The organism is Clostridium sp. C2-6-12, from assembly GCF_009928485.1.
Lineage (GTDB): Bacteria > Bacillota > Clostridia > Clostridiales > Clostridiaceae > Clostridium.
Genome location: NZ_JAABNP010000003.1, coordinates 1 through 115343 on the forward strand (window position 1 = coordinate 1; position 115343 = coordinate 115343).

Annotated in this window: 106 protein-coding genes and 1 pseudogene (1 of these 107 running past the window's edge); 15 read left to right on the forward strand and 92 right to left on the reverse strand. The window is 28.9% G+C overall.

Translation table 11 applies throughout. The annotated features are described in order from the left end of the window. Positions 1-262 precede the first annotated feature (262 nt). From GXK56_RS03215 to GXK56_RS03290, 16 genes are all read right to left on the reverse strand, one after another. Positions 263-1219 carry an ABC transporter permease gene (locus GXK56_RS03215; RefSeq protein WP_160684928.1) on the reverse strand — a complete coding sequence of 319 codons (957 nt, stop codon included), beginning with the start codon at positions 1217-1219 and terminating at the stop codon, positions 263-265. A 54-nt stretch (positions 1220-1273) separates the two neighbouring features. Further along, a complete protein-coding gene (locus tag GXK56_RS03220; protein ID WP_160684931.1) occupies positions 1274-2017 on the reverse strand; it encodes an ABC transporter permease in 744 nt (247 codons plus the stop codon). A gap of 11 nt (positions 2018-2028) precedes the next feature. Beyond that, positions 2029-2973, reverse strand: a complete 945-nt coding sequence (locus GXK56_RS03225) for an ABC transporter ATP-binding protein (RefSeq protein ID WP_160684934.1) — start codon at positions 2971-2973, stop codon at positions 2029-2031. A gap of 241 nt (positions 2974-3214) precedes the next feature. Next, positions 3215-4003, reverse strand: coding sequence for a helix-turn-helix domain-containing protein (locus GXK56_RS03230; RefSeq protein ID WP_160684937.1), 789 nt, complete (start codon positions 4001-4003; stop codon positions 3215-3217). Positions 4004-4008: 5 nt separating this feature from the next. After that, on the reverse strand, positions 4009-4842 hold the full coding sequence (locus tag GXK56_RS03235; protein ID WP_160684940.1) for a creatininase family protein: 834 nt from the start codon (positions 4840-4842) through the stop codon (positions 4009-4011). A gap of 74 nt (positions 4843-4916) precedes the next feature. Beyond that, positions 4917-7127: an FtsX-like permease family protein gene (locus GXK56_RS03240; protein WP_160684943.1), complete on the reverse strand. Its 2211-nt coding sequence runs from the start codon at positions 7125-7127 to the stop codon at positions 4917-4919. Positions 7128-7169: 42 nt separating this feature from the next. Continuing rightward, on the reverse strand, positions 7170-7676 hold the full coding sequence (locus GXK56_RS03245; protein ID WP_160684947.1) for a DUF6790 family protein: 507 nt from the start codon (positions 7674-7676) through the stop codon (positions 7170-7172). Between the two features lie 46 nt (positions 7677-7722). Next, positions 7723-8421, reverse strand: a complete 699-nt coding sequence (locus GXK56_RS03250) for an ABC transporter ATP-binding protein (protein ID WP_160684950.1) — start codon at positions 8419-8421, stop codon at positions 7723-7725. Between the two features lie 154 nt (positions 8422-8575). Beyond that, positions 8576-9946, reverse strand: coding sequence for an HlyD family efflux transporter periplasmic adaptor subunit (locus GXK56_RS03255; RefSeq protein ID WP_160684953.1), 1371 nt, complete (start codon positions 9944-9946; stop codon positions 8576-8578). Positions 9947-10222: 276 nt separating this feature from the next. After that, entirely contained in the window at positions 10223-10843 is a 621-nt protein-coding gene (locus GXK56_RS03260; RefSeq protein ID WP_160684956.1) for a TetR/AcrR family transcriptional regulator, read from the reverse strand. Positions 10844-11195: 352 nt separating this feature from the next. Next, positions 11196-12872, reverse strand: a complete 1677-nt coding sequence (locus GXK56_RS03265) for an ABC transporter ATP-binding protein (protein ID WP_202127825.1) — start codon at positions 12870-12872, stop codon at positions 11196-11198. A 46-nt stretch (positions 12873-12918) separates the two neighbouring features. Then, entirely contained in the window at positions 12919-14700 is a 1782-nt protein-coding gene (locus GXK56_RS03270; protein WP_160684962.1) for an ABC transporter ATP-binding protein, read from the reverse strand. 125 nt (positions 14701-14825) lie between these two features. Next, positions 14826-15770, reverse strand: a complete 945-nt coding sequence (locus GXK56_RS03275; RefSeq protein WP_160684965.1) for an AraC family transcriptional regulator — start codon at positions 15768-15770, stop codon at positions 14826-14828. A 171-nt stretch (positions 15771-15941) separates the two neighbouring features. After that, positions 15942-16889, reverse strand: coding sequence for a ketopantoate reductase family protein (locus GXK56_RS03280; protein WP_160684968.1), 948 nt, complete (start codon positions 16887-16889; stop codon positions 15942-15944). Positions 16890-17156: 267 nt separating this feature from the next. Then, positions 17157-18122: an AraC family transcriptional regulator gene (locus tag GXK56_RS03285; RefSeq protein WP_160684971.1), complete on the reverse strand. Its 966-nt coding sequence runs from the start codon at positions 18120-18122 to the stop codon at positions 17157-17159. A gap of 6 nt (positions 18123-18128) precedes the next feature. Further along, complete coding sequence (locus GXK56_RS03290) at positions 18129-18437, reverse strand: DUF2325 domain-containing protein (RefSeq protein ID WP_160684974.1); 309 nt, start codon at positions 18435-18437, stop codon at positions 18129-18131. Positions 18438-18825: 388 nt separating this feature from the next. On the opposite strand from GXK56_RS03290, the gene GXK56_RS03295 reads away from it, so the two are divergent. The 5 genes from GXK56_RS03295 (at position 18826) to GXK56_RS03315 (ending at position 22943) form a co-directional block, all read left to right on the forward strand. Beyond that, complete coding sequence (locus tag GXK56_RS03295) at positions 18826-19194, forward strand: metal-dependent transcriptional regulator (RefSeq protein ID WP_160684977.1); 369 nt, start codon at positions 18826-18828, stop codon at positions 19192-19194. 467 nt (positions 19195-19661) lie between these two features. Then, entirely contained in the window at positions 19662-20261 is a 600-nt protein-coding gene (gene rpsD, locus GXK56_RS03300) for a 30S ribosomal protein S4 (protein ID WP_160684980.1), read from the forward strand. A gap of 91 nt (positions 20262-20352) precedes the next feature. After that, positions 20353-21066 carry a hypothetical protein gene (locus GXK56_RS03305; protein ID WP_160684983.1) on the forward strand — a complete coding sequence of 238 codons (714 nt, stop codon included), beginning with the start codon at positions 20353-20355 and terminating at the stop codon, positions 21064-21066. A gap of 206 nt (positions 21067-21272) precedes the next feature. Then, positions 21273-21689 (forward strand): flavodoxin, encoded by a 417-nt coding sequence (locus GXK56_RS03310; RefSeq protein WP_160684986.1) that lies wholly within the window; start codon positions 21273-21275, stop codon positions 21687-21689. Positions 21690-22085: 396 nt separating this feature from the next. Beyond that, positions 22086-22943, forward strand: coding sequence for a DMT family transporter (locus GXK56_RS03315; protein WP_160684989.1), 858 nt, complete (start codon positions 22086-22088; stop codon positions 22941-22943). Positions 22944-23308: 365 nt separating this feature from the next. Here GXK56_RS03315 and GXK56_RS03320 read toward each other — a convergent pair whose 3' ends face one another. The 4 genes from GXK56_RS03320 to GXK56_RS03335 form a co-directional block, all read right to left on the reverse strand. Next, the gene (locus GXK56_RS03320; protein WP_160684992.1) at positions 23309-24076 is read right to left on the reverse strand and encodes a YibE/F family protein; all 768 of its coding nucleotides are present in this window, start codon (positions 24074-24076) and stop codon (positions 23309-23311) included. A gap of 3 nt (positions 24077-24079) precedes the next feature. Then, positions 24080-25189 carry a YibE/F family protein gene (locus GXK56_RS03325; RefSeq protein ID WP_160684995.1) on the reverse strand — a complete coding sequence of 370 codons (1110 nt, stop codon included), beginning with the start codon at positions 25187-25189 and terminating at the stop codon, positions 24080-24082. Positions 25190-25453: 264 nt separating this feature from the next. After that, complete coding sequence (locus GXK56_RS03330; RefSeq protein WP_160684998.1) at positions 25454-27472, reverse strand: methyl-accepting chemotaxis protein; 2019 nt, start codon at positions 27470-27472, stop codon at positions 25454-25456. 316 nt (positions 27473-27788) lie between these two features. Beyond that, a complete protein-coding gene (locus GXK56_RS03335; RefSeq protein ID WP_160685001.1) occupies positions 27789-29588 on the reverse strand; it encodes a heme NO-binding domain-containing protein in 1800 nt (599 codons plus the stop codon). A 232-nt stretch (positions 29589-29820) separates the two neighbouring features. Between GXK56_RS03335 and GXK56_RS03340 the strand changes: the two genes are divergently transcribed. Next, positions 29821-31311 carry a PLP-dependent aminotransferase family protein gene (locus tag GXK56_RS03340; RefSeq protein WP_160685004.1) on the forward strand — a complete coding sequence of 497 codons (1491 nt, stop codon included), beginning with the start codon at positions 29821-29823 and terminating at the stop codon, positions 31309-31311. A gap of 59 nt (positions 31312-31370) precedes the next feature. On the opposite strand, the gene GXK56_RS03345 is transcribed toward GXK56_RS03340, so the two are convergent. The 44 genes from GXK56_RS03345 to GXK56_RS03550 all read right to left on the reverse strand — a co-directional run bounded on the left by GXK56_RS03345 (position 31371) and on the right by GXK56_RS03550 (position 77197). Continuing rightward, positions 31371-33857, reverse strand: a complete 2487-nt coding sequence (locus GXK56_RS03345) for a methyl-accepting chemotaxis protein (RefSeq protein WP_160685007.1) — start codon at positions 33855-33857, stop codon at positions 31371-31373. Between the two features lie 44 nt (positions 33858-33901). Further along, entirely contained in the window at positions 33902-34417 is a 516-nt protein-coding gene (locus tag GXK56_RS03350) for a chemotaxis protein CheW (protein WP_160685010.1), read from the reverse strand. 1069 nt (positions 34418-35486) lie between these two features. Continuing rightward, on the reverse strand, positions 35487-35885 hold the full coding sequence (locus tag GXK56_RS03355) for a response regulator (protein ID WP_160685013.1): 399 nt from the start codon (positions 35883-35885) through the stop codon (positions 35487-35489). A 41-nt stretch (positions 35886-35926) separates the two neighbouring features. Continuing rightward, a complete protein-coding gene (locus tag GXK56_RS03360; protein ID WP_202127817.1) occupies positions 35927-38230 on the reverse strand; it encodes a response regulator in 2304 nt (767 codons plus the stop codon). Positions 38231-38337: 107 nt separating this feature from the next. Then, the gene (locus tag GXK56_RS03365) at positions 38338-40566 is read right to left on the reverse strand and encodes a methyl-accepting chemotaxis protein (RefSeq protein ID WP_160685016.1); all 2229 of its coding nucleotides are present in this window, start codon (positions 40564-40566) and stop codon (positions 38338-38340) included. Positions 40567-40650: 84 nt separating this feature from the next. Beyond that, on the reverse strand, positions 40651-43533 hold the full coding sequence (locus GXK56_RS03370; RefSeq protein WP_160685019.1) for a methyl-accepting chemotaxis protein: 2883 nt from the start codon (positions 43531-43533) through the stop codon (positions 40651-40653). Between the two features lie 61 nt (positions 43534-43594). Then, positions 43595-44101 carry a chemotaxis protein CheW gene (locus tag GXK56_RS03375; protein WP_160685022.1) on the reverse strand — a complete coding sequence of 169 codons (507 nt, stop codon included), beginning with the start codon at positions 44099-44101 and terminating at the stop codon, positions 43595-43597. 137 nt (positions 44102-44238) lie between these two features. Then, positions 44239-45735, reverse strand: coding sequence for a chemotaxis protein CheW (locus GXK56_RS03380; protein ID WP_347707933.1), 1497 nt, complete (start codon positions 45733-45735; stop codon positions 44239-44241). Positions 45736-45827: 92 nt separating this feature from the next. Further along, the gene (locus GXK56_RS28695) at positions 45828-46286 is read right to left on the reverse strand and encodes an Hpt domain-containing protein (protein ID WP_347707934.1); all 459 of its coding nucleotides are present in this window, start codon (positions 46284-46286) and stop codon (positions 45828-45830) included. A 26-nt stretch (positions 46287-46312) separates the two neighbouring features. Beyond that, complete coding sequence (locus tag GXK56_RS03385) at positions 46313-46669, reverse strand: response regulator (RefSeq protein ID WP_160685025.1); 357 nt, start codon at positions 46667-46669, stop codon at positions 46313-46315. Positions 46670-46991: 322 nt separating this feature from the next. Further along, positions 46992-47777: a Cof-type HAD-IIB family hydrolase gene (locus GXK56_RS03390; RefSeq protein WP_160685028.1), complete on the reverse strand. Its 786-nt coding sequence runs from the start codon at positions 47775-47777 to the stop codon at positions 46992-46994. A 184-nt stretch (positions 47778-47961) separates the two neighbouring features. Further along, a complete protein-coding gene (locus GXK56_RS03395) occupies positions 47962-49335 on the reverse strand; it encodes an aldehyde dehydrogenase (protein ID WP_160685031.1) in 1374 nt (457 codons plus the stop codon). Positions 49336-49412: 77 nt separating this feature from the next. Continuing rightward, complete coding sequence (locus GXK56_RS03400) at positions 49413-50573, reverse strand: ArsA family ATPase (protein WP_160685034.1); 1161 nt, start codon at positions 50571-50573, stop codon at positions 49413-49415. A gap of 12 nt (positions 50574-50585) precedes the next feature. Beyond that, positions 50586-50834 (reverse strand): hypothetical protein, encoded by a 249-nt coding sequence (locus GXK56_RS03405; protein WP_160685037.1) that lies wholly within the window; start codon positions 50832-50834, stop codon positions 50586-50588. Positions 50835-50953: 119 nt separating this feature from the next. Next, positions 50954-52123 (reverse strand): ArsA family ATPase, encoded by a 1170-nt coding sequence (locus GXK56_RS03410; RefSeq protein WP_160685040.1) that lies wholly within the window; start codon positions 52121-52123, stop codon positions 50954-50956. A 142-nt stretch (positions 52124-52265) separates the two neighbouring features. Next, on the reverse strand, positions 52266-52763 hold the full coding sequence (locus tag GXK56_RS03415) for a MarR family transcriptional regulator (protein WP_160685043.1): 498 nt from the start codon (positions 52761-52763) through the stop codon (positions 52266-52268). A 144-nt stretch (positions 52764-52907) separates the two neighbouring features. Continuing rightward, positions 52908-53156, reverse strand: coding sequence for a hypothetical protein (locus tag GXK56_RS03420; RefSeq protein WP_160685046.1), 249 nt, complete (start codon positions 53154-53156; stop codon positions 52908-52910). Positions 53157-53246: 90 nt separating this feature from the next. Then, positions 53247-54662, reverse strand: a complete 1416-nt coding sequence (gene cysS, locus GXK56_RS03425; protein WP_160685048.1) for a cysteine--tRNA ligase — start codon at positions 54660-54662, stop codon at positions 53247-53249. A 350-nt stretch (positions 54663-55012) separates the two neighbouring features. Beyond that, positions 55013-55468 carry a PIN domain-containing protein gene (locus tag GXK56_RS03430; RefSeq protein ID WP_160685051.1) on the reverse strand — a complete coding sequence of 152 codons (456 nt, stop codon included), beginning with the start codon at positions 55466-55468 and terminating at the stop codon, positions 55013-55015. Between the two features lie 253 nt (positions 55469-55721). After that, the gene (locus tag GXK56_RS27675) at positions 55722-55877 is read right to left on the reverse strand and encodes a hypothetical protein (protein WP_202127818.1); all 156 of its coding nucleotides are present in this window, start codon (positions 55875-55877) and stop codon (positions 55722-55724) included. A gap of 65 nt (positions 55878-55942) precedes the next feature. Beyond that, the gene (locus GXK56_RS03435) at positions 55943-56770 is read right to left on the reverse strand and encodes a polysaccharide deacetylase family protein (protein WP_160685054.1); all 828 of its coding nucleotides are present in this window, start codon (positions 56768-56770) and stop codon (positions 55943-55945) included. A gap of 111 nt (positions 56771-56881) precedes the next feature. After that, the gene (locus tag GXK56_RS03440; protein WP_160685058.1) at positions 56882-57910 is read right to left on the reverse strand and encodes an AI-2E family transporter; all 1029 of its coding nucleotides are present in this window, start codon (positions 57908-57910) and stop codon (positions 56882-56884) included. Continuing rightward, positions 57891-58391: a PRC-barrel domain-containing protein gene (locus GXK56_RS03445; protein ID WP_160685061.1), complete on the reverse strand. Its 501-nt coding sequence runs from the start codon at positions 58389-58391 to the stop codon at positions 57891-57893. The genes GXK56_RS03440 and GXK56_RS03445 overlap by 20 nt, the downstream gene beginning before the upstream one ends. Before the next feature lie 175 nt (positions 58392-58566). Further along, the gene (gene mnmA, locus GXK56_RS03450; RefSeq protein WP_160685064.1) at positions 58567-59643 is read right to left on the reverse strand and encodes a tRNA 2-thiouridine(34) synthase MnmA; all 1077 of its coding nucleotides are present in this window, start codon (positions 59641-59643) and stop codon (positions 58567-58569) included. A 1-nt stretch (position 59644) separates the two neighbouring features. Beyond that, positions 59645-60082, reverse strand: a complete 438-nt coding sequence (gene nifU / locus GXK56_RS03455; RefSeq protein ID WP_160685067.1) for a Fe-S cluster assembly scaffold protein NifU — start codon at positions 60080-60082, stop codon at positions 59645-59647. Between the two features lies 1 nt (position 60083). Next, positions 60084-61265: a cysteine desulfurase NifS gene (gene nifS, locus GXK56_RS03460; protein WP_160685070.1), complete on the reverse strand. Its 1182-nt coding sequence runs from the start codon at positions 61263-61265 to the stop codon at positions 60084-60086. A 1-nt stretch (position 61266) separates the two neighbouring features. Beyond that, on the reverse strand, positions 61267-61722 hold the full coding sequence (locus GXK56_RS03465) for an Rrf2 family transcriptional regulator (RefSeq protein ID WP_160685073.1): 456 nt from the start codon (positions 61720-61722) through the stop codon (positions 61267-61269). 78 nt (positions 61723-61800) lie between these two features. Further along, positions 61801-63048 (reverse strand): replication-associated recombination protein A, encoded by a 1248-nt coding sequence (locus GXK56_RS03470; RefSeq protein ID WP_160685076.1) that lies wholly within the window; start codon positions 63046-63048, stop codon positions 61801-61803. Positions 63049-63257: 209 nt separating this feature from the next. After that, positions 63258-64052, reverse strand: a complete 795-nt coding sequence (locus tag GXK56_RS03475; RefSeq protein ID WP_160685079.1) for an ATP-binding cassette domain-containing protein — start codon at positions 64050-64052, stop codon at positions 63258-63260. Next, a complete protein-coding gene (locus tag GXK56_RS03480; RefSeq protein WP_160685082.1) occupies positions 64018-64914 on the reverse strand; it encodes an ABC transporter permease in 897 nt (298 codons plus the stop codon). The genes GXK56_RS03475 and GXK56_RS03480 overlap by 35 nt, the downstream gene beginning before the upstream one ends. After that, positions 64914-65930: an ABC transporter substrate-binding protein gene (locus GXK56_RS03485; RefSeq protein ID WP_160685085.1), complete on the reverse strand. Its 1017-nt coding sequence runs from the start codon at positions 65928-65930 to the stop codon at positions 64914-64916. Before GXK56_RS03485 ends, GXK56_RS03480 begins: the two co-directional genes overlap by 1 nt. A gap of 559 nt (positions 65931-66489) precedes the next feature. Beyond that, entirely contained in the window at positions 66490-66903 is a 414-nt protein-coding gene (locus GXK56_RS03490) for a HutP family protein (protein ID WP_160685088.1), read from the reverse strand. A 141-nt stretch (positions 66904-67044) separates the two neighbouring features. Further along, entirely contained in the window at positions 67045-67863 is an 819-nt protein-coding gene (locus tag GXK56_RS03495; protein WP_160685091.1) for an acetyl-CoA carboxylase carboxyltransferase subunit alpha, read from the reverse strand. Then, positions 67856-68731: an acetyl-CoA carboxylase, carboxyltransferase subunit beta gene (gene accD / locus GXK56_RS03500; protein ID WP_160685094.1), complete on the reverse strand. Its 876-nt coding sequence runs from the start codon at positions 68729-68731 to the stop codon at positions 67856-67858. Before accD ends, GXK56_RS03495 begins: the two co-directional genes overlap by 8 nt. Continuing rightward, positions 68724-70076, reverse strand: coding sequence for an acetyl-CoA carboxylase biotin carboxylase subunit (locus GXK56_RS03505; protein WP_160685097.1), 1353 nt, complete (start codon positions 70074-70076; stop codon positions 68724-68726). Before GXK56_RS03505 ends, accD begins: the two co-directional genes overlap by 8 nt. Positions 70077-70085: 9 nt before the next feature. Continuing rightward, entirely contained in the window at positions 70086-70514 is a 429-nt protein-coding gene (gene fabZ, locus GXK56_RS03510; protein WP_160685100.1) for a 3-hydroxyacyl-ACP dehydratase FabZ, read from the reverse strand. Positions 70515-70518: 4 nt separating this feature from the next. Beyond that, entirely contained in the window at positions 70519-71034 is a 516-nt protein-coding gene (gene accB / locus GXK56_RS03515; protein ID WP_160685103.1) for an acetyl-CoA carboxylase biotin carboxyl carrier protein, read from the reverse strand. Positions 71035-71238: 204 nt separating this feature from the next. Beyond that, positions 71239-72474 carry a beta-ketoacyl-ACP synthase II gene (gene fabF, locus GXK56_RS03520; RefSeq protein ID WP_160685105.1) on the reverse strand — a complete coding sequence of 412 codons (1236 nt, stop codon included), beginning with the start codon at positions 72472-72474 and terminating at the stop codon, positions 71239-71241. Between the two features lie 18 nt (positions 72475-72492). Next, positions 72493-73233, reverse strand: coding sequence for a 3-oxoacyl-[acyl-carrier-protein] reductase (gene fabG / locus GXK56_RS03525; RefSeq protein ID WP_160685107.1), 741 nt, complete (start codon positions 73231-73233; stop codon positions 72493-72495). A gap of 40 nt (positions 73234-73273) precedes the next feature. Then, on the reverse strand, positions 73274-74203 hold the full coding sequence (gene fabD / locus GXK56_RS03530; RefSeq protein WP_160685109.1) for an ACP S-malonyltransferase: 930 nt from the start codon (positions 74201-74203) through the stop codon (positions 73274-73276). After that, complete coding sequence (gene fabK / locus GXK56_RS03535; RefSeq protein WP_160685112.1) at positions 74196-75137, reverse strand: enoyl-[acyl-carrier-protein] reductase FabK; 942 nt, start codon at positions 75135-75137, stop codon at positions 74196-74198. Before fabK ends, fabD begins: the two co-directional genes overlap by 8 nt. A gap of 195 nt (positions 75138-75332) precedes the next feature. After that, on the reverse strand, positions 75333-75551 hold the full coding sequence (locus GXK56_RS03540; RefSeq protein ID WP_160685115.1) for an acyl carrier protein: 219 nt from the start codon (positions 75549-75551) through the stop codon (positions 75333-75335). Between the two features lie 212 nt (positions 75552-75763). Next, positions 75764-76735 (reverse strand): beta-ketoacyl-ACP synthase III, encoded by a 972-nt coding sequence (locus GXK56_RS03545; RefSeq protein ID WP_160685118.1) that lies wholly within the window; start codon positions 76733-76735, stop codon positions 75764-75766. Between the two features lie 12 nt (positions 76736-76747). Then, complete coding sequence (locus tag GXK56_RS03550; protein ID WP_160685122.1) at positions 76748-77197, reverse strand: MarR family transcriptional regulator; 450 nt, start codon at positions 77195-77197, stop codon at positions 76748-76750. Positions 77198-77497: 300 nt separating this feature from the next. Here GXK56_RS03550 and GXK56_RS03555 point away from each other — a divergent pair, with 300 nt between their 5' ends. Both GXK56_RS03555 and GXK56_RS03560 read left to right on the forward strand, forming a co-directional pair. Further along, positions 77498-78085, forward strand: coding sequence for a hypothetical protein (locus GXK56_RS03555; protein WP_160685125.1), 588 nt, complete (start codon positions 77498-77500; stop codon positions 78083-78085). A gap of 335 nt (positions 78086-78420) precedes the next feature. Continuing rightward, positions 78421-78978, forward strand: coding sequence for a rubredoxin-like domain-containing protein (locus GXK56_RS03560; RefSeq protein WP_160685128.1), 558 nt, complete (start codon positions 78421-78423; stop codon positions 78976-78978). A 127-nt stretch (positions 78979-79105) separates the two neighbouring features. Here GXK56_RS03560 and GXK56_RS03565 read toward each other — a convergent pair whose 3' ends face one another. The 12 genes from GXK56_RS03565 to GXK56_RS03620 all read right to left on the reverse strand — a co-directional run bounded on the left by GXK56_RS03565 (position 79106) and on the right by GXK56_RS03620 (position 95675). Beyond that, positions 79106-80023, reverse strand: coding sequence for a tetratricopeptide repeat protein (locus GXK56_RS03565; RefSeq protein WP_160685131.1), 918 nt, complete (start codon positions 80021-80023; stop codon positions 79106-79108). Positions 80024-80248: 225 nt separating this feature from the next. Continuing rightward, complete coding sequence (locus tag GXK56_RS03570; RefSeq protein WP_160685134.1) at positions 80249-81319, reverse strand: hypothetical protein; 1071 nt, start codon at positions 81317-81319, stop codon at positions 80249-80251. 38 nt (positions 81320-81357) lie between these two features. Further along, a complete protein-coding gene (locus GXK56_RS03575) occupies positions 81358-83703 on the reverse strand; it encodes a M56 family metallopeptidase (RefSeq protein ID WP_160685137.1) in 2346 nt (781 codons plus the stop codon). A gap of 2 nt (positions 83704-83705) precedes the next feature. Next, positions 83706-84074, reverse strand: coding sequence for a BlaI/MecI/CopY family transcriptional regulator (locus tag GXK56_RS03580; RefSeq protein ID WP_202127819.1), 369 nt, complete (start codon positions 84072-84074; stop codon positions 83706-83708). A gap of 362 nt (positions 84075-84436) precedes the next feature. Further along, the gene (gene purD / locus GXK56_RS03585; protein WP_160685140.1) at positions 84437-85687 is read right to left on the reverse strand and encodes a phosphoribosylamine--glycine ligase; all 1251 of its coding nucleotides are present in this window, start codon (positions 85685-85687) and stop codon (positions 84437-84439) included. Between the two features lie 138 nt (positions 85688-85825). Beyond that, positions 85826-87331 (reverse strand): bifunctional phosphoribosylaminoimidazolecarboxamide formyltransferase/IMP cyclohydrolase, encoded by a 1506-nt coding sequence (gene purH / locus GXK56_RS03590; RefSeq protein ID WP_160685143.1) that lies wholly within the window; start codon positions 87329-87331, stop codon positions 85826-85828. Positions 87332-87347: 16 nt separating this feature from the next. Continuing rightward, a complete protein-coding gene (gene purN, locus GXK56_RS03595; protein ID WP_160685146.1) occupies positions 87348-87956 on the reverse strand; it encodes a phosphoribosylglycinamide formyltransferase in 609 nt (202 codons plus the stop codon). Further along, positions 87944-88945, reverse strand: coding sequence for a phosphoribosylformylglycinamidine cyclo-ligase (purM, locus tag GXK56_RS03600; RefSeq protein ID WP_160685149.1), 1002 nt, complete (start codon positions 88943-88945; stop codon positions 87944-87946). Before purM ends, purN begins: the two co-directional genes overlap by 13 nt. Before the next feature lie 9 nt (positions 88946-88954). Further along, positions 88955-90373: an amidophosphoribosyltransferase gene (gene purF, locus GXK56_RS03605; RefSeq protein ID WP_160685152.1), complete on the reverse strand. Its 1419-nt coding sequence runs from the start codon at positions 90371-90373 to the stop codon at positions 88955-88957. A 202-nt stretch (positions 90374-90575) separates the two neighbouring features. Continuing rightward, positions 90576-91283, reverse strand: coding sequence for a phosphoribosylaminoimidazolesuccinocarboxamide synthase (purC, locus tag GXK56_RS03610; protein WP_160685155.1), 708 nt, complete (start codon positions 91281-91283; stop codon positions 90576-90578). After that, on the reverse strand, positions 91283-91762 hold the full coding sequence (gene purE / locus GXK56_RS03615) for a 5-(carboxyamino)imidazole ribonucleotide mutase (RefSeq protein ID WP_160685158.1): 480 nt from the start codon (positions 91760-91762) through the stop codon (positions 91283-91285). Before purE ends, purC begins: the two co-directional genes overlap by 1 nt. A gap of 166 nt (positions 91763-91928) precedes the next feature. Further along, a complete protein-coding gene (locus GXK56_RS03620) occupies positions 91929-95675 on the reverse strand; it encodes a phosphoribosylformylglycinamidine synthase (RefSeq protein ID WP_160685161.1) in 3747 nt (1248 codons plus the stop codon). 694 nt (positions 95676-96369) lie between these two features. Here GXK56_RS03620 and GXK56_RS03625 point away from each other — a divergent pair. Further along, entirely contained in the window at positions 96370-96579 is a 210-nt protein-coding gene (locus GXK56_RS03625; protein ID WP_160685164.1) for a hypothetical protein, read from the forward strand. 95 nt (positions 96580-96674) lie between these two features. After that, complete coding sequence (locus GXK56_RS27950; protein WP_207710255.1) at positions 96675-96860, forward strand: hypothetical protein; 186 nt, start codon at positions 96675-96677, stop codon at positions 96858-96860. 445 nt (positions 96861-97305) lie between these two features. Here the strand turns inward: GXK56_RS27950 and GXK56_RS03630 are convergent, their stop codons facing one another. The 8 genes and pseudogenes from GXK56_RS03630 to lysA all read right to left on the reverse strand — a co-directional run bounded on the left by GXK56_RS03630 (position 97306) and on the right by lysA (position 103280). Further along, complete coding sequence (locus tag GXK56_RS03630; protein WP_160685167.1) at positions 97306-98079, reverse strand: endonuclease/exonuclease/phosphatase family protein; 774 nt, start codon at positions 98077-98079, stop codon at positions 97306-97308. Positions 98080-98393: 314 nt separating this feature from the next. Continuing rightward, entirely contained in the window at positions 98394-98702 is a 309-nt protein-coding gene (locus GXK56_RS03635; RefSeq protein ID WP_160685572.1) for a Type 1 glutamine amidotransferase-like domain-containing protein, read from the reverse strand. After that, on the reverse strand, positions 98690-98950 hold the full coding sequence (locus GXK56_RS03640) for a hypothetical protein (RefSeq protein ID WP_160685170.1): 261 nt from the start codon (positions 98948-98950) through the stop codon (positions 98690-98692). Before GXK56_RS03640 ends, GXK56_RS03635 begins: the two co-directional genes overlap by 13 nt. Positions 98951-99100: 150 nt before the next feature. Next, positions 99101-99556 carry a hypothetical protein gene (locus GXK56_RS03645; RefSeq protein WP_243156000.1) on the reverse strand — a complete coding sequence of 152 codons (456 nt, stop codon included), beginning with the start codon at positions 99554-99556 and terminating at the stop codon, positions 99101-99103. Between the two features lie 27 nt (positions 99557-99583). Continuing rightward, positions 99584-99781: a hypothetical protein gene (locus GXK56_RS28035; protein WP_243156001.1), complete on the reverse strand. Its 198-nt coding sequence runs from the start codon at positions 99779-99781 to the stop codon at positions 99584-99586. A gap of 291 nt (positions 99782-100072) precedes the next feature. Beyond that, positions 100073-100595, reverse strand: a pseudogene (locus GXK56_RS03650) (Rpn family recombination-promoting nuclease/putative transposase); the annotation flags it as partial. Positions 100596-101114: 519 nt separating this feature from the next. Beyond that, positions 101115-102011 (reverse strand): DMT family transporter, encoded by an 897-nt coding sequence (locus GXK56_RS03655; RefSeq protein ID WP_160685173.1) that lies wholly within the window; start codon positions 102009-102011, stop codon positions 101115-101117. A 15-nt stretch (positions 102012-102026) separates the two neighbouring features. Then, positions 102027-103280: a diaminopimelate decarboxylase gene (lysA, locus tag GXK56_RS03660; protein ID WP_160685176.1), complete on the reverse strand. Its 1254-nt coding sequence runs from the start codon at positions 103278-103280 to the stop codon at positions 102027-102029. Between the two features lie 114 nt (positions 103281-103394). On the opposite strand from lysA, the gene GXK56_RS28040 reads away from it, so the two are divergent. The 3 genes from GXK56_RS28040 (at position 103395) to GXK56_RS03670 (ending at position 106097) form a co-directional block, all read left to right on the forward strand. Beyond that, a complete protein-coding gene (locus tag GXK56_RS28040) occupies positions 103395-104288 on the forward strand; it encodes a PLP-dependent aminotransferase family protein (RefSeq protein WP_243156002.1) in 894 nt (297 codons plus the stop codon). Positions 104289-104339: 51 nt separating this feature from the next. Beyond that, complete coding sequence (locus tag GXK56_RS28045) at positions 104340-104807, forward strand: hypothetical protein (protein WP_243156003.1); 468 nt, start codon at positions 104340-104342, stop codon at positions 104805-104807. A gap of 111 nt (positions 104808-104918) precedes the next feature. Further along, positions 104919-106097: a GGDEF domain-containing protein gene (locus GXK56_RS03670; protein ID WP_202127820.1), complete on the forward strand. Its 1179-nt coding sequence runs from the start codon at positions 104919-104921 to the stop codon at positions 106095-106097. Between the two features lie 158 nt (positions 106098-106255). Here the strand turns inward: GXK56_RS03670 and GXK56_RS03675 are convergent, their stop codons facing one another. The 8 genes from GXK56_RS03675 to GXK56_RS03710 all read right to left on the reverse strand — a co-directional run bounded on the left by GXK56_RS03675 (position 106256) and on the right by GXK56_RS03710 (position 112340). Then, positions 106256-106423: a zinc-ribbon domain-containing protein gene (locus GXK56_RS03675; RefSeq protein WP_008425046.1), complete on the reverse strand. Its 168-nt coding sequence runs from the start codon at positions 106421-106423 to the stop codon at positions 106256-106258. Positions 106424-106635: 212 nt separating this feature from the next. Next, positions 106636-107319 carry an amino acid ABC transporter ATP-binding protein gene (locus tag GXK56_RS03680; RefSeq protein WP_160685179.1) on the reverse strand — a complete coding sequence of 228 codons (684 nt, stop codon included), beginning with the start codon at positions 107317-107319 and terminating at the stop codon, positions 106636-106638. Between the two features lie 15 nt (positions 107320-107334). Next, positions 107335-107976, reverse strand: a complete 642-nt coding sequence (locus GXK56_RS03685) for an amino acid ABC transporter permease (protein WP_160685182.1) — start codon at positions 107974-107976, stop codon at positions 107335-107337. 128 nt (positions 107977-108104) lie between these two features. Next, positions 108105-108941: an amino acid ABC transporter substrate-binding protein gene (locus GXK56_RS03690; RefSeq protein ID WP_160685185.1), complete on the reverse strand. Its 837-nt coding sequence runs from the start codon at positions 108939-108941 to the stop codon at positions 108105-108107. A 270-nt stretch (positions 108942-109211) separates the two neighbouring features. Beyond that, positions 109212-109727 (reverse strand): hypothetical protein, encoded by a 516-nt coding sequence (locus GXK56_RS03695; protein ID WP_160685189.1) that lies wholly within the window; start codon positions 109725-109727, stop codon positions 109212-109214. 114 nt (positions 109728-109841) lie between these two features. Further along, on the reverse strand, positions 109842-110654 hold the full coding sequence (locus tag GXK56_RS03700; RefSeq protein ID WP_160685192.1) for an EcsC family protein: 813 nt from the start codon (positions 110652-110654) through the stop codon (positions 109842-109844). Between the two features lie 257 nt (positions 110655-110911). Next, positions 110912-111856: an SPFH domain-containing protein gene (locus tag GXK56_RS03705; RefSeq protein ID WP_160685195.1), complete on the reverse strand. Its 945-nt coding sequence runs from the start codon at positions 111854-111856 to the stop codon at positions 110912-110914. Between the two features lie 52 nt (positions 111857-111908). Beyond that, a complete protein-coding gene (locus GXK56_RS03710) occupies positions 111909-112340 on the reverse strand; it encodes an NfeD family protein (RefSeq protein ID WP_160685198.1) in 432 nt (143 codons plus the stop codon). A 337-nt stretch (positions 112341-112677) separates the two neighbouring features. Here GXK56_RS03710 and GXK56_RS03715 point away from each other — a divergent pair, with 337 nt between their 5' ends. Together GXK56_RS03715 and GXK56_RS03720 are read left to right on the forward strand one after the other, a co-directional pair. Beyond that, on the forward strand, positions 112678-114576 hold the full coding sequence (locus tag GXK56_RS03715) for an NAD(+) synthase (protein ID WP_160685201.1): 1899 nt from the start codon (positions 112678-112680) through the stop codon (positions 114574-114576). Between the two features lie 211 nt (positions 114577-114787). Further along, positions 114788-115343: the 5' portion of a branched-chain amino acid aminotransferase gene (locus GXK56_RS03720; protein ID WP_160685204.1), read on the forward strand. Its footprint extends 476 nt past the window's final position; 556 of the gene's 1032 nt are visible here — the first part of the coding sequence; it begins with the start codon at positions 114788-114790; the stop codon falls past the right edge of the window.

Consider the following 115343-nt stretch of genomic DNA (forward strand, 5'->3'; position numbering starts at 1 on the left):
CATTATTCAATTTTCAAAGAACATAATTTTTATTAATTACTACGTCAAATCTACAGTTGATGCAGAACAGCTACTGGTTCTTTTATGCAGAAATGTTGTGAATTTCAGACTAGTTGCTATTATATTAGGTGAATAGTTCCATATCAAACCACATTCCATATTATGGTATGGCTAATTTTTTTTAATGAGAAAGTTCCTTATTGCAGCATAGCTGCTCTTTTCTATAGTGGAAAGATCCGTATTGCAGCATAGCTGCTCTTTTTTATAGTGCATGTCTTCTTATTTTATATTTATTAATTATAAAGGCTGAAATTATCATTAAGAAAGAAACTACAATCACAATTCCTATATCTGAATAACTGATACCCTTTCCATTTTCTAATGCTATTGTAAAATTTAAAATATGTCTTTGAGGCATTATATTTCCGATTAGGTTTATGATCCAGTTATTAGATATAGTGAAGAAGCTTCCTGCAAGTAAGGTTGTTATTATATTTATCATATTTCCAAGCATAGTAGCACTTTCTTCGTTTCTTGTAACTGAAGACATTAACAATCCAAAGGCTGAGCCTAAAAATGATAAAATCATTATAATAAATGCTAATTCTAAGGCTGTTACACTTGTATTTAAATTGAGTACCTCTTTTGATAGAACTGTGATTATTCCTGTTGGAATAAGAACCATTAAAAATACTGATGCAAAATGGCTAAATACATATTGTTCATAGGATATATTTGCACTTATTACTCTTTTTGCTATACCTTTTTGATCATCAAAAAAGAATTTATAAAGCATTACTCCAAGTATTATTACAAACATGGTTATATATCCAACTATGTTTGCAGCTACCCCTCTTTTTTCTCCATCTTCAAGTGCTACCTTTTCTCCATTTGCTATTCTTTCTAATTTATTTTTAAATTCCTCATCTTTAATTGTTTGTACAACTGCTTTTCCATTTTCAAAATATATTACAGCTTCATATTTATTTTTTACTAAATCTGAAAGGGGCACTTTATTTTCAAGTTTTACAATATTAATTTCATCACTATTAAAATTAATATCATTACCTCCTACTACACCAATATTAGCTTTAACCATAAAGCTGCTTGAAAAATATATTGCAGCTGCTATAACTACAGGCGTTATCAATACTGGCATCATTAAATAACCTTTATTATTTACCATTCTATATAAAATTCCTTTTATAACATTTATCATTTTTATTTCTCCTTTCCACTGAGCTCCAATTCTATTTGGTGAAAGTCACCAAACTTATATATAATCTTCAGGTTTATAATTAAAATGCATAATAGTCAATGCTGCTAATGATAATAAAAGCACTCCCACAACTATAGCATTATAATTTTGAAAATTATTATCATATATTACGCTAAAGGATAAATCTAATATCCACTTTATTGGACATAAATTAGCTATGGTACTTACTGTTTTTCCTAAATTATCTACTGGAAAGAACATTCCTGAAATAAAGGCTAATAAGCTTCCTATATTAGAAAGAATCGTATTAGTTAATTCTTCAGTTTTTATAATCACGCAAGCTGCTCCTCCAATTGTCACTGATAGAAATAAGAATGCCATAAATAATCCAAGGACATATATAAAATTCTCTCCACCGAAATTTACTATTTTTAAATAATTCATTAAAGCCATATTTATAGAAAAGCTTATTCCCATAAAAAGATAAGAGCTAATTATTTTTGACATATAAATTGTGATCTTTGATATTGGTGCATAAGCTATTCTTACATTTCCCTGTCTTAACTTCTTTTCCATGAATGTATTTGGAGTTATAGTTAATGAACCAATTATTAAATATATCATCATAGTTACTCCATAATAATCATAAGCTGTAATTCCCTCACTACCATAAAGGCTTGAAAAAATAAATCCAAATAATCCAATTAAAAGCCATGGATAAACTGTACATACTGTTACAACAACTGGGGTTGTAGCTAGATTTCTAAAATCTTGTTTTATAAGAGTCCATAATACCATTTTCTTCACCCCTAATCTCTTAATTTCCTTCCAGTTAACTTAAGGAAGACCATTTCTAAATTTCCTTCTTCACTAGTCATATGACTTATTTTTATATTTCTATCAACCAAGCTTAAAATTATCTTATCTAAATTTTCTATTTCCTTAATTGTTGTTACACTTAAACAATTTTCATTAAGATCTACCTTTTGTATTCCTTCTATATCGTATAAAAAGTCATATTTAAGTTCCTGGCTCTTTGAAATATCTAATGATATTTTATATACTCTTGTATTCTTATAGCTTTCCATAAGCTGTGGTATTGTCCCCTCAGCTATTTTAGTTCCTTTGTCCATTATCACTACTCTATCAGCTATTTCTTCAACTTCCTCCATATAATGAGTTGTATAAATTATAGTTGTTCCATTTTCTCTTAATTTCTTAATTGACTCTAAAATATGATTTCTTGATTGTGGATCAATACCTACAGTTGGTTCATCAAGTATTAGTATCTTAGGCTTATGAGCAATGGCACATGCAATATTAAGCCTTCTCTTCATTCCTCCTGAAAAAGTTATTGGTTTACTATCTTTTTTATCTTCTAGTCCCACCATTTTTAATGCTTCCATTACAGCATTTTTTAGATTTTTCCCACTCAAACCATATAAAGATGTAAAAAATTCAACATTTTTATATGCTGGTATTTCTTCAAATATGGCAAGCTCCTGTGGCACAATTCCTAGTTGTTGTTTTATCCATTTAGCATTATCCTTCATATCTCTGTCAAAAAACTTAACTTCGCCTTCATCATGCTTTAATATAGTTGAAAGAATATTTATAGTAGTACTTTTACCTGCACCATTAGGTCCTAAAAATCCTAATATTTCTCCTTCGTATAAATTAAAATTCAAGCCATTAACTGCTGTGTTTTCCTTATAATATTTTTTTAAATCTTTTACTTCTAATATTGATTTCATTAACTATCACCTCAAGGACTATAATACTCTCTAGTCCTATGTTGTGTAATCAACCGAAAGGTTGATTTATTTATATATGGCTATACAAAACTAATAAATAAATCATATACGGAAAACAGGCCATTCAATTTCAAAATTGAACGGCCTATAATATATACATATCCATAGATTTAATTCTTCATCTATTTAAATCCACAATAAAAATTATTCATTTTAATTTCATTCTTAATAATCGTTAATATTATTTAATAGGATAAAAGACATCTATTTTAAACTTTCCATTATCATAATTCATACAGTACTGTTCTAAAGGTTCACCATTAGTTTCATAGTTATTTAGCTGCATCCAATTTATTATCATAGCATGAGTATCGCCTTTTTCTCTTATAGAATCTGAAGATGCTGTAATATACCTTCCTTCAGGTATATAATTAAATTTAACTTTACTTTCTTTCCTTTTCTCCACTGGTATAGACACTTCTATATCTGCATTGTCAGAATCACAGTCTAAGTCATAATATTTTATTATGTGCCCACCCATTATTTTTAATCCATACTTATTTATTTCTTCATATAATAATCCAATTACCTCTCCCACATTTTTAATATTTATTTTTGCTCTTTTACTTATTACACTTATTTCATCTTTCATAACAATATTAATATTACTTTCATCCCATATGTTCTTTTTGTTTTTTGATCTATCTTCTTTTAATAGATTTTCTAAATTATCTTTCATATGGGCTAATTTTTGAATTTCCTCTTCAATATATGTTAATCTTTTTTCAATTGTTTCTTTAAAATTATCCTTATTATTATTCAATATAATTTCTTTAATTTCCTCAAGTGCCAAACCTGATTCCTTCAGTTTTATAATGTATTTAGCACTGCTAATTTGCTCTTTTTCATAATATCTATAATTATTTTCTTCACTAACGAAGCTTGGCTTTAAAAGCCCAATTTCATCATAATGCCTAAGTGTCCTAGTAGAAACTTTTAATATAAGGGAAAATTGGCCAATTGAATACATACTCGTTACCTCCACTCAATTTGATTCATGACTGATTTCATTCTTGAAGATATTTCTGGAATAATTCCATCTTGTAAAAACTTCAATATAATATTACTAGTTTGAGTAATCATATCCTCAAATTGTTTTTCTCCAAATTCAGCGGTAGACTTTCCTGGTGAACCGATATATCCTTCAGTTATACCTGCTTCTCTAAAGCATTTACCACCAGACCTTATAAATTTTTTCATATCTAAATAGACAGGTTCTAATTCATTATAGCAATCTCCAACCAGCTCTGGATGTTTATATAACATAAATGATGTTTCTCTTATATCAGCATGAATTTCCTCATGAGAGTCTGTTTCATTTTGTATATTTTCTTTATTATTTTCCTCTGAATAAATAATACGACTAGCAACTTCTAAAAGCTGAACATTAAACTTCTCTAAAAGATATTCTCTTGCATTTTCAATAGCTTTAACATGTCCTAGATCTAAATGATGATTGATAATTATAATTTTATTAATTCCACTTCTACCTAAAGATTCTCCAAAGTCAATCAATAAATTTTCAACTGTTTTACTTCTGTAAAACATAGTTCCTGGAAAATTCATTGCATTTTCATTATAACCTATTGGAAATGGTGGATGTATAATATAATTAAATTTACTTTCCTTTTCCTCAAGATAATTAACTACTTCTAACAGGCAATCCTTAGCCGCAATAAAATCAGTACCCAAAGGTAAATGTGGTCCATGCTCCTCAATGGGACTTAAGGCTAACATTACTACTGTTATCTCTTTATCTAATTTATCAAATTCCTTCCAAGTCATTTCTTCCATCTTTTTAATACACATAAAATCATCCTTTCTATTAACTATTAGATGATTTTTAGTATATTGTTTTACCCTACGTTAAAGTCAACAATTTTCTAATCTCTATTTTTTAGAGCTTCACTTAAAGATATTATATTAATATGTTTTTTCAACATTATATTGCTTACAAAATAAGAAACTCCCATTAAAATTATTATAAAGCAATAATCTTTGAGCTCTAACACAATTGAAAAATATGCCTGAACATTAGCTATTAAACTTGGATAAATTCCTTTTACTATTTTTAATGATACAGGTATTGAAATAACTGCTGAAAATATTACAGTATATAAAGAACTGCCCAAATATAATTTATTTATTTCTCTTTGATTATAGCCAAATATTTTAACTAAAGAAATGCTTTGAATACTTTTATCTATCATTAATTTCAAAAGTAAATACATGCTTATTACAAAAAGTATGCTTGAAAGTCCTATAAGAATCACAATAATGGGCAACAACATAGAAGTTAAACTTTCTGCTGATTTTATTATGTTATTAGATGAGGTTTCTGAAAATATATAATCATCATCAATATCTAACTTTTTCTTGGACAAATATCCATTAAAATATGATTTATCTTCCTTTAATAATTTATTCATTTGAGTTCTATTCATAAATATATTAAGACCTGATTTATAATTTACAATTCCTTTTACCTTTAAATTAAATATCTTATTTTCACTTTTATCTTTTAAAGTTATACTATCTCCTGTTTTTATACCAAATTTATTTTTTACACTTTCCGATATATACACCCCTGAATCATCTTCACTTATACTAAAAGGATAAAATTTAGATTTTTCATTAATTCCTTGAAGAGTTACATCCATATCCAATCCTAAATCTTTAAAGTATACAGCTAACCCTTTAAAAGTACACTTTTCAAGTCCATCATTTTCAGTAATTTCAATTGGAACCTTTAAAGTATACATATAATTATAAGTTATTTCTTCCTTAACATTTTTTACATATCCATTAATTGCTGAATTTGAGGAAACTCCAAAGACCAATAAAAAAGTTGCCATAAATATTCCTGAAAATAAAATAACATTACCTCTAATTTCTCGTAAAAATTCTCTTAATCTAAATTTTGTTATAAAGCCAAAATGATTTATCTTAATTTTGTTTAATTTGCTTGATTTCTTTTCTCTTCTCAGTAATTGAAGGGGTGTGCTGTTTAGCTTCCTAGAAATTATAAAATAATTAATGATTAATACTATTAATATAGGAATAATTATACCTGCAAAAATCAAATATGGTGGATATATTCTTTCAGCATTAGGTAGTGAATAAGCACTTGAAGTTGCATTTCCTATAGAATCCTCTATGATAAAACCTATGCCTGTTCCAATAATTGCTCCAGCACTGACAATAATTACTGGTAACATCATAAAATGCATCAGAATTTCATTCTTTACATATCCTAAAGAATATAAAGCCCCAATTATTGGACTTTCCTTATCTATGGAATTAATTAAAGACATTGAAATCATAAAGCCTATCATAATGCATAAAACAAAGCCAATTATTATAGATATATTTTTGTTAGTTTTGCTGTCATCTATATAACCTATAGCTCTTGTATTATCAGATATCTTAGTGAATTGAGTTACAACAGCATTTTTTGAAACAATATTTTCTATCTTATCAGCTGAAACTCCATTTAATTTAAATACATAGGAATAAGACTTATTCTTTAGATCTCTAAAATCCTCTTCACTTACAAAACCAATACCAAAATTCTTTGGATTTGGCACCACGTCAGAAAGTTTTTGAATAACATAGGTATAATCTGGTGCGGCTCCATATCCTACAATATTAAATTTCTTATTTTGAATTTTTAAATTAATATTAACATTATATTTATTTGCTTCTCCAAAATGACTGTCTAAAATAATATCATTATCTTTGTTTAATTTTTCTCCTTTTGTTATTGATAATTTATTTATGTTTTTCCTATCATTAAATATTCTTATAGTTTGATTTTCATAAAGTTTATAATCAACATAAAAATTTTCTTCAATGTTAACTCCTAAATCTTTTATTTTTTCTAAAGTAATATTATTTAAAGGCTCATTAACATAAAATTCTCCATCTTCCCGATTATTTTCCAATGCAGCTTTTTCTCCTGTATATATAATTGTATCTGCTGAATCTGAAAATCCTACTATTGCCATAGAACTTATTAATACTAATACTATTAATCCTAAATATCTGCCTATATTTTCAGTAAATTCTCTTATTATTCTTTTATTTAACACCATGTCACTCACCCCTTTCATCATATATAATTCTGTTGATATTTTTTACACTACTATCTTATCGAAATTTATTATTTTTTTAACATTAAATATGGCAAGAATTAATAGAACCAAAGCAATATAAAAATCAGTAATAATTGGAAATACTTCTTCATTACTTCTCTTTCCGTTAAAAAGATGAAGACCTCCTGCCAAGCAAAAATATAAACCACCTGTCATTGCTGCTGCAAATCTGAATTCTGATAAATAAATTGATAATATCCCAACTAAGCCCATACTTATATTAGCAAGTCCAATTTCTCTCACAATAATAAAACTTTTTTCATCTTCAGCTTTAAATATTTCTTTTGCTGTAAACGAAGGCTTTATAACCTGCTTTAGCCCTGCTGTAAATAAGCGTAATCCTACTCCTGAAAAAACGAACCATTTAAACATTACTCCAATGGTTCCAATTCCTAATGTTAAAATAAAAACTTCAAAACCACTTCCAACTATAGGCAATAAAACAAAAAATATAATTATTGATATCTCATATAACCTGATTTTTTTCATTGCATTATCACCTCCTATAAGTAAATGTTTTAATACAAATCTTTTTCTACCAAGTAATATCTCTAGCTTTCATTAATTTTTCATTGATATATTCTTTTTCTATCCTACCATCTCTTACTTTTATTACTTTGTGAGACATATATTTTATTGCATCATTATGAGTTACTATTATCATTGTTGTTCCATATTTCTTATTTACTGCTTCTAATAATTCAAGTATTTCTTTAGAAGTGTTATAGTCCAAAGCTCCTGTAGGTTCATCGCAAAGTAGCAGTTTAGGATTTTTAATAAGCGCCCTTGCAATTGCTGTTCTTTGTTGCTGCCCTCCTGATAAATGCCTTGGAAATTTATCTTGATGCTCCCATAATCCCAATGTTTTTAATAGTTCATCTTTATCTAAGGGTTCTTTTGTAAGATACTCACATACCTCTATATTTTCTTTAACTGTAAGATTAGGAACAAGGTTATAAAATTGAAATATAAAACCTAATTTATCTCTCCTATAGAAAGCTAAATCCTTAGAATTTAATTTAGATATTACTATATCATCAACTACTACTTCACCTGAATCTATACTTTCCAAGCCACCTATAACATTCAATAAAGTTGACTTTCCAGATCCTGAAGGTCCTAAGATTGTACATATATTTTTTTCTTCTAAAGTAAAGCCTGCCCCCTTTAGCACCTGAACTTTACTTTCATCTTCTCCATATGCTTTTTTTGCATCTATAACTTGTAGAAACATCTTTTCTCCTCCTTGTCTTAATACTTAATTAACTGACTTTTATAAATTAAGTTTTAATTGTTTTAACAGCTTTAGCTATATAAAAACTATCACCTAATTAATTGTTGAAGCACTACTTATAATGAACTACATTGTTTCTATAAAACCCATATTTCTATTTATCTTTTATTCTAACTTTACTTCCTAATTCATAATCTGAAGGAGAATTTAAAATAATCATATTATCCTTTATATCTTGTCCAAAAATTTCAATATCAGTATCTGTTTCAGTACCTTTTGTTATAGAAATTGCTTTAACTATATAATCTTTTCCTTGTTTTTCTGCAGCATATATACAATCTTTGTTATCTTTATCTTTTATTACACTTTCAACTGGAACTGTGTAAACTTCCTCTTTTTCATCTATGATAATATCTACTTGAGCTTTCATACCTATTTTAAGCTTAATAGTTGGATCATTAATTTTAAGCTTAACTTCATATTTAGCTTCTTTATCATTTGAATCATTGCTAAGGTCTAATTTATTATTATCCTCAGTCTTTGCTATTTCCTCAACCCGTACTACTTCACCTTGAATAATTTTTCCACCTGTAGAATCACTTTTAATTTCAGCCTTTTGTCCCACTTTTATTTTTTCAATATCTACTTCCTTAACATCAACATTTACAGTTACATTATTGGGATTCATAATTTCAAATAAAATTCCTGAACCTTGATTTCCTACATTTGCATTCTTTGCGCTTATTATTCCATATACTGGTGCTTTTATTTCTGCATTACTTAAGTCCTTCTTTAAGCTTTCAAGTGTAATATGCTGACTGTTATCTTCTGCTTTAGCTTTAGCTGCTTCATAGGTGGTTTTGGCAGTAACCAAATCTTGCTGAACTTTCGATTTTATATTATCAAGAGTTACTATGCTTTTCTCATAAAAATCTTCTGCGTTTTCATAAGAAATTTCATATGTCTTTAATTCCTGATCTGAAATGCTATCACTTTCATGTAGCTGCTTATACTTATCATAAAGGCTTTTCTTATTTTCATAATCTCGTTTTGCTTCATTTAAAGCCGTTTCAGCATTTTTTATATCTTGATTTTTATCATTATTACTTAAAACTAATGCATTATTATATACTGAATTTGCATTTTCCAATGCAGCCTGATTCGCAGCATTTGTGGTAACAATGGAAGCTTCCAATTCTTTTATTTGATCTTCTAGTTTGCTTGTATCTAAAATTGCCAAAATATCATTAGCCTTAACTTTATCTCCAAGCTTTATTTTTACTTCTTTTATTGGAAGATTTACATTTGAATAAACATTTGTTGAATCTTCACTTTTTACTTCACCCTTTGCATTAATTTTATTAATGTTCTTTCTTAATTTGAGAACAGTATATTTATCATCACTTAGCCCTTGATTATTTAAAACCATATTAGCTATAAAAGTTCCTAATATTAAAACTACAATCAATCCTAATACAAATAATACTTTTTTATTTTTTAATTTATTGTTTATTAAATTTTTCATTATTTCATCTCCTTGCTTAATTTTAATATTAAGATTTCTATCCACACACTTAATGAAAATATAATATTTTTTTCTTATAGATATCTATTTATTCCTTACCTTCTAAATATAACACTGTTATATCACAGTGTTATATTACAGCGTTATATTTATTTTGTCAATATACATTTACATTAATATACAAACTCTAATCCTTCCAATAAATTATTTTTTTATCTGTATTAACTAAAAAAATACCCTAATACATTATTCAAAGTTAATGTATTAGGGTATTCTTTACTTCATAAGCTCTTTCCAGCCTGAAAAAAAGAAGGTATTTATATTTTCAAATTGCTTTACTGCAGTTTCATATGGAACATCATGTTTTATAAATTCTGTTATTGATTTTATATAAAATTCAATTATTATATGAATTGTAAATTCATCAATATCAGAAACCTTTTTAACTGAATCTATAAACTCTTTAAGTTCCTTTAAAGATTTTTCTATAAACTTATCAATATAATTCTCCATGCTGGAACCACTAGAACTCATAATTACCATTTTACAAACATCATAGTTATCATACATATATTTAAGATATCTAAGATGGCTGTTCTTAGCTGTAAATATCTGCTGAGGAAATCCAACACCTTCTTTAACCATATTTCTTTCTTCTTCTTCGACTTCTTCAATTAAATAAAAAAATCCATCAAGTACATCTTTAACAAGAGTTACAAATATATCATCTTTATCCTTAAAATAACCATAGATTGCTCCCGTCGTAACTCCAGCTTGCTTGGCTATATTTCTAAGGGATGCATCTTTAAATCCTTTTTGCATGAATTCAGCCTTTGCACTATTTAAAATATTGTCAATGGTGGTTGAACCATCTTTATTATCTAATTGTTCACTCATCTTAATTTTTTCTCCTTATCAAAAAATGTATTATAATATATTCTCTACTTAGTACAATAAAACCCTATTACTTCATAGTAGTCTAAATTCAAATACTCAATATATGTTCTTTTCCAATCATCTTTAAAGTATATTATAACTCATATTTTGCTTTGTTAAAATGAAAATCAAATTCTTTTCTCCTATTTATGTTAGTAGATTATGTTAATTTTATATAATAACACTCTAGTTTGAACCATACTTTTATATAACTTTCTCTTAAAATATAGAAAGTTGACCTTGCATTTAATATAAAATTAACATTTCAATTACTTTATAATTTTTTTAACTATTTTATTATTTTAAAGTAGACTTAAATCCTCCAAGAAGCTGCTTCTAATTGAATTTCAGCCATATGCTTATATATTGTTCCTTCTTTTACTAATTTATCTGGGCTTCCTTGTTCCGCTACAATACCATCCTTTAAGACTACAATTTTATCCGCACCTGTTACGGTTCTCATTCTATGTGCAATAATAAGTACTGTTTTATTTTTAATAAGTCTTGATAATGCTTCTTGTATCATAGTTTCATTTTCAACATCTAGCGAAGCTGTTGCTTCATCTAATAATATAATAGGTGCATTCTTTAAAAAGGCTCTTGCAATTGAGATTCTTTGACGTTCACCACCTGAAAGTTCAGACCCATTTTCGCCAATCATTGCATTCCACCCTTTTGGCAATTTCTCTACAAATTCATCACAATGAGCAAGTTTTGCAGCTTTTATTACTTCTTCATCTGTAGCATTTTTTCTTCCAATACGGATATTTTCCATAATAGTATTATTAAATAAAGTAACATCTTGAAATACAATTGAATATAATCCCATTAATATTTCAGGATCAATTTTTGAAATATTCATACCTCCAACAGTAATTTTTCCTTTATTAATATCCCAAAATCGCGCTGCTAATCTTGATACTGTAGTTTTTCCACCACCCGATGGTCCAATTAATGCAGTCACCTCTCCTTGTTTAGCTGTAAAGGATACATTTTTTAATACAGTTTCCTTATTATCATATGCAAATTCAACTTGGTCAAATACAATGTCATAACCTTTATTAGTAAGTGCTTCCACGCCAGTCTGTACATCATGTTCAAGAATCTCATTCATACGCTCACACTGGATATTAGCTGCAATAATAGCTGCTAAATTCTGCAATGACATTTGCATAGGATCATACAATCTTGATACCAAAAGCAAAAACATAAAGAAAGTCAAAACATCCAAACTTCCATCTACAAGAAGCATTCCACCAGTAAGTGCAACGGTAGCTATTCCAAATTTTAAAATCATTTGGGCTGATGCAACAAAAATAGCAGTTCCAAGTTCTGTAATTATTGAACGTTTTTCAACATTTTTAATTTTTATATCCAATTGATCCATATATGCCGCTTCTGCATTGTTTGCTTTCAAATCTCTAACGGATTCTAAACACTCTTGAATTCCATCTGCACAAGCCATTTTTACACCCATTTGTTTTTTTCCTAGTGTATATTGTACTTTTGATGAAAGTAAGACAATTATAAATGAAACAGGAAGCACCCATAAAGCTGCTATTGCCATACGCCAATCAAAAAAGAATAAGCTCAATGCAACTAGAAAGGTTGAAATAATGGATCCTATAAGCTCTGGAATCCAATGAGAAGAGGCAGTTTCCAGCGTAGAACAATCAGCCATAATAGTACTAGTTAAATCCGCCAAATCCTTTTTTCCAAAGAAAGAAAGAGGAAGTTTTCTTAGTTTTTCAGCTAAGGATATTCTCCTAATTCCACTTTCTATATATGTTGCTAAAAATGTTGCATTATACTGAAAATATGTTGTAATGAATATGAGCACTAAACATGCTGCAATACCAATTGCATAATAAGAAAGATTAATTCCTCCAATATTATTATGCATCAAATCTCTCACCAAATAATAAAGAAGTCCTACAGGCATCATTAACACAATGTATGATAAAGTACAAGCGATGAATGCTTTTATCATGTCTTTTGCACCTTTTTCAGAAAGTGCATACTTATGTTGCAGTTTTTCAATTAATTTCACTTTTAACACCAACCTTCCATTTTACAGCACTGTTATATTGGTTCCACATATGTGAATATAATCCCTCTTGTTGTATTAATTCAAAATGAGTTCCAGATTCACATATCCCTCCATCTTTTAAAACATAGATACAATCTGTTTCTGTAACAGTAGAAAGTCTATGTGCTATCATAAATACTGTTTTTTCTTTTGATAAAATTGAAAACGCCTCTTGTACCTTTGATTCATTATCTGGATCAGCAAAAGCTGTAGCTTCGTCCAGTATTAAAATAGGAGCATTTTTTAGCATAGCTCTTGCAATAGAAATACGTTGCATCTCACCTCCTGAAAGGTAATTTCCTTTTGTTCCAATTATAGTATCAATTCCATCTGTCATTTTTTCTATAATATCTTCACACTGAGCATCTTTTAGTGCTTTTAATACTTCTTCCCTTGTGGCATTTGGCTTTGCAAGTCGTACATTTTCCAAAATGGAAGTTTTCAAAAGTCTACTATCTTGAAATACAAAGGATACTATATTCATCAATTCTTCTTTTGGAATATCCTTAACATTTACATTGCCAATTAAAACTTCACCACTATCTACATCCCAAAAACGAGCTATTACACTAGCTAAAGTTGTTTTACCACCTCCAGATGGACCAACAAAAGCTACATGCTCACCTGGATTAACTTTCAATGAAATTCTGTTTAAGGCATTTTCTTTTGCATCTTTATATCGAAAGGATACATCCTTAAGTACCACTGAGTTATCTTTTGGATTCTTAGGTGCTTTTGCTTCTACTAAGGGCTTTATATCCATTATGGTATCAATACGCTCTAATGCATCCTCAACTATCATCATATTTTCACTGGAATACATGATCTTATTTAAAGTAACTGTTATAATAGGAGTAATGATAATATAGAATAAAAGATTTAATAAAAACTCATTTGTAACTCCACTTTGTGTAAAAAATAAAGTTGCTGAGATTAATACAGCAAAAACTGAATTAATCGCTGTAGTATAAAATGCCATTGGCATTCGTAAATCTTTAGTATAAGAAATAACCCACTTTTCATAGCTGTCTATGGAGCTTTTAAATCGCTTAAAAGAAAATACAGACTGTCCAAAGGTTTTTACTATTGGTATACCACGCACATATTCAACTGCTTCATTTGACATCTGTTCTAAAGAATTTTGATATTCTTTCATTTTTTGCTTCATCTTGCTTCCAGTCATTGCTGACATAATAATAAAAGAAATCACAACAGGTATTAAACTTAGCAGTCCAAGACGCCAATCAAATACTAAAAGCATAGCAAGCAGACCAATTGGAGTTGCTAAAGCACCTGCTCTATCTGGCAATTGGTGAGCTAAGTAAGTCTCTGTCGCTGCACTAGACTCATTTACAATTTTTCTAATCTTCCCACTTCCAACATCATCCATAAATCCTAAAGGTAAGGCGAGAATATGATGCATAGCCCTTGATCGCATATTTGCCTGAACACGAAAAGCCGCTATATGAGAGCACATTAAAGCTCCTATATAAATAACCATAGAACAAGCTGAAAAGATTACTGCCATCCAACCATAATATGATAGATTTTCTGCTGCGCTGTAATTGGGCGAAACCTCCAATACATCTTTAATAATTTTCCATATATACACAAATGGTATTAATGCAAAAAGTGCACTTGCCCCAGACAATATCCAAGAAGCTATTGTTAGATATTTAAATTTTCCGGCATATCCAAATAATTTTGACATACTAGATTCTTTTTTCATTTGAAAACATCTCCTTTCATTTAAAACTGACCTATTTAACCTCTTTGGAAGCACGTTAGTCACAACTAACCAATGCATGTTTTTATCATCTTTATCAAACCTTTAATTAATTTGATTTAATATATTTAAGTTTTATATATTGTCATATCTCCTTTCCTATATTCAGTTGGATTCACTCCAAAAAGCTCTTTAAAAGCCGCTGCAAATTTACTTTGATTTTCATATCCAACACTTGCTGCTATATTCATAACAGTTTCATCAGTCTTTCTAAGCAGCGATGCAGCATACTCCATTCGATAATCCTTTATATATTTTGCAATGCTTTTCCCATACATAGCTTTAAAGCAGTTCTTCAGTCCAATTTGACTCATGCCATATCTATCTGATAATTCTTTTAAAGTAAAATTCTTAGATAAATCCTTAATAATCTCCTCATGGATATTTTTCACAATTTCTGTTTGAGATTTTAAGTAATATTTGTTTTTAGCTTTATTTTCATTGGCGCAAGTCTCACTTAAGAGCAAAAGAAGTTCTGCCACCTTAATTTTTATATAATTATCTTTTGCCTTTTCTTCTAGGTCAGGTAAATTATTTAAATCCAAGAAAATTCTTTCGATCTTACCTCCAACCCAGTTAATGCAATTTCCAACTTTCCAAAAATACTTTTTTGAAGGAAATAATTTATCTTTAAATTCATTTATATCATCTAAGGCATAATTTAAAATTTCAGGCATAGAATAAGACAATTTATTAATATACAAATATACTGATATGCCCTTATATTTTTCAACAAGTAATGTATTAACAACTGGAGGGTATTTATCTACTAATCCTGCATATAAATCACCGCTACCCATATATACACATCCGCCACCTTCAAAAACACATTCTATCTTACCCTCATGGCAATAACTAATCTCTATCATTTCCTCTTCAATATATTTTATAATTTCATTATTAACAACTGATGCTAAATCTCTATTCTCAAAATTTTCATTCCGAAGAACTATTCCTGGAAAAACTTCAAATAAACAAATATCACTATTCCCTTCAATATGGATTTTTTTCAAACTAATTCACCTCTAATCTAGCTATATATTTTCTTGTAAAAGGATTGCAAAAGTTAGTTTTCACTAACCTATTTAAATTATACTACAACGAACATTTTACAACTAACCCAAAACAACATATTTAGCTCCAAAATAAAAACAATTTAATTGTAATTGGTTTTGAATATTATTTTAATGTTCATATTTAATAAGATATTCTCTGAGTCTACTTATATTTGGTGTTGACATATTTGATTTTTTAATCAATCCTAAAAGTGCTTTATCTAAATATTCCATTTCGTAATATGCTGATTTACAATGATCACTTATTGCAAGCCTGCCAATAGGTGTTAGTGCACATATCTTTAATCCATAATAAACTATTTTTCTGTGATTTTTTAGTAATTTCAAAGTATTTTCAGGATCAATTTTATATCCTAACTTAACTAATACATCACAACCTTCTAATATTGCATCAATAACAGCATTTAAAGCCTTTTTATTCCCTGCTATTTTTTTTAAATTACAATTTGACATATATGCTAAATATGCAAGTGGCATAATAAATGCTATATGTGTCTTAAAAAAATTATCCATATTTTTGTGATAATTCACTTTAAACCTTGTTTCCATAAATATTTTTTCTATAATAGGTCTATAATCATTCTTCCCATCTAAATCCCCAATATCAAAATCCGGATGCTTTGTATGTACACTAATCACTTTATTCTCTTCACGTCTTCCACCGATACTGAAAAAACCAAAAAGTATCCTAGGGTTACTTGTGGATGTTTTTTTAATTTCCTCACTTACTTCTTTTGCTTTATCTTCATTACCAACAAACACAAATAGAGGACATCTTACATTGGAACTGATTGCTGGCAATACTTCTTTAACTTGCAAGTTCTGCATGACTATAAAAGTCACATCATATTGATCCTCTGGTAGCAATTCCTTTACTATATTAATTTTATCTACTGTTGTTTTTCTTTGCATCCAATGTCTAATTGCTAAGCCTTTTTCTTTTAGTTCTTCATATCTTTTGCCCCTTGCAAGAATTGTAACCTCATGACCTGCCCTTTTTAATTCATGAGCCGCATAAGACCCTACAACACCAGCTCCATATATTAATATTTTCATTAATCTTCATCTCCTTGATAAATTTTCACTACATACATGCCTAATTGATTGTTTTAATATACAATTTTATAGCTTATAATGTTTAACAGTCTCAACCCATTTATTTGACTCACATAAAATCATAATCGTGTGTAACCACAAATTTAATAATTCTCCTTGTAAAGTATATTCAAGTTTTAATATATAGTAACCAAAAGAAAAAATCAGTCCCACCTTTAAGCAAAGAACCCAATTGAAAACTTTTTTAAAAAAATAAAATCTTCTCAATTAAAAGAAGACTTTATTTTTTCTATATTCAGTTGGAGTTACATTAAACTCTTCTTTAAATGCTCTTGCAAATTTTCCTGAGCTCCCATATCCACAGCTTAATGCTATATCTAAAACCGAAACCTTATGATCATTTAGCAATTCCTTAGCTTTTTTCATCTTATAGCTTTTACTATAAGCAAAAATAGTTGCTCCATAAATACTATTAAAGCCCTTTTCTAAGTCCGTTGAATTCATTTTGACCAGCTTAGAAATTTCTTTAACAGTAATACGCTTATCCACATTATCAATTATTATTTTTCTTGCTTCTTTTATTTTATCTATTGAGCTTTTTGAAAAATAAATATACTCATTTTTTTTATAATTCATATCAGACAATAAATAAAGCAACAATTCAACTACTTTTATTTTCATAAAATGATTGCTATATTTTTCTGGAATAACAAACAGCTCTTTAAAAATATGTTCTAAACTTTCAGTTGCATAATTAATTATGCACCTATCTGAAGAAAATACTTCCTTCAAAAAATTTTCCTCCTTAAATTCCTTTGTTTCCAGTATAGTATTTAAACTTTGTACAACATACGGAAAATAAATCATAACCGTAATTCCCTTAAAAGGCTTTACACTGAAATCACATGATACTGCATTTACTTTATATCCAAAAAGACTTATATCACCATCTGACATAACTGCATATCTTTGATTATCAAATTCAATCTCAACATGTCCGCTTAAGCAATAAGTGATTTCTATGCAATTAACATTTAGCTTAAAAGTGTTAATAATTGGACTATAAAATTCAACGTCATTATATATCAATTCAACACCTGGCATAACTTTAAAGCTTTCCATAATACCTCTTCCCACTTGAGATTTTACTTTATAAATTATTGAATTCTTATTTTGTATTCTATTTTCTATGGTTTCATTAAAATATACTTTATCCTCATCCAATCGTCTCAATTTAATTTAATTTTTTTCTATTCCAATTGAATTATTGCAGAATTTGCAATCTAATATTTTTTTCAATGCTGTTCCACTGCTTTGATGACATCTTATTAATTCAGCTTCGTTTACATCTGTCTTGGATAAAGCACATTGTATCATCTTATGTGATATGGTATTTGTAAATACCACCAACAAATCAGGTCTTCCAATTTGCTTTTTTAAGTTATTAGGCATTTGAGTAAATACTTTCGCCTTACAATTGTAATCTTTGCATATTCTTTTGTATTCACAAACCATTCTATCATGGCCACCAATTATAACAATACTCATTTTTCTTTTCCCCTCTCAGCTAATATGTTTTACTTATTTTTAAACTAAAGCACACAAGTTAGTTCTGACTAACCTATTTATAAATTTATATATTCCCATTATTTTTATTATAATGCATGTAAAATTAGTCACTAATAATAATAACAATATTAGTACTAAGTTACTCTTTCAACATAATTTATATATTAAAATAGCATTAGTTAGATGAAACTAACTAATGCTATTTTAATATATTTTTTTCAAGTTGTCTACAAACTTCAATGACATCTTTTTCAAATATCCTACTTAGCTAAAAACTATTATATATTTGCTGTTCATTATTCAGTATGTTATACTTACTTCATTAATAATATAACTGGAAACTACATATATAAGGAGATAATTTTATATGACTTTAAATGAATCTGTTGAAAACTATTTAGAAACTATTTTAATATTAAGCAAAAACTTGCCTATGGTTCGTTCAATCGACGTTGCCACAGAACTTAATTTTAAAAAATCTAGCGTAAGTGTTGCTATGAAAAATTTACGTGAAAAAGAATATATAACTATGACAAATGAAGGATATATTTCCCTTACTCAAACAGGAAAAGAAATAGCAAATATGGTTTATGAAAAACATACTTTTCTTTCTGGTTGGTTAGAACGTCTTGGTGTAGATGCTAATACTGCTGCTGAAGATGCATGCCGAATTGAACATGTTATAAGCAATGAGAGTTTTGAAGCTATAAAAAAATACGTTAACAAGAATAAATAACAGACTCCATCCAACTGCTTTTCTTCTTATTTGAATCAACTCTGAATAAATCCCTTTTTCATTGTACTCTCATAATGTAAAATTATGTTATACTTTTTTTCTAAATAACTCCTGTAACAAAATAACTGCTCCCAAATATAAATCTTTTTATAAGCTAATTCAAATCCTAACCAAGGACTATATTTCAAAAAATCACTCCATATCCTTCGAATAAAAATTCTTCTAGCATTTTAAAATCACATCATGGTAAATAATTTATATATTATTTTAAATTCCATAGTTAAGAAATTTCAAATCATTTAAGGGAAATGCCTATATGGAAAAATCTTTTTCTTCAAATATGATTATAAACAAAAAATATCACCTATTGATAATCATTTTCATTTACTTCGTTTTTATATTATGCTATATTATCTATAGGCTTAATTTTATCGCGGCAAATTTCTATTATGGAGATGATAATTATTATGGCAAAAATGAGAACACCAAGATTTAAATTATGTAGAAGATTAGGTTTAAACGTTATAGGACATCCTAATGCAATGAAGAGATCAAACAACGGCAGTGCTAGAAATGCTAAAAAACTTTCTTCTTATGGAACACAGTTGTTAGAAAAACAACGTCTAAGAGCATACTATGGAGTTATGGAAAAACAATTCTCTACTTATGTTAAAAAAGCTCTAAATGATAAAGAACAAACTGGTTATTCCTTAATTAAGAGATTGGAATGCAGACTTGACAATATTGTTTATCGATTAGGATTTTCAAATTCGGTGGCTGGAGCACGTCAAATGGTAGTGCATGGGCATTTCTTAGTTAATGGCAAAAAAGTAAATATACCATCCTTCAATGTAAGTATAGGAGATGTTATTACTTTAAAAGAGAAATCTCAAAAAAATGAAACCTTTAAAAATAATTTTTTATCTAACATTCTTAACACTTATCCTTACTTAGATAAAAATGAACAGGAATTTTCAGGTACTCTTTCAAGATATCCTCTTAGAAATGAAGTTCCTATTGAAATAAATGATTCCTTAGTCGTAGAATTCTATTCAAAATTAAGTTAATAATCAAAATTTTATTAAAGGATAACTAAATGATTAAACATAAATAATTTAGTTATCCTTTAGCTAATAATTTGAGGGGGGTATTAAATATTTGAAAATAGATACAAAACCAAAAATAATTTGTAGGAATCCTTTCAAACATTATTATTTTTGGGAACATAAGATCCTTAATCATGCAAATTTATGGGAGGGATATTTTGATAATCATAATATAACTGAAGCATCTAAAATAGTTTACACTGGAATACTGGACAATGATAAGAATATTTTTCACCACGGCTTTGTTGTTTATCCATCTATTTATGAGCTTTTAGGCTTTTTGCAAAATGTTTTTCTTCCCACAGCTTTTTTTACGTGGTTTGACCGTAATTATGATGATTTCTATATGCCATTAGAACCATATCCAACTGTTGTAAATGAAGTTATTGAACATAACAAAAACCTAGACTTAGACTTAACCTTAATAAATTCAATGAATGATTCTTATTATTTTTTAAATAACTTATGGTTATTTGAAGAATCAATACTATCCATAGCATTAAAATCTTTTTGTGAAAAATTTAATAATGAATGGGACCGAGATTATAATCAAAAAATATTCTTAATGACATTTAACTCACCTTCTGAAGTATTTGATTTTATCAAAACTTCTATTGGTTGGTCTGATTATGATGAATTTATAGAAGAACAAATTTCTATGAGTTTAGATCAGCTAAAATTCACCTGTGAAAATGCAATAATAGAGCCTTTATTAAATAAAAAATTTATAGAAATATTAAACACAACTATTCCAATATTATTTTAATATTTCTATTTTAATTTAAAATCAAAAAATATATTTAACGAAAAATCATTTTAAATCTATATATTTCTCTGTAATATGAGATTTATGATCAAAATTTTTTTTCAATTTTATTTTAATATTTATTGACAAATTTGGTTTAATATTATAATATTTACTTGAGAATGATTTTCATAATTACTTAAAAAATTGAAAGGAGTACTACATAAATGAAAATAGTATATTGGTCTGGAACAGGAAATACAGAAAAAATGGCTGAATTAATAAAAAACGGAATTATTGAGGCAGGTAAAGAAGCTGAAGCTATCTGCGTTTCCGATGTAAATGTAAATGAACTTTTAAATGAAGACATATTAGTTTTAGGTTGTTCAGCTATGGGAGATGAAGTACTTGAAGAATCAGAATTTGATCCTTTTATAGATGAAATTTCATCTAAGATATCAGGTAAGAAAGTAGCTCTATTTGGATCTTATGGCTGGGGCGATGGAAAATGGATGAGAGATTTTGAAGAAAGAATGATTGGATATGGTTGCAGTATTATAGATACACCTCTAATAATTCAAAATGAGCCTGATGGTAGTGAACAAGAGTGTTTAGATTTTGGTAAAAAAATAGCTCTTGCATAATTTAAGCTATTAATTAATTTTTGAAAGGAAAATTTTCAAATTTAGTTTAGTATAAATATTTAATTTGTTAAATATTTTATGGAATATATTAAAAATACTGAATAAATAGCACCCAAATTAATTTATTTAGTTATTGATATAAAATTTTATATAAGTTTTGTAATTAACCACCAAAAAGTTTTCAGTTCCACACGCTGAAAAAACTTCACACACATGAATACAAACACACAACTCCTAATGAAAATATATAAGATATTCCATAAAATTATATATAAGACCTTCTTAAATTCATATTGATTTTAAGAAGGCCTTCTTATTTATTTTAATTGAATTAACCTTAGACATTATTAAAGAAAATAATTATAATAATAACATGTTTATTTTAAGGAGATTAATATGAATTTTAGCAAGTTAAACAATAAGACTAAAGGAATAATATTTATAATATTATCAGCCTTTGGGTTTGCAATGATGTCAGCCTTTATTAAGTTATCTGGTGATCTGCCCTCTTTTCAAAAAACGTTTTTTAGGAATATAGTATCCTTAATTGTTGCCTTCGGACTTATTTTAAAACATTCAAGTAGCTTTTGGGGAAAGAAAGAAAATCAAAAATTATTAATATTAAGGTCCACTTTAGGGACTGTTGGAATACTTTTAAATTTTTACTCAATAGATAGATTGGTTTTATCTGATGCAAATATGTTAAATAAACTAAGTCCATTTTTTGTAATTATTTTTTCTTGGTTGTTATTAAATGAAAAAATTAATGGAAAGCAGATTTTATCAATAGTTATAGCCTTTATAGGTGCATTATTTATAATTAAACCTGCTTTTAATTTAGATGTTATTCCTTCAATTGCTGGAGCTTTAGGAGGAATTGCAGCAGCTGCTGCCTATACCTGTGTAAGAGCTTTAAGCGGAAGAGAAGCTCCTAATACAATAGTATTTTATTTTTCATTTTTTTCAAGCTTAATAACTTTTCCATTAATGCTTATATCCTATGAACCAATGACATTACTTCAGTTTATTCATCTTATTATGGCAGGTATTTTTGCTAGCCTTGGTCAATTTGGGATAACTTTTGCCTATAAATATGCTCCGGCTAGAGAAATTTCTATTTTTGATTATACTAATATAATCTTTTCAGCTTTAATAAGTTTATGCTTATTTGGAGTTCTTCCAGACTTCTTAAGTGTTATTGGATATATTGTTATATTTCTTGCTTCTTTATATATGTTTATATTTAATAAATAATTCAAATCAAATATTACTCTATATGATCAAATAAATTTATAATTATATCTAATACAATATTATGGATATAATTATAAATAACATATTTCCACCTTTATATTATAATTAGCCCAAAAAGTCCCAATATAGCAACATCTACTACATTGGGATTTTGGGGTTAGTTTAACTTTATATTATGCTTAAATTTAAAAAAGTAATTCCAACTATTCTGTCTTTATCCTAACTCCTTATAATAAGTTAGTTTGCCTGATTACTTATCATATAACTTAGTTACAAAATGTATTATTTAAAATTATTCCAATTAAACATCATCTATTTATTCTATAGTTATATCTTCAACATTAGTATTAGTATACAAATCAATTCTACTTTTCTTTTACATTGTTATTTAATAAGATTAATTTAGACGTGATAAATGCAGTAATTGGTATGATAAGAATTATTCCTATACCACAACATATAGATTGAAATACTTCTGAACAAAATACCTTTGCGTTTAGAATAGTACTTACGGAATAGTTCAGCTGATTAAAATATATCAATAGAGTCATAAATCCACTTATATATGCAAAAAATAATGTATTGGTCATTGTACCTAAAATATCTTTTCCTATATTCATACCTGATTTAAATAATTCCTGCTGAGTTATAAGTAGATTATTTTTATAGATTTCATTCATAGATGATGATATTGATATTGATACATCAATAATTGCACCTAATAATCCTATTAATATTTCACATATAACTATTTTTGAGAAATCAATTTGAACAAATAATGAATAAAAAGAAACCATATCTATCTGTTCATTGCTAAAACCTTGTATTTGAGCATTTATACTCATTTCATACGTAGTAATCATAACTAAAGCTATTACAATAGTAACTGACAATAAAGATGATACTGTTTTTTTGTTGTAACCATTAATAAAAAATAAACTAAAAAAACTGATTATCATAGCTCCTATAAAAGTTACTTTAATTGGATCTATTTTAGCACCTATCAAAATAAGCATAAAGAATAACGTAAAAAAATTTAAAATTAATGTAAAGAAGGATTGGACACCTCGTTTGCCACCGATAATTGTCATGATAATCAATAGTATTATTAATAATATTAATATTGTATTCATAATTTATACTTCTCCAATTTTATGATTTTTAAGAATTAAAATAGAAATATATACAGTAATGGGAATACTAAGTACAATTCCTATACTACCAACAATCGCTCTCATATACTCCAGGGAAAGATTAATACTTAAAATATAAGTTATAGGCACTCCATCTCTTAAGAACAAAATTATAGTTGGAATACTCCCACTTAAATATGCGAAAACTAATGTATTTGCCATTGTTCCCATAATATCTTGCCCAATCTCTCTTGAAGATTTAATTATAACATTTCTGTGTACATTAGGATTTTTATCATATAGTTCCTTTACTGCTGAAGAAATTGAAATTGCTATATCCATTATAGCACCTAAGGTACCTATCATTAATTCAATAAGAAATATAGTTTCAGGTGGTTGAGTAAGAAATTCCATCTCTTCAAAATGAACTCCACTCCAATTATTTATTTTAATTACAAGACCTGCAATCAGTATGGACACAAAAGTACCAGCTAAAGTACCTGCAATAGCTGCAATACTCTTTTTATTTCTACCACACACTATTATTATTGAAAGTATAATAAAAACTACACTAGCTATTATAGAAAACAATATTAAATAATATCCTTTAGTAAATAAATTAATTATAACAATTGAAATTATAAGATTAACAAATAAGCTTGCTAATGATCTTGCACCTTTTGCTCCTCCTACTAATAATATTAATATGATAAAAATATTCATTATGTATACAATATATTTATCTCTTTTTAGCTCACCTATTTTTACAACTGATATTTCCTTGTTAACAGTTTCTTCAATTGATAAAAAAATTTCATCATTTATTGTTAAATCCAAATCATTAGCTTTAGAAAATGATGTAACATTATCAAGTTCAATAGTTTCACCTTTATGAATCCCATTCATGATAATAGCTTGAACTTTTTGCAACTTCATTAATTCAATTTTTCCATTATCAGTTTTCTTATCAAATTTATGTTCATCTATAGTGATTATTTTCCCAATAGGTTTACTATATAGCTCTTCATTATTTGAAACAAAAAATAAGCTAAGTAAAGATATAACTATTATCCCCATCCAAAGCATTATTTTTCTTTGCGTAAATTCCTTCATTTCAGTTTCTCCTATTTTTATGTCAAATTTATAAAATCATTAAAAATTATACTCTTCTAAATTTATTTAATCAAATATAAACTCATTTTAATTTTTACGTGAAGTAAACAAAAAAACAATAAATAATCCAATAAAATACCCACAAGAAAGTTCAAATACTTCCTGTGGGTATTCACTTATTTATTTCCCTTTTTCTTCGAAACACAATCTAATTTTACTTTTAATTTATAAATCGTGTAACTTTCCTTCTTAAATATTAACTAGCTAAATTTTAAATTTTTCTACAGTATTCTTAAGATTATTAACCAATTCTTCTAATTTGCTAGTAGTTTCTCCAACTTGGTGCATGCACGCTGTTTGTTCCTCATTTGATGCTGTTACTTGTTCTGTAGCTGCTGAGTTCTCTTCTGTTATAGCTGCAACACTGCTTATAACTTGATCTGTAGTACTAGCTTTATTAGCCATATTATTGGCTGCTTTTGACACTTCAGCAACAATAGAACTTATTTCATTAAACACTTTTTCCACTTCTTCAAAGTTCTTTCCAACAGTGGTAGTAACCTCTACACCATGCATTACTTGTTCTGTACCTCTTTCCATCTTATCTGCTATACTTTCAATTTGCCTTTGAACACCAGTAATTAATTCAGCTATTTTATTAGATGCAGTACTTGATTGTTCTGCCAATTTTTTAACTTCCTCTGCAACTACTGCAAATCCTTTTCCTTGCTCACCAGCTCTAGCCGCTTCAATTGCTGCATTAAGTGCTAGCAAATTAGTTTGCTCTGCTATGTCAGTTATTACAAATACAATTTGGCCAATTTCTTTTGATTTTTCCAATAAATTTTGTGTTTCAGTAACATTTCCACTGTTTGTCTCAGCTATAGTTTTTATACTTTCAATAACTTCTTTAACGCCTTCTGCTCCAGACGTACTTACCTTTTTAGATTCTTCAACAACGCTTATCATATAATCAGATTTCTTAAATACATCATCTATATCCTTAATTAATTCTTTTGTTGCTTCTAAAGCCATACTTGCACTTTCTGCTTGTGATACAGCTCCTTTGGCTATTTCCTGCATACTTCTTGAAACTTCGTCTGTTCCTCTTAATGATTCATCCGTTGCAACAACTAAATTGTTTGATAATTCACTCACTTCATTAGCTGATTCACTAATATCACTTATCATTTCTTTAAGTTTAGTAACAGTATTATTTAAGCTCTTGCCTACCTTTCCAATTTCATCATTTGAAGTGATTTTTAATTGAGTTGTAAGATTTCCTGATGCAATTTCTTCTGAAAATGCAGACAGTTTAATTAATGGATGTACCATACGCTTTGCTTCTATCATTACAACACCAACAAGGATAACTAAAATTACTAATGTAATTAAAAATAATGATACCATTAATTTATCAGAAGCAGCAAATAACTCTTCTTCAGATATTACACTAGCAACACTCCAGCCTGACAAAGGAACTTGATTATAAAAAACTATAAAATTATCTTTTCCAGAAGTAAATCTAAAGGTACCAGATTTCTTATCAAGCATTTCTTTTCCCAACACCTGCATATTAGCATCTTCCACTTCTGATATTTTGCTTTTCATTATTAAATCTTCATTTGGATGTACAAGGATTGTTCCATCTTTTCCAACTAATAAACTATAGCCTTTATCCCCATATTTAAAGGCTTTAACCTTATCTTGAATATAAGATAGATTAACTGCTGAAATCATAGTTCCAATAGATTTATCAGCTTCATTTTTAATAGGTACTCCTATTACCACCAATGTTTTTCCAGTTCCCTTTGATATAACTGGATTTGATATATTATAGGGTACTCCACTCATTAAATCTTTATACCATGGCTTTTGAGATACATCTCCTGCTACAAAGTTTCCATTTGAATATTGTGCTCTAGATATACCATCATTATTAAATAACGTAGCTGATGCATTATCATATTCACCTGGATAATTTTTCTCTAAAAATTTAATTCTTTCCAAGTTAAATTTATCAACCGCATCAAGATTTGTTTCAATTTGTTTAGCTGTAGGGGTGTTTGTAGCACTTCTAACTTCTAATAGTTTACCCTCTAACCACGTATTTACGTTTTCTGAAAGTTTATTAGTTTCAGATATTCTATTGCTGATAATTTCATCTTGAATGGTTTTTCTAAATTGATATAATGCTGTTCCACTTAAAATCAGCATTCCAATTATTACTGTTGGTAAAATACCAAGTAGCAATTTCATTTTAAAAGATAATTTTTTAAGCATACTTCTTCCCCCTTAAAGTCTTTGTAACATTTCAGATTTTTCGACCATAATTGTCATTTTTATTTTTTTATTTTTATTAAATTCAAAAAAACCCTCCTATATTTATAATAATATCACCAAAATAAAAATAATTGTAAACATTTTTTACCTCAAATGGATAATAAAGTTTACAAAATACCAATTACAAAAAAATTTTATATATTTTTGATTTATTCTAATTTTTTTGTTAAATTAAATATTTTTAAAATAAAAACATAATTATTAAGCCACCAAAAATTAATCAACTTAATTTTTAGTGGCTTGAAATATATAATTATTATATTTTATATCTTTCTAAATCCTTTTTGAAGGTTTCAGTAATTCCTTTAAAGTCATATATATTTTCTATAAGCTTCTTAATTTCATTAGTATAATTTGTTACACTTGCACTAACTTCTTCTGATGAAGCCGAATTTTCTTCTGCAATAGCTGCAAGTGATTCTACACTATCATAAACCTTAGCTATAGCATCAGCTTCGGTATTCAACTTATCAATAGTTTCAATCATAGAATTCGCAACACTTTGAACTGATTGATTAGCTTCATAGCTTATATTTCTAACAACGCCTAAGCTGTCAGTTTCCTTTGCTAATATATCATATTGAACATCAATGTTGCCAACTAATGATTTAATTTCAGCTACAAATTGTTCAAGATTAGAATTTATTTCCAAAACTGCATCCTTAGATTGTTCGGCAAGTTTTCTTATAGATTCTGCTACAACCGAAAAGCCTCGTCCTTGTTCACCAGCTCTTGCTGCTTCTATAGATGCATTTAATGCTAATAAATTAGTTTGTTCAGATATTCCGGAAACTATAGATACTATATTAGTAATATCTTTAGCCTTATTTTCAAGATGAGTTCCTTTAACCTTTACTTCATTAAATTTCTCCAAACTATTTGAAATGTTTTTACTAGCATTATCTACATTTTCATAACTGTTATTTATTTTTTTCATAGCTTCTTCAAGTTCTAATTTATTAGAATTTTCATTTTGAACTATTCCTCTTAAAGCAGTAATATTTCCATTAAGGGTTTGAACCACAGCATCTGTATTTTGCGCCTGCATAATTGCACCGCCTGCCACCTGCTCTACTACACCACTTATTTCGTTAGAAGTGCTATTCATTGATTCAGAAATTACATTTATAGTATCTACAAATGTATTCATTTCATCTGTAACACCTTTGAAGCCTACAAAATCAGCTTGTATAACTTTTTTATGACTCTTTAAAAGTTCATAAATTTCTTCAAAAAAATCATTAGTTACAATTTTACCATCAACATTATATTGGTTGTTTATAATTCTTCCAAGCTCTTCTTTTATTTGATTCATTGGAGACATCATTAATGAAACACCTATAATTGTTGTTATACCAGATACAACGCCCCCTATTAGTGCTTTAATTACATTATCAATGCCTAATAAAGGTATTAATGCTAAAGTTGATATTATAAACGTAAATAATCCTGCCTTAACTCCAAAGTTCTTTATAAATCCAAATGAAAGTAATTCATTAAATAAATATTTCTTCTTATAATATATGTCTTTATCAAAGGTTAGCTTTAACTTTAATTCAGTTTCACTTTTTGATACTTGTTCTATATTTACTTTTTCTTTAAAATAATTGCAGGTTCCTTCTAACATTCCCATAAAATAATCAAACATACCTCTAGAAGAACTATAACTGAATATTGCTTGATTTCTTGATATAGGTTCTATTACTACTAAAGGCGGCTTTGCTCCAGCAAACTTCTTAGTCATAACCACATGAACATCAAACATAGATTTTAAAAATGAATATGCATTGTCATGTTTAAAAAATGCTGGATAATCTTGGCTAAAGGAGATTATGTTATCTTGCCCTATCTTTTTCCATAGTGTTCCTAAATCCATGTTTTGGCTTTTAGCTATATAAGCCATTATTTTTTTTACTTCTCCATCGTCTACATTTTCAATTGGAGAAAATATTTTACCGCTTCCCCATCCAACATATTCCATGGCATCAGCCACTGCTGAATCTCCAAACAGCTTTCTATTAGTTCGCATCCAAGTTGCTACTACTGTTCCTTTCATTCCCCATTTCCTCCTTAATCCTTTTGTTAATTCGCAAGCTTAACTCATATGATACAATTATACAACAATTTAACTTAATTGGTAAGCATATATTAATTAATATTTATTCTCGATTATTATAATTTCTAAATTTGACATGAGCTATTTAATATGATACATCTAAATTATACAAACCTTATTTTTTATTATATATATATGTTAATCTTGACAATAAGAAGGCGGTGATTGAAACTTGATATTTTCTAATCTTACTATAGATAATAATGAACCAATTTATATTCAAATAGAAAAACATATACTAATAGGTATAAAAAATGGTGAATTAAAAAAAGGCAGTAAACTTCCTTCCACAAGAGAAGTGAGCAAACTTTTAAATATAAGTAGAAATTCTGTTATATGCGCTTATGAAAAACTAGAAAGTATGGGAATAATAATTACAAAGAAAGGTATTGGTACTTTTATTTCCATTGAAGAACAAAATGAAAGATATGAATATAGCGTAGATTTTATAGATAGAGTTAATCATTATGGCAACACTTTAAGAAATCTTGATATTATAAAAAAAGAATTTCCTTATAAAAAAGGTATGATATCATTTAAATCCATTTCTCCAGAAAGTCATCTTTTCAATTTAGATGATTTTAAAAGATCTCTTTTAGACGCTTGGACTTTTGAAGAAGCCAATTTATTAAATTATGGATATGCAAAAGGCTATAAACCATTAATTAATTATTTATTTGATTATATGAAGGAAAAGCGAGTTAATACAGATAATAAAGATATTTTAGTAACTAATGGCTTTACCGAAGCTTTCGATATAATAATAAGTTCATTGACAAATAAAGGTGATGTTATTTTATGTGAAGAACCTACTCATAATACTGCCTTAAAGATTATGAAAGCATATGGATTAGAGGTAATTCAAATTAAAATGGATAAAGAAGGTTTAGACCCGAATTCACTTGAAGAAGCTTTAGAAAAATACAACCCTAAATTTGGTTATCTAATACCTTCTTATAACAATCCAACTGGAATTGTAACAAAAACTGAAAGAAGAAAAGAAATATATAAACTTTTCAGGAAATACTCAGTCCCTATAATCGAAGATGGTTTTAACGAAGAATTGTTGTACTCAAGTTCTCCAATTGATCCAATAGCCTCTTTATGCGGCAGTGGCAATGGTGTTATTTATATAGGAAGTCTTTCGAAGATATTATTTCCAGGGCTTAGAATTGGCTGGATATTAGGAGATACTAAACTTATAGATATTTTAGAAAGTGTAAAACGTGGAAAAAACATTCACTCTTCTTTTTTAGATCAAAGTGCTTTTTATTATTATTTAAAAAGTGGTGCGTTTAATAGATATGTAAAAAATGTTCGAAAATATTATAGAGATAAATACAATTTGGTTATTGAAATGACAGAAAAATATATACCTTATGAATATATAACTGGAGAAGGCGGACTCCACGTTTTTATAAAATTAAAAAATAACCTTGATGCAAGAAAACTTTTAGAATTGTGTTATAAAGATAATGTTTTATTTATGCCTGGCGATATTTTTTATGAAAATATTAATACTAATGAATTTATTGAAAAAAGCAAAAATAATCTTAAAGGTAAAGATACCTTTAGAATAGGTTTTGGTAGAGTAAGTGATGATGATATAAAAAAAGGTATTAAATTAATTGGCGAAAACATACAAATATTATCACAAAAATAGACAGCTTGTTCAAAACTGTCTATTTCCATTTTATAATCAATTTCTTGGCTCTTAGTAGTTTAATATTTATCAAATTCTTTATCACTTAAATCAATATTTAAGTGATTTGATGTTGCTGCTACTTCTCTATATGCTACATTGCTTTCATTATTATAATATCGTGTATTCATATAATCCTCATTTTCATTATTCAACTTACTATTATTATTTTTTAATTTGAAATTAGAAACCATACGTTTAAGTGATTCCGATTGACTTGAAAGCTCTTTACTAGTTGATGCACTTTCTTCGGCGGTGGCTGAATTTGTTTGAACAACTTGTGACACCTGTTCGATTCCTACGTTTATTTGTAAAATACCACTAGCCTGTTCTTCTGAAGATGCTGCTATTTCAGCAACAAGTTTTGCAGCTTTTGATACTCCCTCTACTATTTCATCTAGAGCTTTTGCTGTATTATTTGCAATTTCAGTTCCTTTTTCTGATTTTTTTATAGATCCCTCAATAAGAGCTGTGGTTTCTTTAGCTGCATTTGCACTTCTAGCTGCCAAGTTTCTTACTTCCTCTGCAACTACTGCAAAACCTTTTCCATGTTGCCCTGCTCTTGCTGCTTCTACCGCCGCATTAAGTGCAAGTATATTAGTTTGGAATGCTATTTCATCTATTACTTTAATAATCTTTGAAATACTAGCAGAAGACTCATTTATTTCACCCATAGACTTGAGCATTTCGTTCATATGTTTATTGCCAACCTCTGCATTATCTTTTACACTAATAGCTAAATCTTTAGCTTGGCTTGCATTATTAGCATTTTCTCTAGTCTGTGCTGCAACTTCAGTTATAGAAGATGTTAATTCTTCTATTGCACTTGCTTGCTCTGTAGCACCTTGTGCTAATCCTTGACTAGCATATGAAAATTGGCTTGCTCCTGCATAAACTTGATCGGAAGCAGCATTTATATCGCCGAGTACTGAATTTAGTGAATTTATTATGGTATTTAATGAAGTTGAAATACTTTTGAAGTTTCCATTAAATTCTTTAACATTTTCAAGTGCAAGATTACCTCTCGAAATTTCCTGCATTATTTCAGAAATTTCTCCCACAACATCTTTTAAATATTCTTCAGTGTTATTTACAGCCTTCGTTAACACTCCGAATTCTCCCCTATACTGTCCATTAATAGAAACTTCTAAATTCCCCCTAGATATTTCACTCATTACATTAGTAACTTCTTTAATTGGTATTACCATTGCTTCTATTAATTCATTTATTCCTTCCACTATCTTCTTAAAGTCTCCACTATGTTTTGCTGCATCTGCTCTTGTATCTAATCTTCCTTCTGCAGCTGCTTTTGATAACATATTAGCATCCGTAACTAACGCTCTTATATTGTCTATACAATTGTTTAAGTTGTTCTTTATTTCATTGAAATCCCCTTTATAAGTGTCAGTTATCTTCTCTGGTATATCTCCTTTACTTATTCTATCTATATATTCTGCGGTTACATTAATTGGTGCTACAAAAGCATCTATTAACTCATTAATTCCAACAACTATTTCTTTCCATTCACCTGAATATAAGTCGCCATTACCTCTTACATCTAATTTTCCTTCTATTACATCTTTAATAAGTTTATTAATCCCCTTATTAAGTTCTCTAATAGTTTCTATAGTTTTCTTCAAAGCTGGAGATATTTCATCTTTTCCATCTTTTAAAGTTATATTAACACTAACATCACCTTCAGAAATCTTATTCATAACTTCAATTACAGAAATTTGCAAATCATCTGCAAAGGTATCCATAGCATTAGCCATTTCTCCAACTTCATCCTTTGTATTTATATTCAATCTTTCTCCAAGATGTCCTTTTCCCATTTCTTGAATCATATTTACAACTCTTTGTATAGGCTTACTAATCATTCCTGAAATTATTATTACTAGAGCTATAGAAAGAATTATTCCTACACCTATTGTTACTAGCATAGAAATTATTGCTGTAGCTGCAGTTTTTGAATTAATATCTGATTTTTCTCTCGCTTGGGCTTCTTTTATGACTATAAGTTTTGTAATTGTATCATTAATATTTTTTGCAATTTTACTACCGTCTCCATCCATAAGACTAATAGCTTCATCCTTTTTATTTTGATTGAATAAATCAATTACTTTATCTCTAATTGGTATATATTTCTCTATGTTTATTCTTAAACTATTATATTCATCCGTTACACTTTGAACTTTAATTGTAGTTTTGAATTCATCTAAAGCCTTATCTACCTCTTTGTCATTTTGAACTATAATTTCCTTATTTATACTTGTATTATTATCTATTATCATATTCCTAAGTTCTATTCTATTTTTTTGTATATTATCTTGCACAGTATTTAATAAAACAATTGGTCTTGTATTAGCTTCATATAATTCTGTATCTAATACATCAATACTGTGAATTTCTACAACACCAATTAACCCAACTATACCCATTAAAATAATAACTAAAGAAAAAGATGCTATAATTTTACTTCTTATTTTTAAATTTTTAAACCAGTTCATATAAACCCCTCCTAATTATAAAATTTATATAATATACTTAATTCTCAAAATACCACTTTATCATTCTTTGTTTTTAGTTCTTCTATTTCCTCTTCTTCAAGAAGCCTATAACAATCTATAAGAAGTTTTACTTCATTTCGAACTTTACCAATGCCTTTTATAAACTTATTATTATTGTCTCTATTTAAGCTTGTCTCTGGTTGAGGCGAAATATTTTTTTCTTCAATATTTACAACCTCTAAAACTCTATCTATTACTAATCCAACACTTGTGCTTCCTATTTCAATTACTATGATACAAGTTTTATCATCATATTCCTTTGCTTCTTTTTTTAACTTAAGTCTAACATCAATTACAGGAATTATCTTACCTCTAAGATTTATTACCCCTTTAACATAATCCGGTAATTCAGGAACTTCTGTTATTAGCTGAATGCCTATTATTTCTATTACATATTCAATATCAATGCCATATGATTGATTACCAATTAAAAATATAAGATATTTATCTTTTTGAGTATCTTCTTCAAATTCATCAATTTGATTTAATAAATCTAACAATTTTGATCACCTCTTTGTTTTATTAATCTGCACTTTTATACCCTCCAAATAATTACTTAGTTTGATGCCTAGCTGTAAAATTTTCATCAAATACCTATCAATTATGTTTAAATATAAAAAGTTAATCCAGTTACAATATTAATTAACGCTCTTAATTGCAAATTAATCGATGTTTGAAGCAAGCCAAGCGTTATTAATAAATATTTTATATTATTCCACTTAATTCTTTCAGAATTTTCAGATATTTAATAATATATAAATAAACACTTAACTTTATTATCTTATTGAATATATAAGTTAGCATATCCCCTCCTAATACAAATTCTTCTAATCGTTATATTACTGTAAACTTTAACTATAATCTGTTAGAGATGTTATTCATTAAAAAAGTTTTTTATTAAGCCTTTAATTTTTTAATTCGATTAATGAAATTTTCTCCATAATATTCCCTATGTTTTCAATATATTTTATATTATTCATTAATCTTTACCCTCACATAGATAAACTTAATCTTATGAAGATAATTATTAATTACAAGGAAAAATAACAGCACTGCTTGGATAATACTATAACAAATTTCATAGATTAAATAATTAATTATTTACTTATAATTGTACGCTTACTTGTAATTTTGTCAATACTTGTCTTTTATATTTAGTTGAAATATAATCATATAAAATATTTTTCTACAATTAATCTTATTTTTACCAATAATTCTACATTCTTCTAGTATACAGCAATTCATTATATATTATTATTTTACATACGATATATAATAAATTTCAGTTAAAATACGAATTTGGTCTTACAGTTTATAATAAATATCAATCTAACAATTACTACATGAATTATTATTCCTAAGTGAAAATATTTCTATTATTATTTATATCAATTTGTATATTACGATTAAACACTATATAACGTATGTATCGCAGAGCAGAATTTTGTTTCTAACTTTTTTGTAATTTCCCATAATGTTGGATATATGAATAAAAACCACTGATTTATTCATCAATGGTTTTTTCTTAATCCAAATACTTATATATTACATTTCCTGATAATATTATTTCTAATTATTTTTTAAATTTAGCTTTTCCATTACTGTTTCTAATTTTTTTATATCAATAGGCTTATTAGCGTATACTTCACAGCCACTATCAAAAGAGTCTTTTACTACGTCAACATCATTAAGTGCTGTTGTCATTATAATTTTCACCTTTTTGTCACCTTCAATACCTCGCTGCCTTTCAACTTCTCTTATTGTCTTAAGAACTTTAACTCCATCTACTTTTGGCATCATAATATCTAAGCATATTAAGTCATATGGTTCTCCTTCATCCAATGCTATTAGATAAGCATCTAACCCTTCCATTCCATCTACTGTTATATCACATTCTCCATAGCTTGACATAAATTTAAACAGGAATTTTCTGCTTGATAAATCATCTTCTACAATTAAAATTTTCATTAAAATACTCCTCCTTTGAATAACAGCCCCAAATTTAATATTTAAGCGTTAGTTCTTAATATATCATATATCTTATTAAAATTATCTTTGATTTTAATATCGTCTTTTTTTCTAGCAGCAAGTTCAATTTTAAAGGCTAATGCCTTTATGCTGCTCAATTCATTTTCTTCAGCTCTTGATTTTATTTGATGGGCTATTTTTTCAATTTCATCATAATTTTTTAAATTATTTTTTTTCAGCTTAAAACACGAATTCAAATAACTCATTAAATTTAACAAATCCGTTTCTGTTTCTTTTCTTATATTTTCTTTACCTATATGTTTTCCGTTGTTTTTCAAATAAGCAGAAATAATATCATCATTATTTTTATAATTCATTTTTTCAATTTCTTTTAATTTTTCATTAAGTTCATTTATATTTACTGGCTTAGAAATATAGTCATCCATACCTTTACATAAGAACTTTTCCTTATCACCCTTTAAGGCATATGCTGTTATAGCTATAATTGGAATATGCTCTCCTGATTTTTTCTCATTTTCCCGTATAATTTGAGTAGTTTCAATTCCATCTAATTCTGGCATTTGAATATCCATCAAAATAATATCAAATTTAATATTCTCTATTAATTTTAAAGCTTCAACTCCATTAGCTGCTGTTTTAACTTTACTATAACCTATCTCATTAAGCATTTTCTTTATAACTATTTTATTAATTGTATCATCTTCTACTACTAAAACACTTTCATTTTTTAAAACTTTTTCTTTATTAATATTACTATCTGGATCTTCGATTATTTCTTTTTCTTTAGCCTGTAGCAGCTTTATAGTAAAATAAAATTTACTACCAATTCCTATTTCACTTTCAACTTCAATATGACTTCCCATTAATTCTGCAAGTTCTTGAGAAATTGCCAATCCCAAACCTGTCCCCCCATATTTTCTAGTTATGGAACCATCAACTTGTGTAAAACTTTTAAATATATATTTCATTTCCTCTTCACTAAGACCTATTCCCATATCTTCAACAGAAAATTTAATTTCATAAACATCATTAAAACTATTTACTTTATTTATATTTACCATAATAATGCCGTTATCTGTAAATTTTACAGCATTTGAAATTAAATTATTTAAAATCTGTTCAATTCTATAACCATCTCCAATTAAGATTTTAGGTATATTCTCATCAATATGATAGTATAGTTGAATATATTTTTCCTTTGCTTTAATTAAATTAGTATCTATTACTTTTTGTATAAGGCACCTAATATCGAAATCTATTTCTTCTATAATAACCTTTTCTGCCTCAAGCTTTGATAAATCTAGAATATTATTAATTAGTGAAAGCAAAGTATGTGCACAATTTTTTACTATATTTAAATTTTCTTTCTGTTCTTGTGTTAGTTCAGAAGAAAGCGTCAAATCTGTCATTCCTATTATTCCGTTTAAGGGCGTTCTAATTTCATGACTCATATTAGCCAAAAACTCACTTTTTGCTTTATTAGCAGCTTCTGCTGCTTCCTTAAGTTTTAAAAGTTCCTCCCGTGTTTTTTTATCACTTGTAACATCTAAGTCAATACCTACAAATCCTGAAAGTTGCCCATTAGTTAAAAAAATTGGATTTGCTCTGCTTAAAATATTTTTATATTCTCCATCAGTTGTCTTTAATCTATACTCACTTCTAAAAGTTTGTTTATTCTTATAAGCTTTGATTAACTCCTTCTTGTAATTTTCAACATCATCAGGATGCATACCTGAAATAAAATTTTCTTTTATTAATTTCTCTCTAGTTTCACCTGTTAACTTCTCCCAGTTTTCATTAAAATACACGTAATTTTTTTCCGAATCAGTTTTCCACAGCATATCTGGAAAATATTTTATAATTGAATAATAAAGATTATTTACTGCCAGAACCTCATTTTGCATACTTTTGTATTCTGTAATATTGGAAGCTGCAATAATTATTTGATTTTCCCCATTTTGTATAATTGGAATTGCTTTAGTATTTAGCCATAATGACTCTGATTTACCGCCCCTTAATACATTAATTTGTATTTCAATAATATCACTTGGTTGATGTTTTTTTATAGTATCATTTACTAAGACCCTTAGCTTACACCAATCACAATTTTTACTATATCCACATCCTTTAGATGATTCAAAGCTATTGACGCAACCTATGTAATTTCCTACAATTATATTCCCATTATCAATTTTATTAAAAATATTATCAGATAACATATTGGTATATTGTATCCTTAAATCTTCATCAACAACAATAATTATCATAGGAATATAATTAATAAACTTTTCTAATTCAACTTTACCAATTCCCAATTCCTCCATAAATATCCCTTCCTACAATCCTATTCTATGTAGCAATTTAAGAGAAGAAAGTTTAAAAAACACAACTTCTTTAAACTCTCAACTTTTCTCTTTTAAATTACAGATATTTAGTATTTTCCAAAATCTTTTCCATCTAATGATATTTTACTTCTATTTGATGTAGGCGCTGCTTCTTGAAATACATCATCATATTCTTTCGAATAAATTTGTTTATTTCTATAAGAATTAAAGTTACTGTTTACAATTTTATTTGAATTAGCCATTCTCTTTAATTTAAAGCTAGAAACCATTTGTTTTAATACTTCTGATTGACTAGAAAGCTCTTCGCTTGCAGCAGCACTTTCCTCCGCTGTTGCTGAATTTGTTTGAACAACTTGAGATACTTGATCAATTCCTACATTTATTTGTGATATACCAATTGCTTGCTCATTTGAAGATGCAGCTATTTCTGCTACAAGAGTTGCTGCTTTTGAAACACCACTAACTATTTCCTCTAAAGCTTTCGCAGTATTATTGGCAATTTCCGTACCATTTTCGGCTTTCTTTATAGAGCCTTCTATTAAAGCTGTAGTTTCCTTAGCTGCATTTGCACTTCTTGCTGCTAAGTTTCGTACTTCTTCAGCTACTACTGCAAACCCCTTACCATGTTGGCCAGCTCTTGCTGCTTCTACTGCCGCATTAAGTGCAAGTATATTAGTTTGGAAGGCTATTTCATCTATTACTTTTATTATTTTTGAAATATTTGCTGAAGACTCATTTATTTCGCTCATAGACTTAAGCATTTCTCCCATATGCTTATTTCCTTGTTCTGCATTTTCTTTTACTTTAAGAGCAAGTTCCTTAGCTTCATTTGCATTAGTAGCATTTTCTCTAGTTTGTGCTGCTACTTCTGTAATAGAAGAGGTTAATTGTTCTATTGCACTTGCTTGTTCTGTAGCTCCTTGCGATAGTGCCTGACTACCATCAGAAACCTGTCCTGCTCCAGTAAATACTTGTTCCGCAGCAGTATTTATCTCACTAAGAACTGTATTTAAAGACTCTATTATTGTATTTAGAGAAATAGATATACCCTTAAAATTCCCATTGAAATCTTTTGAATTTTCTAGTTCAAGATTTCCCTTTGAAATTTCACCAATAATATAGTCAATTTCTCCCACAATTCCTTTTAAACTATCTTCTGTATTATTTATAGCACTTGCTAATACTCCAAATTCTCCTTTATAATCTGTACTCATTGGCACTTCTAAATTTCCTTTAGAAATTTCACCCATGACATTAGTTACTTCTCTAACTGGCTTTACAATAGCTTCTATTAATCCATTAATTCCAATTACAATTTCTTTCCAAGCTCCTGAATATAGATGTTCACGACCTCTTGAATCTAAATTACCATCAGCTGTTTCCCTAGTAAGATTTACAAGTCCAGTATTTATTCTATTAAGAGTTTCTACAACTAATTTTAAAGGCGGAGTTATTTCATCTTTTTCATCTTTTTCAACTAAACTTATATCAACATCACCAGCAGCTATTTTATTCATAACTACAACCACATTATTCTGTAAATTATCTGCAAATGAATCTATAGCTTTAGACATTTGTCCTAGCTCATCATTTGTATTTAACGCTACCCTTTCACTAAGATGCCCTCTCTCCATTTCTTGAATTACATATAGTACCCTTTTTAGTGAGTTAGTAATTACTTTAGAAATATACAGACCAATTAGTATTGATAAAACAATTACCAAAGCAATTACAACAATCATTATTATTGTTGTTTCATTAATATCTTTAGAATTTGTGTCTATTTTTTGTTTTGCTGCATTAACTTTTGCTGCTACTAAATTCTTTATAGCTTCTTCTTCAGCTTGTCCTAGTTTGACATTTTGGTTGTTCTTTTCAATTGCTTCTTCCTTCTTACCTGCTTTTGCAAGCTCTATAACTTTATCAAGTTCTGGTCCATAAGCATCCCTAGTTTTTGAAAAAATATCAAATTGTTTTCTTACTTCAACTGTTACAATTGTTTTTTCAATTGAAGTTTGTAATTTATCAATGTTTAATCTTGTTTTTTCAATTTCTTTTGCAGTTGCTGCAGCTTCTTCTGTTGATTTTGCATTTATTAAATCTCTTACTTCAACTCTTAAGGTTTGAAAGTTACTACTCAACTCTCCTAATTCTGAAATTGGAACTGTCATATAAATATATAACTCTGTATCTGAATCGTTAGCTTCCTTCAAAGAATAAATTCCATATAATCCAGAAATACCCGAAATTATTGATATTATTACAAAACTAAATATTAATTTTTTGTTCATTCTTAAATTATTAAACCATTTCATTTGTTTTTCCCCCTTCTAATAACCCCTCTAATATTAAAGATAAAATGGATAACATATCCATTTTATCTTACTCCAACTTATCTCCTAATACTTATCAAACTGATTATCACTTAATGATATTTTTGATTTAGTTGACATTGCTGCTTCTTGATATGCTTCATTATAATACTTTTCTTTTTTATTTGTTTTAAAATTAGTGTTTAAAATGCTATGTCCATTTCCACTATTTTTTAATTTAAAACTAGAAACCATGTTCTTAAGCATTTCAGATTGACTTGAAAGTTCTTCACTAGCTGCTGCACTTTCTTCTGCTGTTGCCGAATTGGTTTGAACAACTTGAGACACCTGATCAATTCCTACATTTATTTGAGATATACCAATAGCTTGTTCATTTGAAGATGCTGCTATTTCTGCTACAAGGGTTGCTGCTTTTGAAACACCACTAACTATTTGATCTAAAGCCTTTGCAGTATTGTTTGCAATTTCTGTACCCTTTTCAGCTTTCTTTATAGAACCTTCTATAAGCGCTGTAGTTTCCTTAGCTGCATTTGCACTTCTAGCGGCTAAATTTCGAACTTCTTCTGCAACCACTGCAAATCCTTTACCATGTTGACCAGCTCTTGCTGCTTCTACAGCTGCATTAAGAGCAAGTATATTAGTTTGGAAAGCTATTTCATCTATTACTTTTATTATTTTTGAAATATTTGCTGAAGATTCATTTATTTCGCCCATAGATTTAAGCATTTCACTCATATGCCTGTTGCCTTCTTCTGCATTTTCTTTTACATTTAAAGCAAGATCTTTCGCTTGATTTGCATTAGCCGCATTTTCTTTAGTTTGAGCAGCAACTTCTTCAATAGAAGAAGTTAATTGTTCTATTGCACTTGCTTGTTCTGTAGCTCCTTGAGATAAAGCTTGGCTACAATCTGAAACTTGGCCAGCTCCTGTAAACACTTGCTCAGCAGCGTTGTTCATTTCAGTAAGTACTGAATTTAGAGATTCTATTATAGTATTTAATGAGAAAGAAATACTTTCAAAGTTTCCATCAAATTCTTTAACACTTTCTATCGCAAGATTACCTTTTGATATTTCTCCTATAACTTCAGAAATTTCTCCAACAACAGCTTTTAATCTTTCCTCAGTAGTATTTACTGCGTTAGCTAAAACTCCAAATTCACCTTTATAGTCTCCTTCTACTGGAACTTCTAAATTACCCTTTGATATTTCTCCCATAACATGGGTTACTTCTTGAATTGGTTTTACCATTGCTTCAATTAATTTATTTACGCCATCTACTATCTTTCTAAAATCTCCACTGTGTTTTGATGCATCTGCTCTTGTAGTTAATTTTCCTTCTATTGCTGCCACGGATAACATATCTGCATCATGCACTAGATTATCTACTGCATCTTTAACATCCACTAAGCTATTAGATATTCCCTTAAATTGGTCATAAACTTCTCCAGTATACTTATCTGCTTCTTGAATTTTAATATCAAAATTTGTATTTCCACTTGATAATAATTTTAAATTATTTTCAAGCCTCTTAACTTCTGTCTTAGTATAATCACTTACTCTAATAATAGAAGTTAAATCTGTTACAACTTCAACATATCCGACATTTTCCCCATTTTTATTCTTTAAGTAAGAGGTATCTTGCTTATTGCTCATGCCGCACCATTCAAAGAAACTTTCTGTTTTACCTTTATGAAGCTGCTTAATACCGCATTTTTCAGTATTACATATATTAGCTCCTGCATGACTACAAGCTAATCCACAGCCTGATTTACGGTCTCTAATAACACCTTGCTCAATCATTAATTTTTCAAAAGCCTTATTCATATGCGTCCAATTCATATCGTTATCTGTAACATGAATTGGGAAAGGTATAGCATCTATGATTGCTTCATACCAAACAACTTTATCCACCACTGTATCTAATGTAGCATTCACACCATCTATTACATTTTTAAATTCACCTTCATGTTTTGATGCATCTGCTCTTGTTTCAAACTTTCCTTGAATAGCTGCATTTGATAGCATATTCGCATCTAACACTAATCTAGTTATATTTTCCACAACTTTCTTCAAGGCAGGTACTATTTCATCTTTTTCATCCTTCATGGAAATATCAATGTTCATATCTCCATTTGCAATTTTATTCATTGCACCAATAACATCCTTTTGCAAAAATTCCACAAATGAATCCATTACTTTAGACATTTGTCCAATTTCATCAGTTGTAGAAATATTAGTTTTTTCACTGAGTTTACCTTTACTCATTTCTGTTAACATAAACAATACCCTATTTATTGGTTTGCTAATTATTCCTGCTATCAATATTCCTAATAATATAGAAAGAACTATCCCTAAAAATATTATTCCAATCATAGTAATCATTGCAGTATTGGCTGTACTTGCATTAGTTTCAGCTTTTACCTTACCATGCTCTTGTTTTAATGCAATGAGTTTAGCAGCTGAATCATCAATGTTTTTTGCAAGAACACTTGCTTCTCCATTCATTAACACAAATGCTTCATCTTTTTTGTTTTGTATTGCCAAATCAATTACCTTATCTCTGATAGGTATATATTTATCCATATTGTTTTTCAAATTATTATATTCATTTATTAATTCTTGATCTTTAATTGAACCTTTGAAAGCCTCTAATGATTTATTAATTTCTTTATCATTTTCAATGACACCATTCTTGTATTCAATGTTTTTATTAGCATCATTTTCAATAATAATATTTCTTCCTAATACTCTATTTTTTTGTAAATTAACTTGGACGGTATTAATAAATCCAATAGGTACAGTGTTACTTTCATATAATTCTGTATCCAGTTTGCTTATTTTTTGAAGATTTAAGATACCAATAAACCCAACAAGTCCCATTATCACTATAATTATTGAAAATGCAATTAAAATTTTATTTCTTATTTTTAAATTTGCAAATTTATTCATTATTATCCTCTCACAATTTCTCTTGAAATATCTCTCCAAAATACCCAGCAATTCTTAAATTCTATTGAATTTCCGAATTTTTTAATTCTTCTATTTCCTCTTCTTCAAGAAGTTTATAGCAGTCAATTAGAAGTCGAACTTCATTTTGAAGCTTACCAATCCCTTTTATATATTTATTAGCATTATCCCTATTTGTACTAATCTTTGGTGGCTCGGAAATATTATTTTCTTGAATATTTGCAACTTCTAGAACTGTATCTATTATTAACCCAATTGATATATTATCTATTTCAACTACAATAATACAAGTTCTATCATCATATTCTTTTTCTTCCTTCTTAAACTTTAGCCGAACATCCATAACAGGTATTATCTTCCCTCTCAGATTTATTACTCCTCTAATATAATCTGGTAATTCAGGTACCTCCGTTATTGGCTCAATACCTATAATTTCTATTACATATTTTATATCAATACCATAAAATTCTTTACCAATAGAAAATATAAGATATTTATCTTTTTGGGTATCCTCCTCGTTTCCAATTATCTCCTCTAGCAAATTCTCCATATACATTCCCCCTATTTGTATAACTTAATTATCAAAATTTATATTACTCTAATCCATTGAATTAGATTTGATAACTTTAAAATTTAATATATTTCTAATTAGCATTTAAAGGTTGACGTATTTAGCAAAAGTAAATCTTATAAATTGACAATTTCAGATATATCAAGTATTAGGCTTATAGTCGCATCACCAAGCAAAGAACAGCCACTTACACCTTTAACTCTTTTAATATAATCAGGAAGAGCCTTTATTACTACTTGTTGTTCTCCAATAAGCTTATCCGCAAAAATACATTTAGTTTTTCCTTGATCTTCAACCATGATTACAATTCCATCTTCAATTTTTACTACATCTGTTTTTATATCATACAATTCGTGAAGCCTTAAGATCGAATAGCATTCTCCTCTGATAAGTATCATCTCTTTATTATCTAGATCATTGATTACATCTTCCTTTTTCATTATGAAAGACTGTCTAATGGATGTAACTGGAATTGTAAAAGACGATTTTCCAACTTTTATAGTCATTCCATCAACAATAGCAAGAGTTAATGGGATCTTAATTGAAGTTGTAGTTTCTTTTCCTGGTATGCTATCAACAGTTACAGTTCCCCTAATCTTTTCTATTTCTTTTGTAACTACATCCATCCCAACTCCACGTCCCGAATACTCCGTTACATTTTCATTTGTTGAAAATCCTGGAAGAAATATCATAGAATAAATTTCTTTATCTGTTAATTCACTTTCTTTACCTTTTATTAATCCATGATTTCTTGCTTTTTCTAATATCTTATCTTTATTAAGCCCCTTACCATCATCCTTAATAATAATCCAAACTTCTCCACCTGTATTTTTTGCTTCAATTGTAATTTTTCCTTTTGCAGATTTCCCATTATCTACTCTATCTTCACTTGTCTCGATTCCATGATCCATTGAATTTCTTATTATGTGCATTAAAGGATCCCCTATATGCTCTATAATATTCTTATCAACTTCAGTGTCTTGTCCAATTATTTCAAGTTCCGCATCCTTCCCCAACTTTTTACACATGTCTCTCACTATTCTGTTCATTTTATTTAAAGTTGGTGCAAGGGAAACCATTCTTATGGACATAACAACGTCCTGAAGATCAGAAAGTCTTTTTCTGTGTTGTCTTGCTGCTTTATTAAAATTATCTAATTGCAGCCCTGAAATATCTGGATTTTTAGTAACCATTGCTTCTGATATTACTAATTCACCCACTAAATCCATAAGCATATCTAATTTATTTACATCAACACTAATTAGATTTTGCTTATGATTAACCCTCGTATTCACTTTTTCATTATCATTTCCATTACTTCTATTTTTATTTAAAATTTCAGTTGAAACATCTTCCTTTTTATTAACACTTTTTTCTAACTCATTTTCATTCTTTAATTCCTCAATTTCAAGTTTACTTAAAAATACTGTATCCTTAAACAATTCATTAACTTCTTTAATAGCCCTATCAGTTTTAAAGATTATTTTAAAGCCTTGTTGTTTTATTATTTCCGACGTATCATTATTTTCAATAATATCCTCTGGCTCATATGATTCTATTTCTAAAGTTTCTTTAAGATTATGAATAACTGTAAAACATCTTATATTTTCCATACCACAATCTTCTTCGAAGAATAATGTTGCACAAAAGGAATTAGTATTAACATCAGTCTTATCATTGCTTAAATAATATTTTTGCTCTGTGCTTAATGATTCATTTTTTTCTGAACTTCCGTCTTTTCCGAATCTTCTGATAATTTATTAGATTTTTTTAAGACCTTAAGAAATTTATTTGCTTTTTCTATAAACTCAGAAAAGTCTCCATCTGCTTCTCTATCATTATTTATTTTTTCTGTTTCTGCTTTTATTAGGTCACTTCCTTCTAAAACCAAATCAGTAAGCTCAGAATAATTAATCTTTTCAGGTTTAGATTCCCTTATAAAATAGAACAGATCTTCAATAGTATGAGAGAGATTAGATATATTATCAAACATCATCATTCCTGAAGATCCTTTTATCGTATGCATTATTCTAAATATTTCATTTATTGCATCTGTTTCAATTTTTTTAATTTTTTCACTATCCATAATAAGTTGTTGGAGTTGTTCTATCATATCAAATGTTTCAAAAATAAACATTTCCAACATAGGTTCTTTTTTCTTCATAATTCCCACCCCTTTTTTTACCACATTTACTTAAATACACTTAGAGCTTGTACAAGTTTCTCTTCTTTAAAAGGCTTTACTATAAAGCCTTTAGCTCCTAAAGTAATTGCTTCTCTAATTCGTGGTTCTTGTCCCATAGCACTTAAAATAACTATATTTGCTTTAGCATCAATTTTAATTATTTCAGCTAAGGCTTGAATTCCATCCATATCTGGCATAGTTATATCCATTGTAACTATTTCAGGCTTTAAAATTTTATACTTTTCAATAGCATCTCTGCCATTAACTGCTTCACCTACAACTTCAAACCCATTTCTTTCAAGAATCGTTTTTAGCGATAACCTCATAAAAGCAGCATCATCAACTACAAGAACTCTCTTCATCTCTCAAACCTCCCAGCATGCTTATAAAAATATATTGATAAACTAAGCTATTCCATTTTGTTGTATATAAATTTAACCCACACATATACAATTTATCTTATTTAGCTCAACACCCATGTAAATATTTGTCATTTACTATCCAATTTCTATACTTAAAGTCTACCTAATTACAATTGTACCATTTTATAGATATATGTCAATCGTTGTATTATATGGTTTTAATATGTGTTAATTCTTTTATAATTTAGAGTAAACTTACACTATATTAAATCTAATAAACATTGTTCTTAAAACTTATTAACAAAAACATATTATATAACTTTTAAATCAATTTAAATTTCTTAAGTCCATTGTAAATCCCATTATTTTCAATATTATCCGTCTTATACTCCACCATTTCAAGGATTTCAGAGTTGCTATTTCCCATGGCTATTCCATACTTAACATATTTAAGCATATCAATATCATTTGCACTATCTCCAAAAGCATATGTATCATTTATATCAATTCCTAAGTATTTAATAATTTCCTCGATTCCTTTTGCTTTGGAAAATCCCTTAGGAACCAATTCAACAAGTCCTGAATTGTGGTAAATTGGGTCAAATTCTTTATTTAGTTCTTTATATGCTTCTTTAAAATTACTATGCTCGTCCATTTTACATGTAATCTTATTAACATAATGTTCTTCACCTGTAATTGGCCTTATTTTTTCACCAAACATGCTTTTAAATTTATTCACAGAATACTCACTATAATCTGAAGAAACATTATCATCCATATATAAATAATTTCTACCTTCTAAAATACAAAACACCTTGTATCTTCTTAAAATATCAACTGCTTTATCTATTATTTCTTTTTTTAAATCCACATTATATATTATCTTTCCTTTATACTCTACATAAGTACCGCAAGCCGCAAGTACACCATCAAAGCCTAGATCAACTAAATCCTCTGAAATTATTGCCCTTGTTCTACCAGTAGATATAAAAGCTAAATTTCCTTTATTTTTTAATTCACAAATTCCCTTTACTGTACTTTCTGGAACCCCTATCTTAGGGTTATATAACGTTCCATCAATATCAAAAAAAACAGCTTTTTTTCCCATTTTTATTCCTCCATTGTTGTATTATAAATACCTTATATATTTATAATACAACATTTTTCTTAATAATGGATTTTTTTGTGTATACTAATATGAAAAGTTTTATTAGCAAAAACAAAAAGACCTGTGTCCATTCTATATGAAACCAGGTCTTATGATGACTAAAATTATATATTTAAAAGCAATTTTATTTCATAACCTTTCTTAAAAGGTTAATCTTATCTTTAAATGGCGCAAACCTAAAAGAAAACTCTACAAAAGTTCCTCTTTCTATTACTCCCTTTTCATGTGTAAAAGTGTTAAAACTTTTCTCTCCATGATACGCTCCCATTCCACTTGTACCAACCCCTCCAAAAGGAAGATTTGTAGTTCCGACATGAAGAATAGTATCATTTATTGTAACTCCTCCTGACGAAGTTTCTTTAATAATCTTTTTTATGTTATTTCTATCTTCTGAAAAATAATATAATGCAAGTGGCTTATCTTGTTTATTTACATATCTTATTACCTGCTCCAAATTATTAAAAGTCATTACTGGAAAGATTGGTCCAAATATCTCTTCCTTTAATACATTTGCATCTTCCTTTATATCAGTTATAATAGTGGGCCCAAAATATAACTCTTTTTCATCATAATCGCCACCATAATAAATATTTCCTTCACATAAATATTGATATAGCCTTTTTATTTCACGCTCGCTTATTATTCTAGGGTAATCTTCACTTTCTTTAATATTTTCTCCATATTGAAGATGGAATTCCTTCACCATTAATCTTAAAAATTCCTCTTTAACCTCTTCTTGAATAAACAAATAATCTGGTGCAACACAAGTTTGCCCTGAATTCAATAATTTTCCCCAGACAATTCTTTTCGCTGCTTTTTCTAAATTTGCATCCTTATCTACAATACAAGGACTTTTACCACCTAATTCTAGGGTTACAGGAATAAGCCTTTTTGAAGCTTTCTCCATTATTATTTTACCCACCTTTATGCTGCCAGTAAAAAATATATAATCAAATTCTTGTTCTAATAATTCTTCAACGCACTCTTTTCCTTCATTAGCACCTACAACTTTTATATATTCTTCATTAAAATTTTCATTAATAAGCTTTTCAAGCAATTGTGCTGTGTTTACTGCATGCTCAGATGGTTTTATTACTGCTGTATTTCCTGCTGCAATAGCTCCTATTAATGGTAAAATTACTAATTGAAAGGGATAATTGAAAGGACCTATTATTAAAACTGTTCCATAAGGTTCTTTTTCAATATAATTTTTGCTTGGAAAAAACATAAAGGAACTTTTAGTTCTTTTTCTTTTGCTCCATTTCTTAATATTTTTTATATGAATATTTATTTCTTCATATACCATAGCAATTTCACTCAAATAACTTTCAAATTCTGATTTATTTAAATCTTTCTTAAGTGCTTTTATGATTTCCTGCTCATTTTCTTTAACCAGTTTTTTCAACTTTATTAAGTTTTCTCTTCTGAAATCTATATTGGATGTTTTTCCGTTTTGAAAAAATTCTTTTTGCTTCTTCATGATATTGCCAATTTCCATATTCTTCTTCACCCTTTTCTATTAAAATTTTCTTAAACTTATAAATTTATATTCTCTTTCAAAATTATTAAAATACTCTACTCAAAATAAATATTTAAGTTTCCATCATCATACTTAGCTTTTATTATTTCCTTTGATTGAAGTTTAGTTGGCAATATTAAGCTTCTCTTTTCATTTTTAACTCCAATTGTAATTTCATCTCCACTTTGAGATAATTTCAACTCACTTTTATTTATAAATGGCATTTTTATACTAAGCTTATGAAAGTTTTTCTCTTTTTTAACTGTAAATATCTTATCTTGAAAAAGCACACTTTCAGGCTTTACTTCCCCGTAAATTTCATTAGCAACCTTTTTTAACATTTCATATCTTCTAAGTTCATCCTCCATTAGCTCTAACTTAAAGATAGGAATATCCTTAAAACTACTTATGATATCCTCTATATTTTCACCTTGTATCTTTTTCCAGCCTTCAAAATACCCCTTTAAAGATGCCTCTGGGAAAATTTTATTTACTATTATTCCATCAACATTGTAATCAAAAAGATGAAGATAAGAAAAACTTCTCTTTGCTTCCTTTACAACTATCTTTTCAGGTGTAGTTACTATTCTTATGCTTACAACCTCTTTATTTTGCATTAAAGAATGAAGTTCATTAAGTTTGCTATATAAATTTTCAATATCATCAAAGGTTTCTTCCGTTGGAATTGGAATTTTCATAGTTGCTTCAACAATTGGTTTTGCAATTTTAGCGCCCTTTCTTTTAATCGGGAGTATTTTCTCCATCCACCACTTAAATAAATCTGGAAATTTCAGAAGTGACATTGTTTCTCCTGTCGGTGCACAATCCACAATCAATACTTCATATTTACCTTCATCATATATTTCTTTAATTTTAATCAATGACAGCAATTCTTCAAAGCCTGGAAATACAAGCAATTCTTCGCTTTCAATGGTTTCTTTTGACTTTAAAAACATGAGTTTTTCGATATATCCTTTTAAACTTCCCCATGTTTTTTCATTTTCTATAACTGTATCTATTTCCATTCCATAAAGATTATCAGCTATTTTTATTGGTTCATTACCAAGCTTAACATCAAAAGAATCACTTAAACTATGAGCTTGATCTGTACTCATTATTAATACTTTCTTGCCTTCTCCTGCTATTTTACAAGCTGTAGCAGCAGCTATACTTGTCTTTCCAACGCCGCCTTTTCCTGTATATAATATTATCCTCATCTTCAATCCCCCCTAGTTAAAATCCACACTTATTTTCTTTACATTTTTACTATCTTTATTGCAATTATCATCAGAATTACATTTACTATTCTCATGTGCCTCCTCTGATAAAATCTCAAAAGCCAAATCCTTTATTAATGAAAATGCTTCTTTTTCAAATGTATCTATCCTATCTTTTAATCTCTCTGGTATTATTTCTTTAATAGCCTCATATTCAAGCCTCTTTGCCTTTATCATTTTTTTTGCAAATTCTTTATTCATAAAAACCAACTCCTCTTAGTTTTTAATTTCATTAATTATATATCTACTTAAGACTTTAAAAGTATTAAATAAAACAATTCTTATGAATTCTATATTTAAGGTAAAATGTATTTTTTATTTTATTCTCCAAAAACAATACACAATTTTTCATTTTCTAGCTTAGCTGATGAAATGTCATATTTCCTAATTACATTTGGTATTGGTATATTTCTTTTGAAATTACCTATTTTTATAATTATATCCGAACCTGATTCAAATAAATCAAAATCTGTTTTATCAGCAAATGGTATATAAACGTTAAGGCGATAACCTTTATCTGTCTTTTCAAAAATTTCATTTTGACTTTTCTTTAAAACCTTAAATAAATCCTTATCCTTAAGAGAATCTTTTATAACTCTCTCTAATCCTGCAATTCCATTTATATCAACTTCATACCATTTTATTTTATAAGTTGGAATATCGCCAAATATTGAATTTAATTCCTCTAAATATTTATTTTGAAGCTGTTTCCATTTGTCAAAAAAGCTATTTTCAATACCTTCTGGAATTATCCTATTAATATATAGCCCATCTACATTAAAATTATATAGATTTAAATACATATAGCTTCTTTTGCTTTCCTCTACAACCATTTTTTCAGGTATAGTAACAATTCTAATACTACATATATCTTTATCCTTCAATAACTCTTGTAAGTTTCCAAGCTTAACATATAATTTTTCTACATCACTCATAGCTTCTTCATCTGGCATTTCTAACTTAAACGCTATTTTAGAAATAGGTCTTAAAACTTTCAATGCAATTTTTTCTATTGGAAATAATTTTTCCATATACCAAGAAAGAAGTTCTGGAAACTTTAATAAAGCTAAGGTTTCTCCAGTTGGAGCACAATCCACAATAATCAAATCATATATATTTTCGTCATAGAGCTCTTTAATTCTAATTAAAGAAAATAACTCCTCAATGCCTGGAAAAACAACAATATCATCTAAACTTTCAGCGTTTTCCTCACTTAAATTAGGAAACATATTTTTAAGAGCATTAGAAATATTTCCATAATTCCTTTCCATTTCATGATTAGGATCAATTTCTAAAGCATGAAGATTTTTTATTACCTCTACTGGCTCTTCTTTTATTTCCCTTTCAAATATATCTCCTAAATTGTGCGCCATATCTGTGCTAACAATTAAAGTTTTTTTACCTTCCCTTGCTGCTTTTACACCATGTGCTGCTGCAGTACTTGTTTTTCCTACTCCACCTTTTCCTGTAAAAATAATTATTCTACCCATAATAAACCTCCTATAATTCGTAGCAAGATTAATTCTTGCCTCGAAGTATTTTTTATTTTTTAAAGTGGCTTAAACCACTTTAATATAAATATTTTAAGTTTGATAAACAATATTTCTTAGATCATATATATTGATTTTGTTTTTATTCTATAATTATTCTCTTTACTTTTTTGCTTTGTTTTTCCTCTTCAGTTATGTTAGGATTAGTTTTTAATATTGAAATAACCTTTGTAACAATACTTATAACTGACTTTTTTTCTTCTTCTGTTAGTGCCTCATATATTTTTCTAAAATAATATTCTATATGAGTTTTCTCATTTAAAATAAAGTCCTTACCAATTTCAGTTAAACTTATCATTACTACTCTTTTATCTTGAGTATCTCGTATTCTTTCAACTATAAGCTTTTTTTCTAATCTGCTTATAACTCCTGTAGCTGTATTTAAAGGAGCATTAATATATTCGGCAACTTCACTCATGTTTACTTTACCTTTTCTATAAATCAAAAGCATAGCTAATATTTCGTTCTTAGAATAATCTAAAAATGCATTACTCCATTTATCTGGAAACAACAAAAACTTACATTCATCTATGCAGTTAAAAATTAAACCCTCAATATTAAAATCTTCATTTATTGTCATTATAATTCTCCTTTAAATAGTTCTTTACACGAAGTATATTTTTATTCTAGTCTCGAAGTATATTTTTGTCAACTATTTTCTATAAATAAAAATCCACGATAATACCGTGGACTTTACTTTGGATACAATAACTAGTATATATGGTTAAAGATTCATATACTTTACTTTAACACCTTCAACATCAAGTAATTCTTTTTCTAGTACTTCTACTTCCTCTAAACTAGAATGAATATGCAATATTATCAAGCCTTCTTCTGAACAAGAATCCTTACTGACCTCATGAAGGCCAATTCTAGTTTTTATAATGCATCCATGTTTAGTTAACACAGTTTGAACTTGTGGTGCATGAACACTCCTTGGATCAATAGTTACAGCCATAATTGTAGTTTCCATAAGTTATCTCTCCTTTTTGTATTAAAAAATATTTTCACTAGTTTATTATATCCAATTATATATTTTTTAAATTAATACCGCCACCTTACTTTAATACTTATATTTCCATGTAGTTCCTTCTTTAGTATCAATAATTTCTACATTTTCTTCAAGCAAAATATTTCTTATTTCATCTGATTTTTCCCATTGCTTTTTTTCTCTTGCAGCTGCTCTTTCTTTTATAAGTTCTTCTATATGCTTAATTCGTTCATCATCTAATTTAATTTTATCTTTTTCCTCTATCAAATTCAAACTAAAAATTTTATCAAATTCATTAATTAGAAATTTTTTTTCATAATTATTTAGTTCCTCATCCTTTATAACACTAAATAAAACAGTGAGTGCATTTGCCATATTTAAATCATCCTCTATGCATTCTTTAAATTCTGACTTATACTTTTCTATTAACTTATTATTTGTACTTTCATGTTTATCAATATTCTCAATAATTACTGCTATTTTTTTCTTTAAGCTATCAAATGACTTTTTAGCTTCCAACAACCTTTCATAGCTAAAAGCTAATGTTTTTCTATATTTTGATTGTAATATATAATATCTATAATCTAATGGAGAAAATCCATCTGTTATTAATTTTTCTAAAGTCAAAAACTCTCCTGATTTAGACATTTTTTCGTTATCTGCTGTTGTTAAAAATTCTCCATGTATCCAGTAATTCACCCATTTATGACCTAATGCACATTCTGATTGTGCAATTTCATTGGTATGATGCACAGGTATATGATCTACCCCACCACAATGAATATCTATATACTCCCCTAAGTACTTTATTGCCATTGCGGAACATTCTATATGCCATCCTGGAAAACCATTTCCCCAAGGAGATTCCCATTGTAAAATATGATTATCATATTTAGAGTTAACAAACCATAATACAAAATCAAGAGGATTCTTTTTAAAATCATCAATTTCCACTCTATTTCCTGGTTTAAGTTCTTTCATATTTAAATTAGCTAATTTATTATAATCTCCAAATTTATCTATTGAAAAATAAACATTTCCATTTGCAATATAAGTATATCCATTTTCCTCTAATTTCTTTATTAAATCTATCATTTCTTGAACATAGTCTGTTGCTCTAGTTATTATATTCGGTAATTTTACATTTAATCTTTTTAAGTCTTTAATAAAACTATCTTCATAAAATCTAGCTAATTCTAAAACACTTTTATTTTCTCTTTCAGCTCCTATTTTCATTTTGTCTTCTCCCAAGTCTTCATCTGACTGCAAATGACCTACATCTGTTATATTCATCATATGATTAACTTCATATCCTTCATACTCTAATACCCTTTTTAATATATCCTCAAATACATATGTCCTTAAGTTTCCGATATGAGCAAAATTATACACTGTGGGTCCACAAGCATACATTTTTACTTTACCTGTTTCAATTTCCTTAAATTCTTCTTCTTGCCTAGTTAATGTGTTATAAATTTTTAATGGCATGTTTTTTCCTCCCAATATTCATATAACTTTATTTTTTTTAATCCTTGGACTCTTTTACATAAAAAATAAAAAGCTGCACATTTTCTGTAGTTTTCCTAATAAAAAAGAAAACTACAGAATCATCTGCAGCCTATTTTCAACACTTATAATTTATAGAATTAAGTATTTAGATATTAAAATTAACTTTCTACTGCAATTGTTTTTAAATTTTTATTATTTTTAAAACAACAACAGCAACAGCACATCATTTCAATATCCTCCTTTTTCTAATAATTTAACCTAATTATATTCTATATTAATTTAATGTTCAACCATAACTTTCCTATTTATTGAAATTTAAAATAAAAAAGCTATTTTTCTCTTAATACAGTTTCTATTAGAATCTTTAATCCAATGACCCTTTCCTTGCCTAATATAACATTGGCAGCATGAAAAATATATTTATCTTCTGTTACCAATATAAGGTTAGTATCTAAATAGCAAGTATATAAAAGCAGTAAATCAATTTCTGATAACTTATCTGTATTAAAATAAGTATTACCTTTTTGAGAATGTTTTATATTTAGTATAGAGTAAAATTCTTTAAGCTCACCTCTATCTACTTCAATAACAAATGGAAGTAACTTGCAAAATCTTTCTGATAAAATTTGCATTCCTTTGTACTCTCGTCTTTCTTTTACAACAAGTTCTTGGCTTACTGCTTCTAATATTTTAATTTTATTCTCTTCAATAAGTCTGTTGATAACAAGAGGGTGTTGCTTCCAAAGTCCTATTACAACATTTGTATCTAGTAAATACTCCTTCATAATTATTCCTCCTAGAATTCTTAATCAGTTGAAAGTTTAGAGTTCAAAGTTATGCACTTTTAAAAAGAGCAGCTATGCTGCTATACGGAACTTTGCACATATAAATGGAACAGCTATGCACTTCTAACAAAAGCAGCTATGCTACAACGCAGAACTTCTCCGGCATTAGAAATTAACACTTAGCTACATATAATAAAAAAAATCTTAACTAATACTTATATTATACATTAGTTAAGATTTCATATAATCAATTTTAAGAACGATCTTCCATCTTTCTTTTTGCCTTCATTACATTTTCTTCACTAAGATGTGTTTCTTTAACTATTTCTCCCATACCACAACCTTTATCAAGCATTTCTTTTGCCTTTTCCATAGCTTTTTCATGTTCTCCCTTTTTCAAAATTTCCATAAAAAAATCCTCCTTTGTTAATGTAAATTTGAATTTATTATTAACTAAAGGAGAAAATTTTATTCTTATAATCTTACAGTTTCACCTGCTTTAATTTCTACAACCTTTTCATCAACACTTATCCAAAGAGATATAGCTGAAGGATTGTACACTATTTCACAATCTGCTGAATACTTTAAATTATTTAGAGCTTTTAAATAATCAACAATTTCTATATTAGTTGCATACCAAATTGAATCATGATTACTTACAGTTTTGCAAAACTCCTCAGCAAGCTCCCAATTGTCATCAACTTCAAATTCATAGCTATGTCCCCATACATATAATAATGACATACCAAAAGGGGGATTGTTAACAAAGCTCTTTGCTATTTCCATTAATCTAGGATTTTTATGATGACAAGTTGGATGCCATTCTAAAAAGTTTCTAGGTAAATGACATCCTTCATGTCCATTTACAGTTCTTGAATATTCAATTCCACAACTCTCCATAACTTGAATAACTTTATCATCATACGTTCCATATGGATATGCCATTCCTCTTACTGGATAACCAAATATTTTTTCTAAATTTTTTCTATCTTCAAAAATTTCTTTTATTATCATTTCTTTTGAAAGCTGTTCTAATTGAGGATGAGTTAAAGTATGTACTGCTACCTCATGGCCTTCATATAATTCTCCGATTTCATCGATATTGATCCTTTGTATTTTTTTACCTTGATTAATCCAATAATTGTCTTCACTTTGTATACCTGAATTAAGATTAAAGGTTGCTTTTAGATTATATTTATTAAAAATACTAACTAGTCTTTTATCTTGCATAATTCCATCATCATAGCTTAGAGTCAGAGCTTTTTGTCTTCCACCTTTGAAAAGGTTTTTAATAATATTCATATGAGTTGACCACATCCTTACAATTATAATTTTTAACTAAAATACCAATTAACAGTTTTAGTATAATTATTATATTTTTTTAAGTCAACCCAACAAATTATAGATTTATCATTAAAATAAATAGTAATTTATATCATCATACAAAACCTTAATAATAACAGCTATTGGAACTGCTAAAATCATTCCCAAAAAACCTCCTATAGTATCTCCAATTAGCAATAAAATTATTATTACAAATGGATGCATATCAGTACTGTCTCCTGTCATTTTAGGTGCTAAAATATCCCCCTCTATCTGCTGAATTAAGAACATTCCAAAAATCACCCAAAGAGCTTTAACAGGCGAGTCTAAAAGTGCAACTATAACAGCAGGAACTGCACCAAAAATAGGGCCAAAATAAGGTATTATATTTAATATTGCATTTAATATGGAAATCCATAATGGAAATTTAACCTTTAATATAATAAGTAACCCAAAAGTCAATAATCCTATTAGCCCTGAAAGTAGTAGCTGGCTTGTTATATATCTTGTCAGTACCCTATCTATATCTTTTAAGAATTTTCTAGTTAATTCTCTTTTTTCAGTGGATAATAGTAGCAGACTTTTTGTATAAATCTTATTTCCATCACATAAAAAATAATAAATCATGATTGGTATAATTGCAAAGGATATGATATTATCACTAAATTTAATCAAATTATCTATGGCGTTATCCGTAAATTTCATCCATATAGAATTTCCTTTTTCTAAAATATCATTATACAACATATTTATAAATACAACATTTTTTAATTTAAATCGTTCAGATATATCATAGAAAAAGTCATTTACATTATCTAGTATATTACTGATATTGGCTATTTCATTAAATAAAGCTGGAACTATTACTATGATACATGCTGCAACAATACTTATTATTATTGATATTACTAATATTGAAGCTATTTTTCTACTAACCTTAAACTTTGCCTCAAATGTATCTCTAATTGGACTTAATGTATATGCTAAAATGAAAGATGCTATAATGATATTTACAATAGTATTAAGTGATTTACTTAAAAAGTATCCTAATATAAAAATTATAATAAGGCTAAGGATTATTGTAGATAATATTAGTCTTTTATGCTTTCTTAATTGCATTATAATTTTCCATACTATGAGGCATAGATTTAAATGAAATCCCCTCATTACCTATATATAAGATATATTTTTCGCCAAGTATACATTTATTTATTAGAATAATTTGCTTACCTTTTATCATCTTATCTATTAATCCCGAACTTGTTACTATGGCTTTTATTGAATAATCCCTATCATCTATTATAATATCCTCTAACACGCCTTTTATATTCCCTGCTCTATCAATTATATCCATATACTTTAATTCCTTAAAAGCTAAACCATTGCCTCTTCGTATTGAATTAATTATTACATCTTCTCCTATATCTATTATTTCTTCCATATCAATATAGTTATTTTTAGAAAACAACACGCTACTCGATACTTTAAAACCTATAATTTTTGCCAGATAAAAATCTATATATATATCTTCAATTATTCCAATTTTCTTTCCCTTTAAATCATAAACCTTTTTAAAGTAAAAATCTCTTGTTTTAAACATTCTCTCCTCCTATTGGCTAATAATAAAATCAGATTATTTCTATCTTACCCTTAATAAGGAAAAGTATTCACGATCTTCTATTCAATATTTTTTTAATTAGTAATAAATAAAAAAAATAATAATAACTTAGAACTCATTAGTTCTTAGCTATTATTATTTTTATATACTATGAAAATTATAATACAGATTCAATTATTCCGCCGCCAACTACTATTTCATTATCATAAAATACAACTGATTGACCTTTAGTTATAGCTCTTTGTTTTTCTTTAAAAGAAACTTTTACTCTGCCATTTGGAAGCGGTGTTAACGTTGCTGCTGCTGGTTTTGCTGAATATCTTATTTTTGCTGTAACTTGTATTTCTTTTTCAAGTTTATCAAAAGGAATAAAATTTACATCCATAGCAACTAAATCAGTTTTAAATATATCATCTTCAGCACCTAGTACAACTTCATTTGTTTTAGCATTTATACCTATAACAAAAACTGGTCTTCCAAGGGATAATCCAAGACCTTTTCTTTGACCAATAGTATAATATACAATTCCTTTATGCTGCCCAAGTACATTACCATTTTTATCAACAAAATTACCTGGCTTTACTCTGTCTGGTTTTGCTTCTGAAATATATCTTCCATGATTATTATCTGTAATAAAACAAATCTCTTCACTGTCTTTTTTATTATGAACAGCTAAACCAATTTCTTTAGCTATTTCTCTTATCTTTGTCTTTTCATATGCTCCACAAGGCATTAAAGTATGTGCTAGTTGTTCTTGTGTAAAATTATATAAAGCATAAGTTTGATCTTTACTATCATCATCTGATCTTATCAATAAATATCTTCCATCACGCTCTTCAATTTTAGCATAATGACCTGTAGCTACATAATCTGCACCAATTCCTTTGGCTCTTCTTAAAAGTTCATCAAACTTTAAATGTTTATTACATTCAATACAAGGATTAGGTGTTTTTCCATCAATGTATTCCTGAACGAAAGGATCTATAACCTTTTCCTTAAAGTAATCTCTAAAATTTAAAACATAAAATGGTATTTCAAGTTTATCACACACTCTTCTTGCATCATCAACAGCAGAAAGGGAGCAGCAGCCCCCTTCTCTTTCTTCAAATTCACCATCGTGCTGCCAAATCTGCATTGTAGCACCAATGACTTCATATCCCTGCTGTTTCAATAAATATGCGGCAACAGAACTATCTACACCACCACTCATACCTACTAAAACTTTTTTCTTCATATTATTCTTCTCCATGCACCTGAGCATGTAAATCTTCATCACTATGCTCTTCCATTGGTATTACTTCTAATCCGTTTCTTGCTCTATAATCGTTTATAGCTTTATGAATAGCTTCTTCTGCAAGTACTGAACAATGCATTTTTACTGGTGGAAGTCCATCTAATGCTTCAGCAACTGCTTTATTAGTTAATTCCCAAGCTTCATCTAAAGTCTTTCCTTTAATTAATTCAGTTGCCATCGATGATGATGCAATTGCAGAACCACATCCAAAAGTCTTAAACTTAACATCCTTAATTATATTATCTTCAACCTTAAGGTAGATCTTCATTATATCTCCACACTTAGCGTTTCCTACTTCACCTACACCATTTGCATCTTCTATTTCTCCAACATTTCTTGGATTTTGGAAATGTTCCATTACCTTATCACTGTATATCATATTATTTTTCCCCTTTCTTTAAAAAGTCATCCCATAATGGTGACATATTTCTTAATCTTTCAATTATTGGTGGTACAACTTCAAGAACATAATCTACATCTTCATCTGTTGAACCATCTCCCATAGAAAGTCTTAATGATCCATGAGCTATTTCATGAGGTAATCCAATAGCAAGCAAAACATGCGATGGATCTAAAGATCCTGATGTACACGCGCTACCACTTGATGCACAAACACCTTTAAAGTCTAATGATAAAAGAATTGATTCTCCTTCGATAAATCTAAAACATACATTAACATTACCAGGTAATCTCTTATCACCTTTTGGTCCATTTAATTTAGTATAAGGAATTTCTAAAAGTCCGTTTATTAATCTATCTCTAAGTACTGTTAAATTTTTCATGTGTTCTTCTAAATTAGTTGTTGCAAGTTCAATAGCTTTACCAAGTCCTACTATTGATGCAATATTTTCTGTTCCTGCTCTTCTATTTCTTTCTTGAGCTCCACCATGAATCAAATTATCAATCTTAATTCCCTTTTTGATATATAATACACCAATACCTTTAGGTCCATAAATCTTATGGCCAGCAAGGGAAAGCATATCTATATTCATTTCTTTAACATCTACTGGAATATTTCCAACAGCTTGAACTGCATCTGTATGGAAATAGATTTTCTTTTCTCTACAAAGCTCTCCAATTTCTTTAATTGGTTCTATAGTTCCAATTTCATTATTAGCAAACATGATTGTTACTAAGATTGTTTTGTCAGTAATAGCAGCCTTTAAGTCTTCTAATCTAACTAAACCTTCATCATCTACATCTAAATATGTAACGTCAAAACCATTCTTTTCTAAATATTGACATGCATGAAGAACTGCATGATGTTCTATTTTAGTAGTTATTATATGGTTTCCTTTATTTTTATGAGCTGCTGCAATACCTTTAATTGCCCAGTTATCAGCTTCTGATCCACCGCCTGTGAAATACACTTCCTCTGGTAAACAATTTATAGCTTTTGCAACTTGTTCCCTTGCTTTATCTATAGCTCTTTTAGTTTCTCTTGATATCCCATAAAATGAAGATGGGTTTCCAAATTTTTCAGTAAAATAAGGAAGCATTTCTTCTAATACTTCTGGTTTTACATACGTTGTAGCTGAATAATCCATGTATACATTTTTCATTTTACTCTTCACTCCTATCAGCAATCTTGATGCCAGCTTTCTTTTTGGTCATAGCTTCGTGATCATCAAGTATATCTTGAAGTGTTATTGAATTCATAACACTATCTATACTATTTTTTATCTTTTCCCATACAGCTTTTGTTGCACAACAATCTGAAGTGTCGCATTGAACTCCATCAATACAATCAGCTATTTCAATCGGACCTTCTAAAATGGTCATTATATCTCCAACTGTTATTTCACTTGGCTGTTTACATAAAACATAACCCCCTTGTGCTCCTCTTATACTTCGTATAATATTTGCACGTCTAAGCGGGCTGAATAACTGCTCCAAATAATATTCCGAGAGATTCTCTCTTTTGGATATAGTTTTTATAGAAACTGGAGCTCCACCATAATTAGATGCTAAGTCAACCATAGCTCTAACACCATATCTTCCTTTTGTTGAAAGTTTCATACTTTCACCTCTTCTTAATATTTAATATCAATTTTTATTTATATCTTACCAAACCACTCTGCTTTTGTCAAATATAATTTATTTCTTCTTTATTGCTTCCCAATATTTTTTTATGCCGTCTTCATATTTATTTCTTTGTTCTTCGTAATAGCGCTTACCAATAAGCTCTTTGGGCATATATTCCTGCTCTACGTAATGATCTTGGTAACTATGAGGATATTTATATCCCCCAACTCCTAAATTAGCAGCCCCCATATAGTGAGCATCCTTTAAATGCATAGGAACATCACCAAAATTAATACTTTCTAAATCATTCATTGCTGAATCAATTGCTATAATAGCACTATTTGATTTAGGAAGTGTTGCTAAATATATTACTATTTCTGCAAGAATTATTCTTGCTTCAGGAAATCCAACCTTTAATGCAAGCTCTATTCCCGAATTAACAACAGACAAGGCTGTAGGAAATGCAAGACCTATATCTTCAGCTGCAATAACTGATATTCTTCTAACTATGGCAGTTAAATTACCACCTTTAATCAATCTTGCAAGATAGTGAATTGCTGCATCTGGATCACTTCCCCTAATACTCTTTTGAAGAGCACTCAATAAATTATAAAATTCATCACCACTAGCATCAGCTCTCATATTAGATTGTTCTAGGCTTTCTATATATTCTGTTGAAAGCTCTCTAATAGTTTTTACCTGAGAATTTATAGCTAACTCTAAAATATTATATGCTTTCCTATAATCTCCCTGAGATATTTCCCCAATATATTTAAGAGCTTCCTCAGAGTATTTAACTTCTATTCCTTCTTTTATCAGCTTCTCTATTGATCTTCTAAGACCTGTGATAATATCTTCTGTATTAAGCGGCTTAAAAGAAAATATATTGCATCTGCTTATTATAGCTTTATGTATAACAAAATAAGGATTTTCGGTTGTACTAGCGATTAAAGTGATTCGTCCATCTTCAATAAATTCTAATAAAGCCTGTTGCTGCTTTTTATTAAAATGCTGAAGCTCATCGATATACAAAACCACTCCATTATAATTTAAAAGATTATCCATATTATTGGTAATATCTTGAATATCTTTCACAGAAGCAACTGTTGCATTTAACTTATAAAATTTCTTATCTACATAATTAGCCATTATATTGGCTAAAGTAGTCTTTCCTGTTCCTGGTGGACCATAAAATATACAATTGCAGATATTTTTGCTCTTTATTAAATTATATAGGGGTTTTCCTTCGCTTAAAATATGTTGTTGTCCCACAAAATCTTTTAAATCACTTGGTCTCATTAAATCTGCTAATGGCCGCATTTTCCACCCCCGTAGATCAATTAACAGTTAACAATTAACAGTTAACAATTATTTTTGATTCGGCAAATCTCGTTATTATTTATTAATTTCTACTAAAAAACTAAGATTTATACCAAATATTATTATAACAGATATCTAAAAATAAAAAAGCAGTAAGAACATAAAATATTCTCACTACTTTGCTTAAATACTTAAATTTTTGTAACATTTTAACCAAATAAGGTTCTATCACTTAAAGCTTCTTCGCCATTTGCTCGTTCAAAAAGTCCAAGAAGCTTATTAGTATCAAGTCTTTCTTTTTCTTCACCTTGAATATCTGCTAAAATTTGACCTCTGTGCATCATGAAAAGTCTATTCCCATTTTCAAGAGCATGTTTAAGATTATGTGTAACCATAAGGGTTGTAATGCCACTATCCTTAACAATATTTCTAGTTATGTTCATGATTTTTTCTGAAGTTTTAGGGTCTAAGGCTGCAGTATGTTCATCAAGTAATAATAACTTTGGTCTAGACATTACTGCCATAAGTAAAGTTAAAGCTTGTCTTTGTCCACCAGATAAAAGCAATACTTTATTATAAATTTTATCCTCTAATCCTAAATTGAGCTCACTAACCATTTCCTTATAATAATCTATTCTCTTTTTATTTATTCCAAAGCTAAGACCAAAGCTCTTTCCTTTATTATCTGCAAGAGCAATATTTTCTAAGATAGTCATATTAGGTGCAACTCCCATAGAAGGATTTTGATACACTCTTCCAATAGATTTTGCTCTAACATGTTCTGGCTTATTAATAACTTCATCTCCATCTAATAATATGGAACCCGAATCTGCTGCTATTGTTCCTGATATCATGTTTAATAAAGTTGATTTTCCTGCACCGTTTGAACCTATAATGCTTATATAATCCCCTTGATTAACTTCTAAGGATAATCTATCAAAAACTCGGTTTTCATTTATTGTATTAGGATTAAATACTTTGGACAGTTGTTGTACTTTTAACATTTTCCGCACCACCTTCCACAAGTTTTTTCTTCTTGAATTTGAAAATTCCATTGTTAGAACATAGTGCTATAACTACAATTACTGCTGTCATTAATTTTAAGTCGTTAGCGTTTAATCCAAATTTTAATACAATGGCAATTGCTCCTTTATAAATAACTGCTCCAAGTATAGACAATGTAGTTGCTTTTATAAAAGATACTCTTTCAAATAATGAGCTTCCTATGATTACTGCAGCAAGTCCCATTACAACAGTACCTGTTCCCATTCCCACATCACTAAACCCTTGATATTGAGCTGTTAATGCTCCTGCCAATGCTGCTAGTGCATTACTTATAACAAGTCCTAATATTTTTATTAAATCCTTGTTTACTCCAAGAGAGGATACAACTTGTTCATTATCTCCTACTGCCATAAGTAAAAAACCTGATTTTGTCTTCATATAAAGATCAAATAATATTTTTACAACTGCTAACATAACAATAATTATTATTATAGGTGTTGCTCCTTTAAATAAATTTGGAACATTAAATAACGGAACATTAGCTTTTCCCATTATTCTTAGATTAACTGAATATAATCCTATCATCATTAATATACCAGCCATCAAGTTATCAATTTTAAGCTTAACATGTAAAAAACCTGTTATTCCTCCAGCTATTCCTCCACCAATAGCTGCAGCCATAATGCTTATCCAAGGATTTATGCCTTGAACCAAAAGAGCAGCTGAAATAGCAGCTCCCATTGGGAAAGTTCCGTCAACTGACATATCTGGGAAATCCAATATTTTATATGTTATATAAACTGCAATTGCAACAAGAGAAAACAATAATCCTTGTTCTAAAATGTTTAATAAAACACCCACTAGTTAACGCCCCCAGTTACTTTCTTACTGCTTGCTTCTATATCTGCTGGAATTGTAATGTTCAATTTCTTTGCAACATCGGTATTTATTGTAAAAGTCATATCACTTAATGTAGTAATTTCAACTTCTGAAGGTTTCTTTCCTGATAATACTTCTGCCGCTTTTAAACCAGCTTCTTTCCCTAATTTATAGTAATCTATACCTATAGATGCAAGTCCACCTTTTGTTACAACAGCATCTTCTGCACCGATTATAGGAATATTTTTATCTACACAAAGCTTACCTACTAATGCATATCCTGAAGCCACTGTGTTATCAGTTGGTGTATACAATACATCTATTTGACCTAAAGCACTTGCTAAATTTTGATTTATTTCATTAACATTGGTAACACCAATTTCTTTTACAGCTAGTCCTTGTTTTTCAGCTGCAGCTTTAAGTTCATTTACTTGTACAACCGAATTTGTTTCAGATGTATTATAAATTACTCCAACAGTTTTTGCATTTGGAAGTAATTTCTTTAACAAATCAATTTGTTTATCTACTGGCACCTTGTCAGATGTCCCAGTTACATTAGTCCCAGAACTCTTCCAATCTTTTGCTACTTCTGCTTTTACTGGATCTGTTACAGCTGTAAATATTATTGGAATATCTTTTGTTGAATTATATGCTGCTTGAACTGCTGGTGTAGCTATTGCAAAAATCAAATCTTTTTTTGCATCTACAAACTGCTTAGCAATAGTTTGTGCATTAGCTTGTTCACCTTGAGCATTTTGTTGTTCAATTTTAATATTTTTTCCATCTTCAAAACCTTTTTCTTTTAGTGCATCGACAAAACCTTTATTTGCTGCATCTAAAGCATCATGTTGAACTATTTGAACAACTCCAATATTCTTCACTTCTGATGAAGTAGCCGCTCCTTTATTAGAATCTGCCGCACTATTCCCGCATCCTGCAAGAACTCCACCAATTAATACTGTACATAACAGCATCGATAATTTTCTTTTTCCTACCATATTTCCATCCTCCTACTGATTTATTACCAATTTCCTACTATACTTCTAACCTTAAACTCAAAAATACTCTCATAAATATATAGCCATATTTATGATAAATATTCAAATAAATTGATAATAATTTATAAATCTTTTAAGATATAATATCATAATTTAATATAGTTGTAAAGTTCACGAACTCTTACTTTGATGATTATTTAGTTTTTTAGTATAAAAATTATATATCTTTTCCAAAAATTAGAATTAAAGTTTCTTTTTAATTTTTCCTTCGTTTATTTCTAATAAAAACCAACATTATATTGCTAAAATTCTCTAACGAATCTACAAAATATATGAAAATCTCTACATTTAATATATATTTAATTAAGCTTTAAATTTGTAATTAAGAATTTATACTAAAAATAGGGTGTCACACATAGAAACTTCACTATACTTATTTTAGAATCAAAACTTCTAATACAGCCAAATTTCTTAATATAACACCCTTGTAATTTTCTATTTATTTATATTTTCTGAGAAGTGTGTAGTTTTTCCTGTCTCCCCCTTAATTCATAACTGATTATATAGGTAATGCCCTATGTCCTATTCCAATAACCACTTCATCCAAATGTAATAATCCTATACTTAAAAATATGCATACTGATATATGCTCTCCACCTCTAGCTATGCCTATTTTCCCACCAACATTTAACCCATTTGCTCTATTTGAAATTTGAATTATAGCATCTCTAGTTGCTCCTATAACTGCTCCTTCATGAAGATGTTCTTCTCTTATAAGCTGATTTCTTTTTGCTGCAACTAATGCACTTTCTAATATTTTAGAGATAGAAGAATTAATATTGCCTCCAATATTTACTGCTGTAACCTTTATGCCTTGTTCATTATAGTATCTTTTTAATTCGTCTTCTTCACTTCTGTTACAAATAGCCATTTTAGTTGCAATCTTAGCTATTTTTGTACTATTACTCTCCATAAATGAACACCTCCACTTTACTTCATAAAACATTATATCATATTAACTTTTTATTAAAAACCCAAAGAAAAAGACATAGAATTTAAGTTACGATCTCAAATCCTATATCTATTATTATAATATATATTCAAATATTCCTTATTAATAAAAATTGCCCATAGCTCTAAATTTATTATATCTTTCATAAACTAAGGTTTCTAAATCTTTTCCTCTAAGTTCTATGAGCGTATCTAAAATTGTCTTTTTAATAGCTTCAACTACTTTATCTGGATTTTTGTGAGCTCCACCTCTAGGTTCTTTTATTTCATCATCTATTATATTAAATTCTTTTAAATCCTTAGCCGTAATTTTCATTACTGTTGCAGCTTCTTTTGCACGGCTGGCATCTTTCCATAATATTGATGCAAAGCCTTCTGGTGTAAGAATAGAATATACAGAATGCTCTAGCATAAAGATTCTGTCTGCTACTGCTAAAGCTAATGCTCCTCCACTACCACCTTCACCTGTAATTATTGAAATTATAGGAGTCTTTAATCTGCTTAATTCAAAAAGGTTATTTGCAATTGCTTGACCTTGACCTCTTTCCTCTGCGCCCATGCCAGGAAATGCTCCTGGTGTATCTACAAAGCAAATTACAGGTCTTTTAAATTTTTCTGCTTGCTTCATAAGCCTTAAAGCTTTTCTATAACCTTCTGGATTTGGCATTCCAAAATTTCTTTCTATATTTTCTGCTGTGTTTGAACCTTTTGTTATTGCAATAACTGTAACATTAATATCATTAATAGAAGCTATTCCACCAATTATAGATTTATCGTCGCCAAAACTTCTATCTCCATGAAATTCTATGAAGTCTTTGAACAAATTCTCTATATAATATTTTCCTGTAGGTCTATCCTTATGCCTTGCAATTTCTACACTTTCCCATGGTGTTACATTCATTTTAATAAAATCTTTATCCATAATTCCTCACTCCATGTAAAATAAGAATTTTATATATACATGCTCTCATGTTCTTTCTTTCAACAATTGCATCTACAAAACCTTTTTCAAGTAAAAACTCAGCTTTTTGGAAATCATCCGGAAGACTTTCTTTGATAGTATTTTCAATTACTCTTCTTCCAGCAAAGCCAACTAAAGCATCTGGTTCACTTAAAATGATGTCCCCTTCCATAGCAAAGCTTGCAGTAACTCCTCCAGTTGTTGGATCTGTAAGTATTGAAATATATAAAAGTCCTGCTTCATCATGTCTTGCAAGAGCTGCACTTACTTTAGCCATTTGCATAAGTGAAAAGATTCCTTCTTGCATTCTAGCTCCGCCTGAGCATGTAAATATTATTACTGGAAGTTTATTTTCTGTAGCATATTCTATTAGTCTTGTTATCTTTTCACCAACTACAGTTCCCATGCTTCCCATCATAAAGAAACTGTCCATAATAGCACAGGCAACTTCAATCCCATTTATTTGCCCAAGACCAGTAACAACAGCTTCAGAACTATCTGTTTTTGATTTTCCACTTTTTAATTTTTCTTCATAGCCTTCAAACTTAAGTGGATTAGTAGTCTTAAAATCCTTCCACATTTCTTTAAATGTGTGCTTATCAAAAAGAATGTCAATTCTTTCTTTTGCATTTATTCTAAAATGATGACCACAAGACGTACATACATATTTTGAGTTTTCTAAATCTTCAGCATAAATCATTCCATTACACTTATCACATTTAGTCCACATACCTGAAGGTATATTCGGTTTTTCTTCCTCAACAGTTTTCTTAATTGCTCCTGGTTTAACAGTTGCATATTGTCTTTTTACAAATAAATCCTTAAGCATCCTTCTTCACCATCTTTTCTGATAAAAATGAAGTGTCATAATCCCCTTCTAAGAATTCTTTACTATCAAGAATAGCAAGCTCAAAATTAATATTAGTTTTCACTCCGCCAACTGCAAATTCAGCTAATGCTCTACGCATTTTTACAATTGCTTCATTTCTATTCTCTCCAAAAGTAATAACCTTAGCTATCATCGAATCATAACAGTGAGGTATTTTATATCCACAATATATCGCTGAGTCTACTCTTACTCCCATTCCACCTGGAACGCACAATTCATCTATAGTTCCTGGACATGGTCTGAAATCATGATCCGGGTCTTCTGCATTAACTCTACACTCTATAGCATGACCTTTAAGTTTTATATCTTCTTGAGAATATCTTAGTTTTTCTCCCCAAGCTATTTTTATTTGCTCTTTTACTAAATCTACTCCAGTTATCATTTCAGTAATTGGATGTTCTACTTGAATTCTCGTATTCATTTCCATAAAATAAAAATTATTATCTTTATCAAACAAAAATTCTATAGTTCCTGCATTTTTGTAATCTACAGCAAGTGCAGCTCTTTTTGCTGCTTCTCCCATTTTAGCACGTAATTCTTCATCTAGCACATTAGATGGGGCTTCTTCAAGAACCTTTTGATTCTTTCTTTGCATTGAACATTCTCTTTCACCTAAATGAATTACATTTCCATATTCATCAGCTAATATTTGAAATTCAATATGCTTTGGTTTTTGAACGAACTTTTCTAAATATAATGTATCATCTCCAAAACAAGCTTTTGCTTCTGCCTTAGCTGTTTTAAAGCCCATTAGGAATTCTTCATCATTATTAGCAATTCTTATTCCTTTACCACCGCCGCCTGCTGCTGCTTTTATCATTACAGGGTATCCTATTTCTTTTCCAAGTTCTAAAGCATGTGTTTCATCTTTTATTGTACCTTCATATCCTGGTACAACAGGTACATTAGAAGATTTCATAATTTCCCTTGCTTTTGCTTTATTCCCTATCCATTCAATAGTTTGGTAATCAGGTCCAATAAACTTTATGTTACATTGTTTACACATCTTTGCAAATCGTGGATTTTCAGATAAAAATCCAAAGCCAGGATGTATTGCATCCGCACCTGTTAAAACACATGCACTTAAAATATTAGTTATATTTAAATAACTGTCTTTAGGCATTGCAGGTCCAATACATACAGCTTCATCTGCTAGCTGCGTATGAAGCGCTTCTCTATCTGCTTCTGAATAAACAGCAACTGTACTTATTCCCATTTCTCTGCATGCTCTTATTATTCTAACTGCAATTTCGCCTCTATTGGCAATTAGTACTTTCTTAAACATTCTTATCACCTATCCTATAGCAAAAAGTATTTCTGCTTCACAAACTGTCTTTCCATCAACTGATGCAATTCCTTTACCTATACCTATAGGTCCTTTAATTTTTATGATTTCACAATATAAATCCAATCTATCTCCAGGTACCACTTTGTTTTTAAATCTTACTTTATTAGTTCCTGCAAATAAAGGAGTTTTACCTTTATATTTTTCCATTGAAAGAATAGCAACTGCACCTGCTTGAGCTAAAGCTTCAATTTGTAATACTCCTGGCATAATTGGTTCATTTGGATAATGGCCTTGAAAATATGCTTCATTAGCAGAAACATTTTTATATCCTTTTACAAACAACTTTTCTTCTATATCCATTTCAACAACTCTATCTATTAATAACATAGGATATCTATGAGGTATAATTTCCTTTATTTCATTAATATTAAGCACTACCCTATTCCCCCTTAATTTTAAACAACGGCTGACCGTATTCTACCATATCTCCATCTTTAGCTAAACATTCCACAACTGTTCCACTATATTCACTTTCAATTTCATTCATAAGCTTCATTGCTTCAATTATACAAACAACTTTGCCTTTAGAAACTGTTCCACCAACTTCTAAAAAGGCAGGACTTTCCGGCGATGCTGAAGAATAGAATGTTCCAACCATAGGTGATGTTATAATACTTAAACTTGCATCATCTATTGATGCTTCTTTTTCAATTTTTGTTTCTTCTACTGAGTAAACTTCTGACTTTTCTACTGAATTAACAGGAACAACTATATTACTAGTATTAACTGAACTTGTTGCAGTGGCATTATTTAGCTTTCCCGAATTATTGTCAATTACTCCTCTATTTAATGATTTATCCATCTTAATATGATCATTTCCAGTTTCAAGCTCAAAAAAAGCTAAACTTGAAGAATCAACTAACTTAATAAGTTCTTTAATCTTTTCAAAATCCATAATAAAACTCCCCTTTAATTCAATTAACAGTTAACAGTGCACAATTAACATTTTATAAACAAAGCCCATAGGAAAAGTTCTGCTAACAAAATACTTTGAGCATAACTTTTCCGTAGGAATTTGAATAAATATATTACATTTCTGAAATACTTTTAAAATTTCCACATTAACTATCAACTTTTAGCTATTACTTCTTAACTGATTTTATTTCCATTTTTTCAAAAGTAAAGTTGCATTGTGTCCACCAAATCCTAATGAATTAGTCAATGCATATTCTAATTCTTTTTCTCTTCCCACATTTGGTACATAATCTAAATCTAATTCTTCATCCTTAGTTTTATAACCAATTGTTGGAGGAATAAATCCATCTTGAAGAGCCTTAGCACATATTATTGCTTCAATTGCTCCAGCAGCTCCAAGTAAATGACCTGTCATTGACTTTGTTGAAGATATTGGAACATTGTATGCTGCTTCACCAAACGCTGCTTTAATTGCTGCTGTTTCAAATTTATCATTTAATTCTGTAGATGTTCCATGAGCATTAATATATGAAACTTCTTCTGGTTTTATACCACCTTCTGCTATAGCATCTTTCATAGCTCTAGCCGCACCACTTCCATCTGGTGCTGGTGAAGTAATATGATATGCATCACAAGTTGAACCATATCCAACTAATTCAGCTATTATATTCGCTCCTCTAGCCTGTGCATGTTCTAAAGATTCAAGAACTAAAACTCCTGCTCCTTCACCCATTACAAATCCACTTCTTTCATTATCAAAAGGAATAGATGATCTTTCTGGGTCATTGTTTGAATTTAAAGCCTTCATGCTATGAAAACCACTAATTGCAAGTCTTGTAATTGATGCTTCTGCTCCACCTGCAAGCATTGCATCTGCATAACCATGTTTGATTGTTCTAAATGCATCTCCAATATTATTAGTTCCTGTAGCACAAGCTGTTACTGCTGATGTACAAGGTCCTTTTAAACCATATTTAATAGCAACATTTCCTGCTCCTAAATTTATTATTGCCATAGGAATAAAGAATGGAGTTACTCTCTTTGATTTTCCTGTAGCAAGCTTACTACATTCCTCTTCGATAGTTTCAAATCCACCTATTCCTGAACCTAACATTACCCCAAATCTATCTAAATCTTCTTTTTCTAAATCTATTCCTGAATTCTTTATTGCTTCATCTGCTGCAACTAAAGCAAATTGAGAAAATCTATCTAGTCTCTTACACTCTTTTTTCCCAATTACAGTTTCTGGATCAAAATCTTTAACTTCCGCTGCAATTTTTACATCTATTAACTCTTGATCTACTAAAGTAATAAAGTCTATTCCTAGTTTTCCTTCTTTTGCATTATTCCAAAACGTGTTAACATCATTACCTATAGGAGTTACTGCTCCCATTCCTGTAATAACAACTCTTCTTTCCATAACCTTACTCTTCCTCCATTACATTAACATTCCACCATCAACTTGGATTACTTGACCTGTAACATAATCTGAACCTTCACCTGCTAGGAAAGCAACTACATTAGCCACATCTTCTGGTTTTCCAAATTTCTTAAGTGGTATATTTTTCTTTGATTCTTCTTTAACTTTATCGCTTAACTCATGTGTCATATCAGTTTCAATAAATCCTGGTGCTACTGCATTTACAGTGATTCCTCTTGACCCAACTTCTCTAGCAAGTGATTTGGTCATTCCAATTACGCCTGCTTTAGACGCTGAATAATTAACTTGCCCTGCATTTCCTGTAAGACCAACTACTGATGAAATATTTATTATCTTTCCACCTTTTTGTTTAACCATTATTGGAGTAATTGCTTTTAAGCAGTTAAATACTCCTTTTAAGTTTACATCTATAACAGTATCAAAATCTTCTTCTTTCATTCTAAGTATTAAGTTATCCTTCGTAATACCTGCATTATTTACCATAATATCAATATTACCAAACTTCTCCTTGGCTGCTGCAACAAGATTTTCTACATCTTCTACTTTAGAAATATCTCCCTTTACACTTAAAACTTCAACACCCATTTCTTTGATTTCATTTTCAACTTCTTGAGCTTCTTTTTCGCTACTTCTATAATTTAAAACTATATTTGCTCCAAGAGATGCAAGCTTTAAAGCAATTGCTTTTCCAAGGCCTCTTGATGCTCCTGTAATAATTGCACATTTTCCTTTCAACATAACAACCCCCGTTAGTCAGTTAGCAGTTTACCGTACACAGTTAACTGTTAACTGTATTTTGTAATGATTCTATATTTTCTACATTTAATAATTTTGCATTTTTATTAATTTTCTTAACAAATCCTCTAAGTGCTTTTCCTGGTCCAACTTCAATGAAAGTATCTACTCCACTTTCTATCATGTGGTTTATTGTCTTTTCAAAAAGCACTGAAGTTCTTATATGTTTCTTTAATAAGTCCTTTATATCATCTTCTTTTTCATATGGAGTTCCTTTAACATTGGAATATACTACTTTATTAAGTTCCTTAATTTCTACAGTCTTAATTGTATTGTAGAATTCTTCACTTGCTGGTTCAAGAAGAGAACTATGGAATGGTCCACTTACATTTAAAGCAATTCCAAGTCCGCCAAGCTCTTTTGCAATTTTAACTGCTTCATCAATTGCTTGATTTTCTCCTGAAATAACTACTTGTCCTGGACAGTTGAAATTAGCACCTTCCACAATTCCAAATTCACCAGCTCTATCTAATAATTCCTTTAACTTTTCATCATTTAACTTAAGGACTGCAGCCATTTTCCCTAGACCTTTTGGAAGAGCACTTCCCATTATTCTTCCTCTTTCTTTTATAAGAAGTAATCCCTCTTCTAACGAAAGAGCTCCCCCATATATAAGTGCAGCGTATTCACCTAAGCTAAGTCCTGCCGTATAATCAGCTTCAATATTATTTATTTCTAAAGCTTTTAAAGCCATTAGAGATGCAACAAGAATTGTAGGCTGAGCATTTTCTGTTAAAGTCAAAAGTTCTTCTGGTCCTTCAAACATCATCTTCTTTATAGGCATATCTAGAATTTCTTCACTTCGATCTAACAATTCTTTACATTCTGGTATATTATCATAAAGGTCTTTCGCCATTCCAATTGTTTGAACTCCTTGGCCTGGAAAAAGGAATGCTGTTTTACTACTATTCATATTTCCCTCCAAATTTTTCATATACTTCTTTTGCACCATCAAATAATTCTTTAATTATTTCGCAGCAGCTTTGTTCTTTATTTACAAGTCCTGCTATTTGCCCTGACATAAGTGAACCATTATCAACATCTCCATCAATAACAGCTTTTTTTAATGCTCCTGCTCCAAGTTTCTCTAACTCTTCAACAGATACTCCTTCTTTTTCCAACTTAAGATAAGTTCTTGCAAGTTTATTTCTAAGAACTCTAACAGGATGCCCAGTTGGTCTTCCTGTTACTTCTGTATCTATATCATTAGCTTTTAATACTTTATCTTTGTAATTTTGATGAATTGTACATTCATTAGCTACTAAGAATCTTGTTCCAACCTGAACACCTTCTGCTCCTAACATAAACGATGCTGCTACTCCTCTTCCATCACCAATACCACCAGCAGCTATAACTGGTACATTTACAGCATCTACTACTTGAGGTACTAAAGTCATTGTAGTTAATTGACCTACATGACCACCCGATTCAGTTCCTTCTGCAATTATTGCATCAGCACCTGATTTTTCCATTCTCTTAGCTAAAGCTACTGAAGCGACTACTGGAATAACTTTTATTCCATGTGCCTTCCACTTTTCCATGTACTTTCCTGGACTGCCAGCACCTGTTGTAACTACAGATACACCTTCTTCACATACCAAATCAGCTATTTCATCTGCATTTTCTGCCATTAACATTATATTTACACCAAATGGCTTGCTAGTCATCTTTTTAGTCTTTTGTATTTGTTCCCTTACCCATTCTGTTGGTGCAGCTCCAGTAATTATTCCAAGCCCACCTGCTTCACTTACTGCTGAAGCTAAGGACGCATCTGCAATTCTTGCCATTCCACCTTGAAATATAGGGTATTTTATTTTTAACAGGTCACATACTCTATTTTTTTCCACAACAAATCCTCCTACCACTATCCACTCTATTCATGATAATGGGAATTTTTTATTTTTATAAGCTATATAAGTCCAAAAAATATATATAAATAAAATTACATAATATGAAAGTAATTTTACTATTACGAATTATAATTATCAATTGATTACTAAAAAATTAAAAATAAGTTCATAATCTCCAAAGGACTTTTAGACTTAAATATTTTTCTCCACATATTCTACAGCATCCTGAATTGTTTTTAAGTCTTCAACTTCTTCAATTTGTATATTGTACTTTTCTTCGAGTTCAATAACTATTTGGAATAAATCTAAGGAATCAGCTCCTAATTCTTCAAAAGTTGTTTCTAATTTAACTTCCTCTTGCTCAATCCCTAATTGTTCGCATATAACGTCTCTAATTTCTTCAAATAACATAAACATATACCTCCATAAATATTTATTTGTTTTTAACTTAAATTGTTATTATAAAAATGTAAATTCCCTACAATTACTTACCTTAAATACTCGCAAAACAAGCTAACATCATCAAATCACAGATTAAAAGTATCTGCTTAAAAAGGAAACTCGACTCACATTTGTTCGCAGAGTGAGTTCCAATAGCAAAAAACTTTTAAGGAACTTATCACTTACCACTCAATTAATGAAGCAGCATAAGTTAACCCGCCACCAAATGCTACTAAAACAATTTTATCACCTTTGTTTAATAAACCTTTTTCATACATTTCATTTAAAACTATAGGTACAGAAGCTGATGATGTATTTCCAACTCTATCTAAATTTAAATAAAATTTATCTTCTTCTAATTTTAATTTTTCAGCTGCAGATTTTATTATTCTGTAATTTGCCTGATGAGGTACTATATACTTAATTTCATCTATTGAAATCCCTGAATTCTTTAGAACTTCAGTAACACCATCAGCTATAGCTGATACTGCAAATCTAAGAACTTCCCTTCCATTCATCTTTATTAATCTATCTTGAGTAACCTTTTCTTTTGTAAAAGGAGTATCAAAATCTGCCCCGCCTATTGTTAATGCATTTCCTTTTTTTCCATCAGAACGCATATATGATTTTATTATCCCTTTTGTTTCACTTTGTTTTAATACTGCAGCTCCTGCTCCATCTCCAAATAAAATACAAGTGCTTCTATCGGTCCAATCCATAACCTTTGAAAGAACTTCTGCTCCAATTACTAAAGCATTTTTATAATTCATTGTCTGCATTAAGCCATTTGCTATTTCAAGACCATATACAAAGCCTGAACATGCCACACTAATATCAAAACAAGCAGCTCTATCTGCATTTAAATTACTTTGTACTAAACATGCAACAGAAGGTATAAACATATCTGGGCTAATTGTTGCAACTATTATTAAGTCTAGATCTTCAGCTTTAATTCCAGCTCTCTCAAGAGCAATTTCAGCTGCTTTAGTTGCTATCTCAGATGTATTTTCACCTTCTGAAATTCTTCTTTCACTTATTCCTGTTCTTTGAACTATCCATTCATCATTAGTTTCCACAAATTCACTAATCTTATCATTTGTGACTACTAATGGAGGTAAATATGCTCCTATTGAAGCAATTTTAACATTACACATAGTATTCTCCTTTTATTCTAATCTATATTTTTCTTTAAAAAATTCATTTATCTTATTTAGAGAAGAAATCAAAAGCTCCTCTTCTTCTAAATTTAACCCATCTATTGCTGTATTAACCATTTCTCTATGAAATTTTTCGTGAATTCTATAAGCCAGTTTGCCTTTTTTAGTTAATTTAACTAATACAACACGCCTGTCTTCTTCAATTCTTTTTCTCTCTACATATCCCTTTTTTATAAGTTTATTTACAGCTGTTGTTAAAGTACTTACTGTAATTTTTAACTTTTGAGCTACTTCAGACATGGTTCTTTCAGTGTACATGCCGATAGCCTCTATTGTATGCACTTCTGTTATTGACAGTTCTGACAGTACACCGTTCTTTAAACTTTGTTCTTCAATTTGTAAAACATCATTAAATAACTGTACCAAAAGCCCATTAATCATTAATGTTGATTTATCCATTCATTCGCACTCTCCACTTGAAAACTAAAATATTTTTTAGAAATCTAAATTTATCTTTTGAGTGTTTTCATTTTAATAAAATGTAAGAAGATTATTTTATTTCTAAAATTATACATGTGACATAAAAACTTTTTATATCAAATAGTTTGATAATCAAAATATACTATACTAAAAGTTCAATGTCAAATCTTTCTCACTTTTTTCCATTTTCACTCAGCTTTTAATTTTTGTTGCCATATGCTATAATTAATTAAAGATTATTTATAGCATTAATGTTAAAAAGTAGGAGGTGTACATAATATGACTAAAAAATTAGTTTTAGCTGCAGTTTTAATGTTAAGTATTGTAATGGTTTCTTGTACTACAAAACCTACTGACACTACTAACTCTAATAGTACTACTGTAGACCAAGGTACTCAAAACAAAGATTCTTCTAAAGAAGTTGAAAAGCCAAAAGAAGAACCAAAAGTAAATAAAATAAAGCTTTCCATCTATTCTATAGATGAAAATTCTTTAGAACCTAACGAATCAGGTACTATTGAAGTAAATGAAAACGCAAGTGTAGAAGATAAATTAAAAACATTAGCAAAAGAATTATCTGAAAAGAAATTTGACAAACTATCTATAGAAGTTAAATCTATTGATAAAGTTGATGGTAAAAAAGTTGCCACTATAAATTTAGTTGATTCTGATGCAAAAAAATGGGTTCCGAAATTCCAAGGTTCAACTGGTGGAGCCATTACAGCAAACACTTTAATTGAAAATTTCCTTCAATCCAATAATAAAAATAAAGGCGAATGGGTTGATGGTGTAAAATTCTTATATAATAACAAGCCTATTGAATATGAACATGTGGCTGATTTAGCCACTACTCATTACAAAAATTAAAGTAAAATTAGAAAAGTTGCACAAAACGTAAAATTTGTGCAACTTTTTTTATTTAACAATGAATTTTTCATTAATAAATTCACATTTTATTTACAATATTCAAAATAAGTTTAGAAATAAACATTAACATATTTTTTATTTTACACTAAATCTAATTAATATTAAAATTTCTATTAATTAAGATTAAATAGTGTCTGAATTTTCTAAATATTATTGCAAATAATTCTATTTTATTTGCATATTGTGATATAATTAACTTATAATTCCATAAAGTTATCTAATTATTCAATTTCATCATTTTTTGATATTTTTATAATTTTTGAGGGGGTATTAACATGAAAAATTATGTACGTTGTAGAGTTTGCGGTTTTATTATGGAAGAAGCAGATTTAAAAGATGTTTGTCCAGCATGCGGAGTTCCTAAAACTGCTTTTGTGGAACACAAATTCACCATTAAAGAAAAGAGATTACAAATATTAAGTTTACATTTACATCCTATTTCTGTTCATTTTCCAGAAGCAATAGCTGTTTTTTTAGTAGGCTTTCTCTTACTATCCTTTATAACACCGGATTATATGAGTAAAGACTTATTAACTGTAAATAAAGTTCTTTCTATATTTTTCCCTTTAACTGTGGTCTTAGCCTTTGTCGCTGGAGTATATGATGCTAAAATACGTTTTAAAAAGCTATCTCCACCTTATTTAAAAATGAAAATTTATCTTGGAATTGGATTATTTGTAGGTTCTTTATTTATGCCTTTTCTTTATGTATATAGTGGAGATACCTTAGCTATGAAATTTTTAATACTTATTATTTCTATTATAAATTTACTTTTATGTGTACGTTTAGGAAAGATGGGTGGAAAACTAATTGATTCAGTAATGCCAGGTTAGAATTTTATAAACCTTAATATAAAACAGAGCCAGCATACTCAAATATGCTGACTCTGTTTTAATAAACATTATTAATTTCTTCCTATAATACTACTCTTCTTTTACATAGCCACTATATCTGTTGATCTTATATTAAATGTTCATATTCTTTTAAATTTCTAATAGGATCTAGTTCTTTATCATTTTTCATATACTCCGAAAAGAATTCATTTAATTCTATGCTTTTTTCAACATCTTTCACTGCATTTAGATATTCTTTTATATGTACATAAAAACAAGCTCTATTATAGTACAAAAAACTTTCTTCTTCATTTTCTTTTATACCTTCGCTGATTACTTCAATAGCCTTTTCAAACTCATCATTTTCTCTGTACATAACAGCCAAATTTAAAAAACTATATGGATATTGTGGATTTTCCATAATTGATTTTTCATAGCAGCTTTTACTTTCCTCTATATTATTTAGCTTATTTAATATTACACCTTTATTAAAGAGTATTTTATAGTGGTTAGGATCAATTTCTAATGCTTTATTTATATATTTCAATGCTTCTTCATTTTTATTTAATTCTTCATATATGCAAGCCAAATTTGCATTTGCCCATAAATCTTTAGGATTTATTTCAATAGCTTTTTGGTAATTATAAATGGATTTATCCTTATTTCCTTCCTCATCATATATATTGGCCAGAAAAAAGTATGCTTTATCATAATTAGGATTCTTTTCTATAGCTTTTTCATAAAAGCCTTTTGCTTTATCAAAGTCTTCCTTTTCATCATATAATATAGCTAATCCATAGTAAGCCATTGCTTCATCTTCATCTAATTTTAAAATTTCATTATATTTTTCTTCTGCTTCACTGGTTAGTCCAATCTCATCATATAACAATGCCATATCCATTAAAAGTTCTATATCTTCTTTTCCTAAATCAAGTGAATATGCTTTTTTATAGAATTTAAGAGCTTTAAATAAATTATTTTCTGTTCTTAAGTTCCTTGCCATATTTATATAATTATTGTATAAGTAATTTTTATTTTCCTTCATACACTTTATCCTTGCTTAATTCTAGTTAATAATAATATTACATTTATAAATGTACTCTAATTTTATTATTTTTTCAATTAATAATTAATTATATACCATAAAAGAAATAAAGACATTCTCTCTCACAACCTGAGAAAGAATGTCTTTTGCTAAAACGCTATATGCTTATGAGAATAATTCTAACAATTATTTGTTATGCTAAATGCAGTTACCTATCTATTTTGCTTAATATGAAATAGTTAAATCTGTAATAATTGTATCCTTTTTATATGAATATGCCAGCTCTAACTTATTAGTTTTTAAATCATAACTATATACATCTTCTGGCTTACATGTTATTCCATCAACTAATAAATTCCCTACATTTTCAGACGAAGCTGGAAAATACACTTTAGTTCCATCCTTTGATAAAACTGCATTTTCATGTCCAATATCAGATATAGTATAACTCTTGTCACTCTTAAGCATGTTTTCTGTCACTATTTTTGTTAATTGACCATTTTCAATATTTAATTCATATATACCTTCATCATTATCATTATTAATATTTCTACCATTAATAATCGCTTTTTTACAATCATAGCTATATGAAATTGCATATATAATTGAAGCGTTAATATCTGCAATTTTTCTCATATCTGAGCCATTTGTGTTTAATTCATATATTGAGTGAATAAAAGAAGGTTGTGGATCACCTTTTTTGTGAACCTTTCCTCTTTTACCATCCTCATCCTTTGAAATCATAATTGATATTATTTTATCATTTCTAACGTCAAAGCGTTCTATACTTCTATCCTTATCTGCTGCATCAAATACAAATGCTGAATTATCATTAACATTATACTTTTTAATCTTTGGTAAATTAGTACTTTTATCAAATGTTCCAAAATACACTGTGTTACCATCTTTACCAGCTTTTCCATTAAACTTTCCTAATTTATCTGTAGTAATCTTAGAATTCATATTATTCTTTAAATTTAAAGAAAATACTTGCCAAGTTTCTTGCCCAATGGCATTCATATAAACTAAATTATTCTTATCTTCTGTTAAATTTCCGCTTAACCACACTTCTTGATCTGAAATTAGTTGGTTTGCATCTTTTGTTATTGGATTATATTGTACAATATTACTTTTTCCATCGCCTGTTCTCATTGAAACAATAAGCTCTTCACCACTATTATTTAATGTAGTAATTTCAGCTCCATGCGCTACTGGGCTACTTACTATACTTAGTGTGCTTGCAACAAAAATTCCGCACAAAATTAGTTTTAAATTATTACTTGAAGTTTTTTTCATTTTCCTTTCATCCTATCTTTACTGTAATTTATTTTTAATTATTTTATAAAAACATCAATAACCATTTCTGTTTGATAATGACCATAGTAACTTGTATTTGTATAAGCTTTTTTGAAACTCAAAGAATCTCCAAGCTTAGTTTCAACACCATCTTTTGTTTTCATTAAACTAAAGGAATCTCCATCTTCTCTTATAAATAATACTTCATTATTTTTTATATCCGCAGGCATAAAGTCAAAATATTTTCCATTAGTTAATTGAGTTACTTTTTGATTTTCTAAATTTATTTCATAAATATTATGAGGTGCATTTATCCATGTCTTTAAAAGATTTTCTCCATCGTTTTTATATTCCAACTTATTACTTGAAGAATATAAAATACTCTTACCATCCTTAGAATATGATGGTGTCATTGAAACTTGATTTTCTGGAAGCAAGTTTACAAATTTATTTGTATCAATATTAAAAACTCCTAAGGTCTTATTGTTAAACATATCTCTATATTGACCTGCATTAACTGCAATAAGCTTACTATTTAGCGGATTTTGAGAAATATTATTTTTATATGCTAGTCCATAAACATTTCTATCTTTTGCATTGTCATTGTTTCCACCTTCAATAAGCTTATTATTTTCTATATCATATATAACAAATTCATTAATATCAGATGACATTGATCCAGAATTAGGCTTGTTCCAAATATAAATATATTTATCATCATTTGATAATCCATATATTGTAGGTGTTGACCCAATTTCTACAAGCATTTGAGCATTTGTATGATCCTCTCCTATTTCTTCATTCCCTGCTTCTTTACTTTCCAATAAAAGTTTTTCTGAATTGCTATCTAAATCAAAGCTTACTATTCCAAGAGATTTTGAATAGGAATCCTTACCATCTTTATATTCCAGCTTTTTATTAGCATATACTATATTTTTACTATCACAATAAATATTATAGTATTTATATTCATTGCTGATTAAATTTGTTGATTTCTTTATATCAACACTATACTTTGACATCCCAGTATTATTTGTAGAATAAATCAATTCTCCTTTACTGTCAAAATTGTATCCTAATATTGCTTTTGCTACTTCTTGCTTTTCCTTGGTACTTATATTGCATACAAATAAATTATCATCTTTTGTATACGCAACATAAAATCCATCTTTAGATATTACAGGCTTCTTAATTTGAACGCCTTCATCAAGCTTAACTGGATTATTTTCTTTTAATTCTGACATATACAACCCATCATCTGCAACAAATACAGCAAAATCATTTGCTTTAGCTATCGCAGAAGATTCATTTAACTTATTTGAAGAATTCGCTGTAATATTATTTGCAGCAAATACACTTGTAGAAGTAAATATTATTGCAGCAATAAGTGATAAGCTAGCAATTAATTTTTTTGATTTTTGAAAATAAATTATCTTTTTCAACCTTTTTTCAAGCTCCTTTCTACTCTTACATACTGAGGTACCTACAACTAATGATCTGTTTTGGGAATATTCTATTAACTCTAGAATAACTTCGCCATAATACTTTCGCTTAGATTTATCCAAATTCTTTACCATTTGTTCATCTAAGGATAATTCGCAAACTATATTTATATTACTTCTAATAAAATACACAATAGGATTAAACCAATTTATTATGTTTACTACTAATGAAAAAATTTTCACAATTAAATCTTTGCGTTTATAATGAATTAATTCATGGGTAAATATCATTTCAAGTTTATTTTCACTATATTCCATTTTAGGCACTATAATTATTGGATTAAATATTCCTACTATCATTGGACTTTTAATTTTTATACTTTCTTTAACTATTATTTTTTTACTTATATTCAAAGCTTTCTTACAATTTTTTAACACACAATATAAATAACTATCTTCTTCCACTTCATGACTCACAGATCTTAGCCTTTTATAAAAAGATTTGTAGACATATATTTCTCTTCCTAAAAATATGATAATTCCTGTTATCCAAATGCCTAGTATTATTTCTGCTACAGAAATCTTATATGATTGTGTTTGTCCACTTTCCTTAATAACTGTTTGATTTTTATCTTCAGCTATATTTTGATTTTCTTCTTGTGATATTTTTTCATTATCCGCTGATTGAATTTTAGATATTTTATTATCTCCTATTATTCTACTAACTGTTTCTGTAGGAACTGGCACTTTATAATCTACTATTTTAGGTAAAGTAACCAAGCTTCCTATTGGTAAAATAAAAATGCACATTGTTAAAACTAACATATAATAATGCCAAGTATCACTAAATAGCTTTTTTGTAATTGGCTTAAACATACTAATAACTAAAAATAATATACTTCCACTTAAGGACATTTTAAAAATAAAATCTACCCATTCCATCTTTATACCTCTTTAATCCAATTCTTTAAATCTGCAATATCTTTTTTACTTATTTTTCTGCTGTTATAAAGAGTTGCAATGAAATTTTTTATTGATCCATTATGCATATCATCTAGAAATACATCTGTTTGAACCGCCTTATATTCTTCTTCTGTAACTTTGGGTGAATAATGATTAAGCTTTCCAACTTTTTTCACCATTAAAACGTCCTTTTCAATTAATCTTGTTACAAGTGTCATTACTGTGGTAGTCTTCCAAGAATTTTCTTTAGGCAGCTTCTCTAATATTTCTGAGGTAGTAAGCTCTTTATTTTCTTCCCATATGATTTTCATTATTTCCATTTCTGCTTCTGTAATTTTTCCTATTTTCATATTCCATGCTCCCTTCATAATTTTCTACAGCTTGTAGTACATTTACATACTACACCTTGTAGAATATCCTGTCAATATATTCCTAGGATTTTTTTGCAAATTTTATCAATTCCTACTATAAATAAACACGTCACTACTTATTGATTATTTAAACCCATAAGTAATAACGTGTTAATTTATAATGCTAATTATTTTTCTAATGTGCTTTCTAAGCTTTTCAAAGCATCTTATTTATACATATTTTTTAATACACAATTTTCTTTAATTTCTTATAAAAATAATTCAAAAAATCCTCATAAGACAAACTCTTATGAGGATTAATAAACATAAAATCTACTATATAAAAATATCTTGTAAAATATTTATTTATGTGTTCCAATATCGGTTCTGCAATAAGCACCTTCAAAAGTAACATATTTTATGTTTTCATAAGCATCACTTCTAGCTTCTTCTACAGTTTCTCCAACACCAATAACTGATAATACTCTACCACCATTTGTCTTTAAAACTCCATTCTCTGCTTTAGCTCCAGCTAAAAATACCTTATCTCTTACTTTTTCATCTATTGCTATTTCATAGCCCTTTTTAAAGTCTCCTGGATAACCTCCTGAAGCTAAAACTACATTTATGCAAACTCCGTCATTCCACTCAATGGTAGTTTTATACAATTCTTCTCGAAGTGCTGCTTCAATAACTTCAACTAAATCACTTTCCATTAAGTAAAGGACTGATTGAGTTTCAGGATCACCCATTCTAACGTTGTATTCTAAAAGATATGTTCCTTTTTTAGTTATCATGATTCCAAAGAATATAATTCCTTTATAATCAAAACCTTCTTCACGAATACCAGTTAAAGTTTTAGCCATAATATTGTCTTCAAAATCCTTCATCACTTCATCAGTCACATAGGGATTGGGAGCCATAACTCCCATTCCACCTGTATTAGGGCCTTTTCCACCATCAAATATCTGCTTATGATCTTTACCTGATATAAATGGAATTATTGTTTTTCCATCTGTAATAGAAAGAATTGAAGCTTCAACACCTTCAAGAAATTCTTCAATTACTATTTTTTGTCCCGCACCATTAAAGATATCTTCTACCATGTATGATTTTACTGCTGCTACAGCTTCTTCCTTATTTTCACAAATAGCAACCCCTTTTCCTGCTGCCAGTCCATCAGCTTTAACAACGGTTGGATATGGACAAGTTTCTAAGTACTTAAGAGCTTCTTCTACATCAATAAATGTTTCATATTCAGCTGTTTTAACTCCATACTTTTTCATAAATTCTTTTGAGAAGCTTTTACTACCTTCAAGCTGTGCTGCTGTCTCAGCTGGTCCAAAAATTTTCAAACCTTCTTTTTTGAATTTATTTACTATGCCTTTTGTTAATGGATCTTCTGGTCCAACTATAGTTAAATCAATTATTTCTTTTTGAGCAAATTTAACTAGCTCATCAATATCAGTTATATTGATATTTTCACATTTGTTTTCAATTGCAGTTCCACCATTACCTGGTGCAACAAATATTTTTTCTACCTTTGGGCTTTTAGCTAATTTCCATGCTAAAGCATGTTCTCTACCGCCTGATCCAATTAAAAGAAGTTTCATAAAATATACCTCCAAAAAAATATTGAATTCACAATCTATAATTAAGAAATGAGAACCAAGGTTAAAACTCAAAGAAAACTTTCCCTATGTGCCTTATTCCCTAATTCTCAATTGTACATCCTAAATTACCAGTTGATTTTAGTGCTTAAAGTGTCTATATCCCGTAAGAACCATTGCTATTCCATGTTCATTACAAGCATCTATTGATTGTTGATCATTTAATGATCCACCTGGTTGTATTATTGCTTTAATTCCATATTTAGCTGCTTCATCAACTACATCTCTGAATGGGAAGAAAGCATCTGAGGCAAGAATTGTAGCTCCTTTTCCTCTCTTTAAAGCATCTTCTGTCGGCCATATTCTGTTAACTTGGCCACCACCAATTCCTAGAGCTATTCCATTGTGAGCAACAACAATAGCATTTGACTTAACATATTTAACTACTTTCATACCAAATAATAAATCTTTCATTTCTTCATCAGTTGGTTTCTTTTCAGTTACTACTTTAATTTCTTCTATTAGCTTATTATCTTCTTCTTGAACTAGCATTGCACCATCAACTGTAACCATGTATTTATCAGCTTTTGGTGTATTTTTAAATTTAAGAACTCTTAAGTTTTTCTTAGTCTTTAATACTTCTAATGCATCTTCATCATAATCTGGAGCTGCAATAACTTCTAAGAAGATTTTAACCATTTCTTCTGCCGTCTTCTTATCTACTTTTCTGTTAAATCCAATGATTCCACCAAAGATTGAAGTTGGATCTACTTCATAGGCCTTCATATAAGCTTCATAAGAATCTTTTCCAACAGCAACACCACATGGTGTATTATGCTTTAAAGCACAACAAGCTGGTTCATCAAATTCATTAGCACATTTCCAAGCTATATCGCAATCTTTAAAGTTATTATAAGATAATTCTTTACCATTTAATACTTCAAAAGTATTCATAGCTCCATCAAGCATTGTTGAAGAATAAACAGCAGCACTTTGATGTGAATTTTCACCATATCTTAGCCCTTGCATTTTCTTATATGAAACTGAGAGATATTCTGGATATTCTTCTTCATCTCCTAATAAGAAGTTTGAAATAGCTCCATCATAAGCACTCATAAGGTTAAATACTTTACCAGCTAATCTCTTTTTAGTCTTTAATGATGCTTCTCCATTTGCTTGAATTTCTTCTATAACAACATTATAATCATTCTTATCAGAAATTACCACAACGTCTTGGAAGTTCTTAGCTGCAGCTCTAAGCATTGTAGGCCCGCCAATATCTATAAATTCAACTTTTTCTTCAAATTCTAGGTCTTCTTTAACTTTTTCAAAGAATGGATAAAGATTTACTACAACATAATCTATTGTGTGAATATCTCTTCCTTTTAATGTATTCATATGCTCTTCATTATCTCTTATTGCAAGTATTCCAGCATGAACTAATGGATGAAGAGTCTTAACTCTACCATCTAACATTTCTGGAAAATTAGTAACTTCATTTATTTCAATTACATCTAATCCATTTTCTTTTAAATATTTATAAGTTCCACCTGTTGATACAATTTCAACATCCTTAGATACTAAAAACTTAGCGAAATCTAAAACTCCATCTTTATCAAATACACTTATTAAAGCTCTCTTTTTCATAAAAACCCCACTTTCTTTAACTGATTCTCGCTTTTCCGTTAACAAATTCAACTCTGCCTTCACTTATAAGCTTAATTGCTTCTGGCAATATTATATGTTCTTTTTCTAATATTCTATTTTGAAGAGTTTCTGCATCATCTTCAAAATAAACTGGTACAGCATCTTGAAGAAGAATTGCTCCTCCATCAACCTCTGAATTTACAAAATGCACTGTGCATCCTGAAAATTTCACTCCACTTTTTATTACAGCTTCATGAACCTTAAGTCCGTACATTCCAGGTCCACAAAAAGAAGGAATTAAAGATGGATGAATATTTATTATTTTATTATCAAATTCTTTTAATATATCTCCATCTAAAATTGCTAAAAATCCTGCAAGAACTATTAAATCAACCTTCCCCTTAGTTAATTCCAAGATCTTGTTAGAGGATTCTTCCCCATATTCTTTCCTACTGACAACAAAAGTATCTATATTATGTTTTTTCGCTCTCTCCAAAGCATAAATATTATCACGGCTTCCAATAACCATTTCTATTTTTACATCTAATTTTTTACTTTCTACTGAATCTATTATAGATTGAAGGTCTGTTCCTCCCCCTGAAACAAGAACTGCTATTTTAAACAAATACCTTCACCTCCAGATGTAACATAACCTATTTCATAAGCTTTTTCACCCATTTCAATTAATTCTTTAATAATAGGTGCTACATCTTTTTCGTTAACAGCAAGCACAAAGCCGATTCCCATATTGAAAGTATTATACATGTGATCTTTATCCACACCTTTTTCAATAATTCTTTCAAATATAGGTGGAAGTGGATATGAATCTTTATTTATTACAGCTGTAAATTCTCCACCATTAAACATTCTTGGAACATTTTCAATAAAGCCTCCACCAGTAACATGAGCCATTCCTTTAATTTCATAGCTTTCTAACAATTTAAGAACAGGCTTAACGTAAATCTTAGTTGGAGTAATTAATGTTTTCCATACTTCTTCACCGTTAAATTCTTCATTTAAATCTGGGAAGATCTTTCTTATTAAGGAATAACCATTAGAATGAACTCCTGAAGAAGCAATTCCTATTAATTTATCTCCTTCTTTAATATTGCTACCATTGATAATCTTATCTTTATCAGCAATACCTACTGCAAATCCAGCCATATCATATTCTCCATCAGAATAAAAACCTGGCATTTCCGCAGTTTCTCCACCAATTAAAGCACAGTCAGAATCTACACAACCATCTGATATCCCTTTAACTAAGTCAGATGCAACTTCTGCTTCGAGTTTTCCACAAGCTATATAATCTAAGAAAAATAATGGTTTAGCTCCATGACATAAAATATCATTTACACACATAGCTACACAATCAATTCCAACTGTATCATATTTTTTATTCTTAAATGCAATTTCAAGCTTAGTTCCAACTCCATCTGTACCAGAAACTAAAACTGGCTTTTCATATCCTGATGGTAATTCAACCATTCCAGCAAAACTTCCAAGTCCATTTAATACATATTGACTCATAGTTCTAGCTGCATATTCCTTTATTAATTTAACTGATCTGTAACCTTCTTCTATATTAACTCCAGCTTCTTTGTAAGTAATCATCTATTAATCCTACCTTTCAAGATCTTCTACTGGTGCTGCTACTGGATAAACTCCATTAAAGCATCCCATACAAAATTCTTCTCTATTATCACAACTCTTATAAATACCTTCTTCACTTAAGTATCCTAAATAGTCTGCTCCAATCATATCTCTAATTTCTTCTACAGTGTTATTAGCAGCAACAAGCTCACTTCTATAAGGAGTATCTATACCAAAATAACATGGATATTTTACCCCTGGTGATGCTATTAAGAAATTAACTGATTTTACTCCTGCACGTCTTAGTGATTCAATTAAATGCTTTGAGGTAGTTCCTCTAACAATTGAATCATCTATAAGAATAACTCTTTTTCCTTCTAAGTTTACCTTTAATGGATTTAATTTTACTGCAACTGCTCTTTCTCTTATTTCTTGAGAAGGTGATATGAAGGTTCTTCCTACATATCTATTTTTGATAAATCCAGTATCAAAAGGTATTCCAGATGCCTTAGCATATCCTATAGCAGCTGGTATTCCTGAATCTGGAACAGCAATAACTAAATCAGCATCTAATGGATGCTCCTTAAATAATTGTTCCCCTGCTTTTACTCTTGTTGTATGAACTTCAAGACCATCTATTCTTGAATCTGGTCTAGCAAAATATATATATTCAAAGGCACAAGTTTGACATTTAGTGTTTTCTGAATATCTATATGATTGTATTCCTTCTTGATCTATTATAACTATTTCCCCTGGTTCAATATCTCTTACAAGTTCAGCACCTATTGCATCTAAAGCGCAGCTTTCTGAAGCAAGTATATAACCTTCTTCAATTTTCCCCAAACATAGTGGTCTAATACCATGTGGATCTCTAGCCCCAATTAATTTATCCTTTGACATAATAGTAAGTGCAAAAGAACCTCTAACAGCTGACATAGCGTCAACTACAGCTTTTGCGAGACCTTTTTTGGCACTTCTAGCTATTAGACAAGCAATTACTTCTGAATCTGTTGTAGTATGGAAAATTTGTCCTCCATCCTCAAGCAATTCTTTTATAACATCTGCATTTACTAATGTTCCATTATGAGCCATAGCAATTGGTCCCATTTTTGATGTAGCTAATATAGGTTGAGCATTTTCTATACCCTTACCTCCAGCTGTTGAATATCTAACGTGACCTATAGCTATATGACCTTGCAACTTGCTTAAATCATCTGGCTTAAATGCTTCTGTAATAAGTCCTAATCCTTTATGTATGTCAATTTTTTCTCCATTTGCAACTGCTATTCCAGCACTTTCCTGACCTCTATGTTGAAGTGCATAAAGTCCATAGTAAGTCATTGATGCAACATCGATAGGTTTATTTGCATAAACACCAAAAACTCCACACTCATCCTTAAATTTATCATTACTTGGATCCATTATTAATTCAAAATTTGGATTACTCATCTACACAATCCTTTCACTTTTATTTCAGTTTGCATCTAACAATTATATAATCTTTAAAAATAAAATGAGAATGGAAAAGTTCTCTTTTACAGCATAGCTGCTTCTTTTATAGGTATAGAACTTTTCCTTTAGATATTTTATCTTTCCTCTCAAATTCAACTTTGAATTATATTTATTAATTGTTTTTTGCCAATTATATTTATTATTTAGAAATTCTCTTTAAGATTTCAACATAAGCATCTTTAACGTTACCTAAATCTCTTCTGAATCTGTCCTTATCTAATTTTTCTCCTGTAGTTGCATCCCAGAATCTGCAAGTATCTGGTGAAATTTCATCAGCTAAAACTACAGTTCCATCTGGTAATCTACCAAATTCAATCTTAAAGTCGATTAAGTTGATGTTTTGTTCTTTAAATACAGCTTTTAATACGTCGTTAATTTTTGCTGTCATAGCATAGATTTCTTTTAATTCTTCAAAAGTTGTTGCTCCAATTCCAACTGCATGATAATCATTTATTAATGGATCTCCTAATGAATCATCTTTGTATGATAATTCAAATACAGTAGTTTTTAATTGGAATCCTTCTTCAAGACCTAATCTCTTAGCCATGCTGCCTGCTGCAACATTTCTTACTATTACTTCAAGTGGTACTATTTCAACCTTCTTACATAATTGTTCCCTATCATTTAATTTTTCTATAAAGTGAGTTCTAACTCCTTCTTTTTCTAATAGTTCAAATATTAATGAAGTTATAGCATTATTCATAACACCTTTATCTTCGATTTGACCTTTCTTTTCTCCATTAAATGCTGTTGCATCATCTTTGTAATATACAATTACTTCATCAGCCTTATCTGTTGCATAAATCTTCTTTGCTTTTCCTTCATACATCATTTCTAATTTTTCCATTATAGTTCTACCCCTTCCGCATTTTCCTCAATAAATTTTTTCTTCATATTTATTCTAAATTCTTTTAATTTATTTTTTAATTCATCATTATTAACTGATAACATTTGAACCGCTAACATTCCTGCATTATAGCTGTTGTTAATTCCAACAGTTGCAACTGGAATTGATTTTGGCATTTGTACTATTGAATATAGTGCATCCAATCCTTCTATAGCTGCCTTAACAGGAACACCTATTACAGGTAGTATAGTCTTTGATGCAATAACACCAGGTAAATGTGCTGCAAGACCAGCTCCTGCTATTATTACTTGACACCCTTGTGCTTGAATTTCTTCTAATGTTTCTTCTAATTTTTCTGGTACTCTATGAGCTGAAAGAACGAACGCCTTGTATTCTACTCCAAATTCTTTTAAAGCATTTGCAGCACCTCTCATAACTTCTGTATCAGATTTACTTCCAAAAAATATTGCTACTTGCATTTTACGCCTCCTATTTATTCATAAGATTATATCTAAGCCCGCATTTTGGGCGCATATTCTAATATTCTAATATTCTAATATTCTAATATTCTGGCATTTTACTCTTCTATAATTAGAGTCAAGAGCTTCTAGCTACTTTGAACTTTCAGCTCTCAGCTATTAATTCTTACTTAAAGTAATTAACCCCTGCTTTAAAGATCTTTTGATCAAAGTCTCCAGGAATATTTCTATAAAGATCTGTTCCAATTCTTTCACTATGACCCATCTTACCTAATACTCTTCCATCAGGACTTGTTATACCTTCAATTCCATACATTGATCCATTTGGATTGAATGGCATATTTAATGATACATTTCCATCAAAGTCAACGTATTGTGTTGCCACTTGACCATTTGCAATTAATTCTTTAATTAAACTTTCTGGAGCAACAAATCTTCCTTCTCCATGAGAAATTGCAACTGAATGTACATCTCCTAAGTTTACTTCGCTAAACCATGGTGATTTATTTGAAACTAACTTAGTGCTTATAATTGAAGACATATGTCTGTTAATATTGTTGTAAGTTAATGTTGCCATATCTTCTTTTATATCTACTATTTCTCCATATGGTACTAAACCTAATTTGATTAAAGCTTGGAAGCCGTTACAAATACCAAGTGCTAATCCATCTCTATTCTTAAGCAATTCCATAACTGCATTACTTATTTTTTCATTTCTAAGAGCATTAGCTATAAACTTACCTGAACCATCTGGTTCATCTCCAGCTGAGAAGCCTCCTGGAATCATAAGAATTTGAGCCTTGCTTATTTCATTTGCAAGTCGTTCTATTGATTCATTTAGTGCTTCTTTAGTAATATTTCTAAATACTATTTGAGTTACTTCTGCACCTTCTTTTTCAAACGCTCTAGCACAATCATATTCACAGTTGTTTCCTGGGAATACTGGAATTACAACTTTGGGCTTAGCTATTTTAACCTTTGGTGAAAGTATTGATTTATTATCATATAATACTGTTTCTACTTTTTCTTCTACATCCTTAGTCTTAATCTTAAATACTGATTTTAATTTTTCTTCATATGTTTTTTCTAAAGCTTCTATATCTAAGTTCAAATCATATTCTTTAGAAACTATAGCTGGACTTGATATTGTCTTACCAACTACTTTGTACATAGTATCCTTAAATTCAGCTTCTACATTAACATCATTTTTAACTTCTAAGATTATTGTTCCATAGTTAAATGCAAATAATTCTTCTTTTGTTAAGTTTTCGAATTCTGCACCAATTCTGTTTCCAAGTGCCATTTTTGTAAGTGCTTCAGAAACGCCACCAAATTTAACAGCTGATGCTGAAATTACTTTTCCACATTGTATTAATGTATAAAGTACTTCAAAATTCTTCTTAAGCTTATCTATGTTTATAGTTCCATCTTCCTTCTTTTCAGTTAAAAGTAAAACTAAATTTGATCCTACTTCTTTAAATTCTGGTGATATTATGTGTTTAGCTTTTTCAACACCTACTGCAAAAGATGCAAGTGTTGGTGGTACATCCATATCTCCAAAGCTTCCTGACATTGAATCCTTACCGCCTATTGCTGCTGTTTCAAATGCCATTTGTGCTTCATAAGCTCCAAGTAAGGCTGCAAATGGTTTTCCCCATCTACTACTTTCAGTACCTAACTTTTCAAAATATTCTTGGAATGTAAGTCTTGCTTTTCTATAATCTCCACCCATAGCAACAAGCTTTGTTAAACTTTCAATTACTGAATAGTAAGCCATGTGGTAAGGACTCCAAGTACCAAGTTCAGGGTTAAATCCAAAGGTCATTAATGTAGCATCTGAACTTTCTCCATGAAGCACTGGAATTTTAGCTGCCATACCTTCTGCTGGAGTTTTTGCATATTTACCACCAAATGGCATAAGCACAGTTCCATGACCAATAGTTGCATCAAATCTTTCAGACAAACCTTGCTTTGAAGCCACATTTAATTTTTTTAAGTTGTTTATCCATTCTTCTTTAACATCAATATCTGCTACTGTATATGGATATTCACCAGGTGCTTTAACTGTAACATTGGTTTTTTGAGTAGCTCCATTTGTATCTAAGAAAGTTCTCTTTAAGTCTACAATGTTTTTGCCTCTCCAGAATAATCTTAATCTATCTGTATCAGTAACATGTGCAACTAAAGTAGCTTCTAAGTTTTCTTCATTTGAAAGTCTTATAAATTCCTCTGCATTTTCTTTAGTTACTACAACCGCCATTCTTTCTTGAGATTCCGAAACCGCAAGTTCAGTTCCATCTAAGCCATCATATTTCTTTGTAACCTTATCTAAATCTATATCTAATCCTCTGCAAAGTTCTCCAATTGCTACTGAAACTCCACCAGCACCAAAGTCATTACACCTCTTAATCATTTTTGCTACTGTAGCATTTCTAAATAATCTTTGAAGTTTTCTTTCAGTAGGTGCATTACCCTTTTGAACTTCAGCTCCACATTCATTTATTGAATCTACTGTATGTTCTTTTGACGATCCTGTAGCTCCACCAACACCATCTCTACCAGTTCTTCCACCTAGTAAGATTATTACATCCCCTAAAGCTGGTTCTTCTCTAACAACATTTTCCTTTGGTGCTGCTGCTATAACTGCTCCTATTTCCATTCTCTTAGCTGCATAGTTTGGATGATATACTTCTTCAACTTGGCCTGTTGCAAGACCAATTTGGTTTCCGTAAGAACTATATCCATGAGCTGCACCAAGTACTATTTTTCTTTGAGGAAGCTTACCTTCTAAAGTGTCTTCAACTGGAACTGTTGGATCAGCTGCCCCTGTAACTCTCATTGCTTGATATACATAAGTTCTTCCTGATAATGGATCTCTTATTGCTCCACCAAGGCACGTAGCCGCTCCACCAAAAGGTTCAATTTCTGTTGGATGATTATGAGTTTCGTTTTTGAACATTACTAAGTAATCTTCCATTCCTTTATCAGTTTCAATTTTCACATTAATTGAACATGCATTTATTTCTTCAGATATATCTAAATCTTCAAGTTTGCCTCTTTTTCTAAGCTCCTTCATAGCAATTACCGCCATATCCATAAGAGTTTTGCTCTTTTCTTTTTCTCCATAAACATATTCTCTTGATTTTATATATGCATCATAGCTAGCTTTTATAGGTGCTGTATATTTATTATCTTCTATTTGAACATCTTCTAATATTGTTGAGAAAGTTGTATGTCTGCAGTGATCTGACCAATATGTATCTATAACCTTAATTTCAGTTATACTTGGATCTCTTTCTTCACCTTTAAAATAATCTTGAATCATAATAAGATCATCTATACTCATAGCTAAACCTTGTTCACTATGGAATTCTTTTATCTCATCTATACTTTTATTGGTAAACCCATTTAAGATTTGGACATCTTTAGGCATGTGTGAAAGTGATGATAAATCTTTGCTATTTATATCTACTTCCCTTGAATCGACTGGATTTATATAATACTTTTTAATTTTTTCAATATCACTTTGTGAAAGTTTTCCTTTTAACACTACTATTTTAGCTGATTTTATTTCAACTTTATCTTCTGCTGTTAATAACGCTAAACACTCAGAAGCTGAATCTGCCCTTTGATCATATTGACCCGGTAAAAATTCTACGCCGAATGCTGTCTCTCCTTCATTCATTGGTAGTTCTTCTTCATAAACTACATCAACTGTTGCCTCAGAAAAAATTGTATGTAAAGCCTTTTTGTAATATTCTTCTGAAATATCAGCAATAACATATTTATTAACAAGCCTTACTTCTTCTAAATCTGTTATTCCTAAGTTATCTCTAAAATCATTTAATAAACTTTGAGCTTCAACATCAAATCCTTTTTTCTTTTCAACGAATACGCTTCTAATATCTAACATCTTAATTCCTCCAAAAATATTATAAGATTTAGCTTAATCACTACTTCTTTGTAATGGCGAATGTTTTTTAGGAACATCCAATTAACTTTCGTATCGATATTTTAAGGTTATCATCAAAGACGTACATTGTCAACGGATATTGTGTTATTTTTTGATTAAATTTACTTTTTACCGAATTTGTATTTCTGTTTTTTGCTTTATCATTCGTATTTTCTCTTATTACTCTCTCTAAGCAATGTATAATACCTTTAATTTACTTATTAACTATTTATGATTAATTTAATTATAGAAGTAATTAATAACATCTATGTTACATGAAAAATTTACAGTTATACTTTTTATGGATTAAAAGCATAATCGGATTCATAATACGAATTCTATATACATTCTTTTGTAATACAGTTATAATAAACTTGTAAAAATTGTATTTTATAACATAATATATATCAATTAAAATATATGAGGTGAATTTAGTGAAAAAGCCTTGAAATATTTAATTATGTAAGAGAATATATCACAAAAGTCGACTCATAACTTGTTAACTATAGCTGCAAATAAGAAATATACTACCATCATATTTCAAACTTTTTTAAGTAAATAAGGCGTAAAATTTTAGAATAATCAAAACATATGTTTACTACTTAAAAATATATAAAGTGAGCAAAATATCATTACGTATTTGGAGGAGATTAACTTGAACATCACTAATATTTTATTAAACATTCTTTTTATTTGCATATTTGGCCAGCTTGCCACAATTTCACACGAGTTTGGACATGCTATACCGGCACTAATATTTACAAAAGATAAAGTTAAAATAACTTTGGGTAATATTGATATGAAAACAAAAAAGATTAATATTAATAGATTATGTATTGAAATAGGTACATTTCAACCTTTTTAGGGAAAGTAAAATGTAATAATAATAAATTTACAAAATTTCAGAGTATAATTTGTTCTGCTAGCGGACCATTTATTTCATTAATTATTGGAATCGCCTTGATATATATTAGCGGAAATATACATAATAATATCCCTAAGAGATTAATCTCTTTTTCTGGATATTATCATATATGGCAATTTATTTGTACAGCAATTCCAATAATTTATCCTAAATGGTGGTGTGGATATGGAGGTTTTCCTAGTGATGGATATAATATATTGAGATCTATAAAAGAAAATTAGTATATTATTTTTCCACAATAATTTTTTCGTAGTATTTTAGAATTGCGCATTAAAAAATCGCAAATTCAATCACTATTTGAATAATACGATTCTACGATTTGCTATTTAATTTAGTGATTCATAATTTAAGAACATGACGTAACAATTTAAATATTGTAATAACTTACCTAATTACCATGTTTATTTTTCCAGTTATATTTCCACTCTTGAAAACTTAGTCCTGTTACCTTCTCTAATGTCTTTCCATCTATAGAACTACATGCTCCCACCACATCAGCATTAGGACATGAATATCCTCCATTAATTTTTTATTACTCAATTTTAAACAACAAGTTTTTATTTATTTCATTAAATCTACACAAAAAAATCAGTATCTCACTTTTACTACTGCTTTTATACTTACTGCTACTACACAATTTGAATATTCAGAATTAAATCTATTAAATTAAAGAAAATCTATATCACACATAACACCATAATGGTCACTTGGAGTTATTTGCAATTCTCTCATATCTCCAATAATATTAACTGAATTTAATATAGGATTTTCTTTAGGGTATGGTGATTTAAGCATAATATAATCAAATCTTCCTGGTATCTCAATTACATTTTGATTATCCCATCTTGGATTATTGAAAAAATCTAAGGTGGCTTTAGGCTTTATCCCAATTTTACTCGCATATATCTTATATAAATCATTCCAGTTTGTAGCATGATTATTTAATGATTGTTGACCTGTTAAATATCTGTAAATACTTGATTCAGAGTCGGAATTTAAATCACCTAATAATATTTCATAGTCACTCTTTTCATAACTTTCTATCATTCTTTCGGTTTCTACTATTTCAATCTCCCTATTTAATACACTTTCATAATCTAAATGTAAATTTGTTATGCCAATTTTTTTATTATTATAATCTACTGCCACTCTTAGAGCAAAAGAATTATGAACGTTTCTTCCACTTTCCCAATTTGTTTCAGCAAAAACGATTGGATATCTACTAAGTATCGCTAAACCTTCGTTTTCATCGTAATACTTCTTCCACAATGAATATTTATAATTGCATTGACTTTTTATATAATCTACAACTTCCTCATTTCTTACTTCTTGAAATCCAATAATATCCGCATCACAGTTAATTAATACTTTACATAATTGTTCTAATCTAATTTTGAAATAATTATCCGAATTCCATATGTTGTATGTTATTATTCTCATTAACTTTCTCTCTTTCTATATATATGCTATCTGCAGTTTATGCATTGTTTTTAATTTATTCTCCATAATTTACCGCTATATATAAACTGTAACATATTTTATAATTTGTGTATTCTCAAAATTTCATTTAGGGAAAACTTCGTGTCTAGTAGGGGTCTAGTGGTGTTGAGATATTCTGCCACAATATTAAACTTATAGTGGGGGACTAAGCAATATCCCAAATTCATTCTGAATAATACAATATTATTATTCATACACGATATAAGAAGACTGTGTATTAAATTTAATGTAAATTATTCTCATATCCCATTGTATTAATTATCTATAACAATAGAATCATTGTCAGTTAAAGTATATACTTTGTATTTGCCTTCTGATACCGCCTTTTCATAGTATTTTTTTCTTTCATCTGTGTAATGGCAAAATATAATGCCATCAAACAAGCCAAGTCCGTTAAAATCTGTTATTCCAGTTGAATTATCATCAAATTGCAAAACATGCTCAATATTTTTTGTTATAATATGAGTTCCTGCATTTCCACCGATATACGTTACTCCACGATTTACATAATTAATAATTGCTTTATCAAATCTGCATTTTTTCAGTCGTTCTAGCTTATATATATAGCATCAATATCTAAATTAACATAATTTTCAGGATGATAATAATCAAATATAAAAATATTTTGTCTTTGAAATCCTTGAATTTTAACTCTATTATAATATTTTTCACTCTGTATTGTTTCACACGTTGCTTTTTCATTTGGAACAAATAAAATTTTACACTTTTCTACTGGCATCTTTAAATTACTAATTATGCAATTTTTAGAATTATCGTTTAGAAAATCACGAGAAGTTAATATTAAATGCACACTATCACCTCACAAAATATAAATAATTTATAGTTCAACTTGTAACACATTGATTAAACAATTACAAACTCCGATTGTTACACCTCTTATGAACATTACGAATTACCTTAACGATAAATTGGAATTTATAGGTTAATATAATGAAACCTTCTATATTAATTTAAAGTGCTTAATAATTTGATTATATCTATCCTCTAAATTGCTATTTTCTTTTCTAATGAAACATTTAAACCCGCTATTTAAAAACTCATTATAATGTTCTAAGCTATTTACCTTTTCAATACATTTTTTATAATTCTCTAAAGTACTCTCAGGATATTCTGTCTTCATTATTTGGTCAAGGATAAATAATTTTTCTGGGTCTTTTCTATTAAAAAATTCATTTACAGACATACTCTGTGGTGATAATAAGATAGCCACGTGATTATAATCTGATATTTTATGCAGAATATCTACTGGAATATTAGTATCAACAATAACCTTTTGATTTTTTGATAATTCTATTAAATCCTCAATTTCAAAGGGAGTACTTTCAATTTGTCCACCTGTAATCCAAGCATCATATTCTTCCGGTGTTCGAGATACAAATTCAGCCCAACTCTTCATAGTTTTAAAATAACATAAATTAGGGTATTATTTAGGTTTTACTTTTGCTAGAACTTTATCAAGATTGTAATTTTCACCACAAAAATAAAGACCTAATCTATCTGATATCATCTGTACAATAGTTGATTTTCCAGCATAGGCAGTACCGTTGATAAAATAAACATTATTTAGTTTAGGTTTTATTTCTTCATAATTCATAAATTCATAAATTCCTCTCCTATTCAAATTATAATTTATTTACTTATACACAATAATTTACCATTACGAATTAATTATAACACAAATTGTAAAATCATATTATTCATTTATCAAAGATCATCTTTTTTATTACTTACTACGTCAAATCTACAATTGATGCATAATCTCCAAATAGCTTTTAGTATTGTTTAGCAAGGTCGCCGTAAATTTAAGCAAAAAAATTACTGACAAATTTCCATGTCAGTAATTTTTTATACAACTCATATATAATTGTTCATTCTAAATGCAAGCTTTATGGACTTCTTAAATATTCTAATACTACTCTAATATCTTTCTCACTTGATATTCTGATATATCGCATTCTTTTGCTATTTGACTTATTGTATATCCTTCCGCGAAAAGCTTTAAAACTTTTTTAGTCAAAAGAATTCCTTCTTCAATTTTTTCTCTATCTCTTTCCAATATTTTATAAGTTCCGAATTGTGCTTCGCACTCTTTTAAGAAGTGCATAAACTCCACCTACATAGAATCATCATTTTTAACTTCCTGTACTACTTTATGTATATTTCTAACAAGATTTCCTTTAGCACTCTTTACTGTGTCCTCTGTTGAACTTTCTACATATCTAAGAAATTCTAACAATTCTTCACTTAAATCTTTCATAAATCCTTTTGTATTTAATATTATTTTTTGAGCCTCATCATTTAATATTATAACTATTATCTTCTAAGCATACATTTTGAAAAGTATATTTATGACGTCCTCTATCAAACAAATCAAATGTACAAATAAATATAATGTAACTCTTTGCAAGTTTTCTATAATCTTCAAGATTCAGTTCTTTCAAAGTCTTATTTATTTATTAATCCTTACCTTACATTTTTATCTTTTGTATTAATTATTAACAATATTATAACTAAATAATCATTGTGTTCCAATGTACTCATTTATCATTATTACTTATGATTTTAAATATTACTCACTTATTTATCCTAGTCTATAAATTTATATTTTATACTACAGTTTCACAACAACATTTATACGATTTTTAGTCATAATTAAAATTAGGATATTGCCTTCACCCCATTGATTTTACTATAAATATTTAACTATTTATCTATTTTTATAGATAAATATAAACATAGATTTCTATAAAAATAGATATCTATATATATTTTTTTATAGAAATAAAGTTATCTATATATATAGAAATATATATTCCTATATTAATACTTTTCTAGATATATAGATATGAATATAAATATAAACCTATTTTCCTATAAAACTATACTAGCACCACATTATCATAACAATAATGATATCCACGCTAGTTCATTCTATATAATTTTATTATGTTTCGCTAAAGAAACAATATACCAACACCTACTATACTAATAACTGCTCCCACTATTTCTTTTTTAGTTACAGCTTCACGAAATACAATTATAGAAAATGGTATTATAATAATACGTGAAATTGACATAATAGTTGAAGCAATACCTGTTGCAGTATATTGAAGTGCTAATAAGGAAAAAGACACTCCTAAAAAAGGTCCAAAGAAAGAACCTAAAGTAATATATTTCATCACTTTAACTTTTTTGCACGCTGAAAATACTTTTCCCCATGCATTTGAATATGTAATTATAATAGAAAACCCTATTATTCCTGCAATTGTTCTAATTTGAGTTGCGGCAAAAGCATCATAATTTCCCATTCCAACTTTACTAAAAATAAGTCCCATAGCCTGTCCTAAAGCTCCCATAAATGCATAAAAGAAGCCCTTTATAGGTTTAGATAATTTTACACTTTTTTCGTTAGAATTTTTCACTAAAATAACTATTGCTATACCATATATAGTAACCAGCATTCCTACTACATCAACAATTGTAAGCTTTTGCCCTACGATGATATAATCAGCTATAGCAGACAATATAGGCACAGTTGCCATTATAAGCATGGATAAACGTGCTCCAATTAGGACATAAGCTTCAAACAAAAATAAGTCTCCAATTACAAATCCAATAATTCCAGAAACCAAAAGCCAAATCCAATTAGTAGCCGTTGCATCCATTGGCAAAAACATGCCTCTAGTAAAAAGAGTATATATTCCAATAAATACAAATGCAATAATCAACCTAATATAGTTAACACTTAAAGAGCCAACCTCTTTTCCCGAATACTCAAATGCAATTGGAGAAAGAGTCCAGCATATTGCCGTGGCAAGTGCTGCTAATTCTCCTATATAAGAATGTATCATATTAAAATCTCCCTATTATAAATAATTTCTCATTAAATCTTCTAAAGTATCTCTTCTCCTGATAACTTTTATTTCTCCGCTTTCTTTTATAAGAACTTCAGCTGGTCTAAGTCTATTGTTGTAGTTAGAACTCATAACATAACCATATGCCCCAGCATCTAATACTCCTAAAATATCACCTTCTTCTATCTTTGGAAGAAGTACATCGTAAGCCAATATATCTCCACTTTCACATATGTTACCTACAATTGTTACTTCTTCATTTTCCTCTGATAATGAATTATTTTTCTTGTATATTTCAATATCGTGATGTGAAGCATACATTGTTGGTCTTATAAGTACATTAAATCCTAAGTCTGTCCCTATATACTTTCTTCCATAATTAGTTTTAACAGCATGAACAGTTCCGAGTAGTACTGAACATTCTGCTGGAATATATCTTCCTGGCTCTATTTTAAATTCAATTTTTCTTCCATGTTTTTCAGTCCACTCATATATTATAGCATCAATTTCTTTTCCTAAAGCTTTTATATTAAGTGGTTTTTGACCTTTTTGCTTTTCGTATGGAATACCAAAGCCTCCCCCCATATCTATAAATTCAAGTTCTTCAAAACTTTCAGCTATAGTTAATAAAGCTTTTATACTTTCTAAATAAGTATCACCTTTCATGAAAAGTGAACCAATATGCTGATTTATTCCAATAAGCTTTAAATTATATTTCTCAACTATTTCCTTAACTTCATTTATATACTCTGAATCTACTCCAAACTTAGTGTTTTTTCCAGCTGTAACTACTTTTTCATTATGCCCAGTCCCTACTCCCGGATTAAACCTAACAGCTACTCTTCCACCTTCATTTATCTTCCCAAAAAGTTCTAGTTGTGAAATGGAATCAACACTTATAACAACTCCCATCTCTATTGCATATTTAAGTTCTTCAGCTGATACATTATTGCTTATGAAGAAAATTTGCTCTGGTTTAAAACCAGCCTTAAGCTGAACATATATTTCCCCTGGAGACATAGCATCTACATTTAGTCCTTCTTCCCTTACAATTTCTAACAAACGAAGATTGCTATTTGCTTTTGCAGAAAAACTTACAGAAAAATTAGGATAACTTAAAAGATTCTTCATTTCCCTGCATCTTTCCATTAGAATACTTTCATTATATACATAAAGTGGACTTCCATATTTATCAACAAGCTCTGTTGGTTCTTTTCCTTTGTAAAAATTCATCTTATCTGTCACACTGCAAAATTTGTTACTCATAGCCATATACTCCTTTTTATTTATTTCTTATAGTTATTATAAAAAGTATTTGTCATTATATACAGTGACAGTTATACTTATTTTTATAATGACAGATAACTTGTGAGGTAAAAAATGTTAGAAATAGTATTTAATTTAAACAATGATAATAAAGAACCTTTATATATGCAAATTTATAAACACATTAAAGATGAAATCCTATGTGGAAACATACCTTCTGACTGCAAGCTTCCCTCCATAAGAAATCTATGCAAAGATTTAAAAGTAAGTAAAAATACAATAGAAGCAGCATATGAACAATTAATAGCTGAAGGATATGTAAAATCAAAAAATAGATCAGGTTTGTATGTTGAAAAAATAGAGAGCAGCTTCAGCAATTTTAAAAACTTTTCCCCTAGTTCATTTGAAGAAAAAAAATTACAAGTAGCCTATCCTCCAATAAAATATGATTTTAGCAGTGGACAAATTGATTTATCTTCTTTTCCATATACCCAATTTAGAAAAACTTTAACCAGATGTGTTGATGAATATTCTAAAGAATTGCTTTTATATGGTGATCATAAAGGTGATTACGGTTTAAGGTATGAAATCACCAAATACATTCATCATTCTAGGGGCGTTAGATGTTCCCCAGAGCAAATACTTATTTCTTCAGGAACTCAAGAATCTTTGAATTTGTTATGTTTGATTTTATTAAATTTACATTCAAGTATAGCCTTTGAGAATCCAAGCTACATAGGTGCAAAAGACGTATTTAAACATTTTAATTTTAATATAACTCCTATTAATTTAACTGAGGACGGAATTGATATTGGGACTTTAAGCAAAAGTAATTCAAAAATAGTATATGTTACTCCATCACACCAATATCCTTATGGAATGGTAATGCCTATCTCCAAAAGACTAAAACTTCTTAATTGGGCTAATGAAAACAATGGAATAATAATTGAAGATGATTATGATGGCGAATTTAGATATAAAGGAAAATCAATTCCTTCCTTACAGTGACTTGATAAAACTGATAGAGTGGTTTATTTAGGAAGCTTTTCAAAATCCCTTATGCCCTCCCTAAGAATAAGTTATTTGGTACTTCCAAAATTTCTTCTGAATATTTATGAAGAGAAATATAAAACCTATGAACAACCTGTACCTAGATTAATGCAGAAAACCCTTGAACTATTTATGAAAGATGGATATTGGGACAAGCATCTAAGAAAATCAAAAGTGCTATATAAGAAAAAGCAGGAATTGTTAATATATTCTATTATGAAACATCTAGGAAATAATGTAACTATTATTGGAGCTGACTCAGGGCTTCATGTATTAATACAAGTTCATACAAAGCTAAAAGAAAAAGAATTAATAGATGCTGCAATGAAAGCTGGTATTAAAGTAAATCCAACACTTGTTAACTGGATAACCCCTCCTCCAGATTTACTCCCAGTTATTTTTATAGGCTTTGCAGGAATACAAATAGAACACATAACAGATGCAATTAAGGCTTTAAGTAAATGCTGGTTTAAATAAACACAATATAAATCTAATAATAAACTATATTTTGTGGTAAACTGTTACTACAAATAATAATCTATAGAAATTCCTACACAAACACCACATCTTACAAAGGAGAAAATCATTATGAATAAGTTGAATTTTTTTAGCAGCCTAAATCATGATCTTACAGAAGATCAAAAATCAACTATTGTCCATGAAATTAGCAAAACTAATTTTACAAGAATAAAATTACTTCTTGTCATATTTATAATAGTTGAATTTCTATTTATAGTTTTTAATGACATACCTTATTTATTAAAGACTTCTATAAATATAGTTTGGAATGATAACAGATTCTTTATTTTACATCTACTTATTTTTTTTGTTTGTATTATTGGGCTTATCTTAATTCAAACTTTTACTAAAAATAAAGACAGCAAATTGGAAAACGTCCATAAATATTTAATTCCCACTTTAACTGTTTTACTTTTGAGCCTAGTTGCCCTAATAAATGGTTTGGATCAACTTAAATCTGGTAATATAAGCAGTGTATTTATAGCCAACCTTATTATATTTAGTGCCATTTTAATGTTTAGATTTCCAATAAATTTAGCTGTATACACAGCTCCATTTCTAACATATTTATATGGACTAATAAAATTTCAACATAATGTTGATTTATTAATTTCAAATAGCATAAATGGTTTCATTTTCTTTTTAGCAGTTATTGTAATTTCAACAACAATTTATAATCATCATTATAAAGAAATTGCCAAAAACATGCTTTTAGAAGAAGCTAATTCTAAGCTAACCTATTTTTCTAATCACGATCCCTTGACAGAGCTTTTAAATAGGCGAAGTTTTGGAATTCAAGTTGCAGAAAAAATGAAAGAAATCAAAAAAAATAACGAATCAGCTGCACTCATTTTAATAGATATAGATCATTATAAACAGATAAATGATCAATTTGGTCATCCAATAGGTGATATTGTACTTAAAGAAATAAGCCTTATTCTAAGGGATCATATAAAAACCACTGATTTAGCAACTCGCTGGGGAGGGGAAGAATTTCTTATATTTCTTTCTCAAACTTCAATAAAAGAAGCTTACTCATTGGCTGAAAATATTAGATTATCGATTCAAAATAAAACACTGTTAGTTGATGAATTCAAAATACAGGTAAGTGCAAGTTTAGGCATTTCATTATTAAAAAACAATTTTGAAGCCTCCTTTGATACTTCCTATAAAGCAGCAGATACAGCCCTTTATAGAGCAAAAAAACAAGGGCGAAATCAAGTTGTAATCGCGTCAGATAGCGAATAACAAGTATTTTCTAGATAGTATTATGAGCTAATATTATATTGTTTTTACAATGCAAAGCTTATAAATACAATATAAAAATAATTTTTATTTATCTCAATTAAAATATTATAAGAACAAAAAGAAAAGGCTACGAGAATATCTCATAGCCTTGTAATTTACTATCTGTCGAAGCTTCTGTTGTTTCTTTGTTGTTTTCTAGCTTTTCTACATTCTGGACATCTAACTGGATCGTTATCAAATCCTTTTTCTTTGTAGAATTCTTGTTCACCAACAGTGAAAACAAATTCCTTACCACAATCTTTACATACTAAAGTTCTATCTTCCATAATATAAATCCTCCCTTTTTCCCAAAGACATAATCTGATACTTGACCCTATCTCTGAGACAGAGGTGAAAGTGTACAGTATTGATTAAATCTTGAAATATCTTACTTAATAAGATTACCATATTTTCACTTAAAATTCAACATAAATCTTAGAAATATTTTTCTAAATATTCAGATTTTATGAGTACAAATCTAAAAAATTAGTAATAATTATTAATTTTCAAAAATTAATCCTTCTTGAAGTCTTCCTTCATTCATAGATACTATTCTATCTGATACATTTTTAGCAAAATCCATATCATGAGTTATTATCATCATACTCATTCCCTTAGAACTTAAGCTTTTTATTAAGTTTGCGACTTCCCCAGTAAGTCCTGGATCTAAAGCTGAAGTCGGCTCATCAAAGCACATGATTTTAGGCTCCAATACTAATGCCCTTCCAATAGCAACTCTTTGTTTTTGTCCTCCTGATAATTCAAAAGGATAATTATTTTTCTTTTCTAATAAATTTAAAAATCCAAGAGTTTCTTCTGCTTTTTTTATTGATTCCTCTCTACTCCACCCCAATACTCTTTGAGGTGCTTCTATTAAATTTTCTAAAACAGTCATATGCGGAAATAAATTAAAGTTTTGAAATACTAATCCTATGTCTTTTCTTATTTCTTTTAGTTCATTTTTCTCTACATATTTTCCATCTTTGCATAGAGTCTTTCCGTTTATTTCTATATCTCCATTATCACAATGTTCCAAAGCATTTACACATCTAAGCAGTGTAGTTTTTCCTCCTCCTGAGTGACCTACTACTACTAAAATCTCACCTTGTGATATTTCAAGATTAACACCTTTTAATACTTCTGTATTTCCAAATTTCTTTCTTACATTATTTATTTTAAGCATAAACGTTCCTCCATATTACTTATAATAGTCATACTTTTCTTCAATTATCTTTAAAACCTTACTGAAGACTGCTATTACAATTAAGTAAACAACTCCAACAATTAAAAGTGGCATTAAAGAAACTTCTCTATTTGTAGCCATTTCTCCTATTTTTAGCAGTTCATCTATTCCTACTACATATACTAAAGATGTATCCTTAACTAAAGTTGTCACTTCATTTGCAACTGGTGGAATAACTCTTTTAAATGCTTGTGGTAAAATAATCCTAAAAAATATATCTTTTGAACTTAAACCTAAAACTTGAGCTCCTTCAACTTGTCCATTGTCTATAGACATTATTCCTGCTCTAAATATTTCTCCAAAATAAGCTCCATAATTTAATGTAAAGGCTAAAATAGCTGCTGGAAACCTATTAAATGTAATTCCTACTATAGGTAATCCAAAAAAGATTACTATAATTTGTAGCAATAACGGTGTCCCTCTCATTATAAGAACATATACCCCACTTATTTCTCTTAGTATTAGAGATTTAGATGTTCTCATTACAGCTACTATTATTCCTAAAGGAATTGATAATATTAGTGTAAGTGCAAATATTTCTAATGTGACTTTAAGCCCCTCTAATACCTGAGGCATTATTTGTAATATATAACTCAAGGTTATTTCCTCCTCTTTTATGTTCCAATATTTATCTTCTAAAAATATTTTAAGGCATATTCAAATAAAATTTCTTATTCTAAAATAATCAAAAGTTATCTTTATTGAATACGCCTTATTAAATTATATTATTTTAAAACTATATCTTCTTCAAACCATTTCTTAGATATTTCTGCTGCAGTTTTGTCTGCTATTACTTCATCTAAAGCTTTGTTAAAGGCTTCAACAAATTTAGTATCTCCTTTTCTAATTCCAACTCCATATTGCTCACTTCCAAAATCTTCAGTTAAAATTTTGTACTTTTCTTGTCCTCTGGCCTTCATGTAATATCTTGCTAATATCTCGTCAACAACAATTGCATCTAATCTTTTTGCTTCTAAATCCATTAATGCCTGATTATTATCTTTAAAAGTAACAAGCTTTCCACTATCAAAACTCTTTAAAAGATTTGCATCTTTTTCTACTGCATCTACTGCAGTAGATTCATTTTGTGCTCCAACTTTCTTACCTGCTAAATCCGCTTTAGCGCTTATTGGAGAATTTGCAAGTGTTACTATAACTTGCTTATTATTTAAATATGGTTTTGAAAATTCAACCTTTTCTTTTCTTTCATCACTAATTGAATATCCATTCCAAATTAAATCTATATTCCCATTCTTAAGTTCAGTTTCCTTCATACTCCAATTTATCGGCTGGAATTTCACTTTTTTGTTAAGCTTTTTAGCAACTGCTTCTGCTAAATCTATATCAAAGCCAACTACTTTTCCGCTTTCATCTTTAAATCCCATTGGAACAAATGTATCATCAAAGCCTAATACTAATTCTTCTTTATCCAATGTGCTAGCTGCTGCCTTTGTATCTTCCTTTTTAGCCCCTGTATTTCCTGAACAAGCAACTAAACCTGTTCCTAGTGTTGCTATAACAGCAACTATAGTTAATTTCTTTATTAAAACATTCATTTTCATAAATAATTTCCCCCTTGATTAGTTTTTCTATTTATTACTTTATCACGCTAAAGTAAAAAAATCAAGTATTTTTTATTTTTTTAATTATTTATATTTAAAATTCAATTTATTTCATTATTACCGCTAAGTGTTTTGCAAATAATTGCCTTGCTTCTACCATTTACTTTTATATTTTACAATTGATCGAACAAGTTATTTAAAAATAAAAAAATGCCAATCTGATTGTTATCCTATTTAAATATGGTAACTATAGATCAGCATTTTTTTATTTTATCTTGTTGAAGAAGCTCTATCCAAAGCTCTTTGCATATTATCCATATGAGTAGAAAATTCATCTATTGTATCTGTAACCTTAACTTTATCAACTGGGTTTTCATAGGTATCCGCTCTGTCTTTAGCATCCTTCACATTATTTTTAAGTTCATCTAATTTATCTGATATATCATCTAATTGTTCTTTTAGATCTTCACTTTTACCTTCAAAATCAGCATTATTTAAAGCATTTGTTAATTCATCTGCTTTTTGATTTAATTCTTTCATAGTCCTTTGAGTATCACTATCAACTTCGTCAATTTTGTCAGATAATTCTTTTGGTGTCGTTTTTATTTTATCCATTACATCTTTCATTTTTTCTGAATCAAACACTTCATTCACTTTATCTCCTGATGGCTTTTCATCAGTATTTTCCTTTGTTTCAATTATATAATCATCTTTAAGATTACATCCAATCATAGAAAAAGCGAGAATCATGCAAAGCATTATACTCAATATTTTTTTTATCTTCATTTTTTCACCCCGATATATATTTTTGTACTGCTTAGTATATATTAATATTTTTTTATGATTATTTCAACATTAACTTATAATTTTATTTAGGGCAATAATATGAATTATTACATTTTATAGTTTATATAACATTCTTTTTTTATATTTTATTGTAGCCACTTCACTTATATCTCTTATAGTCATATAATTAGATATACCTCCATAAGCTCCTACAATAGGCATTCCCTGAATAACTTTAGCAAACATCATACTTTCGGATAAATTTCTTGAAGTTTCTTTTATTAGTTGATTAATATCTATTTCATTCTTAAAACCATTATCAATATTATAACCTATTCTATCTATTTCATTTGAATATAAAATTTTTTGTGGCGTTTTATTTACACTTGCACAGATTATATTTAAAATAAATGCTTTTTCTTCATCCGAATCATATTTAAATCCATAATTTAAGCAGATTTCATATATGGTCTTTAAAATTACTCCTATAAAAACTGGTATATCAGGAAGTCCTATTCCTAAAACACCTAAGGCTGTTCCTTCTGTAGTTGTAAGACCTTTATTTACCCAGATTCCCTTTCTAGCCGTCTTATCAAATCTATTTAAATTTTTATTGCTAATTTGTTTAGATAAAATATATTCATTTATATCAGCTTCATTTTTTAATTTCTCTAAATTATAGCTCTTTTCTATTATAATAGATCCTTTTTCAAAAACATAATAAAATCCTTTTTCAAAAGCCTTATCAAAGGTACCCATTACTTTTGATGGAAAATATTCTTCTATTTTATTCTTTATTACTGCAATCTTACTTTGTATAAACTCATTTTCTTTTTTATCAAAAAATTTCTCTTCCCTTCTTCGCAGCTTTTCTTTTTGATGATTTATGATCTTTTTTTCTCTGCTAATTTTATAGTTAAAATTCATTTTTCTCCCTCCATTCCTTAGATCTTTTATAAATATACTTTTCCGACCATATTAACTAATTTTCTGTTATATATATATTAATTCCAAATAATGAATATTTCAAACATTACTTATACATGTATTAATTATATTTATTTTACAGTTTTAGCTACCTCCTTAAATTCATATAATTATTCAATTTTACTACCCCTAAAGTTACATAATGCATGAAAATAAGGAGAGTTAGTTTTCTCTTCTACTCTCCTTATTTTCTATCTTTATTCTTTATTGCCTTTTAACATTTCTCCAATTGCCGCTATACTTCCAAGGGAAGATAAAGTTTCATTAGGTAATATAAGCTTATTAGCTGGGCTATTAGCCATTTCCTTAAGGGCTTCAACTTGCTTTAATGCTATAACTGTTTCATTTGTACCTGATTCAATAATAGCTGTGTTTACTTTTCTTATTGCTTCAGCTTCTGCCTGTGCTATTTGTTCTATAGCCTTAGCTTTACCTTCTGCTTCTAGTAACTGAGATTCCTTCAAACCTTCTGCTCTTCTAATATTGGCTTCTTTTTCTGCTTCTGCTGATAATATTTTTGATTGCTTTTCACCTTCTGCTTTTTCTATTTGTGATTGTCTTAAACCTTCTGCTTGAAGAATCATAGCTCTCTTATCTCTTTCAGCTTTCATTTGCTTTTCCATAGCCGCTTGTATTTCAGCAGGTGGCACTATGTTTTTTATTTCAACAGATAATATTTTTATTCCATATGCATCAGTAACTTCATCTATAATACTTAAAAGATCTTGGTTTATAGCATCTCTTCCTGATAAAATTTCATCTAAACTCATATTACCTAATATATTTCTCATATTAGTTGTAGCTGAATATACTATACCTGAAACATAATCTTCTATATTATAAACAGCATCTTTTGCATTTAAAACCTTGTAGAATATAACATTATCAACTAATATTTTTACATTATCCTTTGTGATAACTGATTGAGGTTGTACATCTAAAATTTGTTGTTTAGTTGAAATTTTTCTTCTTACATAATCTACAAATGGTATTATAAAATGCCATCCTGGTTCTAATACCTTATCAAATTGTCCAAATCTTTCTACTACATATAAATAACCTGTGTTTACTATTTTAATTGATGATATAACTACTGCTAATACAAATAGTAATATTACTCCTAAAACTATCATTAATTCCATTTTCTATTCCCCCCATAATAGTGTATACAAATTTCTATTTCCTTATAGATTACTATACACTATCTATTTTTTTTATTTTTAATTTTATTCCTTCAATTCCTGTAATCTGGAACTTCTCTCCTACATGAATTTCATCACCTTCATTAATAACTGTCCAATATTCTCCATTAATCTTAATCTGTGCTTTATCAAATATTTCTTTTTCACTTACAATAATGTTGCCAATATAAGTTTCTTCTCTAAGAGGTATATTTTTATGTGCATTATTGTATTTTTTCTTTAGTGCTGGATAACCAAATACTAAAACAACTATACTTACAGCCGCGAAAATTATTATTTGAATTATAAATGGCACTCCTAAAGTAGCACTTATTGCAGAAACAACAGCTCCTATTGAAAACATTGCAAAGAAAAAGCTGCTGGTCATAACATCTACCACAATAGAACAAACCGCAACAACTAACCAAAATACTGCTGGTCCCATCTGAATCCCTCCCAACCTAATAATACTAATTTTTCTTTGTTTGTTAATGAAATATTTCATATACCCATTATATAGCTTAGATAATTGTTTTGCAAGTTATCTTTTATCTTAAAAAGAGTTATTTATTACCGTTTTGTTTGAATTTCTTTTATAATCTTCTTCTTACTTTGATTTAATTCACATTTAGTTTATAATTGTTTAAGATATATTTTATTAACAATAATTAATTTCAAACACTTAATTAAAGAAATTCGCTAAAGATTTCAAAGGAAATGATAATATGTCCATTAATTATTTATCATTGACTATTAATTTATACATATTAAGGAGTGATCATATGGATTTTATTAAAGTTGCAGCTGCTTGTCCTAAAACTAAAGTTGCTGATGTTGACTATAATGTTGAAAATATTTTATTCTGTATAAAGGAAGCTGTTAATAAAGGAAATAAATTTATAGTTTTTCCTGAACTTTGTATTACCTCTTATACTTGCGGTGATTTATTTTTACAAGAATATTTAATTAACAAATCTTTAAATGGAATTAAGGAAATATTAGAGGCTACTAAAAATGAAGATATTTTAATTGCAGTTGGTGCTCCACTTCTTTCTGAAAGTGTCTTATATAATTGCGCTTATCTGTTATTTAAAGGAAAAATACTTGGAATTGTACCAAAATCATATCTTCCAAATTATAGTGAATTTTATGAAAAGAGATGGTTTACTGAAGGATTTTCAATAGAAAGTGAAAAAGTCGATTTATCATTTCAAAATGAAGTTCCCTTTGGCACAAATTTAATTTTTTCATCTAACCTTGGGAACTTTGGAGTTGAAATTTGCGAAGATCTATGGGTAACAATACCTCCAAGCTCTTATTTGGCTCTTATGGGTGCACATATAATAGGAAATCTTTCTGCTTCAAATGAATTAGTAAGTAAAATGGATTATAGAAAGAGTCTTATTTCAAATCAAAGTGCTAGAACTATGTGTTCTTATATATATTCGTCTGCTGGAGTTCATGAATCTACAACAGATGTATTATTCAGCGGACACCTTCTAATCAGTGAAAATGGTTCATTATTAAAGGAAAATAACCGCTTCCAAAGAGAAAATGAAGTAATTTCTTCTATTGTTGATGTATTTAAACTTAAGGCTGAAAGAATGAAAAATCTTAGCTTTAGAGATTCTTTTAAATTCTTAAACAAAAAGCCTGTTATGATAAACTTTGAATTTGAAAAAACTTCAATTGAAGTTTTTGATAGATATGTTGATAAACACCCATTTGTTCCTTCATATGAAAAAGAAAGGGAAATGCGTTGCAAAGAAATCTTCAACATACAATCTGCAAGCCTTGCAAAAAGATTAGAACACACAAAATCCCAAAAGGCAGTAATCGGAATTTCAGGTGGCTTAGATTCAACTCTTGCATTACTTGTAATAGTTAAAACCTTTGAATTGCTTAATATAGATAAGAAGAACATTGTTACTATAACTATGCCTGGCTTTGGTACAACTGATAGAACATATAATAATGCTATTGATTTATGCAGAGAACTTGGAACAGATCTTAGAGAAATTAATATAGTTAAAGCTTCTCTTCAACATTTTGAAGATATTGGCCACGATAAAAATATTCATGATGTTACTTATGAAAATGTTCAAGCAAGAGAAAGAACTCAAATATTGATGGATATTGCAAATAAAGAAAGAGGTTTATTAATTGGAACTGGTGATTTATCAGAGCTTGCTCTTGGATGGTGCACCTACAATGGAGATCATATGTCCATGTATTCTGTAAATCCTTCTATACCAAAAACTCTTGTTAGGTATTTAGTAAAATATGTAGCACAAAATGAATCTACAGAGGCCGTATGCAATACTCTTATGGATATATTAGATACACCTGTAAGCCCAGAATTACTACCAAAAGATCAAAATGGTGAAATAGCTCAAAAGACTGAAGATATAGTAGGTCCTTATGAGCTTCACGATTTCTTCTTATATCATTTTATTAAACATGGTTCAACAAAGGAAAGAATATTCTACTTAGCTAAAGTGGCATTTAAAGGTAATTATTCTGAAGAAGAAATAGAAAAATGGTTAGATAAATTTATGTTTAGATTCTTCACTCAACAATTTAAGAGAAGCGCTCTTCCTGACGGACCTAAAGTAGGAAGTATTTCTTTAAGTCCTAGAGGTGACTGGCGTATGCCTTCAGATGCTGCTCCCTGGAAATAGTATTGTAAAAAAGCTTTAAAGAATCTATATTTATTACTTATTTTTTAAAGTTAATAATATTTTATTGATATTTTAACAATAAACTTCCACTTTTCATAATGGATTGTAGAAATTTCTTTTAAGTAGTGCTACAATAGATGTTATTAAATAAACAATGGCAATAGGCATATAAATTTTAGCCAGGGCCTGTATAGATATGGAGGAATGGAAAATGGGGAAAAAAGCTGATATAGACTGGAGTAAACTAGGATTCGATTACATAAAAACGGATTATCGTTATATTTCAGTTTGGAAAGATGGACAATGGGACGAAGGAAAACTTACAGAAGATAATATGATTTCTATAAGCGAAGCTTCTACTGTTATTCATTATGGTCAAAGTTGCTTTGAAGGTCTTAAAGCATATACAACAAAAGAAGGAAAAATTCAATTATTTAGACCTGACTTAAATGCTGAACGTATGAATGAAAGCTGCGACAAACTTCTTATGCCACACGTTCCTGTAGAGAAATTTATCGATGCTGTTAAGCAAGTAGTAAAGGCAAATGAAAAATACGTTCCACCATATGGAAGTGGTGCGACATTATATATTAGACCATATTTAATGGGTGTTGGGCATAATATAGGTGTTAAACCAGCACCAGAATATATCTTTGGTGTATTTTGTATTCCAGTTGGTCCTTATTTTAAGGATGGAGTCTCTCCTTGCAATTACATAGTTTTAGATGACTTTGACAGAGCAGCTCCTCACGGTACTGGTGGTAACA

Bases quoted from the DNA above. Each gene is read 5' to 3' on its own strand.
- GXK56_RS03215 (WP_160684928.1), bottom strand. From the start codon at position 1,219: ATGATAAATGTTATAAAAGGAATTTTATATAGAATGGTAAATAATAAA.
- GXK56_RS03220 (WP_160684931.1), bottom strand. From the start codon at position 2,017: ATGGTATTATGGACTCTTATAAAACAAGATTTTAGAAATCTAGCTACA.
- GXK56_RS03225 (WP_160684934.1), bottom strand. From the start codon at position 2,973: ATGAAATCAATATTAGAAGTAAAAGATTTAAAAAAATATTATAAGGAA.
- GXK56_RS03230 (WP_160684937.1), bottom strand. From the start codon at position 4,003: ATGTATTCAATTGGCCAATTTTCCCTTATATTAAAAGTTTCTACTAGG.
- GXK56_RS03235 (WP_160684940.1), bottom strand. From the start codon at position 4,842: ATGTGTATTAAAAAGATGGAAGAAATGACTTGGAAGGAATTTGATAAA.
- GXK56_RS03240 (WP_160684943.1), bottom strand. From the start codon at position 7,127: ATGGTGTTAAATAAAAGAATAATAAGAGAATTTACTGAAAATATAGGC.
- GXK56_RS03245 (WP_160684947.1), bottom strand. From the start codon at position 7,676: ATGAAAAAAATCAGGTTATATGAGATATCAATAATTATATTTTTTGTT.
- GXK56_RS03250 (WP_160684950.1), bottom strand. From the start codon at position 8,421: ATGTTTCTACAAGTTATAGATGCAAAAAAAGCATATGGAGAAGATGAA.
- GXK56_RS03255 (WP_160684953.1), bottom strand. From the start codon at position 9,946: ATGAAAAATTTAATAAACAATAAATTAAAAAATAAAAAAGTATTATTT.
- GXK56_RS03260 (WP_160684956.1), bottom strand. From the start codon at position 10,843: ATGAGTGAACAATTAGATAATAAAGATGGTTCAACCACCATTGACAAT.
- GXK56_RS03265 (WP_202127825.1), bottom strand. From the start codon at position 12,872: ATGATAAAAGCATTCATCGCTTGTACTTTATCATACATTGTGTTAATG.
- GXK56_RS03270 (WP_160684962.1), bottom strand. From the start codon at position 14,700: ATGAAAAAAGAATCTAGTATGTCAAAATTATTTGGATATGCCGGAAAA.
- GXK56_RS03280 (WP_160684968.1), bottom strand. From the start codon at position 16,889: ATGAAAATATTAATATATGGAGCTGGTGTTGTAGGGTCTTATGCGGCT.
- GXK56_RS03290 (WP_160684974.1), bottom strand. From the start codon at position 18,437: ATGAGTATTGTTATAATTGGTGGCCATGATAGAATGGTTTGTGAATAC.
- GXK56_RS03295 (WP_160684977.1), top strand. From the start codon at position 18,826: ATGACTTTAAATGAATCTGTTGAAAACTATTTAGAAACTATTTTAATA.
- rpsD (WP_160684980.1), top strand. From the start codon at position 19,662: ATGGCAAAAATGAGAACACCAAGATTTAAATTATGTAGAAGATTAGGT.
- GXK56_RS03310 (WP_160684986.1), top strand. From the start codon at position 21,273: ATGAAAATAGTATATTGGTCTGGAACAGGAAATACAGAAAAAATGGCT.
- GXK56_RS03315 (WP_160684989.1), top strand. From the start codon at position 22,086: ATGAATTTTAGCAAGTTAAACAATAAGACTAAAGGAATAATATTTATA.
- GXK56_RS03320 (WP_160684992.1), bottom strand. From the start codon at position 24,076: ATGAATACAATATTAATATTATTAATAATACTATTGATTATCATGACA.
- GXK56_RS03325 (WP_160684995.1), bottom strand. From the start codon at position 25,189: ATGAAGGAATTTACGCAAAGAAAAATAATGCTTTGGATGGGGATAATA.
- GXK56_RS03330 (WP_160684998.1), bottom strand. From the start codon at position 27,472: ATGCTTAAAAAATTATCTTTTAAAATGAAATTGCTACTTGGTATTTTA.
- GXK56_RS03335 (WP_160685001.1), bottom strand. From the start codon at position 29,588: ATGAAAGGAACAGTAGTAGCAACTTGGATGCGAACTAATAGAAAGCTG.
- GXK56_RS03345 (WP_160685007.1), bottom strand. From the start codon at position 33,857: ATGAACTGGTTTAAAAATTTAAAAATAAGAAGTAAAATTATAGCATCT.
- GXK56_RS03355 (WP_160685013.1), bottom strand. From the start codon at position 35,885: ATGAAAATTTTAATTGTAGAAGATGATTTATCAAGCAGAAAATTCCTG.
- GXK56_RS03360 (WP_202127817.1), bottom strand. From the start codon at position 38,230: ATGGAGGAATTGGGAATTGGTAAAGTTGAATTAGAAAAGTTTATTAAT.
- GXK56_RS03365 (WP_160685016.1), bottom strand. From the start codon at position 40,566: ATGAAATGGTTTAATAATTTAAGAATGAACAAAAAATTAATATTTAGT.
- GXK56_RS03370 (WP_160685019.1), bottom strand. From the start codon at position 43,533: ATGAATAAATTTGCAAATTTAAAAATAAGAAATAAAATTTTAATTGCA.
- GXK56_RS03375 (WP_160685022.1), bottom strand. From the start codon at position 44,101: ATGGAGAATTTGCTAGAGGAGATAATTGGAAACGAGGAGGATACCCAA.
- GXK56_RS03380 (WP_347707933.1), bottom strand. From the start codon at position 45,735: ATGGAAAATATAAGATGTTTTACAGTTATTCATAATCTTAAAGAAACT.
- GXK56_RS28695 (WP_347707934.1), bottom strand. From the start codon at position 46,286: ATGAAGAAAAAAGAACCTATGTTGGAAATGTTTATTTTTGAAACATTT.
- GXK56_RS03385 (WP_160685025.1), bottom strand. From the start codon at position 46,669: ATGAAGAGAGTTCTTGTAGTTGATGATGCTGCTTTTATGAGGTTATCG.
- GXK56_RS03390 (WP_160685028.1), bottom strand. From the start codon at position 47,777: ATGGGAAAAAAAGCTGTTTTTTTTGATATTGATGGAACGTTATATAAC.
- GXK56_RS03395 (WP_160685031.1), bottom strand. From the start codon at position 49,335: ATGGAAATTGGCAATATCATGAAGAAGCAAAAAGAATTTTTTCAAAAC.
- GXK56_RS03400 (WP_160685034.1), bottom strand. From the start codon at position 50,573: ATGAGGATAATATTATATACAGGAAAAGGCGGCGTTGGAAAGACAAGT.
- GXK56_RS03405 (WP_160685037.1), bottom strand. From the start codon at position 50,834: ATGAATAAAGAATTTGCAAAAAAAATGATAAAGGCAAAGAGGCTTGAA.
- GXK56_RS03410 (WP_160685040.1), bottom strand. From the start codon at position 52,123: ATGGGTAGAATAATTATTTTTACAGGAAAAGGTGGAGTAGGAAAAACA.
- GXK56_RS03415 (WP_160685043.1), bottom strand. From the start codon at position 52,763: ATGACAATAAATGAAGATTTTAATATTGAGGGTTTAATTTTTAACTGC.
- GXK56_RS03420 (WP_160685046.1), bottom strand. From the start codon at position 53,156: ATGGAAACTACAATTATGGCTGTAACTATTGATCCAAGGAGTGTTCAT.
- cysS (WP_160685048.1), bottom strand. From the start codon at position 54,662: ATGCCATTAAAAATTTATAACACATTAACTAGGCAAGAAGAAGAATTT.
- GXK56_RS03430 (WP_160685051.1), bottom strand. From the start codon at position 55,468: ATGAAGGAGTATTTACTAGATACAAATGTTGTAATAGGACTTTGGAAG.
- GXK56_RS27675 (WP_202127818.1), bottom strand. From the start codon at position 55,877: ATGGAAATTTTGAAAAAGGGAGAACATGAAAAAGCTATGGAAAAGGCA.
- GXK56_RS03435 (WP_160685054.1), bottom strand. From the start codon at position 56,770: ATGAATATTATTAAAAACCTTTTCAAAGGTGGAAGACAAAAAGCTCTG.
- GXK56_RS03440 (WP_160685058.1), bottom strand. From the start codon at position 57,910: ATGCAATTAAGAAAGCATAAAAGACTAATATTATCTACAATAATCCTT.
- GXK56_RS03445 (WP_160685061.1), bottom strand. From the start codon at position 58,391: ATGTTTAAAACAAGAGATTTTTACTTTAAAAAGGTTTATGATTTAAAG.
- mnmA (WP_160685064.1), bottom strand. From the start codon at position 59,643: ATGAAGAAAAAAGTTTTAGTAGGTATGAGTGGTGGTGTAGATAGTTCT.
- nifU (WP_160685067.1), bottom strand. From the start codon at position 60,082: ATGATATACAGTGATAAGGTAATGGAACATTTCCAAAATCCAAGAAAT.
- nifS (WP_160685070.1), bottom strand. From the start codon at position 61,265: ATGAAAAATGTATACATGGATTATTCAGCTACAACGTATGTAAAACCA.
- GXK56_RS03465 (WP_160685073.1), bottom strand. From the start codon at position 61,722: ATGAAACTTTCAACAAAAGGAAGATATGGTGTTAGAGCTATGGTTGAC.
- GXK56_RS03470 (WP_160685076.1), bottom strand. From the start codon at position 63,048: ATGCGGCCATTAGCAGATTTAATGAGACCAAGTGATTTAAAAGATTTT.
- GXK56_RS03475 (WP_160685079.1), bottom strand. From the start codon at position 64,052: ATGTTAAAAGTACAACAACTGTCCAAAGTATTTAATCCTAATACAATA.
- GXK56_RS03485 (WP_160685085.1), bottom strand. From the start codon at position 65,930: ATGGTAGGAAAAAGAAAATTATCGATGCTGTTATGTACAGTATTAATT.
- GXK56_RS03490 (WP_160685088.1), bottom strand. From the start codon at position 66,903: ATGGAGAGTAATAGTACAAAAATAGCTAAGATTGCAACTAAAATGGCT.
- GXK56_RS03495 (WP_160685091.1), bottom strand. From the start codon at position 67,863: ATGGATAAAGATTTTATTAAAATGAATGTAACACCATGGGAAAGTGTA.
- accD (WP_160685094.1), bottom strand. From the start codon at position 68,731: ATGCTTAAGGATTTATTTGTAAAAAGACAATATGCAACTGTTAAACCA.
- GXK56_RS03505 (WP_160685097.1), bottom strand. From the start codon at position 70,076: ATGTTTAAGAAAGTACTAATTGCCAATAGAGGCGAAATTGCAGTTAGA.
- accB (WP_160685103.1), bottom strand. From the start codon at position 71,034: ATGGATTTTGAAAAGATTAAAGAACTTATTAAGTTAGTTGATTCTTCA.
- fabF (WP_160685105.1), bottom strand. From the start codon at position 72,474: ATGGAAAGAAGAGTTGTTATTACAGGAATGGGAGCAGTAACTCCTATA.
- fabG (WP_160685107.1), bottom strand. From the start codon at position 73,233: ATGTTGAAAGGAAAATGTGCAATTATTACAGGAGCATCAAGAGGCCTT.
- fabD (WP_160685109.1), bottom strand. From the start codon at position 74,203: ATGAATAGTAGTAAAACAGCATTCCTTTTTCCAGGCCAAGGAGTTCAA.
- GXK56_RS03540 (WP_160685115.1), bottom strand. From the start codon at position 75,551: ATGTTATTTGAAGAAATTAGAGACGTTATATGCGAACAATTAGGGATT.
- GXK56_RS03545 (WP_160685118.1), bottom strand. From the start codon at position 76,735: ATGTGTAATGTTAAAATTGCTTCAATAGGAGCATATTTACCTCCATTA.
- GXK56_RS03550 (WP_160685122.1), bottom strand. From the start codon at position 77,197: ATGGATAAATCAACATTAATGATTAATGGGCTTTTGGTACAGTTATTT.
- GXK56_RS03555 (WP_160685125.1), top strand. From the start codon at position 77,498: ATGACTAAAAAATTAGTTTTAGCTGCAGTTTTAATGTTAAGTATTGTA.
- GXK56_RS03560 (WP_160685128.1), top strand. From the start codon at position 78,421: ATGAAAAATTATGTACGTTGTAGAGTTTGCGGTTTTATTATGGAAGAA.
- GXK56_RS03565 (WP_160685131.1), bottom strand. From the start codon at position 80,023: ATGAAGGAAAATAAAAATTACTTATACAATAATTATATAAATATGGCA.
- GXK56_RS03570 (WP_160685134.1), bottom strand. From the start codon at position 81,319: ATGAAAAAAACTTCAAGTAATAATTTAAAACTAATTTTGTGCGGAATT.
- GXK56_RS03575 (WP_160685137.1), bottom strand. From the start codon at position 83,703: ATGGAATGGGTAGATTTTATTTTTAAAATGTCCTTAAGTGGAAGTATA.
- GXK56_RS03580 (WP_202127819.1), bottom strand. From the start codon at position 84,074: ATGAAAATAGGAAAAATTACAGAAGCAGAAATGGAAATAATGAAAATC.
- purD (WP_160685140.1), bottom strand. From the start codon at position 85,687: ATGAAACTTCTTTTAATTGGATCAGGCGGTAGAGAACATGCTTTAGCA.
- purH (WP_160685143.1), bottom strand. From the start codon at position 87,331: ATGAAAAAGAGAGCTTTAATAAGTGTATTTGATAAAGATGGAGTTTTA.
- purM (WP_160685149.1), bottom strand. From the start codon at position 88,945: ATGATTACTTACAAAGAAGCTGGAGTTAATATAGAAGAAGGTTACAGA.
- purF (WP_160685152.1), bottom strand. From the start codon at position 90,373: ATGAGTAATCCAAATTTTGAATTAATAATGGATCCAAGTAATGATAAA.
- purC (WP_160685155.1), bottom strand. From the start codon at position 91,283: ATGGAAAAATTAGAAATGATGTATGAAGGAAAAGCAAAGAAGATTTAT.
- purE (WP_160685158.1), bottom strand. From the start codon at position 91,762: ATGCAAGTAGCAATATTTTTTGGAAGTAAATCTGATACAGAAGTTATG.
- GXK56_RS03620 (WP_160685161.1), bottom strand. From the start codon at position 95,675: ATGTTAGATATTAGAAGCGTATTCGTTGAAAAGAAAAAAGGATTTGAT.
- GXK56_RS03630 (WP_160685167.1), bottom strand. From the start codon at position 98,079: ATGAGAATAATAACATACAACATATGGAATTCGGATAATTATTTCAAA.
- GXK56_RS03645 (WP_243156000.1), bottom strand. From the start codon at position 99,556: ATGAAGAGTTGGGCTGAATTTGTATCTCGAACACCGGAAGAATATGAT.
- GXK56_RS03655 (WP_160685173.1), bottom strand. From the start codon at position 102,011: ATGATACATTCTTATATAGGAGAATTAGCAGCACTTGCCACGGCAATA.
- lysA (WP_160685176.1), bottom strand. From the start codon at position 103,280: ATGAGTAACAAATTTTGCAGTGTGACAGATAAGATGAATTTTTACAAA.
- GXK56_RS28040 (WP_243156002.1), top strand. From the start codon at position 103,395: ATGTTAGAAATAGTATTTAATTTAAACAATGATAATAAAGAACCTTTA.
- GXK56_RS28045 (WP_243156003.1), top strand. From the start codon at position 104,340: ATGCCCTCCCTAAGAATAAGTTATTTGGTACTTCCAAAATTTCTTCTG.
- GXK56_RS03670 (WP_202127820.1), top strand. From the start codon at position 104,919: ATGAATAAGTTGAATTTTTTTAGCAGCCTAAATCATGATCTTACAGAA.
- GXK56_RS03675 (WP_008425046.1), bottom strand. From the start codon at position 106,423: ATGGAAGATAGAACTTTAGTATGTAAAGATTGTGGTAAGGAATTTGTT.
- GXK56_RS03680 (WP_160685179.1), bottom strand. From the start codon at position 107,319: ATGCTTAAAATAAATAATGTAAGAAAGAAATTTGGAAATACAGAAGTA.
- GXK56_RS03690 (WP_160685185.1), bottom strand. From the start codon at position 108,941: ATGAAAATGAATGTTTTAATAAAGAAATTAACTATAGTTGCTGTTATA.
- GXK56_RS03695 (WP_160685189.1), bottom strand. From the start codon at position 109,727: ATGAAGATAAAAAAAATATTGAGTATAATGCTTTGCATGATTCTCGCT.
- GXK56_RS03700 (WP_160685192.1), bottom strand. From the start codon at position 110,654: ATGAATTTTAACTATAAAATTAGCAGAGAAAAAAAGATCATAAATCAT.
- GXK56_RS03705 (WP_160685195.1), bottom strand. From the start codon at position 111,856: ATGGAATTAATGATAGTTTTAGGAGTAATATTACTATTTGTATTAGCA.
- GXK56_RS03710 (WP_160685198.1), bottom strand. From the start codon at position 112,340: ATGGGACCAGCAGTATTTTGGTTAGTTGTTGCGGTTTGTTCTATTGTG.
- GXK56_RS03715 (WP_160685201.1), top strand. From the start codon at position 112,678: ATGGATTTTATTAAAGTTGCAGCTGCTTGTCCTAAAACTAAAGTTGCT.